General features: G+C 73.5%; 104 protein-coding genes (1 of these 104 cut by a window edge). 60 read left to right on the top strand and 44 right to left on the bottom strand.

Annotation, left to right across the window (positions count from 1 at the left end):
- Positions 1–655 precede the first annotated feature (655 nt).
- Positions 656–976 (bottom strand): phosphatase, encoded by a 321-nt coding sequence (locus ABEA15_RS09565; RefSeq protein ID WP_344142465.1) that lies wholly within the window; start codon positions 974–976, stop codon positions 656–658.
- A 274-nt stretch (positions 977–1,250) separates the two neighbouring features.
- Here ABEA15_RS09565 and ABEA15_RS09570 point away from each other — a divergent pair, with 274 nt between their 5' ends.
- Together ABEA15_RS09570 and ABEA15_RS09575 are read left to right on the top strand one after the other, a co-directional pair.
- Entirely contained in the window at positions 1,251–1,556 is a 306-nt protein-coding gene (locus ABEA15_RS09570) for a DUF6412 domain-containing protein (RefSeq protein WP_345556342.1), read from the top strand.
- 686 nt (positions 1,557–2,242) lie between these two features.
- A complete protein-coding gene (locus ABEA15_RS09575) occupies positions 2,243–2,974 on the top strand; it encodes a YidC/Oxa1 family membrane protein insertase (protein ID WP_345556343.1) in 732 nt (243 codons plus the stop codon).
- A 112-nt stretch (positions 2,975–3,086) separates the two neighbouring features.
- Here ABEA15_RS09575 and ABEA15_RS09580 read toward each other — a convergent pair whose 3' ends face one another.
- From ABEA15_RS09580 to ABEA15_RS09590, 3 genes are all read right to left on the bottom strand, one after another.
- Positions 3,087–3,695, bottom strand: coding sequence for a superoxide dismutase family protein (locus tag ABEA15_RS09580; RefSeq protein ID WP_344142469.1), 609 nt, complete (start codon positions 3,693–3,695; stop codon positions 3,087–3,089).
- A gap of 165 nt (positions 3,696–3,860) precedes the next feature.
- Entirely contained in the window at positions 3,861–4,340 is a 480-nt protein-coding gene (locus ABEA15_RS09585) for a DUF3291 domain-containing protein (RefSeq protein ID WP_344142470.1), read from the bottom strand.
- A 31-nt stretch (positions 4,341–4,371) separates the two neighbouring features.
- Entirely contained in the window at positions 4,372–5,145 is a 774-nt protein-coding gene (locus ABEA15_RS09590) for a helix-turn-helix transcriptional regulator (RefSeq protein WP_345556344.1), read from the bottom strand.
- 224 nt (positions 5,146–5,369) lie between these two features.
- On the opposite strand from ABEA15_RS09590, the gene ABEA15_RS09595 reads away from it, so the two are divergent.
- The 10 genes from ABEA15_RS09595 to ABEA15_RS09640 all read left to right on the top strand — a co-directional run bounded on the left by ABEA15_RS09595 (position 5,370) and on the right by ABEA15_RS09640 (position 17,508).
- Positions 5,370–6,932 carry an SLC13 family permease gene (locus tag ABEA15_RS09595; RefSeq protein WP_344142472.1) on the top strand — a complete coding sequence of 521 codons (1,563 nt, stop codon included), beginning with the start codon at positions 5,370–5,372 and terminating at the stop codon, positions 6,930–6,932.
- A 122-nt stretch (positions 6,933–7,054) separates the two neighbouring features.
- The gene (locus ABEA15_RS09600) at positions 7,055–7,681 is read left to right on the top strand and encodes a YigZ family protein (protein WP_345556345.1); all 627 of its coding nucleotides are present in this window, start codon (positions 7,055–7,057) and stop codon (positions 7,679–7,681) included.
- A gap of 121 nt (positions 7,682–7,802) precedes the next feature.
- Positions 7,803–9,341: a hypothetical protein gene (locus ABEA15_RS09605; RefSeq protein WP_345556346.1), complete on the top strand. Its 1,539-nt coding sequence runs from the start codon at positions 7,803–7,805 to the stop codon at positions 9,339–9,341.
- A 147-nt stretch (positions 9,342–9,488) separates the two neighbouring features.
- On the top strand, positions 9,489–11,405 hold the full coding sequence (locus tag ABEA15_RS09610; RefSeq protein WP_345556347.1) for a methylmalonyl-CoA mutase family protein: 1,917 nt from the start codon (positions 9,489–9,491) through the stop codon (positions 11,403–11,405).
- On the top strand, positions 11,402–13,633 hold the full coding sequence (scpA, locus tag ABEA15_RS09615; RefSeq protein ID WP_345556348.1) for a methylmalonyl-CoA mutase: 2,232 nt from the start codon (positions 11,402–11,404) through the stop codon (positions 13,631–13,633). The genes ABEA15_RS09610 and scpA overlap by 4 nt, the downstream gene beginning before the upstream one ends.
- Positions 13,634–13,667: 34 nt before the next feature.
- Complete coding sequence (gene meaB / locus ABEA15_RS09620) at positions 13,668–14,741, top strand: methylmalonyl Co-A mutase-associated GTPase MeaB (protein WP_345556349.1); 1,074 nt, start codon at positions 13,668–13,670, stop codon at positions 14,739–14,741.
- A gap of 313 nt (positions 14,742–15,054) precedes the next feature.
- Positions 15,055–15,426, top strand: a complete 372-nt coding sequence (locus ABEA15_RS09625) for an anti-sigma factor antagonist (RefSeq protein WP_186355789.1) — start codon at positions 15,055–15,057, stop codon at positions 15,424–15,426.
- A 109-nt stretch (positions 15,427–15,535) separates the two neighbouring features.
- Entirely contained in the window at positions 15,536–16,168 is a 633-nt protein-coding gene (locus ABEA15_RS09630) for a class I SAM-dependent methyltransferase (RefSeq protein ID WP_345556350.1), read from the top strand.
- 42 nt (positions 16,169–16,210) lie between these two features.
- Positions 16,211–16,681, top strand: a complete 471-nt coding sequence (locus ABEA15_RS09635; RefSeq protein ID WP_344142482.1) for an NUDIX hydrolase — start codon at positions 16,211–16,213, stop codon at positions 16,679–16,681.
- Positions 16,682–17,196: 515 nt separating this feature from the next.
- On the top strand, positions 17,197–17,508 hold the full coding sequence (locus ABEA15_RS09640; protein ID WP_345556351.1) for a hypothetical protein: 312 nt from the start codon (positions 17,197–17,199) through the stop codon (positions 17,506–17,508).
- Positions 17,509–17,585: 77 nt separating this feature from the next.
- Here the strand turns inward: ABEA15_RS09640 and ABEA15_RS09645 are convergent, their stop codons facing one another.
- Complete coding sequence (locus ABEA15_RS09645; protein WP_344142485.1) at positions 17,586–17,858, bottom strand: DUF6504 family protein; 273 nt, start codon at positions 17,856–17,858, stop codon at positions 17,586–17,588.
- Between the two features lie 413 nt (positions 17,859–18,271).
- Between ABEA15_RS09645 and ABEA15_RS09650 the strand changes: the two genes are divergently transcribed.
- Entirely contained in the window at positions 18,272–18,910 is a 639-nt protein-coding gene (locus ABEA15_RS09650; protein ID WP_345556352.1) for a TetR/AcrR family transcriptional regulator, read from the top strand.
- Positions 18,911–18,990: 80 nt separating this feature from the next.
- Here the strand turns inward: ABEA15_RS09650 and ABEA15_RS09655 are convergent, their stop codons facing one another.
- From ABEA15_RS09655 to ABEA15_RS09670, 4 genes are all read right to left on the bottom strand, one after another.
- Positions 18,991–19,824 (bottom strand): M48 family metallopeptidase, encoded by an 834-nt coding sequence (locus tag ABEA15_RS09655; protein WP_345556353.1) that lies wholly within the window; start codon positions 19,822–19,824, stop codon positions 18,991–18,993.
- Between the two features lie 410 nt (positions 19,825–20,234).
- On the bottom strand, positions 20,235–21,017 hold the full coding sequence (locus ABEA15_RS09660; protein WP_345556354.1) for a DivIVA domain-containing protein: 783 nt from the start codon (positions 21,015–21,017) through the stop codon (positions 20,235–20,237).
- Positions 21,018–21,401: 384 nt separating this feature from the next.
- Positions 21,402–22,013: a hypothetical protein gene (locus ABEA15_RS09665; RefSeq protein WP_345556355.1), complete on the bottom strand. Its 612-nt coding sequence runs from the start codon at positions 22,011–22,013 to the stop codon at positions 21,402–21,404.
- Between the two features lie 167 nt (positions 22,014–22,180).
- The gene (locus ABEA15_RS09670) at positions 22,181–23,074 is read right to left on the bottom strand and encodes an N-acetylmuramoyl-L-alanine amidase (RefSeq protein ID WP_345556356.1); all 894 of its coding nucleotides are present in this window, start codon (positions 23,072–23,074) and stop codon (positions 22,181–22,183) included.
- Between the two features lie 102 nt (positions 23,075–23,176).
- On the opposite strand from ABEA15_RS09670, the gene ABEA15_RS09675 reads away from it, so the two are divergent.
- Both ABEA15_RS09675 and ABEA15_RS09680 read left to right on the top strand, forming a co-directional pair.
- Entirely contained in the window at positions 23,177–23,602 is a 426-nt protein-coding gene (locus ABEA15_RS09675) for a YkvA family protein (RefSeq protein ID WP_345556357.1), read from the top strand.
- A 355-nt stretch (positions 23,603–23,957) separates the two neighbouring features.
- Positions 23,958–26,405, top strand: coding sequence for a xyloglucanase (locus tag ABEA15_RS09680; protein ID WP_345556358.1), 2,448 nt, complete (start codon positions 23,958–23,960; stop codon positions 26,403–26,405).
- A gap of 81 nt (positions 26,406–26,486) precedes the next feature.
- Here the strand turns inward: ABEA15_RS09680 and ABEA15_RS09685 are convergent, their stop codons facing one another.
- The 3 genes from ABEA15_RS09685 to ABEA15_RS09695 form a co-directional block, all read right to left on the bottom strand.
- Positions 26,487–27,770: an ROK family protein gene (locus ABEA15_RS09685; protein ID WP_344142496.1), complete on the bottom strand. Its 1,284-nt coding sequence runs from the start codon at positions 27,768–27,770 to the stop codon at positions 26,487–26,489.
- A gap of 268 nt (positions 27,771–28,038) precedes the next feature.
- On the bottom strand, positions 28,039–28,242 hold the full coding sequence (bldC, locus tag ABEA15_RS09690; protein WP_011293174.1) for a developmental transcriptional regulator BldC: 204 nt from the start codon (positions 28,240–28,242) through the stop codon (positions 28,039–28,041).
- A 677-nt stretch (positions 28,243–28,919) separates the two neighbouring features.
- Complete coding sequence (locus ABEA15_RS09695; protein WP_345556359.1) at positions 28,920–29,855, bottom strand: DUF8083 family protein; 936 nt, start codon at positions 29,853–29,855, stop codon at positions 28,920–28,922.
- 397 nt (positions 29,856–30,252) lie between these two features.
- Between ABEA15_RS09695 and ABEA15_RS09700 the strand changes: the two genes are divergently transcribed.
- On the top strand, positions 30,253–30,510 hold the full coding sequence (locus ABEA15_RS09700; protein WP_344142502.1) for a DUF3073 domain-containing protein: 258 nt from the start codon (positions 30,253–30,255) through the stop codon (positions 30,508–30,510).
- Between the two features lie 141 nt (positions 30,511–30,651).
- On the opposite strand, the gene purM is transcribed toward ABEA15_RS09700, so the two are convergent.
- The 3 genes from purM to ABEA15_RS09715 form a co-directional block, all read right to left on the bottom strand.
- On the bottom strand, positions 30,652–31,707 hold the full coding sequence (purM, locus tag ABEA15_RS09705; protein ID WP_345556360.1) for a phosphoribosylformylglycinamidine cyclo-ligase: 1,056 nt from the start codon (positions 31,705–31,707) through the stop codon (positions 30,652–30,654).
- Positions 31,708–31,804: 97 nt separating this feature from the next.
- Positions 31,805–33,280: an amidophosphoribosyltransferase gene (gene purF / locus ABEA15_RS09710; protein ID WP_345556361.1), complete on the bottom strand. Its 1,476-nt coding sequence runs from the start codon at positions 33,278–33,280 to the stop codon at positions 31,805–31,807.
- Positions 33,281–33,290: 10 nt separating this feature from the next.
- A complete protein-coding gene (locus tag ABEA15_RS09715; RefSeq protein ID WP_345556362.1) occupies positions 33,291–33,791 on the bottom strand; it encodes a sterol carrier family protein in 501 nt (166 codons plus the stop codon).
- Between the two features lie 562 nt (positions 33,792–34,353).
- On the opposite strand from ABEA15_RS09715, the gene ABEA15_RS09720 reads away from it, so the two are divergent.
- Together ABEA15_RS09720 and ABEA15_RS09725 are read left to right on the top strand one after the other, a co-directional pair.
- Positions 34,354–34,971, top strand: coding sequence for a DUF47 domain-containing protein (locus tag ABEA15_RS09720; protein WP_344142507.1), 618 nt, complete (start codon positions 34,354–34,356; stop codon positions 34,969–34,971).
- Between the two features lie 40 nt (positions 34,972–35,011).
- Positions 35,012–36,016, top strand: coding sequence for an inorganic phosphate transporter (locus ABEA15_RS09725; RefSeq protein ID WP_345556363.1), 1,005 nt, complete (start codon positions 35,012–35,014; stop codon positions 36,014–36,016).
- Between the two features lie 104 nt (positions 36,017–36,120).
- Here ABEA15_RS09725 and pstB read toward each other — a convergent pair whose 3' ends face one another.
- The 7 genes from pstB to ABEA15_RS09760 all read right to left on the bottom strand — a co-directional run bounded on the left by pstB (position 36,121) and on the right by ABEA15_RS09760 (position 44,052).
- Positions 36,121–36,900: a phosphate ABC transporter ATP-binding protein PstB gene (gene pstB, locus ABEA15_RS09730; protein ID WP_311546964.1), complete on the bottom strand. Its 780-nt coding sequence runs from the start codon at positions 36,898–36,900 to the stop codon at positions 36,121–36,123.
- Between the two features lie 54 nt (positions 36,901–36,954).
- Positions 36,955–38,064, bottom strand: coding sequence for a phosphate ABC transporter permease PstA (gene pstA / locus ABEA15_RS09735; protein WP_344142510.1), 1,110 nt, complete (start codon positions 38,062–38,064; stop codon positions 36,955–36,957).
- Positions 38,061–39,032 carry a phosphate ABC transporter permease subunit PstC gene (gene pstC, locus ABEA15_RS09740; protein ID WP_345556364.1) on the bottom strand — a complete coding sequence of 324 codons (972 nt, stop codon included), beginning with the start codon at positions 39,030–39,032 and terminating at the stop codon, positions 38,061–38,063. Before pstC ends, pstA begins: the two co-directional genes overlap by 4 nt.
- A gap of 237 nt (positions 39,033–39,269) precedes the next feature.
- Positions 39,270–40,382, bottom strand: a complete 1,113-nt coding sequence (pstS, locus tag ABEA15_RS09745; RefSeq protein WP_345556365.1) for a phosphate ABC transporter substrate-binding protein PstS — start codon at positions 40,380–40,382, stop codon at positions 39,270–39,272.
- A gap of 308 nt (positions 40,383–40,690) precedes the next feature.
- Complete coding sequence (gene mshD, locus ABEA15_RS09750; RefSeq protein WP_345556366.1) at positions 40,691–41,707, bottom strand: mycothiol synthase; 1,017 nt, start codon at positions 41,705–41,707, stop codon at positions 40,691–40,693.
- Between the two features lie 108 nt (positions 41,708–41,815).
- Positions 41,816–43,006 (bottom strand): MSCRAMM family adhesin, encoded by a 1,191-nt coding sequence (locus ABEA15_RS09755; protein ID WP_345556367.1) that lies wholly within the window; start codon positions 43,004–43,006, stop codon positions 41,816–41,818.
- A 278-nt stretch (positions 43,007–43,284) separates the two neighbouring features.
- Entirely contained in the window at positions 43,285–44,052 is a 768-nt protein-coding gene (locus tag ABEA15_RS09760; protein ID WP_345556368.1) for a winged helix-turn-helix transcriptional regulator, read from the bottom strand.
- Between the two features lie 107 nt (positions 44,053–44,159).
- Between ABEA15_RS09760 and ABEA15_RS09765 the strand changes: the two genes are divergently transcribed.
- The 8 genes from ABEA15_RS09765 to ABEA15_RS09800 all read left to right on the top strand — a co-directional run bounded on the left by ABEA15_RS09765 (position 44,160) and on the right by ABEA15_RS09800 (position 51,874).
- Positions 44,160–44,420 (top strand): MoaD/ThiS family protein, encoded by a 261-nt coding sequence (locus tag ABEA15_RS09765; RefSeq protein WP_345556369.1) that lies wholly within the window; start codon positions 44,160–44,162, stop codon positions 44,418–44,420.
- A gap of 53 nt (positions 44,421–44,473) precedes the next feature.
- Positions 44,474–44,749: a glutaredoxin family protein gene (locus ABEA15_RS09770; protein WP_345556370.1), complete on the top strand. Its 276-nt coding sequence runs from the start codon at positions 44,474–44,476 to the stop codon at positions 44,747–44,749.
- A gap of 285 nt (positions 44,750–45,034) precedes the next feature.
- The gene (locus ABEA15_RS09775) at positions 45,035–45,727 is read left to right on the top strand and encodes a redox-sensing transcriptional repressor Rex (RefSeq protein WP_344142521.1); all 693 of its coding nucleotides are present in this window, start codon (positions 45,035–45,037) and stop codon (positions 45,725–45,727) included.
- Between the two features lie 106 nt (positions 45,728–45,833).
- Complete coding sequence (locus ABEA15_RS09780; RefSeq protein WP_345556372.1) at positions 45,834–47,312, top strand: glutamyl-tRNA reductase; 1,479 nt, start codon at positions 45,834–45,836, stop codon at positions 47,310–47,312.
- 2 nt (positions 47,313–47,314) lie between these two features.
- Positions 47,315–48,256, top strand: a complete 942-nt coding sequence (hemC, locus tag ABEA15_RS09785; protein WP_345556373.1) for a hydroxymethylbilane synthase — start codon at positions 47,315–47,317, stop codon at positions 48,254–48,256.
- 168 nt (positions 48,257–48,424) lie between these two features.
- Positions 48,425–50,110, top strand: a complete 1,686-nt coding sequence (locus ABEA15_RS09790; protein ID WP_345556374.1) for a bifunctional uroporphyrinogen-III C-methyltransferase/uroporphyrinogen-III synthase — start codon at positions 48,425–48,427, stop codon at positions 50,108–50,110.
- 14 nt (positions 50,111–50,124) lie between these two features.
- Positions 50,125–51,108 carry a porphobilinogen synthase gene (gene hemB / locus ABEA15_RS09795; protein ID WP_344142526.1) on the top strand — a complete coding sequence of 328 codons (984 nt, stop codon included), beginning with the start codon at positions 50,125–50,127 and terminating at the stop codon, positions 51,106–51,108.
- A gap of 97 nt (positions 51,109–51,205) precedes the next feature.
- The gene (locus ABEA15_RS09800; protein ID WP_345556375.1) at positions 51,206–51,874 is read left to right on the top strand and encodes a bifunctional DNA primase/polymerase; all 669 of its coding nucleotides are present in this window, start codon (positions 51,206–51,208) and stop codon (positions 51,872–51,874) included.
- Between the two features lie 46 nt (positions 51,875–51,920).
- Here the strand turns inward: ABEA15_RS09800 and ABEA15_RS09805 are convergent, their stop codons facing one another.
- The 4 genes from ABEA15_RS09805 to ABEA15_RS09820 all read right to left on the bottom strand — a co-directional run bounded on the left by ABEA15_RS09805 (position 51,921) and on the right by ABEA15_RS09820 (position 56,145).
- A complete protein-coding gene (locus ABEA15_RS09805) occupies positions 51,921–52,757 on the bottom strand; it encodes an alpha/beta fold hydrolase (protein WP_345556376.1) in 837 nt (278 codons plus the stop codon).
- A 203-nt stretch (positions 52,758–52,960) separates the two neighbouring features.
- On the bottom strand, positions 52,961–53,689 hold the full coding sequence (locus tag ABEA15_RS09810; protein WP_345556377.1) for an HAD-IA family hydrolase: 729 nt from the start codon (positions 53,687–53,689) through the stop codon (positions 52,961–52,963).
- Position 53,690: 1 nt separating this feature from the next.
- Complete coding sequence (locus ABEA15_RS09815; protein ID WP_344142531.1) at positions 53,691–55,124, bottom strand: sodium:solute symporter family protein; 1,434 nt, start codon at positions 55,122–55,124, stop codon at positions 53,691–53,693.
- A 115-nt stretch (positions 55,125–55,239) separates the two neighbouring features.
- Positions 55,240–56,145, bottom strand: a complete 906-nt coding sequence (locus ABEA15_RS09820) for a MurR/RpiR family transcriptional regulator (protein WP_344142532.1) — start codon at positions 56,143–56,145, stop codon at positions 55,240–55,242.
- A gap of 93 nt (positions 56,146–56,238) precedes the next feature.
- On the opposite strand from ABEA15_RS09820, the gene ABEA15_RS09825 reads away from it, so the two are divergent.
- A complete protein-coding gene (locus ABEA15_RS09825) occupies positions 56,239–57,468 on the top strand; it encodes a metal-dependent hydrolase family protein (protein WP_345556378.1) in 1,230 nt (409 codons plus the stop codon).
- A 1-nt stretch (position 57,469) separates the two neighbouring features.
- On the top strand, positions 57,470–58,651 hold the full coding sequence (locus ABEA15_RS09830; protein WP_344142534.1) for a metal-dependent hydrolase family protein: 1,182 nt from the start codon (positions 57,470–57,472) through the stop codon (positions 58,649–58,651).
- Between the two features lie 145 nt (positions 58,652–58,796).
- Here the strand turns inward: ABEA15_RS09830 and ABEA15_RS09835 are convergent, their stop codons facing one another.
- The 3 genes from ABEA15_RS09835 to ABEA15_RS09845 form a co-directional block, all read right to left on the bottom strand.
- Positions 58,797–59,351, bottom strand: coding sequence for a hypothetical protein (locus ABEA15_RS09835; protein WP_345556379.1), 555 nt, complete (start codon positions 59,349–59,351; stop codon positions 58,797–58,799).
- Between the two features lie 48 nt (positions 59,352–59,399).
- The gene (gene rraA, locus ABEA15_RS09840) at positions 59,400–59,894 is read right to left on the bottom strand and encodes a ribonuclease E activity regulator RraA (RefSeq protein ID WP_344142536.1); all 495 of its coding nucleotides are present in this window, start codon (positions 59,892–59,894) and stop codon (positions 59,400–59,402) included.
- A gap of 124 nt (positions 59,895–60,018) precedes the next feature.
- Entirely contained in the window at positions 60,019–61,404 is a 1,386-nt protein-coding gene (locus ABEA15_RS09845; protein ID WP_345556380.1) for a glycoside hydrolase family 5 protein, read from the bottom strand.
- A gap of 124 nt (positions 61,405–61,528) precedes the next feature.
- Here ABEA15_RS09845 and ABEA15_RS09850 point away from each other — a divergent pair, with 124 nt between their 5' ends.
- The 10 genes from ABEA15_RS09850 (at position 61,529) to ABEA15_RS09895 (ending at position 73,688) form a co-directional block, all read left to right on the top strand.
- Entirely contained in the window at positions 61,529–62,557 is a 1,029-nt protein-coding gene (locus tag ABEA15_RS09850; RefSeq protein WP_345556381.1) for a LacI family DNA-binding transcriptional regulator, read from the top strand.
- Between the two features lie 185 nt (positions 62,558–62,742).
- On the top strand, positions 62,743–64,065 hold the full coding sequence (locus ABEA15_RS09855) for an ABC transporter substrate-binding protein (RefSeq protein ID WP_345556382.1): 1,323 nt from the start codon (positions 62,743–62,745) through the stop codon (positions 64,063–64,065).
- Positions 64,052–66,208: a hypothetical protein gene (locus ABEA15_RS09860; protein ID WP_345556383.1), complete on the top strand. Its 2,157-nt coding sequence runs from the start codon at positions 64,052–64,054 to the stop codon at positions 66,206–66,208. The genes ABEA15_RS09855 and ABEA15_RS09860 overlap by 14 nt, the downstream gene beginning before the upstream one ends.
- A 73-nt stretch (positions 66,209–66,281) precedes the next feature.
- Complete coding sequence (locus tag ABEA15_RS09865; protein WP_345556384.1) at positions 66,282–67,679, top strand: Gfo/Idh/MocA family protein; 1,398 nt, start codon at positions 66,282–66,284, stop codon at positions 67,677–67,679.
- A complete protein-coding gene (locus ABEA15_RS09870) occupies positions 67,663–68,604 on the top strand; it encodes a carbohydrate ABC transporter permease (RefSeq protein WP_344142544.1) in 942 nt (313 codons plus the stop codon). The genes ABEA15_RS09865 and ABEA15_RS09870 overlap by 17 nt, the downstream gene beginning before the upstream one ends.
- Positions 68,597–69,556: a carbohydrate ABC transporter permease gene (locus tag ABEA15_RS09875; protein ID WP_345556385.1), complete on the top strand. Its 960-nt coding sequence runs from the start codon at positions 68,597–68,599 to the stop codon at positions 69,554–69,556. The genes ABEA15_RS09870 and ABEA15_RS09875 overlap by 8 nt, the downstream gene beginning before the upstream one ends.
- Before the next feature lie 119 nt (positions 69,557–69,675).
- Positions 69,676–70,965: a glutamate-1-semialdehyde 2,1-aminomutase gene (gene hemL / locus ABEA15_RS09880; protein ID WP_345556386.1), complete on the top strand. Its 1,290-nt coding sequence runs from the start codon at positions 69,676–69,678 to the stop codon at positions 70,963–70,965.
- Between the two features lie 278 nt (positions 70,966–71,243).
- A complete protein-coding gene (locus ABEA15_RS09885; RefSeq protein ID WP_344142547.1) occupies positions 71,244–71,882 on the top strand; it encodes a histidine phosphatase family protein in 639 nt (212 codons plus the stop codon).
- A gap of 339 nt (positions 71,883–72,221) precedes the next feature.
- Complete coding sequence (locus tag ABEA15_RS09890) at positions 72,222–72,320, top strand: 30S ribosomal protein bS22 (protein ID WP_013155353.1); 99 nt, start codon at positions 72,222–72,224, stop codon at positions 72,318–72,320.
- 354 nt (positions 72,321–72,674) lie between these two features.
- Positions 72,675–73,688 (top strand): NAD-dependent epimerase/dehydratase family protein, encoded by a 1,014-nt coding sequence (locus tag ABEA15_RS09895; protein ID WP_345556387.1) that lies wholly within the window; start codon positions 72,675–72,677, stop codon positions 73,686–73,688.
- A 66-nt stretch (positions 73,689–73,754) separates the two neighbouring features.
- On the opposite strand, the gene ABEA15_RS09900 is transcribed toward ABEA15_RS09895, so the two are convergent.
- Positions 73,755–74,663, bottom strand: a complete 909-nt coding sequence (locus ABEA15_RS09900) for an HAD family hydrolase (protein WP_345556388.1) — start codon at positions 74,661–74,663, stop codon at positions 73,755–73,757.
- A 186-nt stretch (positions 74,664–74,849) separates the two neighbouring features.
- On the opposite strand from ABEA15_RS09900, the gene ABEA15_RS09905 reads away from it, so the two are divergent.
- The 9 genes from ABEA15_RS09905 to ABEA15_RS09945 all read left to right on the top strand — a co-directional run bounded on the left by ABEA15_RS09905 (position 74,850) and on the right by ABEA15_RS09945 (position 84,365).
- Complete coding sequence (locus tag ABEA15_RS09905; protein ID WP_345556389.1) at positions 74,850–76,094, top strand: putative quinol monooxygenase; 1,245 nt, start codon at positions 74,850–74,852, stop codon at positions 76,092–76,094.
- 243 nt (positions 76,095–76,337) lie between these two features.
- Positions 76,338–77,033 carry an LmeA family phospholipid-binding protein gene (locus ABEA15_RS09910; RefSeq protein ID WP_345556390.1) on the top strand — a complete coding sequence of 232 codons (696 nt, stop codon included), beginning with the start codon at positions 76,338–76,340 and terminating at the stop codon, positions 77,031–77,033.
- 193 nt (positions 77,034–77,226) lie between these two features.
- Entirely contained in the window at positions 77,227–77,586 is a 360-nt protein-coding gene (locus ABEA15_RS09915) for a TlpA family protein disulfide reductase (protein ID WP_425579376.1), read from the top strand.
- A gap of 333 nt (positions 77,587–77,919) precedes the next feature.
- The gene (locus tag ABEA15_RS09920) at positions 77,920–78,342 is read left to right on the top strand and encodes a DUF4395 domain-containing protein (RefSeq protein ID WP_345556391.1); all 423 of its coding nucleotides are present in this window, start codon (positions 77,920–77,922) and stop codon (positions 78,340–78,342) included.
- Between the two features lie 70 nt (positions 78,343–78,412).
- On the top strand, positions 78,413–79,252 hold the full coding sequence (locus ABEA15_RS09925; RefSeq protein ID WP_344142559.1) for a sulfurtransferase: 840 nt from the start codon (positions 78,413–78,415) through the stop codon (positions 79,250–79,252).
- Between the two features lie 108 nt (positions 79,253–79,360).
- Complete coding sequence (locus ABEA15_RS09930) at positions 79,361–79,669, top strand: DUF1416 domain-containing protein (protein ID WP_344142561.1); 309 nt, start codon at positions 79,361–79,363, stop codon at positions 79,667–79,669.
- Positions 79,670–80,079: 410 nt separating this feature from the next.
- On the top strand, positions 80,080–82,095 hold the full coding sequence (locus ABEA15_RS09935) for a hypothetical protein (RefSeq protein ID WP_345556392.1): 2,016 nt from the start codon (positions 80,080–80,082) through the stop codon (positions 82,093–82,095).
- A 284-nt stretch (positions 82,096–82,379) separates the two neighbouring features.
- On the top strand, positions 82,380–83,636 hold the full coding sequence (locus ABEA15_RS09940; protein ID WP_344142563.1) for a MurT ligase domain-containing protein: 1,257 nt from the start codon (positions 82,380–82,382) through the stop codon (positions 83,634–83,636).
- Positions 83,637–83,654: 18 nt separating this feature from the next.
- Complete coding sequence (locus ABEA15_RS09945; protein WP_344142565.1) at positions 83,655–84,365, top strand: type 1 glutamine amidotransferase; 711 nt, start codon at positions 83,655–83,657, stop codon at positions 84,363–84,365.
- A 291-nt stretch (positions 84,366–84,656) separates the two neighbouring features.
- Here ABEA15_RS09945 and ABEA15_RS09950 read toward each other — a convergent pair whose 3' ends face one another.
- The 3 genes from ABEA15_RS09950 to ABEA15_RS09960 all read right to left on the bottom strand — a co-directional run bounded on the left by ABEA15_RS09950 (position 84,657) and on the right by ABEA15_RS09960 (position 88,475).
- A complete protein-coding gene (locus tag ABEA15_RS09950) occupies positions 84,657–85,430 on the bottom strand; it encodes a GIDE domain-containing protein (protein WP_345556393.1) in 774 nt (257 codons plus the stop codon).
- Positions 85,431–85,716: 286 nt separating this feature from the next.
- On the bottom strand, positions 85,717–86,745 hold the full coding sequence (gene ygfZ / locus ABEA15_RS09955; protein WP_344142568.1) for a CAF17-like 4Fe-4S cluster assembly/insertion protein YgfZ: 1,029 nt from the start codon (positions 86,743–86,745) through the stop codon (positions 85,717–85,719).
- A gap of 1,202 nt (positions 86,746–87,947) precedes the next feature.
- Positions 87,948–88,475 (bottom strand): nitrobindin family protein, encoded by a 528-nt coding sequence (locus ABEA15_RS09960; RefSeq protein ID WP_345556394.1) that lies wholly within the window; start codon positions 88,473–88,475, stop codon positions 87,948–87,950.
- 308 nt (positions 88,476–88,783) lie between these two features.
- Here ABEA15_RS09960 and ABEA15_RS09965 point away from each other — a divergent pair, with 308 nt between their 5' ends.
- Positions 88,784–89,566: a hypothetical protein gene (locus ABEA15_RS09965; RefSeq protein WP_345556395.1), complete on the top strand. Its 783-nt coding sequence runs from the start codon at positions 88,784–88,786 to the stop codon at positions 89,564–89,566.
- A gap of 62 nt (positions 89,567–89,628) precedes the next feature.
- A complete protein-coding gene (locus tag ABEA15_RS09970; RefSeq protein ID WP_344142571.1) occupies positions 89,629–89,991 on the top strand; it encodes a DsrE family protein in 363 nt (120 codons plus the stop codon).
- A gap of 356 nt (positions 89,992–90,347) precedes the next feature.
- Here the strand turns inward: ABEA15_RS09970 and ABEA15_RS09975 are convergent, their stop codons facing one another.
- From ABEA15_RS09975 to ABEA15_RS09995, 5 genes are all read right to left on the bottom strand, one after another.
- Positions 90,348–91,094: a phosphoglyceromutase gene (locus tag ABEA15_RS09975; protein WP_345556396.1), complete on the bottom strand. Its 747-nt coding sequence runs from the start codon at positions 91,092–91,094 to the stop codon at positions 90,348–90,350.
- An 81-nt stretch (positions 91,095–91,175) separates the two neighbouring features.
- The gene (locus ABEA15_RS09980) at positions 91,176–91,691 is read right to left on the bottom strand and encodes a YbjN domain-containing protein (protein WP_345556397.1); all 516 of its coding nucleotides are present in this window, start codon (positions 91,689–91,691) and stop codon (positions 91,176–91,178) included.
- Between the two features lie 119 nt (positions 91,692–91,810).
- Complete coding sequence (gene mshA, locus ABEA15_RS09985; protein ID WP_345556461.1) at positions 91,811–93,103, bottom strand: D-inositol-3-phosphate glycosyltransferase; 1,293 nt, start codon at positions 93,101–93,103, stop codon at positions 91,811–91,813.
- A gap of 377 nt (positions 93,104–93,480) precedes the next feature.
- Complete coding sequence (locus ABEA15_RS09990; RefSeq protein WP_345556398.1) at positions 93,481–94,455, bottom strand: alpha/beta hydrolase; 975 nt, start codon at positions 94,453–94,455, stop codon at positions 93,481–93,483.
- Between the two features lie 22 nt (positions 94,456–94,477).
- Entirely contained in the window at positions 94,478–95,017 is a 540-nt protein-coding gene (locus ABEA15_RS09995) for an O-acetyl-ADP-ribose deacetylase (RefSeq protein ID WP_345556399.1), read from the bottom strand.
- A 157-nt stretch (positions 95,018–95,174) separates the two neighbouring features.
- Between ABEA15_RS09995 and ABEA15_RS10000 the strand changes: the two genes are divergently transcribed.
- The 5 genes from ABEA15_RS10000 to ABEA15_RS10020 all read left to right on the top strand — a co-directional run bounded on the left by ABEA15_RS10000 (position 95,175) and on the right by ABEA15_RS10020 (position 97,691).
- Positions 95,175–95,525, top strand: coding sequence for a DUF6247 family protein (locus tag ABEA15_RS10000; RefSeq protein ID WP_345556400.1), 351 nt, complete (start codon positions 95,175–95,177; stop codon positions 95,523–95,525).
- A complete protein-coding gene (locus ABEA15_RS10005) occupies positions 95,522–95,776 on the top strand; it encodes a hypothetical protein (protein WP_345556401.1) in 255 nt (84 codons plus the stop codon). Before ABEA15_RS10000 ends, ABEA15_RS10005 begins: the two co-directional genes overlap by 4 nt.
- Positions 95,777–95,898: 122 nt before the next feature.
- Positions 95,899–96,261 (top strand): BlaI/MecI/CopY family transcriptional regulator, encoded by a 363-nt coding sequence (locus ABEA15_RS10010; RefSeq protein WP_344142582.1) that lies wholly within the window; start codon positions 95,899–95,901, stop codon positions 96,259–96,261.
- 4 nt (positions 96,262–96,265) lie between these two features.
- Positions 96,266–97,207: a M56 family metallopeptidase gene (locus ABEA15_RS10015; protein ID WP_344142583.1), complete on the top strand. Its 942-nt coding sequence runs from the start codon at positions 96,266–96,268 to the stop codon at positions 97,205–97,207.
- A 190-nt stretch (positions 97,208–97,397) separates the two neighbouring features.
- The gene (locus ABEA15_RS10020) at positions 97,398–97,691 is read left to right on the top strand and encodes a DUF2516 family protein (protein WP_344142831.1); all 294 of its coding nucleotides are present in this window, start codon (positions 97,398–97,400) and stop codon (positions 97,689–97,691) included.
- Here the strand turns inward: ABEA15_RS10020 and ABEA15_RS10025 are convergent.
- The 3 genes from ABEA15_RS10025 to ABEA15_RS10035 form a co-directional block, all read right to left on the bottom strand.
- Complete coding sequence (locus ABEA15_RS10025; RefSeq protein ID WP_345556402.1) at positions 97,578–100,049, bottom strand: hypothetical protein; 2,472 nt, start codon at positions 100,047–100,049, stop codon at positions 97,578–97,580. The genes ABEA15_RS10020 and ABEA15_RS10025 overlap by 114 nt on opposite strands.
- Positions 100,050–100,178: 129 nt before the next feature.
- Complete coding sequence (locus tag ABEA15_RS10030; RefSeq protein WP_345556403.1) at positions 100,179–101,126, bottom strand: neutral zinc metallopeptidase; 948 nt, start codon at positions 101,124–101,126, stop codon at positions 100,179–100,181.
- Between the two features lie 76 nt (positions 101,127–101,202).
- Positions 101,203–102,186: a neutral zinc metallopeptidase gene (locus ABEA15_RS10035; protein ID WP_345556404.1), complete on the bottom strand. Its 984-nt coding sequence runs from the start codon at positions 102,184–102,186 to the stop codon at positions 101,203–101,205.
- Between the two features lie 182 nt (positions 102,187–102,368).
- On the opposite strand from ABEA15_RS10035, the gene ABEA15_RS10040 reads away from it, so the two are divergent.
- Both ABEA15_RS10040 and dtd read left to right on the top strand, forming a co-directional pair.
- Positions 102,369–104,135 (top strand): DUF2207 domain-containing protein, encoded by a 1,767-nt coding sequence (locus ABEA15_RS10040; protein ID WP_345556405.1) that lies wholly within the window; start codon positions 102,369–102,371, stop codon positions 104,133–104,135.
- Between the two features lie 83 nt (positions 104,136–104,218).
- Entirely contained in the window at positions 104,219–104,644 is a 426-nt protein-coding gene (gene dtd, locus ABEA15_RS10045) for a D-aminoacyl-tRNA deacylase (RefSeq protein ID WP_345556406.1), read from the top strand.
- Between the two features lie 75 nt (positions 104,645–104,719).
- On the opposite strand, the gene ABEA15_RS10050 is transcribed toward dtd, so the two are convergent.
- Both ABEA15_RS10050 and ABEA15_RS10055 read right to left on the bottom strand, forming a co-directional pair.
- The gene (locus ABEA15_RS10050; protein WP_344142593.1) at positions 104,720–105,412 is read right to left on the bottom strand and encodes a response regulator; all 693 of its coding nucleotides are present in this window, start codon (positions 105,410–105,412) and stop codon (positions 104,720–104,722) included.
- Positions 105,409–106,587, bottom strand: coding sequence for a sensor histidine kinase (locus tag ABEA15_RS10055; RefSeq protein ID WP_344142595.1), 1,179 nt, complete (start codon positions 106,585–106,587; stop codon positions 105,409–105,411). Before ABEA15_RS10055 ends, ABEA15_RS10050 begins: the two co-directional genes overlap by 4 nt.
- A gap of 123 nt (positions 106,588–106,710) precedes the next feature.
- Between ABEA15_RS10055 and phoU the strand changes: the two genes are divergently transcribed.
- From phoU to ispF, 3 genes are all read left to right on the top strand, one after another.
- The gene (phoU, locus tag ABEA15_RS10060) at positions 106,711–107,373 is read left to right on the top strand and encodes a phosphate signaling complex protein PhoU (RefSeq protein ID WP_344142596.1); all 663 of its coding nucleotides are present in this window, start codon (positions 106,711–106,713) and stop codon (positions 107,371–107,373) included.
- Between the two features lie 422 nt (positions 107,374–107,795).
- The gene (locus ABEA15_RS10065; RefSeq protein ID WP_311547025.1) at positions 107,796–108,278 is read left to right on the top strand and encodes a CarD family transcriptional regulator; all 483 of its coding nucleotides are present in this window, start codon (positions 107,796–107,798) and stop codon (positions 108,276–108,278) included.
- Between the two features lie 26 nt (positions 108,279–108,304).
- Positions 108,305–108,811 (top strand): 2-C-methyl-D-erythritol 2,4-cyclodiphosphate synthase, encoded by a 507-nt coding sequence (gene ispF, locus ABEA15_RS10070; protein WP_345556407.1) that lies wholly within the window; start codon positions 108,305–108,307, stop codon positions 108,809–108,811.
- Between the two features lie 455 nt (positions 108,812–109,266).
- Here the strand turns inward: ispF and ABEA15_RS10075 are convergent, their stop codons facing one another.
- Entirely contained in the window at positions 109,267–111,111 is a 1,845-nt protein-coding gene (locus ABEA15_RS10075; protein ID WP_345556408.1) for a DUF2637 domain-containing protein, read from the bottom strand.
- Positions 111,112–111,538: 427 nt separating this feature from the next.
- Here ABEA15_RS10075 and cysS point away from each other — a divergent pair, with 427 nt between their 5' ends.
- Positions 111,539–112,855, top strand: partial view of a cysteine--tRNA ligase gene (cysS, locus tag ABEA15_RS10080; protein ID WP_345556409.1) — the 5' portion only. It continues 90 nt past the right edge of the window; 1,317 of the gene's 1,407 nt are visible here — the first part of the coding sequence; it begins with the start codon at positions 111,539–111,541; its stop codon lies off the right edge, out of view.

Consider the following 112,855-nt stretch of genomic DNA (forward strand, 5'->3'; position numbering starts at 1 on the left):
GCGGACCGGCGGCCCGAGGGCCCGACCCGCCGCCCTCGCCGCCCCGCCGGGTGCGAAACCACCGGCGGCCGGAAGCGGTGATCACAGGCCGAACCGACCGCTGCCTTTGCTGCCTCGTCGCAGGCTCAACCGGCGGGCACCCGGACCGATGGGCGGGGGCTTAACCCCCCGCCGCCCTCGCTGCCCCTTGTCGCAGGCTCAACCGGCGGGCACCCGGACCGATGGGCGGGGGCTGAACCCTCCGCTGCCTTCGGCGCCCCCGTCGCAGGCTCAATCGGCGAGCACCCGAACCGGTGACCGCAGGCTGAGGCACCCGCCGCCGTCGCTGCCCGTCGTCGGGTGCGCAACCGGCGGGGACCGGGAGCGGTGATCGCGGGCTGAACCGTCCGCTGCCTTTGCTGCCTCGTCGCAGGTTCAATCGGCGGGCATCCGGTCCGGTGGGCGGGGGCTGGGCCGTCCGCTGCCTTTGCTGCCTCGTCGCAGGTTCAATCGGCGGGCATCCGGTCCGGTGATCGCGGGCTGAACCGTCCGCTGCCTTTGCTGCCCTTGTCGCAGGCCTAGCCGGCGGGCATCCGGTCCGGTGGGCGGGGGCTGAGCCACCCGCCGCCCCCTCCCTCCTACCCGGGTCGTCGGTATCAGGCGTGCTCAGTCGCCATCATCCGAGGACGATCGCGCCTGCCAGGACCGGCTGGCTGAAGGTCGTCGATCCGCGGCCCGATGTGATGGCTCGGCCTCCCTGGCAGGAGGTTCCGGCGAAGAGCGCGTAGCGGGCGTCGTCGTCGGTCTCGATGGCGATGACTCCGCCCTGCTCGGACTCCAGGGCGCGGCAGCCGCCGCTGTCGACCACCTGGCGGTGGCCGGACTCGAAGGTCACGGTGACGGGCTTGACGGCTTCGTCCCTCTCGGAGCGCATTCCCGATCGGGCCCCGGCGATGGTGGCGGACATGGTGGCGAGGTTGGCAGGGCGGATCGGCACGGCGGGGCTCTCGCTTCCTCGGGTCCCTGAGGGGGAACGAATAATGCTCACTCGACGATGCTCACTAGGTGTAACTAATCAAAGCGGAAAGTGACGATCATGGATTCCGTGCGGTGTGTCGCCGTATTCGGCCGAGACGCCACCGGATGTGCTTGGTGCGCCGTATAAGCTGCGGGGACGAAGGCGGACACAGCGGGCGGGAGCCCGCCCGCCTCACCCGCCCCTATGGCGGAGGCCCTCTGGCGGAGGTCCGATGGCGGAGGAAGGAGTGCCGATGCGCCTCGACTACGCGCTCGGGCATGCGCTCCACTTCGGCCCGGACATCGGCTGGCCGCAACTCCCGGTCGCCGGCGCCGCGCTCGGCGCGTTCGCCGCACTGGCGATCGTCGTTCTGGCCGCCGCGCTGGTGCGGGCGGTGTGCCGCGCAGGTGCGCAGGCGATGTCGGACACGGCAGAGGACAGCCGTTGCGACCATCTGCTGCGCGTTGCGCAACGGGCGTCCGAACCGCCGGTCCGCGCGCCTGATGCTCCGGGCAAGCCGCTCCCGAGGGCGCCGGGACTCGCCGCGGCGATCGGCTGACGTCCGCGCCGCCGACTGCGATTCCGCAGTCGCCCGCGAGACGGGCGGCCTCTCCTCGTTCTCCGCTGCTCCCACCTTCCGCTGCACCTGATGCGTATGTCCGCGTGCCGGATCCGACCGGCGTGAGCGGGCCCGTCCGGCTCGCGGCTCTCTCCGCAGGCCCACCGACCGCGCCGCGCTCCGCCCCGACTGTGACCGGCCGGGTGGGCTGACAGCGGGTGGTGCGGGCGCGGGCGCGCCACGCGCGCGTCGGCCGCCGTCGCGCCGCCGCGGGCGAAAGCGCCGGCACGCCGGGGAGTCCGCTTCAGTGGCTGTGCGCACCGCGCCGGCCTCCATCGCCGATCGCCGCTGAGAACACGGCGCCGAACCGCATCCGGTCGGCGCCGTGCAGGGCTCGGCCTCCGCACCGAGTCGCGACCCCCGCCGCGCTCGTGCCCTCCCGCCGAAGTGCCGTCCCACCCGCGCCGCTGCTCGGGTGCCGCCATCGGCTCGCGCGCCCGGCGCCGCGGCGCTCCCGCGGCCGGCTCGCACCCGGACCGGCGCTCGCCCGCACCGGCGCGCGTGGGTGCGCGGCGCCGTTCGCCTCCCGGGCCGGCGACCGGTGACGCGCGGAGGCGCGGCGGCCGGGTCCTGCTTTTCAGCCCGCAACGCCGTCGACCTTCGCGACACGGAACCGAGGTTGCACCATGTACACGCTTCCGCCCATCGCCGCCGCCGTCGGGGTGGCCTATACCGCCGTCACGGCGCTCACCGGGGTGCTCTCGCCCGTCGCGGGTCCCGCCGCCGCGGCCCTCGCCGTCATCGCCCTGACCGGGCTCGTCCGGCTGGCGCTGATGCCCCTGAGCGTCTCCCAGGTGCGCGCCGAGAAGACGCGTGCCCGGCTCGCGCCGCGCATGCGGGAGCTGCAGCGCCGCCACCGCAAGGACCCGCAGCGGCTCGTCACCGAGCAGCGCAAGGCCTATGCGGACGAGGGGGCCTCGCCGCTGGCCGGGTGCCTGCCCGCGCTGGCTCAGCTGCCGGTGTTCGCCGTGCTCTACGGGGTGTTCGTGAGCCCTGCGGCCGGCGGCGGGGGAAACGAGCTGCTGGGCCACACGCTCGGCGGCGTACCGCTCGGCTCGGCGCTGGGCGACGTGATCGCCGGCGGCGCCGGTTCCGGGTGGGCGGTCTTCGCGGTGCTGCTGGGCGTCGTCGCCGCGGCCGCGTGGGCGTCGCGCCGGTGGCTGACCCTTCCGGCGATGGACGCGGCCGCCGAGTCGGGCTCGCCGACGCTGCCGGGGGCGCGGATGATGTCGTTCCTGCCGTTCGCCACAGTGGCGGCGGCCGCCTTCGTGCCGCTGGCGGCCGGGCTGTACCTGGCGACGACGACCGTCTGGACCGTGGCCGAGCGGCTGGTGCTGCGGCGACTCGTCTCGGGGTGAAGGGGCGGGGCGGCGGGTGCGCCCGCCGCCCCCTCTGCTGACCAAGGCCGGGCGGCGCCGTTCGGTGCGGCCCGCCCCCGCGAGGGCCGCGGACCGGTGCCGGCGGCCGCCCCTACAGCGGCACGTTCACGCAGGCCAGGCGGGTTCCCGCCTTGCCGGCCTTGCCCGGGGCCGTCTCGGTGTGCTCGGAGTGGATCACGATGGAGTTGGCCTCGCCCTTGCGGGGCTGCCAGTCGACGTCGGCGTCGGTGCTGGCGGCGCCGTCGCCGTCGGTGGTGAAGTCCAGCCAGACCTCGTTGTCGTCGTTGACGTACTCCGGGTCGTGCGAGTTCTTCGAGGGCGCGGGCTCGTCCTGGTAGTGCGGGCCGGCGTCGGCGGGCTTCTCGCCGCAGGCCTGCGTGTGCAGGTGGGCGCCGTAGGTCTCCTCGGGCTTCAGGCCGCTCACCGCGAGCGTGAAGTCGGTCTCGGCCGCGTCGTGGGTGACGCTGACGCTCGCGGTGGAGCCCGTCGGCACGGCCTGCTTGTCGTAGGTGACCGCCGTGGCTCCGGGCGAGTACGTCTTGAACTCGCCGTTGACGCGAGCGAGGTCGGGGCCGCCGGCTTCGGCCGTCTGGTCGGCGGAGGGCGAGGGGTCGGCGGCGCCCTCGTCGTCGCCCTCCTGTGCTCCGCACCCCGCGATCAGCAGTGATGCGGCCGCCAGGCCGAAGATGGCTCGGGTCACCGACACGTCTGAACCCCCCGTATCTCCGCGGTCGTTGTCAGGGCGACGCTACCCAAAGCGACCGCCGCATCACGTGGGTTCGCGGCGATCCGCCGGTGCCCGTCGCGCGGCGGCACGCGCGTGCCGCCGCGCGACGGGCCGGGCGCGGCCGGGACGGGCTGCGGCTCAGCCGGCGGCGGTTGCGGCCGGTTCGTCCGCGGCGGGCGGCGGGAAGGGTGCGGCGAACGTGAATGCCTCGGGCGAAGGGCCCTCGGCGCGCAGGAGCTCCAGGCGTGTCCGGCCCTCGTCGAGCGTGGGGATGCGGCCGGCCGGGATCCACCACATGGCCAGGTGCATGTCCTCCAGCCGGTGGAACCACTCGCGCCGTCGGCGCAGCGTGTCGAGGTGGTCGGTGCGGTAGGTGAAGTTCCACAGCGACTCGCGGTCCCGCCAGACCGAGAAGTTCACCAGGATGTCGTCGCCGAAGGGGCGGGCGGCGGTGGCGTCGTTGGATCCCTCGTCGGTGTAGCGCCAGACGAAGCCGGGGCTGGAGTCGGCGAGGGCGTTGACGGGGTCGAGGAGAGCGGCGAACTCCGCCATGGAGGGGGCGTCGATGGGCGCCTTGAGGACACCGACGTTGATCTGGGCCAGGTGGTGGTCGCTCATGGGGTCAGCATGGACTGGACATACTTCTATGTCAATGAGAGTTGTTTTTAGAATCCGGTTCCGATGAGATGACCACGCAGCACCCCTCGGCCGCCGGTGCGATGTCCGCTTGGAAGGAGCCCGCGCCGGCCCCGTGCAGGAGGCCGCGCAGCAGTTCCAGGTTCATTCCGCAGGCCACCGGCGGGTGGCTGCGCGCCAGCGCGTCGAACGGGCAGTTGCGCAGCCGCAGCGCCGGGCACCCGGCGGTGGGCTCTGCCGGGGGCGAGGGACGACCGGACCCGGGCGCGGTGGTCTCCTGCGGTGCGGCGGGACCGGCGCCGGGGCCCTCGGCGCAGACCGGCTCGTAGCCGTGCCGCTCCAGCCAGCCCGCGAGGTCGGCGGACGAAACCGGCCCGCCGTCGGCGGCGTGCGCGGCGCCGCGGCGCTCGCCCTCCTCGCGCGCGGCCGCGTGGAGGGCCTCCTCGGCCCCCGCGCGGTCCACGGCCTCGGCCAGCAGCGCGGCCGCGGTGCCGTAGTCGCGCGGCGGCAGGTGGAGCGCGTGTTCGCGGCGGGAGCGCCGGTAGAGCTTCGCGGGGCGGCCCGAGCCGGGGCCCTCGCGCCCGGAGACCTTGCGCCGCTCGACCTCCAGCAGCCCCGCCTCGACCAGCTTGTCCAGGTGGAACGCCGCGAGGGTGCGCCGCGCGCCGACGGCCTCGGCCGCCTGGGCGCGGCTGACCTCGCCCCCGTGGTCGGCGACGTACTCGTAGAGCCTGCGGCGCAGCGGTTCGGCGAGGACGCTCAGCGCGTCGATACCGGTTCCGGTCATGCCCCCATTGTGCGACCGCGCCGGGCAGCGGGCCGCGTCCGTCCACAGGCCGGTGCGCTCGGCCGCCGGTGCGGTCCGCCCGGTCGCCGAGGGCGGCGGCGGTTCGCGCGGGCCGGTGCGTGCGCTTCGTTGCCGCTTCGATACCGGATCCGGGGTTCACCGGCCGAGGTGAAGGTAAAAACCGTGTGATACGCGACACGTGCGTAAGGGATCCGAGGAAAATCATGGAGAAACCGACTGAACCCGGCTCGAAACCGGCCACCGCCGGAGAGCCGGCCGGCGGCGACTCGCTCACCTCCCCCGGTGACGCCGCCGAGGCCGAGAGCGGCCTGCCGCGCAAGAGGATCGGCCTGGCGGCCGGGGTCGTGCTGGCGCTGGCGGTGTACCTCCTCCTGCCCGATTCGCTGGAGCACGCCGGCAAGGTGACAGCGGGCGTCGCGACGCTGATGGCGGTGTGGTGGATGACCGAGGCCATCCCGCTGCCCGCGACGGCGCTGCTGCCGCTCGTGCTGTTCCCGGTGCTGCTCGGTGCCGACATAGCCGAGGTGGCGGCGCCCTACGCCGACGACGTGATCTTCTTGTTCATGGGCGGGTTCATGCTGGCGATGGCGATGCAGCGGTGGAACCTGCACCGCCGCATCGCGCTGACGGTGGTCGCCGCCGTGGGCACCAGCCCCGTCATGCTCATCGCCGGGTTCATGCTGGCCACCGGCTTCATCACGATGTGGGTCAGCAACACGGCCACGACCGTGATGATGCTGCCGATCGGACTGTCGGTGCTGGGCCTGGTCAACCAGCTCGGCGACGGCAAGGGCGACGCGAACTTCGCCACCTCGCTGATGCTCGGCATCGCCTACTCGGCGTCGATCGGGTCGGTGTCCACCCTCATCGGCACCCCGCCCAACGCGTTCATGGCCGGCTACCTCTCGCAGAACCACGACATCGACATCGGCTTCGGCCAGTGGATGATGGTCGGACTGCCGCTGGCCGCGGTCTTCCTGGTGGTGGCCTGGCTCCTGCTGACCCGGGTGATCTACCCGCCGAAGATCCGCACGCTGCCCGGCGGGCGGCAGCTCATCCGCGACCAGCTCCACGAGATGGGGCCGATGTCGCGCGGCGAGTGGACGGTGCTGGCGGTCTTCGTCTTCGCGGCCGTCTCCTGGGTCGCCGTCCCCCTGCTGGCCGACACCGCGGCGATCGCCGACGCCCTGCCGTGGCTCGCCGACATCTCCGACGCGGGCATCGCGATGGCCGTGGCCGTCGCCCTCTTCGTCATCCCCGTCAGGCCGCGCGAGGGCGTCGCCGCACTCGACTGGCCGACCGCGCTCCAGCTGCCCTGGGGCATCCTGTTGCTCTTCGGCGGCGGAATCTCCCTGTCGGTGCAGTTCGAGGAGTCGGGGCTGAGCAGTTGGATCGGCGAGCGGGTGGGCCTGCTCAGCGCCGTGCCCGCGTGGGTGGTGGTGCTGATCGTGGCCGCCCTGGTCCTGCTGCTGACCGAGCTGACCAGCAACACCGCGACGGCCACCATCTTCCTGCCGGTGCTGGCGGGCGTGGCGGTGGGCATGAACCTGGACGTCCTGCTGCTCGTGGTGCCCGCCGCGCTCGCCGCGTCGCTGGCCTTCATGCTCCCGGTCGCCACCCCGCCCAACGCGATCGCGTTCGGCTCCGGCTACATCCGCATCGACCAGATGGTGCGTGCGGGCGTCTGGCTGAACATCTGTGCCCTGGTGCTGATCATGGCGACGATGTACGGCGTCGCGTACTGGGTGTTCTCACTGGGCGGGTAACCCCCGCCCCTCCCGGACCGGTGCCGGGCGCCCCGAAGGGAGGACGGGGCGCCCGGCACCGCCTGTAAGCGGGTCTCCGGCCCCCCGGCCCGCCGCGCGCTCCCTTTACGATCGAGACGGACATGCGGACGATCAGCGGTGGCGGCGAGTACGAGCTGCACATCAAGAGGTCCCGCTTCATCTGCGCCCTGGCGCGGGTGGCGGACGAGGACGAGGCGCGCGCGTTCATCGCCGAGCGGCGGCGGGCGCACTGGAACGCGGCGCACAACTGCACGGCCTACGTGCTCGGCGCCGACGGCGGCGTCCAGCGTTCCAGCGACGACGGCGAGCCCTCGGGCACGGCGGGGGTGCCGATGCTGGAGGTGCTGCGCCACCGCGCCGTCACCGACGCCGCCGCGGTGGTCACCCGCTACTTCGGCGGAGTGAAGCTGGGCGCGGGCGGGCTGATCCGCGCCTACGGCGGCGCGGTGGCCGCCGCGCTCGACGAGGTCGGGCTCCTGGAGCGGCGCACGCTGCGGGTGGTCACCGTCAGCGCCGACTACCTGCTGGCGGGCAGGCTGGAGAGCGGGCTGCGCGACTCGGGCTACCGCCTCCTGGACGTGCGCTACGGGGCGGGTGTGGACTTCGACGTCGCGGTGGCCGACCCCGCCCTCGCCGGGTTCGGCGCGTGGCTGGCCGAGGCCACCGGCGGGCGGGCCGGCTACGAGGTGAGCGGCAGCACGACCGTCGAGGTCGCGCCGGAGCGGTGACCGCCTCCGGTCGGCGGCCGGGGCCCGCCCCGGCGGAGGGGGCGCGGTATTCGGGTGTGTCGGCCCGCCGTCAGCGGTCTAGGATTCCGGTACATGATGTCGTCGTAGGGAGTGACCGCTCATGCGCACCTGGCGACGGGCGCCGCTGGCAGCGGCCGCCGGTGTCGCGCTGCTCGTCGCGGGGACCGCCTGCACGGCCGAGGACGAGCCGGACCGGCCCGACGACTCGCCGCGCCCGCTGCCCACCGCCTTCGAGGGCGAGCTTCCCCCCGGGGTCGGCGACGAACCGCTGCGCCGCCTGCACGGTCCCGGCGCCGAAGGGCCGTCCGTCCTCGACGACGAGATGGGCGTGCGCATCTCCTCGGTCGGCGACGCGTTCCTCATCAGCTCCAACAGCGAGGAGCGCCACGTGCTGCTGGACGCCGAGGGCGGCGAGACCCTGTGGCAGGGCGAGCGCCACATCCAGCGGTTCGGCGCGGACTCCGACGGGTCGCCGGTGCTGGTCGTCGAGGCGCGCGACGGCGGTACCGAGGTCATCGGCGACGACGGCGAGTCCGTGTGGCGAGGGTCGGGCGGCCGCGACACCTTCGTCGGCGGCTCCGTGGTGCGCCGCCCCGCCGGGTGGAGCGCCGACGAGCCCTACGGCGACTACACGGTCTCCGCCCCCGGCGAGGGGGAGCTGTGGGAGTTCGCCTTCGAGGCCCCGCCCGAGGACGGCGGCGGCGACGGTGCGGACGAGGGCGGCACCGGCTCCGGGAACGCCGAGGACGAGACCTCCGCCGCCCCCGAGCCCGACCCCGACCGCTACGGGGTACCGGTCGCCTCCCGCGACGGCGTGCTGCTGCTCGACGACGGCGCCGGGCTGCTGCAGGCGCGCGGGATCACCGAGGACGACGCGGGCGAACTGCTGTGGAGCATCGCCGGCGACGACCCCGCCCTCGCCGGCGGCACCGACGTCCAGCGCCCCCGCCCCCAGGTCGTCGGCGGCTACGAGATCCCCGCCGAGCCGGGCGGCGCCGGCGGTACGGAGGAGTCCCCGGATGCGGACTCGCCCGACGCGCCGTCCCCGTCGGACGGCCGGGACTCCCCGTCCCCGACGGGGTCCGGATCGGCGGACGGCGGCGGGGGGACCGGCGAGGCGCCCACCCGCACCGCCGTCCTGGTGCGCTGGACGGCGCCCGAGGAGCCGTCCGTGCTGTCGCTGCACGACCTGCACACCGGAGAGCTGCTGTGGAGCCTCTCCGAGCCGGGAGCGAACCCGTCGAGCGACGCCTTCGCACCGCCTCCGCTGCCGGGCGCCCTCTACGAGCCGCAAACGAGTACGGTGCTGCTTCCGCAGGCCACCGGCGAGACCCCGCTGATCGCCGTCGACCTGGCCGCCGGCGCGATCCGCTGGGAGTTCGAGGACGAGTTCGAGCAGTCCATCTCGCCCGCGCTGGCCATGGGCGGCTACGTCTACGGGGACGCGGGCGGCGGCGACGGCGCGGGCACCCAGGTCGTGCTGGACGCGATGGACAAGGACGTTGTCGCCGAAGGGCTCGGGGCCTACGTGGAGGCGGTCACCGAGGAGGGGTACAGCATCGTCGTCAGCGACCGACAGCGCTTCGTCTTCCCGCCCGCGGAGGGCCCCGGCGCCGAGCACACGGCCCCCACCGGATAGCGGGCCGCCGCAGCGGCGGGCCCGCGCCCGCCGCGGCGCGCCACCCCGCTGTTCCGGGGCCGCTGCGCCCCCTCCGCGGCCCGGCTTTTCCACAGCCCCCGCCCCCGCTTTGGCGGGGCCGGAGCCCGGTTGCCTAACATCCGGAGTATGGAAACGCCGGAGAGCGGTCACCGGACCGCGCACGGGGAGGGCGCCGCCGGCCTGGCGCCGACGGACTTCCCCGAGGCCACCCGCCAGCAGTGGCGCGAGCTGGTCGAGAAGGTGCTGCTGAAGACCGACCCCGCGGCCGTTCCCGACGCCGCGGAGCCGGAGGCGGCACTGGCCACCGCCACCTACGACGGGATCACCGTCCGGCCGCTGTACACGGCCGGCGACGACCCCGGCTCCGGCTACCCGGGGCTCGCGCCCTTCACCCGCGGTTCCCGTCCGCACGGCGCCGTCACCGAGGGCTGGCAGGTCCGCCAGCAGCACCGCGACCCCCGCCCCGACCGGACCCGCACCGCGGTCCTGGCCGACCTGGAGAACGGCGTCGGCGCGCTGTGGCTGGTGTGCGGCGAGGGCGGCATTCCCGTCGACGCGGTCGGCGAGGTCCTGGCCGACGTGCACCTCGACCTCTGCCCCGTCACGCTGGACGCCGGGGCCGACTACGAGTCCGCGGCGCACGGGCTGGTGCGCGCCTGGACCGACCGCGGGCTGCCCGAGAGCTCCCTGTCCGGCGGGCTGGGCATCGACCCGCTGAGCCTGGCGGCCCGCACCGGCGCGCCCGCCGACCTCGACGCCGCCGCGCGCACCGCCGCCGCGTTCGCCGCGCGCCATCCCCGATTGCGGCTGGCCACGGCCGACGCCACGCCCTACCACGAGGCCGGCGGTTCGCAGGCCCAGGAGCTGGGCGCCGCCACGGCCGCCGGCGTGGCCTACCTGCGGGCGCTGACCGGCGCCGGGCTCGGCCTCGCCGACGCCGCGCGGCGGCTGGAGTTCCGGTTCGCCGCGAGCGCCGACCAGTTCGGCACCATCGCCAAGCTGCGGGCGGCGCGCGCGATGTGGGACCGCGTGCTGGAGGCCTGCGGCCTGGACGCCGCCGAGCGCCCCGCCATGTACCAGCACGCCGCTGCGTCCGCCGCCATGGCCACCCGCCGCGACCCCCACGTCAACATGGTCCGCTCGACGCTGGCGTGCTTCGCTGCGGGGACGGCCGGCGCCGACGCCGTGACCGTGCTTCCGTTCGACTCCGCTCTGGGCCTGCCCGACGGGTTCGCCCGGCGCATCGCCCGCAACACCCAGACCCTCCTGGCCGAGGAGTCCCACCTGACCCGGGTCGTCGATCCCGCCGGCGGCTCGTTCTACGTCGAGCGCCTGAGCGCCGACCTCTTCGGCGCCGGCTGGGCGTTCTTCCAGGAACTGGAGGCCGCGGGCGGCATGGCCGCGGCGCTGTCCAGCGGGCTTGTCGCCGAGCGCGTCGACGAGGTGTGGCAGCGCCGGCGCGACGCCATCGCCCGCCGGCGCGACCCGATCATCGGCGTCAGCGAGTTCCCCGACCTCGCCGAACCCGCCGTGGAGCGCGAGCCGCCGCCCCGGACCGCCGCGCCCGAACGGCCGGGGGCCGCCGTGCTGCCCGCGCGGCGCTACTCCCAGGAGTTCGAGGACCTGCGCGACCGCAGCGACGCCCATCTGGCCGCCACCGGCGCGCGGCCCCGCGTCTTCCTCGCCACGCTCGGTCCGGTCGCCGAGCACACCGCACGGGCCGCGTTCGCCGGCAACCTGCTGCGCTCGGGCGGGATCGAGACCGTGGGCGGCGGTTCCACGGGCGGGGCCGACGAGGCCGCGGCCGCGTTCCGCGAGAGCGGCGCGCGTATCGCCTGCCTGTGCGGTAGCGACCCGCTCTACGCCGAGCACGCCGCGGCGGCCGCCGCCGCGCTGAAGGAGGCGGGCGCCGAGCAGGTCCTGCTTGCGGGGCCCGCTTCGGCCGCGCCGGCGGGCGCCGCCGTCGACGGCTTCTGCTTCGCCGGATTCGACGCGCTCAGCCTGCTGGCAGACCTGCACGACGCCCTGGGGGTGGCCCGATGATTCCCGATTTCAGCCGCATCGGTCCCGGTGCCGCGGCCGAGCGGACCGCCGGTGCCGGCGGCGCGGACGCCGCCGCGGCGTGGGCGCGCGCGTTCGAGGAGGCCGCCGGCAAGAGCCCGGAGTCGCTGACCTGGGACACACCCGAGGGCATCGGCGTCAAGCCGCTCTACACCGCGGCCGACCGCGAAGGCCTGGGCCTGGCGGGCGAGTACCCGGGCGTGCCGCCGTTCCTGCGCGGGCCCTACCCGACCATGTACGTCAACCAGCCCTGGACCGTCCGCCAGTATGCGGGGTTCTCCACCGCGCAGGAGTCCAACGCCTTCTACCGGCGCAACCTCGCCGCCGGGCAGAAGGGGCTGTCGGTGGCCTTCGACCTCGCCACCCACCGCGGCTACGACTCCGACCACCCGCGGGTGACCGGCGACGTCGGAATGGCGGGCGTGGCGATCGACTCCGTCTACGACATGCGCCGGCTCTTCGACGGCATCCCGCTGGACCGCATGAGCGTGTCGATGACCATGAACGGCGCGGTGCTGCCGGTGATGGCGCTCTACATCGTGGCCGCCGAGGAGCAGGGGGTGGCGCCCGAGCGGCTGGCGGGCACCATCCAGAACGACATCCTCAAGGAGTTCATGGTCCGCAACACCTACATCTATCCGCCGCAGCCGTCGATGCGGATCATCTCCGACATCTTCGCCTACACGTCGAAGCGCATGCCGCGCTTCAACTCCATCTCGATCTCCGGGTACCACATGCAGGAGGCCGGGGCCACCGCCGACCTGGAGCTCGCCTACACGCTGGCCGACGGCATCGAGTACATCCGCGCCGGCCGGCGGGCGGGTCTGGACGTCGACGCGTTCGCGCCGCGCCTGTCGTTCTTCTGGGCGATCGGCATGAACTTCTTCATGGAGGTCGCGAAGCTGCGGGCCGCGCGGCGGATGTGGGCGCGACTGGTGGGCTCCTTCGGCCCGGACGACCCCAAGTCGCTGTCGCTGCGCACGCACTCCCAGACCTCCGGGTGGTCGCTGACCGCCCAGGACGTGTTCAACAACGTGGTGCGCACCTGTGTCGAGGCGATGGCCGCGACCCAGGGCCACACCCAGTCGCTGCACACCAACGCGCTGGACGAGGCGCTGGCGCTGCCCTCGGACTTCTCCGCGCGGATCGCCCGCAACACACAACTGGTGCTGCAGCAGGAGTCGGGCACGACGCGGGTCATCGACCCCTGGGGCGGCAGCCACTACGTCGAGCGCCTCACCGCCCAGCTGGCCGAACGCGCCATGGCCCACATCGACGAGATCGAACGGGCCGGGGGCATGGCCGCCGCCATCGACGCCGGCATCCCCAAGATGCGCATCGAGGAGGCCGCGGCCCGCACCCAGGCGCGCATCGACTCCGGCCGCCAGCCGGTGGTCGGCGTCAACAAGTACCGGCCCGACACCCACGACGAGATCGACGTGCTGCGCGTCGACAACTCCCGCGTGCGCGCCGAGCAGGTGGAGAAGCTGGAGCGGCTGCGCGCCGAGCGCGACGACGCCGAGGTGAACGCGGCGCTGGACCGCCTCAGCGCCGCTGCCGCCGCCGAGTCCGGCGGCGCGAGCCTGGAGAACAACCTGCTCGCCGCCGCGGTCGACGCCGCGCGCGCCAAGGCCACCGTCGGCGAGATCTCCGCGGCGATGGAGCGGGTCTTCGGCCGCCACGCCGGGCAGGTCCGTACCATCCAGGGTGTGTACCGCGAGGAAGCCGGCTCGTCCGCCGACGCCGAGTCCGCGATGGCCGAGGTCGCCGAGCGCGTGCGCGCGTTCGAGGAGAACGAGGGCCGCCGCCCGCGCATCCTGGTCGCCAAGATGGGCCAGGACGGCCACGACCGCGGCCAGAAGGTGATCGCCACGGCGTTCGCCGACCTCGGCTTCGACGTGGACGTGGGTCCGCTGTTCCAGACACCGGCCGAGGTCGCGGCCCAGGCCGCCGAGTCCGACGTGCACATCGTCGGCGTCTCGTCGCTGGCCGCCGGCCACCTCACCCTGGTGCCGGCGCTGCGCACCGAGCTGGAGTCCCTGGGCCGGCCCGACATCAAGGTCGCGGTGGGCGGCGTGATCCCCCCGGCCGACCACGGCGCCCTGTACGAGGCCGGCGCGGCGGCGATCTTCCCGCCGGGCACGGTCATCGCCGAGGCGGCGGTGGGCCTGCTGGAGACCCTGGAGTCCGAGCTGGGCCACCGGCCGTGAGCCGGGCACGGGGGGTGCCCGCCGAGGAGCCCGGATGAGCCGCGCCGTCGACGTCGACGCTTACGCCGAGGGGGTCCTGGCCGGTCACCGCCCCACGCTTGCGCGCGCCATCACGCTGGTCGAGTCGCGCCGGCCCGACCACGCCGAGCTCGCCCAGCGGCTCCTGGTGCGGCTCCTGCCGCACACCGGCACGGCCCACCGGGTCGGCATCTCCGGGGTGCCCGGCGTGGGCAAGTCCACGTTCATCGACACCCTGGGCACGCGGCTGACCGCACAGGGGCACCGGGTCGCGGTGCTGGCGGTGGACCCATCCTCCACCCGATCGGGCGGCAGCATCCTCGGCGACAAGACCCGCATGGGCCGGCTCTCGGTCGACCCGCAGGCGTTCGTGCGGCCGTCGCCGACGGCGGGCACGCTCGGCGGGGTGGCCCGCGCCACCCGCGAGACCATGGTGCTGATGGAGGCCGCGGGCTTCGACGTCGTGCTGGTCGAGACCGTGGGAGTGGGCCAGTCCGAGGTCGCGGTGGCCAACATGGTCGACTGCTTCTGCTTTCTGACCCTGGCGCGCACCGGCGACCAGTTGCAGGGGATCAAGAAGGGCGTGCTGGAGCTCGTCGACCTGGCGGCGGTGAACAAGGCGGACGGCCCCCACGAGGCCGACGCCCGCAGGGCCGCACGCGAGCTCTCCCGCGCGCTCCGCATGCTCCAACCGGTGCACCCGGCTTGGCGTCCGCCCGTTCTGACCTGCAGTGGCCTGACCGGCGACGGACTCGACGACTTCTGGGGGACGGTCCTCGACCACCGTGCGGCGCTGGAGGAGGCCGGGGAACTCGAGGGGCGCCGCAGCCGCCAGCAGGTCGACTGGATGTGGGCGCAGGTGCGCGACCGCCTGATGGACAGCCTGCTCGCGCATCCGCGGGTGCGCGAGGACGCTCCGCGCCTGGAGTCCGGCGTGCGCGCCGGCGAGCTCACCCCCACGCTGGCGGCCGAGCGGATCCTCGCCGACTTCGGCGCCGGAGGCGCAGCGGGACAGGGGGATGCCGCGTCGGGGTGCGGGGACGAATCGGACGAAGGGCATGATTCATCACATCCTCCGCTTAGCCCGTGAACGCGGCGTTGTGTGTGGGGAGTGAAACACGCCACAATGGCCCCGGGTCTGGAACGTCCCGGTTGTGGAGAAAATACTTGCGAGACGGCATTCCCGCAGGGCGGTAGGCCTAATACCGTATGTGGTCGAAGGTTTACGGGAGCAGGGGCCGTTCTCCGGCGGTCCTGTTCATCGGCGTCGGCCGGGTCGCGAACCCTCCCGCTCAAGGCCGCCGCCGCAACAGAACGCGGATGGACCCCTACCGAAATCCGCTGTTTTCCGTAGGGTGAGCAAGGGGACCCCTCATCGACACGTGGGGCTGGGAGGAGTGAACGTGCACAGGCTTGGGCTGAGCACCCGGGTCGACAACCACAGCGTGATCGTGAGCGTCGAGGGCGACCTCGACATCGCGACCGCCGACGACCTCCACGAACATGTCCTGTCCGCGATCGACAAGCACGGTCCGTGGTTGATCCTCGACCTGACGGGGCTGGAGTTCATGGACTCCAGCGGCCTGAACGTCGTCATCAACGCCTACCGGGCTGTGAAGGAGCACGGTGGCAGCCTTGCGCTGGCCGCGCCGAACGAACGGGTGACCAAGGTCGTCCGCCTCGTCGGCCTGCACCGGCAGGTTCCGGTCCACAACTCCGTTTCGGCGGCCGTCAACGCCATGGAGCTGCTGGAGAGCAAGCAGCAGGCGGGCTGAACCCCCCGCACCGCCATGGACGGCCGCGCCGCGGCGCGCGGCGCCCCGGGACTCCGGGGCCGCCGCCGTGCCGTGCGGCCGACGGGCCCGCGCCGTACTCGGAGTCTCCTTGCCCTTCCCGTGGGACCACAACGTCCACTACCACGAGTATCTGCTGCGCCAGGTGCCCGGCCACTGCGTGCGCGCGCTCGACGTCGGCTGCGGGACGGGGCGCTTCGCCCGCCGCCTCACCGCCCGATGCGCCCGCGTCGAGGCCGTCGATCCCGACCCCGCCATGATCGCCGAGGCCCGTGAGCGCACACCGCGGCGGCTCGGCGTGCAGTACACCAACACGGCCCTGGCGGACTACGGCATCGCGGCCGGCGCCTACGACTTCGTCTCCGCCGTCGCCAGCCTCCACCACATGGACTTCGCCGAGTCGGTGCGGGCGATGGCCCACGGGCTCGCGCCGGGCGGCGTGCTCGCCGTCCTCGGGCTCTACCGCGAGGAGACCGCGGCCGACCACGCCGCCGGGGCCGCCGCCCTGGCTCCGCAGTGGGCGATCGGCGCCGGCCTGCTCGCCGCCCGCACCGTCACCGGTGTCCCCAGCCCTGCGGCCGAGGCGCCCGTTCCGATGCGCGAGCCCCGGATGAGCCTGCGCGGGGTCCGCCTCGCGGCCCGGCGCCACCTGCCCGGAGCCCGCGTGCGGCGCCTGCTCTTCTGGCGCTACTCGCTCGTCTACCGGCGTCCGCTCGCCGGGTGAGCACGGCGCCGGCCGGCGCCGCCGCTGGGTAGCCTCGATGCCATGCCCACACCCGATTTCATCCTCCGCCTGCGCAAGCACGTGGGACACGAGCTGCTCTGGCTGACGGGCGTGACCGCCGTGGTCATCGCGGAGTCGGGGGAGATCCTGCTGCACCGGCGCGCCGACGACGGGGCCTGGAGCACACCCGGCGGCATCCTGGAGCCCGGCGAGCAGCCGGCCGCCGCCCTCGTGCGCGAGGTTGCCGAGGAGACCGGCGTCGACGTGGTCTGCGAGCGGATCGCCAGCGTCGTCACCGAGCCGCCGTTCACCTACGGAAACGGCGACCGGGTGCAGTTCATGGACGTCACCTTCCGGTGCCGCCCGGTGGGCGGGAGCGCGCGCCCCGACGAGGAGGAGTCGCTGGAGGTCGGCTGGTTCGCCCCCGACCGGCTGCCCCCGATGAACGAGCGGATCATGCGCCGCATCGCCCACGCCCGCGAAGAGGGACCCGCGTACTACACCGCGCCTTAGCCTGCACACCCGGCTTCGCTCGGCCCGCCCCGCAGTCGAGGACCTGAGCCGCCCCCTGGGGGCGGCCCCGGGCAGCCGGGGCGGTCGAGTCCGGCGCGGGTGCGGCAGGGGTTTCGCAGCATCCGCGCGAGGGCGGCCTGTCCCGCCGGTGCGCCCCGCCCCTGGTTGCGGGTGCCGGGCCTCCTCGGGGATCGACGAACCGGGGCCGGGCACCGCGCCGTGACGTGGGAAAGACCGTCGAACGCGCCGTCGGCCTGCGGGAGCACCACGTCCGACCAGGGTGGAAACAAGCGCGGTGTGTGTTCGCCCGGTCGCTGCCCTCCTGCGCGGCGCCCCCGCACCACTCTTGCCGCTTCTCGTCCGCCGGCAGGGAGTCGCCCCGACTCCTTCCCCGGCCGTGCGCGGGCGGCACCGGTCCCTGCCGCAGCCACCCGCGCCGGTCGGCGGTTCGGGTAGCCGCGACCCGCGCGGCGGGACGCGCTCCGGCTGTCGGCACGGTGCGCGATGCTGGGGCCATGAGCGGACCGGCGAAGGACGATCCCGAGACCTCCGGGGCGGACGTCGAGCATCTCGCCGCAGTCCTGGCCCGGCGCAGGCGCGAGCTGTCGGGAGGCAGGGCGACGATCGGCGCCTCCTCGGTGGTCCACGCGGTCGAGGAGACGACGTGGGTGGGCGTGCGGGTCCCGGCGGTCGTGTGCCGCGCCGCCGCCGACCCGTTGCGCCTGCGGCCGACCGAGAGCCCGGTGACCTGCCGCCGCTGCCTCAGGCGGGCCGGCGGGCGCCGCTCCACCCGGGCGGGCCGGGGGCAGACCGAACTGGAGGTGTGACGCGGGCCGTCCGAGCGCGGCCGCCCGCGGCCGTGCCGCCCGGCCGCTGTACGCGAGGCGGCCGGGCGCGTGGCCGATCAGCCCCACAGGCGGCGCATCGTCCAGTCGCCGGTGGTGTTGTCGCAGCTGATGTCGGCGATGCTCAGCTCGCCGTCAGGGGACTCGGCGGCGACGCGCACCAGCCGCATGTCGGCGGCCGCGGCCTTGGCGCTGCGCGCGGCGCGTTCGTCCGGCGATCCCCAGGCGCCGATGACGCGCCGGACACGGTAGGTGCGGTCGCGCCAGGCGAAGAACGCCGGGTGACCGCCGGTGGTCGATCTGACGTCGATCCGTTCGTTGTAAAGACTCACCCGGCCAGTGTATCGAACATGCGTTCGAGTCGACAGCCGCCGGAGGCGTGTCGCGGCGGGCCACCACCTTAGGGCCGCATCGGGGTCCGCCGCCGGGCGGCGCGCTGTCGACCGCCGGTTCGGTGATGCGCACGACCCCCGGCGACCGGCTGATACACCGTCGCTTGGGTGGCCGGTCGGCGCCCGCGCTTCGGCGTGTCGCGCCGCGGGCCGAGGGTCGCCGGCGGTCCGCGAGGGGCCGCGAAGGGCTCCCGGGCGTCGGCGAGGGCGTGCCCCCTGCCGTGTCGCGGAAGCGGTTGCGGCCCGACCGCTCCTCGCGGGGCGGTCGGCCGGGCGTCCAGAGACCGACCGGATGGTATGCCTATGCTGGAACGTGCGCCACGGTGCGCAGGACTCGGCAGACGGGAAGGCGCATGCACAACACGGACGGCTCCGAGCGGTCGGCGACCGCACCCGACCGCGGAGGCGCGGTTCCCGAGCGGCTGCTCTCGGTGGCCACCCGGCTCTTCGCCGATCAGGGCTTCGAGCGCACCTCCGTGCAGGAGCTGGTGTCGGCCGCCGGAGTGACCAAGGGGGCGATGTACCACTACTTCGCGTCCAAGGAGGACCTGCTCTACGCGATCTACCAGCGCGTGCTCTCCATGCAGACGGAGCGGCTCACCAGGTTCGCCGGCGCCGAGGGCCCGGTCAGCGAGCGCCTGCGCAAGGCCGCGGCCGACGTCGTGCACACCACTGTGGACAACCTCGACGACACCCGGATCTTCTTCCGGTCGCTGCACATGCTCTCCGACGACCGGCTGACGGCCGTGCGCAAAGAGCGGCGCCGGTACCACGAGTGCTTCCGCGGCATGATCGAAGAGGGCCAGCGCGAAGGCGTGTTCCGCACCGACGTGCCCGCCGACATCGCCGTCACCCAGTACTTCGGCGCCGTGCACCACCTCAGCACCTGGTACCGCGCAGGTGGCGAGCTGACCGGCTCGCAGGTCGGCGCCTACTTCGCCGAGCTCCTTCTGGCCGAGCTCCGCCCGGCCGGGCCCGGCTCGGGCGCCTGAACGGGCAGGCGTGCCCCCCGGTCCGGAGGTACCCCGCCTTCGTGGACGGCCGCGATCCCCGGCCACCGGGGCGTGGACCGTCAGAAGAAGAGGCGCCCCGGGCGGGAGCGGTCGCGCAGGGCGGCCATCCGCTTGGTGTTGGCGGGCCGGCTGGAGAGCAGGTTGTAGAGGAACACGAACGGCCCCCGGTCGGTGCGCGCGCGCTCGGCCATCTCGCTCATGTTCACCTGCGTGTACAGGCGGGCTCCCCCCGCCGGCAGCCGGACCGCGTGCACTCCCTCGGGGCAGTACGCGTGCGCGTGGTTGTCCGCCGTGTACTCCATGGCGCGCGACAGCGCGGCGCCGAGCACGGGCACCAGCCGGGCGGGCGCCGTCACGGCCCGCAGGTGGAACGACGCGTGGCCGGCGGCGATGTGGCCCAGTTGGTGGGCGGCGACGAAGCGCAGGGCGTCGGGGTCGCGCAACCGGCCGTCGGAGTCGAACAGGTCGCCGGGCACCACGATGTAGCCGCGCCTGCCGTGTCCGATGCCCCAGGCCCGCGAACCGGCGCTCGCGGCCGGGTAGATGTAGGCGTCGGGCGCGCCGGCCAGCCCCATGCCGGCGCTCAGCCGGCGGATGGCGTGGTCGGCGTCGGGGAACTGGGTGGGCGAGATGCGGACCGACTGCGCCCGGCGGCGCGCGTGCCGCAGGCCGGCCGCCGCCCAGCAGCCGCCGGGGATGCCCGCGAGCACGAGCCCGGCCGCCCAGAGGGCCGCGCCTTCACCCGTCCACAGCGTGTGGACGGCAGCGCCGATCACGCAGCAGGTGACCAGGACGGCCGCGAGCGTCAGCGGTACCTCCCAGGGGTGCCGGGAGACGGCCAGCGGCTCGTTCGGCGCCGCATCACCGGCACGGGGACCGAAACCGGCCGGCACCGGAGCGGGCCGCACCGGCGTGTGTGCGGGCGCGTGCCCGGACCCCGCGCCCGCCCGCGCTGGCCGCAGCTGCGGGTCCCGCCGGACGAGCTGCGCGGGAGCGCGGGCGGCGGCCGCGCGCGGCGCGCGGGTACGAGCGGCGGAGCGCCGCGGTGGGAGGCGGCGCTGACCGTCGCCGGAGGCCGCCGTTTGCGTCATGGTGCTGCCCTCCTCCGGATCGCCGTGCCGGTCGCGACACGCGCGTGTGCGTCAAGTTATCGCATATTACTTTCTGTATCGGATGGAAGGCTCGGCAATTCGAGCGTGTCCGGAGAGCGAGGTTTTTCGGCGGAGCGGATCCGCGCGGGGCGCAGGGCGCACGGAGCGGCGCGGGCACGGCCGGGAGCCGGTGCCGCGCGCCCTCGCCCGGGCTACTGAGTGCCCTCGTAGTGGCGGAACTCCTGGGCGAGGAAGTCCAGGAACGCGTCGACCTGGGCGGGGTCGTAACCGGGTCGGGCGCGTGTGGTGGAGAACTTGACGCGGTCCACCTGCGCGGCGGTCAGCGGTGCACGTTCGCGGCGGCCGTGCATCAGGGCCTCCAGCGTCGCCTCGGCGCTGTCCAGGAAGGCGTCGACCTCCTCCTCGTTGTAGCCGGTGGTGAGCCGGGTTGTGGAGAACTGCTGGTTGCGGATGTCCTCCGGACGTATCGGCGGCCGTCCGCCCTGCGCCGAGGGAGGCGGTCCGGTGGGCGGCGCGCCGCCGGGCGGAGGCGCCATCGGATCGGGGCCCGGAGGCGGCGGAACGGGGCCGCCCCCGGGCCCCGCGCCGTGCTGGGGTCCGGGGCCGTGCCGGCCCGGCCCGTGCGGCGGGTAGGGGCCCTGCTGCGGCCCCTGTCCGTACGGCCCCGCGGGCCCGGGCCACGCCGTCTCGGAGGCGCGAACGAGGCCGTGCCTCCGAAGCTCGGCCGAGATGACGTCGAGGAAGGCGTCCACCTCGTCCTCGTCGTAGCCGGGGCTCAGCCGCGTGGTCCGGAACTTCGCGCCGTCCACCTCCTCTGCGGTCATGGGCGGCGCGTTGCGCGGACCTCCGTGAAGGCCCGCGAGCGTGGCTTCCACCCGATCGAGGAAGGCGTCGACGTCCTCCTCGTTGTATCCCGGGCGCAAGCGCACCGTGTTGAACTGCTTGCTGCGGATGTCAGCCGGTGTCAGAGGCATGGCTACATTGTGCCGATTCCTCGGCCGAACGTGGGCGAAGACCACTCCGCTCGGCGCTGCCGAAACCGGCCGCGCGGGGTCGGCGCGGGGCCGGCTCCGGAGGCGCCGTCCGGTCCCCGCTCGCGGGCGCGGCTGCCGATCCGCGCGGGCGCCGCCGCTCCGGGCCTCTCAGACGCTTCCATGCAGCCTGCGGAAGACACGGCGCGCGGCCCGACGGATCCAGCGCTCACGCCCTTCGGGCGGGCACGCCGCCCATCAGCGGTCTGGCCTCCCGGCCGGCCGGCAGGGGCACGGTCGGAGAACAGAAGCCGAAGGATTCCGGTGTCGGAAGCGCTCACCTGCCGGCGGCTGCGGCACCGAGTCTTTCCGACTCGGCACGTCCCATCAGGCGCCGGAGCCGCGCGTGCCGTCCGGGTCGTCCGGGCCGCTCTCCAACTCCGCGCAGATCGCGTCGACGGCGCTGTCGACCTGCTGCCGGTCGGAGCCGCGCAGGGTCCGGGGCAGCGCGTCGCGCCGGTCGCGGAGGGCGGCGGCCGCCGCACGCGCGGCGGCGGCGTCGCTCTCGCCGCCGCGCAGCGCCCGCAGCGCCTCGGCGCCCGCGTCGACCAGCTCCGCAGTCGCGATGGGGTCGTAGCCGCGCAGGACCCGGTCGAACTCGGCCACCGGTAGCTCGGCACGCCCCTCGCCCTCCGGAGCGGCCCCCGTCTCCTCGCCGCGGACGGCGGTCAGCGACTCCATCAGCCGCTCGAAGGCGGCGTCCACCTGCGCGCGGTCGAAACCGCGCAGGACCAGGTCGAACGCGGCGCGGTCGCGCGCCTCCCGGGGCGTCACGGTCCCGGGGGCCGCGGGGTCGTCGACGCTCCGCTGCAGTGTCTCCAACAGGGTCAGGACCTGCCGGCGGTCGTAGCCGCGCAGCACGACGTCGAACTCCAGGGGCACGTCCGCCGCCGGTTTCGACGGTGCCGGTGGCCGGAATTCGGGGGATGAATCGGTCATTACGCGATTATCGGGTAAGGCGTGGCGCCTGCGACACCCGCCCGCGCTTCCGCTTCCGGCCGCATCCGCGCCCGCCGAACGTTTCCGCAGGCCGGCCGCCCGAGACCGCAATCGGTCGGCCGGTTCGCGCTCGGGCCGGCGATAGGTCGAAGCGCGCGCCGGGCGGCCTACTCGCCCTCGCCGCTCTGCTCGTCCTGCAGGTAGCGGCTGATGCCCGCCGCGACCGCCTTCGCGGCCTTGCCGCGCCACTGGGGGTCGGAGAGGTCGGCGGCGTCCTCGGGGTTGCTCATGTTCCCGGCTTCCAGGAACACCTTCGGTACGTCGGAGAGGTTCAGGCCGCCCAGGTCGGTGCGGTGGTCGAGGCCGTCCTCGGCGATGTAGTCGGCGCGCTGCTGCCCGGTGTTCTCCTCGAACTCCGCGCGCACGTCCACGGCCAGCCGCTGCGAGCGCTCGGCGATGTCGTCGGTGTAGCCCTCCAGGTCGCCCGGGGCGATGACATGGAAGCCCTGACCGCTAGCGGGGCCGCCGTCGGCGTGGATGGAGATCGCCGCGTCCGCGTCCGCCTCGTTGCCGATCTCGGCGCGCTCCGTGATGCAGGGGCCGACACCCTCGTCGTCGTCGCGGGTGAACACCACCTCGGCGCCGTCCTCCTCCAGGACGCCCCGCAGCCGCTTGGCCACGTCCCAGTTGAAGGCGTGCTCGGTGTAGCCGTCGTCGGTCTCGGCGCCGACGGTGTCGCAGGCCTTGCTTCCGTGCCCGGCGTCGACGGGCTCCGCGATCTCCTCGGCGGCGTCGGCGTTGCCGCCGTTGTGGCCGGGGTCCACGACGACCGTCGTGCCCGCCAGCGGGCCCTGGGGGGAGGCCGAGCCCTCGCCGTTGCCGGAGCCCCGGTCGTCGGCAGGCGCGGACCCCGAGCCGCCGGAGGAGGGCGGGGGCGCCGCGGACGGGTCGGGCGTGCCGTCTCCGTTCGTCGCCGAGCAGGCGGGCAGGGCGAGGACGGCCGCCGCCATGAACGGCGCGATCAGCGGGATCGCCCCCGGTGCGGCGGGTTTCGTACGCATGATGGTCTACGGCGTCCTTGCGTCGGGGAGAGTGGGGGTAGAGGGAGCGGGGACCAACCTAGCCGGTATACGGAACTTTCGCTTCCGTGCACGCGTCATATCGTGAGTAGTGCGGAGGTCGGCCGTTCCGGCCGCACCCCCGAGCCACACGAAGTCGAGGTGGAGTCGATGCGCAAGAGCAACCGCGCCGCCGCCGGGGCCGCGGCATGGCAGGCCGTGCAGCACAACGCCCGGCCGGGCGCACCCGGCCTGGGGGAGCGCGCCGCAGCGCTGCCGCGCATGCTGATGTCGCGCCTGCGCGGTCGATACGACGGGCTCAGCGTTAGCCGACTGCTGATGTTCGTCCTGGGGCTCGTCTACGTCGCCTCGCCGATCGACCTGGTGCCCGAGCTGTTCGTTCCGGTGCTGGGCCTGGCCGACGACGTCGGCGTCGCCGTCTGGCTCGCCACCAGCCTGATGGGCGAGTCCGAGCGCTACCTGGAGTGGGAGCGGCGCGACGAGTACGTGCAGGGGCACGTGGTCGGCTGAGCCGCCCCGTACCGCTGAAGGCGCCCGGCCCGAGCCGTCGGGCCGGGCGCTTCGGTGATCGCCGCCGCGTCGAAGCGCTTCGCCGATTTTCCGGTCGTCCGGCGGCCCGCCTGACGTCGCCGAACGCCCTCCGCGGCGATCACGCTGCGAATCCGTTCGCTTTCCGCCCGTTGACTCGTCGCCGGGTTTCTCCGCAAACTGACCGCGAAGCTCCGTCCGCGCTCACCCGGAACCACCCTCCTCCCCTCGATCCCCCTTACGTGAGCCGTCATAGTCGAACCGGTTCGAAACGCCGCCGCAGCAGCGGCGCAGCCGGAGCCGAGCGCGGGCCATCCCCCACTGCAAGGAGCCTGACGTGTCCTCGGCATTTCCTCCCTTCCCCATCCCGCCACGGCCGTCGGAGGCCGACGGCCGCGCATCCCTTGGGCGCCGCCTTGCGCCGCGCCTCGCGCGCCCGGGCGCGGCCGCAGCGGCGGCGGTGTTTGCCGCGGCCGCCCTCACCGCGACCGGATCGGCGGCCCCCGCGCTGGCCGCGCCCGACTACCGGTGGCGCAACGCGCAGATCGAAGGCGGCGGCTTCATCCCCGGCGTCGTGTTCAACCAGTCCGAGCCGGGCCTGGCCTACGCCCGCACCGACATCGGCGGCGCCTACCGCTGGGACGGCGGCGCAGGGCGCTGGAGGCCGCTGCTCGACTGGGTGGGCTGGGACGAGTGGGGCCGGACCGGCGTCGCCGGGCTGGCCACCGACCCCGTCGAACCCGACAACGTCTACGCCGCTGTAGGCACCTACACCAACGACTGGGACCCGGACAACGGCGCGATCCTGCGCTCCCGCGACCGCGGCGAGACCTGGGAGGCCACCGAGCTCCCGTTCAAGCTGGGCGGGAACATGCCCGGCCGCGGCGTCGAGCGGCTCTCGATCGACCCCAACGACAACAGCGTGCTCTACCTGGGCGCACCCGGCGGCAACGGACTGTGGCGCAGCACCGACTACGGCGAGACGTGGTCCGAGGTGACCGCGTTCCCCAACCCCGGCGACTACGTGCAGGACCCCGGCGACTCATCGGGCCTGTCCAGCGACAACCAGGGCGTCGGCTGGATCGCCTTCGACAAGGGCAGCGGCTCGCCCGGACGCCGCACGCAGGACGTCTACGTAGGCGTGATGGACAAGGAGAACACCGTCTACCGCAGCACCGACGGCGGCCGGACCTGGGAGCGGGTGCCGGGCCAGCCCGAGGGCCACCTGGCCATCGAGGGGGTGGTCGACCACGAGAACGGCCTGCTCTACATCTCCACCAGCGACACGGGCGGTCCCTACACCGGCGGCAGCGGCGACGTGTGGAAGTTCGACCTCGCCACCGGTGAGTGGAGCAACGTCAGCCCGGTGCCGTCGGGCTCCGAGGACAACTACTTCGGCTACGGCGGCCTGACCATCGACCGGCAGAACCCCGGGACCCTCATGGTCAGCACGCAGATCTCCTGGTGGCCCGACATCCAGATCTACCGCACCACCGACGGCGGACAGAGCTGGACCCAGGCCTGGCGCTACGGGGCCTACCCGGAGCGGATCAACCGCTACGAGATGGACGTCTCGGCCTCGCCGTGGCTGACGTTCGGCAAGAACCCCGATCCGCCCGAGACCGCGCCCAAGCTCGGCTGGATGACCCAGGCCATGGAGATCGACCCGTTCGACTCCGACCACATGCTCTACGGCACCGGCGCCACCCTCTACGGCACGCGCGACCTCACCGACTGGGACGGCGGCGAGACCGTCACCATCGAGCCCAGCGCCCGCGGCATCGAGGAGACCGCGGTCAACGACCTGGCCGCACCGCCCGGCGACGTCCCGCTGGTGTCGGCGCTGGGCGACATCGGCGGGTTCCGCCACGACGACCTGGACCGGGTGCCCGACCTCATGCACACCGGCCCCTTCCACGGCAATGTGACGTCGCTGGACTTCGCGGAGCTGGCGCCCGAGCACTTCGTGCGGGTCGGCAGCGGCGACGACGACTCCGTCCCCTCCATCGCCGTCTCCGCCGACGGCGGTGCCACATGGGAGCCCGGCCAGGAGCCCTCCGGTGTCACGGGTCCGGGCACCGCCGCCATGGCCGCCGACGGCTCCGCCGTCGTGTGGAGCGCCGACGGCGCCGGGGTGCACCGCTCCACCGACTCCGGTGCCTCGTGGTCGGCGTCCTCGGGCGTCCCCAAGGGCGCACGGGTGCAGGCCGACAGGGTCGACCCGGACGTCTTCTACGCCTACGCCGGCGGCTCGTTCTACGTGAGCACCGACGGCGGCGCCACCTTCCGGGAGTCCGCCGCCCAGGGGCTGCCGCAGAGCAGCGTCCGCTTCGCCGCCGTGCCGGGCGGCAAGGGCGACGTGTGGCTCGCCGGCGGATCCGAGGACGGCGCCTACGGACTGTGGCACTCCACCGACTCCGGCGCGGCGTTCGAGCGCGTGTCCGGCGTGGAGCAGGCCGACACCGTCGGTTTCGGCAAGGCCCGGCCCGGTTCGGACTACCCCGCCGTCTATACCAGCGCGAAGATCGACGGCCGGCGCGGGATCTACCGCTCCGACGACGGCGGCTCCCACTGGACGCGGATCAACGACGACGAGCACCAGTACGGCTGGACCGGCGCCGCCATCACCGGCGACCCCGACGTCTACGGCCGGGTCTACGTCGGCACCAACGGCCGGGGCATCGTCTACGGCGACGCCGCGGGGACCTCGCACTGGCAGGGCGGCGAGGCGGGCTGGTGGCAGGAAGGCGACGGCGAGTACTGGGAGGGCGGCTGGGGCGAGTGACGCTCCGCCGCCCGGGCCGGCGTCCGCGCCGTCCGCGTGCCGCTCACCGTGCACGCGGGCGGCGCGGCGCCCGCGGGGACGTCACGAGGCGCCTTCGTCGGCCGCCGCCGCGCCGCCGTCCTTCGGCGGAGCGGGCAGCGGCAGCCGCCCGCTCTCCATGGCGTCGACCATCGCCACCGCACCGCCGCGCGCGGCCGCGGTCAGTCCCAGCTCGGAGGTCTCCACGGCACATCCGCCCGCGCCGGGCGCGAACGCCAGCTCGCGCACCGCCGCGCGGCACGCGGGCAGCAGCCACGGCGCAAGCGGGACGAAGTACCCGCCGAGCACCACCGCACCGGGGTTGACCAGGTTGACCAGCATCGCGGCGCCCCGTCCCAGCCAGGCGCCGGCGGTGTCCAGGGCCTCGACGGCGACGGTGTCCTCCGCGGCGGCGCGCTCGACGGCGGTTTCGACCAGGTCGGCCAGGTCGGCCCGGCTGAGCGCGCCCCCAGGAAAGCGGTCGGGCAGCGCTGCGCGCAGGATGGCCTCGATTCCGGCCAGCGCCTCCAGGCAGCCGCGCCGACCGCAACCGCACTCGGGACCGTCCTCGACCATGCGCACGTGCCCGATCTCGCCGGCGAAGCCGGCGGAGCCGCGCATCAGCTCGCCGTTCATCAGCACACCGGCCCCGATGCCGACCTCGCCGGTGATGTAGACGAGGTCCGCGGTGTGCGCGAGGTGGCCGCCGCGGTACTCGGCGACGGCGCCCAGGTTGGCGTCGTTGTCGACCAGGACCGGGACGGGCGCTGCGCCCGCGCGGTCCATCAGCTCCTCGATCCGGCTGCGCAGCGGGGTCCCGAGCCAGGCGAGGTTGGGCGCGCGGGTGACGACGCCGTTGGGGGAGTCGACCAGGCCGGGCACCGCCACGCTCAGCCCGATCACGGAGCGGCGGCGCAGTGCAGGAGCCGCCGCCACCTCGGAGACCGCGGAGACGATGCGATGCGCGCAGGCGTCGGGGCCCGCGGAACGGGCGTCGAAGGGGATGTGCCGGGTGACGAGGTCGCGCTCCAGCAGGTCGACGGCGACCACGGAGAGGTAGTCGACGTTCACCTCGACGCCGATGGCGGCGATGGTCCGGTCGTCGAGCGCGAGCATCACGCCCGGCCGGCCGACCCGGCGCTCGGCGGACTCGCCGGTCTCGCGGAGCAGGCTGCGCGCGATGAGGTCGGCGACCAGGCTGGAGACCGTCGTCTTGTTCAGCCCGGTCGCGGCGGCCACCGCGGCGCGGGAGCAGGGGGCCAGCGTGCGTACGGCCCGCAGTACAACGCCCAGGTTGGTCTCGCGGACGTCGTGGAAGCCGGTGGGGCCGACACGCATGTCCCGCATGTGGCCTCCCCTCCCGCCTTCGTCTTCTGTTCGGCGTCCGCGCGCGGTGCGGTGGCGCGGGGTCGAGACGCTGCGCGGCTCCATCGTGAAGATACCGACAGCCTCGACTCGGCGGCAAAGGCCCCCGCCCCGTGCAGCAGGCACGACAGGCGCGGACGGCCCCCGGCAGGCGGGAGGGCGGGCCGCCGTGCGGCCCGCCCTCAGCGGTCGGGGAGTCGACGCGCGCTCCCCACTCGATCCCCCCGGATACGGCACAAGCCGGGGGAGATCACTCCGAGCGCTGGCTGGGGATACCGGCCAGCAGAGCGCGGACCTCGGTCTCGCGGTAGCGGCGGTGGCCGCCAAGGGTCCGAATCGAGGTCAGCTTGCCCGCTTTCGCCCAGCGTGTGACGGTCTTGGGGTCCACGCGGAACATGGTGGCGACCTCGGCAGGGGTCAACAGGGGCTCCGCCTCGGGCGTGCGAGTTGACATGTGTACGGCCTCTCCTCCTGGATCTGTGTGCCGATCCTGAGCCTTATCCTGGCACTTGGCCCGGATGTCCAATATTGCCCTCGTAGGTGTCTATATTGGCATCACCCGAGGTGATTACGCGACCACTTAACGCGACTTTGTCGGATGGGAGGTCGCAAAGTCGCCCATGAGTCGCGTCACGCTGAGTGATTCTAGCGACACGTTTAGTGGCATGTGGCGTATTCGGTCAAAACTTCGTTCTCCGGCCCTGTTTTTCTCGATCCGGTGAACCGGAAGTGCTAGAGACGGCCCGACTGAAACCCGGGGCGCCGCACGCGGCGGGTGACGGCGCTCAGGTTCTGGCCTGGCCTTTCATCGGCGCGGGCAGTGTGAACGGGGTATGTGTCTTCTCCCATCGACACCTCTCCCGTGTCACGTACATCCCCGGTGTGCCCCGGCTTTCCGGTTACGCAGAGTGCAGTCGGTGACCGGTTCGATACAGTCTATGTCGATCTGTATGGAGTAGTATGCCCAGTTTCGACGGCGTTGATGCCAACTGTGAAGCTCGTCCAGACATATCCGCCTGTCAGAACGCGCTTGGCTGACCGCGTTGGGTGAGAAACCTGGCCGCCAGGTTGGGCTTCGGCGTGGCGGCAAAGCCGAGCGGCCGCTGCGGTCACGTGGTGAAGCCGTGACCCTCAGTTGGCGTGCTTGAGGGCCTCCATCTCCTTCCACCGCCGCGAGACCCGCTGGTACATCGCCGTCGCGAGCTCCTGCTCGCCGGTCTCCAGGCCCGTCAGCGCGGCGCCCACCTCGGCCACCGACTGGTCCTGGCGCAGGCCCTCGTCGTCGACGAGGTGCACCAGGCCGCCGTAGTCCAGCTCCAGCAGGGCGCGGGGGTGGGCGACCCCCAGCAGCCAGTCCTGCAGCCCCTCGGCCTCTGACAGCGCTGAGCTGTCGCCGACGTGCTCGCGCAGCAGGGCGATCGCCCGCTCCAGGCGCCGGCGGGCCTCGGCCATCCTGGCCACGTACAGCAGCGTCCGCGGCGCGGGGCGCGCGCCTCCGGCCGGATGGCGGGCCCGCTCGCCGCGCAGGCCGTGCTCGGCGGTGTCGGGGTCGGCCGCGTCGGCCGGCTGCTGCTCCTCGCCGCCCAGCACCAGGCAGCGCTCCTCGGCGTCGAAGGGCGAGAACCAGGCGATCGGCACCGTCCAGGTGCTGGTCAGGATCTGCGTGCGCATCGGCTCGCCGCGCTCGCGCCACTGCTCGAAGCGTGCTTCGGCCGCCTCGGCGACCGGCTCGGGTATGAAGGCCGCGCTCAGCCGCGCCGGGGTTTCGGTACGGAAGTCGCGCAGGCCTAGCCAGGACCGCAACCGGGTCTGCCATGGGCAGACGTACACCTCGCCGCCCAGGCGCCGGACGTAGGCGTCGCCGCTCTCGCGCTCGGGGACCGGGACGGGCGGGGCGGACACCAGGCGGCGCAGGCTCTCGGCGTGCTCGGTCGCGACCGCGTCGCTGCGGCGGGGCCGCCGCGACGACGCGGCGTAGGCCCGCCAATAGGCCTTCTCGCGGTTGGAGAACGCGATGAGCGGCTGATAGACGCGGAGGTAGGCGGCGTAGGGCAGGTTGGGCAGCACGCGGGGAATCGTGGCACAGATCGCCGCGTCCGGCATGCGCGGACCTGCCTGCCGATACGCCGACGTGCCCCGCGATACGGGGAACAACCGCGGTGCGCCGCGTCGTTGACCGGACAAGGAGCCCGCGGTACCGGGAGGGTCGGATCCGCGGCTCTCGGCGGCACCCGCCGCCGGGGATGCACCGACACGCCCGGGCCGCACGGTCCGCCTCGTGTGCCCGCCCCTGGCCGCCTGTTAGGCATGGGCGGCGTAGGCAGGTAGGGCCCAAACCGGGTACGGTTGTATCCGTACGTAAGCTGGCGCCTGTCGTCAGTGCGGTGACGGCCGTCAGCCCGGCATTGCGGTTTTGCTAGTGATCTGGGGTTTGTCCGAACCCAATCGTTGAGGGGGTCGAGCCATGGGGCGCGGCCGAGCCAAGGCCAAGCAGCAGAAGGTCGCTCGGAGGCTGAAGTACAACTCCGGCCACACCGACCTCGATCAGCTGCGGGCAGAGCTGGGTGTCGCTGAGGATGACGGGGCAGCGCCGGATTCGCCGGACCAGCCTCACGAAGACCCTTACGACGACCTGGTCGACCGTTATGCGGATCTCGCAGAGGATCCGAGCGGCGGGAAGTCGGTCGAAGAGGAGTCCGACCGCTCCGACAGCCTCCGCTGATCAGTCGCTTCCGGAGCCGGTGACGTCCGCATGACCGGGTCTGAGCCCGCTGACACGCACAACATGCTCTGAAACACAGCCGGTTCGCGCCGCCGCGGTGGCGCGAACCGGCTGTGTTCGGGGCCGACCCGCTCCGCGGCTCTACGCATAGGCGCCTTCCAGCCGCGCCTTCCCGCTTCCGGCGACCACCGAGCCCGCGTGCCAGGCGGGCACTCCCCGCTCCTCCAGCAGCGCGAGAGCCCGCTGCGCCGATGCGGACGGCACCAGGGCGGCCATGCCCACACCCATGTTGAACGTCGCCTCCATGTCGGCCGGCCCCACGGCGCCGCGCTCGGCGACGAACGGGAACACCGCCGGCGGCGACCAGGTCGCGCGGTCCACCACTGCGTCGAGCCCCTCGGGCAGCGACCGCGCCAGGTTGGCCGCCAGCCCGCCGCCGGTGATGTGGGCGAATGCGTGCACCTCGACCGCCCCGGCCAGTGCCAGGCAGTCCTGCGCGTAGATCCGGGTGGGCTTGAGCAGCTCCTCGCCCAGCTCGGTGCCGAGCTCGGGCACGCGAGCGTCCAGCCGCAGCGCGGCCTCGTCGACCACGCGGCGCACCAGCGAGTACCCGTTGGAGTGCAGCCCCGACGAGGCCATCGCGATCACGGCGTCGCCCTCGCGCACGCGCTGCGGGCCCAGGACCGCGTCCTCCTCCACGATGCCCGTGCCGGCCCCCGCGAGGTCGTACTCGTCCGGGCGCATGGCGTCGGGGTGCTCGGCGGTCTCGCCGCCGGAGAGCGCGCACCCGGCCTGGCGGCAGCCTTCGGCGATGCCCTTGACCAGCTCGGCGACGCGCTCGGGCACGACCCTGCCGCAGGCGATGTAGTCGGTCATGAACAGCGGCTCGGCGCCGCAGACGACCAGGTCGTCGACGACCATGCCGACCAGGTCGAGGCCGACGGTGTCGTGCCGGTCGCACCGCTGGGCGATCATCACCTTGGTGCCCACGCCGTCGGTCGAGGTCGCCAGCAGCGGTGAGCGGTACCGGGAGGTGTCGAGCCGGAAGAGTCCGGCGAACCCGCTGGGGTCGGCGACCTGCTCGGGGCGGCGGGCGCGCCCGACGTGCTCCTTCATCAGCGCGACCGCGCGGTCGCCGGCCGCGATGTCGACACCGGCGGACGCGTACGCCGGCGTGCTGTTGGCACCCTCTGCCACGCGAAACCTCTCAACTCGTTGCGGTGGTCCGGTCGGCGGTCCCCTCCCGGCCCGTGCGGGCCGGTGCGCCCGCACGGCTGCGGGCCGGGGGCCCGGATCAGCGCCGACCGCTCGCCAGCGGCCGCTCGGTGGCGTTGCCGCAGGACTTCTCCAGCAGGTACTTGCCGCGGGCGCCTTCGTCGACCTCGATCGGGTAGACGCCGTCGAAGCAGGCGCGGCAGAGCCGGTCCTTGGGCACCTCGGTGGCCTCGACGAGCTCGTCCAGCTCGACGAAGGCCAGCGTGTCGGCACCGATCGAGGCGCGGATCTCCTCGGTGGAGAGGTTTCCGGCGACCAGCTCGGCCTTGGTGGCGAAGTCGACCCCGTAGTAGCAGGGCCACATCACGGGCGGGCTGGAGATGCGGACGTGCACCTCGGCGGCGCCGGCCTCGCGCAGCATGCGCACCAGCGCCCGCTGGGTGTTGCCGCGGACGATGGAGTCGTCGACCACGACCAGCCGCCGGCCCTCGATCACCTCGCGCAACGGGTTCAGCTTGAGCCGGATGCCGAGCTGGCGCAGCGTCTGGCTGGGCTCGATGAACGTGCGGCCCACGTAGGAGTTCTTCACCAGGCCCTGGGCGAAGGGGATGCCGCTGCCGTCGGCGTAGCCCACCGCTGCGGGGGTGCCGGACTCCGGCACCGGGATCACCAGGTCGGCCTCGGCCGGGTGCTGCTTGGCCAGGCGCCGGCCCACCTCGACGCGGCTGGAGTTGACGTTGCGCCCGGCGATGGTGGTGTCGGGCCGGGCGAGGTAGACGTACTCGAACAGGCAGCCCTTGGGGGCGGCGGGCGCGAAGCGCTGAGAGCGCACGCCCCGCTCGTCGATCGTCAGCAGCTCGCCGGGCTCGATCTCGCGCTCGTAGGTGGCGCCGACGATGTCCAGCGCGGCGGTCTCGCTGGCCACGGCCCAGCCGCTCTCCAGCCGGCCCAGCACGAACGGGCGGATGCCCTGCGGGTCGCGGGCGGCATAGAGGGTGCTCTCGTCCATGAACGCCAGCGAGAACGCGCCCTGCACCTGGGGCAGCAGCTCCAGGGCCGCCTCCTCGGTGCTGCGGTCGGGGTTGTCGGCCAGCAGGCCGGTGAGCACCTCGGTGTCGGTGGTGGCGCCGCGGCGCTCGTCGGGCAGCATCGCGGCGAGCTCGGGGGTGTTGATGAGGTTGCCGTTGTGGCCGAGGGCCAGGCCGCCTTCACGCGCGGTGTAGAAGGTCGGCTGCGCGTTCTCCCACACCGGCGACCCGGTGGTGGAGTAGCGGCAGTGGCCGATCGCGAGGTGGCCCTGCAGGGAGTCGAGCGTGGCCTCGTTGAAGACCTGGGACACCAGGCCCATGTCCTTGTAGACGACGATGCGCTCGCCGTCGCTGAGCGCGATGCCCGCGGACTCCTGCCCGCGGTGCTGCAATGCGTAGAGGCCGAAATAGGTGAGCTTGCTGACTTCTTCGCCGGGCGCCCAGACCCCGAAGACCCCGCATGCGTCCTGCGGGGCGCGTTCGTGCGGGTCGAGATCCGTGGTGAGCCGGCCGTCGGGTTGCGCCACGGTGTCCAGCTTAGTCGCCGGCCGCCGGAGCTGCGTCCACCGGGGCGCGGGGAGGCCACAGCGGGAGCAGCGGCGAGAGGTCCGCCCGGACGCCGCTGGCGCTGACAGCGCCGGCGTCTACGGCCTCCTGCCATGCGGTCGCGCCGACCGCCAGCGCGAGCCAGGTCAGCGGGTCGGTCTCGACGACGCCGGGAGGAGTGCCGCGGGTGTGCCGGGGCCCTTCGACGACCTGCACGGCCCCGTAGGGCGGCACCCGCACCTCCAGGCTGTGGCCGGGCGCGCGTTCGGCGAGCTCGGCCAGCGTGCCGCGCACCGCGGCCTTGACGGCGGGCCGCTCGGGGGCGGCTCCGGCGTCGCGGGCGCGCAGAACGGCCTCGGCGCAGGCGCTGAGCACGAGCGCGGGGCGGTCGCGGCCGGAGTAGGGCGCCTCGCCGAGCGCGGCGAGCTGGGCGTCCAGGCCCGCGCGCAGTGCGGCGTGGCGCCGCTGGGCGGCGGTGGGCTTGGCGGGCATGCACCCGAGGATAGGCAGCGCGGAACACGCGCGCCCCGCCCGCCGCCGCGACCGCCGGCGTGCGAGCGGGGCCGCCCGCGCGAGGGCCGCGGGAACCGGCGCGGTGGGCCGGGTTGCGGCCCGTCCCGGAAGTGCGGCGGCATTGGTCACGAAAGGTTGCCGAATCTCCCGGACCCAGGGAAACTGTCGGTCGAGGGACAACACGTGGACCAGGACATGAACACACCGTTCCGCGGCGGTGACGCGGCGGACCGGGCGGCGGGCACGGCGTCCGCCCGCATGTGATTCGCGTCGCTTCCGCGGAGTTCTCTCCCGAGGTGTCCGAGACCGGGGCCGCCTGCGGCGCTCAGCGGTGCGCCGGGGAGGCGAAGATAGGATGAATGCTCCACTACGTCGGCTTTCGCAGCCGCTGACGCGGTCCAACTGAACAAGGGATACCAGCCGCCCCCGGGTCGCGGTACGGGGGCGCCGCGCGGTCGCGTCCGCGGTGCAGCCGCGGTCCCCGGCCGGACGAGTGCCCATAACATCCCTGAGGACGATCACCGCACTTCGGGAGATTGATGTGCGTCTGCGCCTGACCCCGCGTGATGACAGCTACTTCGAGATGTTCGCCGACGCCGCGAACAACCTCGTCATCGCAGCACGCCTGCTGGTGGAGCTCATCAGCGAGGGCGCTGACCGCGATGCCATCGCCGAGAAGATGCGCGCCTGCGAGCACGCCGGCGACGACCGCACCCACGCGATCATGCGGAGACTCAACGAGAGCTTCGTGACCCCCTTCGACCGCGAGGACATCTACCGGCTGGCGTCGTCTCTGGACGACGTGATGGACTCCATGGACGCCGCCGTCGACCTGGTCGGGCTCTACGGCCTCGACCGCCTGCCCAAGGGCATCATCGACCAGATCGAGGTGCTGGAGCGCGCGGCCGAGCTGACCGCCGAGGCGATGCCGCGGCTGCGCTCGATGAAGGACCTCACTCGCTACTGGATCGAGATCAACCAGCTGGAGAACCAGGCCGACCAGATCTACCGCCGCCTGCTGGCCAAACTGTTCAGTGGGGAGTACGACGCCCTCACCGTGCTCAAGCTGAAGGACGTCATCGAGGAGCTGGAGACCGCCGCCGATGCATTCGAACACGTCGCCAACACGGTCGAGAGCATCGCGGTGAAGGAATCCTGACTCCCCCCGCCACAGCCCCGACCGAACGCTTGGCTCTGACGTGCCACTCGACTCCGTGACGCTGGGCGCGGTTGTGTTCGCCGCGCTCGTCTTCGCCTACACCAACGGCTTCCACGACGCCCCCAACTCCCTGGCGACCGCCGTCTCGACGCGGACGCTGGGCCCGCGCGCCGCCGTGATCATGGCGGCGGTCATGAACGTGATCGGCGCCTTTCTCGGCGAGGGGGTCGCCCGCACCATCAGCCGCGACATCATCCACCCGCCGGAGGGCACCGGCGGGGCGGCCGTGCTGCTGGCGGCGCTGATCGGCGCGATCGCCTGGAACGTGGCCACCTGGTCCAAGGGCATGCCCTCGTCGTCCTCCCACGCTTTGGTGGGCGGGATGATCGGCGCGGCGCTGGCCTCGGCGACCACGGTGGAGTGGCGCGGCGTGGCGTCGGACTTCGCCCTGCCGATGGTCGTCTCGCCGCTGATCGGCGGGCTGCTCGGCTACGGCGCGATGCTGGCGATCCTGTGGCTGTTCCGCAGGACCAACGTGCGGCGCATCACCCGCAACTTCAAGATCGCGCAGAGCGCCTCCGCGGCCGCCATGGCGCTGGGCCACGGGTTGCAGGACGCGCAGAAGACCATGGGCGTGGTGGTCCTGGCCCTGGTCACCACCGGCTACCAGAACTCGTACGACGTACCGCTGTGGACGGTGTGCGCCGCGGCGGGTGCCATGGCGCTGGGCACGCTGACCGGTGGCTGGCGCATCATGCGGACCCTGGGCCGGCGGGTGATCCAGCTCGACGCGCCCCGCGGCTTCGCCGCCGAGAGCACCGTGGCCGCCGTCTCCTACGCGACCTCGTTCATCTGGCAGGTGCCGGTCTCCAACACCCACCTGATCACCTCGGCGATCGTGGGCGTGGGCGCCACGCGGCGCCTGTCGGCGGTGCGCTGGGGCATGGCGGGCAACATCGTGGTCGTCTGGCTGGCCACGGTGCCCGGCGCGGCCGTGGTGGCCGCCGCGGCCTACGTGCTGCTCAGCACCGCACTGCCGATCTGACCGGGCCCGCGGCGCCGGGCGGGCCGGCCGCCGCACGCCCGGCCGCCGAAGGCGGATGCGCGCCGGCGGAGCTCCGGCTCCGCCGGCGGCGATCCCGGCTGCGGCTACCCGAACCGGCCGGTGATGTAGTTCTCGGTCTCCTTCTTGTCCGGCTTGGTGAAGATCTTGTTGGTGTCGCCCATCTCGATCAGCCGGCCCGGCTGGCCGGTGCCCGCCAGGTTGAAGAAGGCCGTGCGGTCGCTGACGCGCGCGGCCTGCTGCATGTTGTGCGTGACGATCACGATCGTGTAGTTCTCCTTGAGCTTGGCGATCAGGTCCTCGATCGCCAGCGTGGAGATCGGGTCCAGCGCCGAGCACGGCTCGTCCATGAGCAGCACCGTCGGCTCCACCGCGGTGGCGCGGGCGATGCACAGCCGCTGCTGCTGACCGCCGGAGAGGCCCGCTCCCGGCTTGTTCAGCCGGTCCTTGACCTCCTCCCAGAGGTTGGCGTCGCGCAGCGACCGCTCGACGATCTCGTCGGCGCGGCGCTTGTTCATCCGCTGGTTGTTCAGCTTCGCGCCGGCGATCACGTTGTCGTAGATGGACATCGTCGGGAACGGGTTGGCGCGCTGGAACACCATGCCGATCTCGCGCCGCACGGCGACGGGGTCGACGGACGGGTCGTAGACGTCCAGGTTGTCCAGCATCACCTTGCCTTGGACGCGGGCACCGGGGGTGACCTCGTGCATCCGGTTGAGGGTGCGCAGGAAGGTCGACTTGCCGCAGCCCGACGAGCCGATGAAGGCGGTCACCGAGCGGGGCTCGACGGTCATGGTCACGTCCTCGACCGCCTTGAAGTCGCCGTAGTAGACGTTCAGGTCGGAGACGTCGATTCGCTTGGCCACTGGAGAATCCTCAGGTGAGTCAGGTTGAACGTGCTGGTCGTGTCGGGTGCGGCGTCACCGGGATCGGGGGGACAGGAAGCGCGACACCAGGCGGGCCGCGAGGAACAGCAGCATGACCACCAGGATCAGGGTCAGCGCCGCAGCCCACGCACGCTGCTCGGCATAGACTCCGGCCTCGCCGGAGAGGCCCATGTCGCGGACCGCCTTGTAGATGTAGACCGGCAGACTCATCATGTCGCCGTCGAGAGGGTTGGCCTGGATCCGTGTCGACGCCATGCCCGCGGTGAGGATCAACGGCGCCGTCTCCCCGATAACGCGGGCCAGCGCGAGGATGATTCCCGTGGTCAGCCCGGCCACGGCGGTGGGCAGCACCACCTTCACGATCGTCAGCCACTTGGGCACGCCGAGCGCGTAGGAGGCCTCGCGCAGCTCGTTGGGCACCAGCCGGAGCATCTCCTCGCTGGAGCGCACCACGACGGGGATCATCAGCACCGACAGCGCGATCGCGCCGGCCAGGCCGTTGGTGTTGCCCGGACCGAAGAGCAGGATCCACAGGGCGACCACGAAGAGGCCCGCGACGATGGAGGGGATGCCGGTCATGACGTCGACGAAGAAGGTGATGGCCTGCTTGAGGCGGCCGCGCCCGTACTCGACCACGTAGACGGCCGTCATCAGGCCGATCGGCACCGAGATCACGGTCGCCAGGCCGGTGATCACCAGTGTGCCCACGATGGCGTGGTAGACGCCGCCGGCGTCCATGCTGGGGATGACGCCGTTCATGGAGACGCTGAGGAAGTACAGGTCGAACCGCTCCATGCCGAAGACCACCACGGTCGCCAGCAGCGAGACCAGCGGCACCATGGCGACGATGAAGCAGCAGTAGACGATGCCGGTGACGAACCGGTCCGCCGCCCGGCGCCCGTTCTCCACCGTCGCCGAGACGGTCGTGACCGCCGCCAGGTAGACGATTCCCGCGACCACCGCGACCGGGACCGGGTGGAAGGCGCCCAGCAGGTAGAAGGCGCCCGCGACGACGATCAGACAGCCCGCGAGCAGGGCGAGCGGGAAGTACGTCGGCAGGGTCCGGGTGTAGAGGCCCTCCGCCTTCAGGTTCGGCCCGTCGCCGGGGCTGCCTGCGGCGGTCTGCTTTTCCGTGGTGGTCATTCGGTGAACTCCTTGCGCCGCGAGACGACGAAGCGGGCGGCCATGTTCACGGCCAGGGTGATCGCGAAGAGGACCAGGCCGGCGGCGATCAGGGCGGAGACGCCGGTGCCCGTCGCCTCCGGGTACTGCAGGGCGATGTGCGCGGCGATGGTCTGGTTGCCGCTCCGCAGCAGGTAGGGGGAGATGACCAGCGACGGGGAGAGGATCATCGCGACGGCCATCGTCTCGCCCAGCGCCCGGCCCATGCCGAGCATGGCGCCGCCGATGACGCCGGGCCGGCCGAAGGGCAGGACCGCGACGCGGATCATCTCCCAGCGCGTGGCCCCCAGTGCCAGGGCGGCCTCGCGGTGGGCCTGGGGGACCTGGGCGAACACGTCGCGCGACATCGCGGTGATGATCGGCAGGATCATCACCGCGAGGACCATGCCCGCGCTGAGCATGGTCCGGCCGGTGGAGGAGACCGGGCCGGCGAACAGCGGGATCCAGCCCAGGTACTCGGCCAGGAACCGGTAGAAGGGTTGGAGTTCCTGGGTGAGGTAGATCAGGCCCCACAGGCCGTAGACGACGCTGGGGATGGCCGCCAGCAGGTCCACCACGTAGCCCAGCAGCGCGGCGAGGCGCCGGGGGGCGTAGTAGACGATGAACAGCGCGATCCCGATGGCGATCGGGGTGGCCAGCACCAGGGCGATGAGCGCCGCGAGGACGGTGCCGAAGGCGAGTGAGGCGACACCGAACCGCACCGCGTCGCCCGGGGCGGACTCGGGGCTCCATTCGGTGCTGGTGAAGAAGTTGGCCTCGTTGGCCGTGAGGGAGCTGAGGGACTGCACGATCAGGAAGACGGCGACACCCGCCAGGATCGCCAGGATCAGCAGCCCCGCCCCGCGAGCGGAATTGGCGAAGACGAGGTCGCCGAGTCGGCGTTTGCCCCTGGGGGCGTCGGCCGTCTGAGACGAGTCCGTGGTTGTCATGTAAGGCTCCGGTCGAATTCGGTCATGGATCGCCACCGGGCGAATGGTGCGCACGCCGGCCGTGCCGGTGCGCGCCGCCGGAAGTCATTGTGCTGGTCGTCGCTGGGTGGTCCGGCACACGGTGGGGTGTAGTCCGCCGTGGGAGTATGCGCGCCCCGGACATGCCGAAACCGCCGACGGCGGGGCTCGCACCTGGTGCGAACCCCGCCCCGGCGGAGGAGATCTGCGATCGGGTGATCAGGAGCCCGCGGAGATCTTCTCGATGGTGCCCACCAGGGTGTCCCGGGTGTCCTGGCTGATCGGCGCGGAGCCGGCCTCCTCGGCCGCGGCCTGCTGGCCCTCCTCGCTGACCACGTAGCTCAGGAAGCTCTTGACCAGGTCGGCGTCCTTCTGCTCTTGGTACTCCATGCAGGCGATGTGGTAGGAGATCAGCACGATCGGGTAGACGCCGGACTCCTCGGTGGTGTAGTCGAGCTCGACCGCGTGGTCGTTCTCCGTGTTCTCCTCGCGGGGGTCGGAGGCGTCCACGATGGCGGCGGCGGCCTCGGGGCTGTACTCGACGTACTCATCACCGACGCCGACGCTCACGGTGCCCAGCTCGCCGACGTGCGATGCGTCGACGTAGGTGATGGTGCCCTGGCCGCCCTCGACGGCCTGGGTGACGCCGCTGGAGCCCTGGGCGGCCTCGACCGGCTCGATCGGCCAGTTGCCGCTCACCTCGTGCGGCCAGGCGTCGCCGGCGGCCTCGGAGAGGTAGGCGACGAAGTTCTCGGTGGTGCCCGACTCGTCGGCGCGGTTGACCGGGACGATCTCCTGGTCGGGCAGGTCGGCGTCGGGGTTGAGCTCGGCGATCTCCTCGTCGTTCCACTTGGTGATCTTCTGGTCGAAGATCTTGGCGATGACCTCGGGGCTCATTTTCAGCGAGTCGACGCCGTCGAGGTTGAACGCCACCGCGATGGGGGCGATGTACGCGGGCAGGTTGACGACCTCGGAGCCGTTGCAACGCTCAGTGGCGTCCTTGGTCTCGGTCTCGTCCAGCGCGGCGTCGGAGCCGGCGAAGGAGACGCCGCCGCTGATGAACTGCTCGCGGCCGGCGCCGGAGCCTACGGAGTCGTACTGCACGATCGAGTCCGCGCAGGCGCCCTCCCATGCGGCCTTCCACGCCGCCATCGCGTTCTCCTGGGAGCTGGCGCCCGCGCCGGAGAGGGTGCCGCCGCCGTCGACGCAGTTCACGTCACCGGCGGCCTGCTGGTTCTGGGGGTCGACCGCCTGGTCGCTGCCGCAGGCGGTGAGTGCAAGAGCGCCGGCGAGGGCAATCCCCGCGAACTGGCTGTACTTGGAGAGCTTCACAGCCCCGATGTCCTTCCTTTGGACTTCGTCACCTTTGGGCGAGCCCGGTCGATGACCTCGCCAAATGCGAAGGTAGGCACGCGAAGTGACCAGAGGTCCCAAGCAGGGTGAACGCAGGGTGAACTGGGGCGTGAGACTGCGGGAAGGAGTGGCGGCTCACTGATGGCTGCGCGGTGAACCGCGTTCAGGTCACGCGGATGTCACGCCGACACGCCGAGTGTGACCAGGAGACGTCACCGCCGATGGGCGGGATATCACGCTGTGTTCGTGATCTCGCAGGTAGGAGCGGTGAGCGCGGCGCGCTCGGCTCATCGTGCGGCGTACATCACATCGGCGTCCCACACCGAGAACCCCAGCGACTCGTAGAGCCGGACGGCGGCCCGGTTCTCCTCGTCGACGTAGAGCAGGACCCACGGCAGCCCGCGCTCGTGCAGGTGGCGCAGGCCCACGAGCGTCAGCGCGCGCCCCAGTCCGGTGCGCTGCCAGGCCGGGTCGACCCCGACCGCGTAGACCTCGCCCACCGGCTCGTCGGCCAGCCCGGCGCCGTCGGCGTGCACCTTGGTCCAGTGGAACCCTGCCAGGGCCCCCGTGGCGGTCTCCTCGGCGAGGAAGAAGCCGGCGGGGTCGAACCAGTCCTCCTGCTCCCGCTCGCGCAGGTCCGCGAGGGTCATCCCGCCCTGCTCGGGGTGATCGGCGAACGCGGCGGCGTTGGCCCTCAGCCACTCGTGCTCGTCGTCGCCGGCCCGGAACGGGCGGATCACCACCTGCCGGCCGACGGCCTCGGGCAGCACCGGTTCCGGCAGCGCCGCGCCGCCGCCGTGCTGCTGCGCCTCGGCGGGAACGCCCCGCTCGTCGGCGCGCAGCCGCATCCGCATCTTCAGCAGCCCGCGCACCTGGGTCCAGCCCGCCGTGCGGGCCAGCGCCACGGCGCCCTCCGTGCGGCCGTGCGCCCACACGCGCAGCCCCTCGCGGGGCGCGTCGTCGGCCAGCGAGCGCAGCAGCGCGTCGCCGTGCCCGCGGCGCCGCGCCTCGGGCGCGACCACGAACTCCGCGGAGTCGGGCTCGCCGTCGGCGCGCGCGGCGAAGGCGAAGCCCACGAGTCCCCCGGCGGGGCCGGCGCCGCCGGCCGCCGGGTCGGCGGTGGAGGGCGCCTCGGCGGCCAGATGAAAGCGCGCGGTCCCCGCGGATGCGCCGTGCCGGATCCGCAGCAGGGTCTGCTCGGACAGCGGCGCGACGCCGTCGTGGGCGCCGGCCGCCTCGGCCAGCGCGACGACGGCTGCAGCCTCGTCGGGCGAGAGGGACTCGGTGGTGCGCACGTGGGTCATGGCCCGAGCCTAGCCCCGGGGTGCCCGAGCGCGCGGCCCGCCTCGGCGGCGGGGGCGCCGGTCCGGTGCGTCAGCCGAGCGGGCGACCGGACCGGCGGCCCGCGGCGGTCAGTGCTTGCGGCGCCGGCCCTTGTAGGTGCTGGGGCCGATGCGCACCCGCCGGGAGGGGGCCAGCGGCGTGGAGAACAGCAGCAGCAGGACGAGGAACAGCACGAGCACGGCGGGCGTGACCATCGAGGTGGCGGCCTGCTCGCGCGCGGCGACCTCGGTGGTTCCCGAGGAGTCGCGCTCACCGGGTTCGACCGAGGGCAGGTCGGCCAGAGGGCCGTCCTGGGAGGGGGAGTCGAGCCCGGGCAGGTCGGGGGCGCCCGTGGGCAGATCCGGCAGGTCGGCCCCGCCGCCCGCGCCGTAGTCGGATCCGTCGCCGGTGGTCACCGGGCTGTGCGGCGGGGCGGTGGGGTCGCCGCGTCCTCCGGATCCGCCGCCGGAGCCTCCGGATCCGCCGCCGGAGCCTCCGGATCCGCCGTTGGAGGGGCCGCCGCCGTCGCTCTCGCCGTCGGAGTCCGACTCCGGGCCGCCGTCAGCGCCCGGGTTCCCGCTCCCGCCCGTCGAGCTGGAGGTGGGGCTTGAACCCGTGGGGCTCGGCGAGGGGTCGGAGGAGCCGGTCGGCGAGGGGTCCGGAGATCCGGTGGGTGAGGGGTCGGGCGAGCCCGTGGGTGAGGGATCGGGGGATCCGGTGGGTGAGGGGTCGGGCGAGCCCGTGGGTGAGGGATCGGGCGATCCCGTGGGTGAGGGGTCCGGAGATCCGGTGGGCGAGGGGTCGGGCGACTCCGCCGCGACGGTCACCGCGAACGCGTCCTGCGTACTGGACTTCAGCAGCTCGCTCGGCTCCTCCGGGCAGGGCGCGCCCTCCTCGACCTCGGTGTAGGCGACCGAGGCGCGGACCTCGGCCGACTTCTCGGGCCGCCCGCTGATGCCGGCGGTGGTCGGGGGCGTCGCCTTGTGGGGGCCCGAAGCCGTGAAGCCGGCGTGGCTGAGGACCAGGTCGTACAGGCAGACCGTGCCCTCGGTGTCCCCCGGCTCGATGCGCAGCACGGTCTCGGCGGTCTCGCCGGGTTCGACCGCGGCCGACGCGGGGTCGAAGGAGAGCACCGGCGCAGCGGGGTCGGAGGCGGCCGCGGCCGGGCCGGGCGGGCCCACCAGACCGGAGCCGACGAAGAGCGTGCCGAGGGGGATCGCGGCGGCCAGGCGCAACGGCAGGGCGTAGCGGGCGGGAGGGAGCCGCTTTCCGCTGGGCATGGGCGTTGGCCTCCTTGTTCGGGACGCCGCGGTGGCGGAGGTCGGCTCGGCGACCACGGGGAGCACGGGAGCGGTCACCGCACGCCGACTGCCCCCGCATCCTAAACAATCGGGAGCTTCGGGACGAGACCGGTGACGCGACGTTTCCCGGCCCATTCACATGTTCCCAGGCACGGGCCAGGCGCACCGGCCACGGTCTTTCGGCGCCGATCCGCGCCGCCCGCGCCCCCGTGCCGCCGCCCGCCGGGCGGCGGCACCGGGCACACGCCGCCGTCCGGTCAGGCCTGGGTGGGCGCGGCCGCCGCGGAGGCGTCCCCCTCCGCACGTGCCGCGGTCTCCGCCCCAGCCGGCCGGGGCGGGGTGTCGGGCACGAAGCGGTAGCCGACGTTGCGCACGGTGCCGATCAGCGACTCGTACTCGCTGCCCAGCTTGGCGCGCAGCCGCCGCACGTGCACGTCGATCGTGCGTGTGCCGCCGAAGTAGTCGTAGCCCCACACCTCCTGGAGCAGCTGCGCGCGGGTGAAGACCCGGCCCGGGTGCTGGGCGAGGAACTTCAGCAGCTCGAACTCCTTGAACGTGAGGTCGAGGATGCGGCCGCGCAGGCGGGCGATGTAGGTGGCCTCGTCGATGACGAGGTCGCCGCGGCGGATCTCGTCGGGGTCGTCGGAGCCGACGTCGGCCTGGCCGACGGCCAGCCGCAGCCGGGCCTCGACCTCGGCGGGCCCGGCCGTGGTCAGCAGGAAGTCGCGTACCTGCCAGTCCGGCGTGAGGGCGGCGACGCCGCCCTCGGTGAGGACCGCGATCAGCGGGCAGTCGAGCCCCGTGGTGTCGAGCAGGCGGCAGAGGTTGCGCGCCGATGCGAGATCGCTGCGGGCGTCGACGAGAATGGCGTCGACGGGCTGGTTCGAGGAGCGGTCGGGACCGGTGGCGAGCAGCGCCCCCGCCTCGGCCGGCGAGACCCGGACCGAGTGCAGCAGGAGGCCGAGGGCGGGCAGGACATGATCCGACGGTTCGTTGGAGTTCGTGAGTAGGAGCAGATGACTCATGCGTCTCTTCCCGTCAACCCGCGCGCGGCGGTGGTCGAAGGCCTCATTGCCCCCGGCGGAGAAATAATGAAGTGACTGCCTCCGAGACCAACAAGGATAATCAACCGATGGTGAACGGAACCATCCGGTACTGGGCCGCGGCCAAGGAAGCCGCAGGCAAGTCCGAGGAGCCGGTGACCGGGTCGACCCTGGCCGAGGTGCTGGAGTCGGTGCGTGCCGCCTATAGCGAGGACGACCGGCTGCTGCGGGTGCTCGACCGCTCGTCTTTCGTGGTCGACGAATACCCCGTGGGTGGGCGCCCACACGCCGGAGTGCTGCTGAACGAGGGATATGTCATCGAGGTTCTGCCGCCCTTCGCCGGCGGCTGAGCGCCGGCGCGCGGATCGCGGGTGAGCGAGCGGGGAGCGAGGAGGGAAGCGGAATGGCCGATGGCGCGGGCGGTGCGGCCGCCGGGCGCACCGTGACCATGCTGGGCAGGTCCGGCTGCCATCTGTGCGACGAAGCGCTGGGGGTCATCGAGCGCGTCTGCGCCGAGGTGGGCGCCTCGGTGGAGGTGCGCGACCTCGACTCGGCGCCGCAGGCCGAGCGCGACGACTACTGGGACAAGATCCCGGTGACCTTCGTCGACGGCGCCCAGCACGACTTCTGGCGGGTGGACGAGCGCCGGCTGCGCGAGGCGCTGACCCGCGCGCGGTGACCGGCTCCGGCCGCGTTCCGGGCGGGGCCCTTGCCCGGCACGTCCGCACAGCGCGGCGGCCCTGCCGGCGCGGCGTTCCCGCCCGCCGGCTCCCCCGGGGATCGGGTCCGGCGCGGCGCTTCCCGCGCGGCACCCCACTTTGTGCGCGTATTCACAAGGGCGTAATCTGAAGGCGCAAGTCCAGTCCGGCCGGGGATGGCGACCGAGCCCGCGGGGCCGCCGCGGCCCATTGCGGCCGGGCCGTTCGATCCGGCAGCGACGATCGCCGTCCAGGAGCGCACGCCAGTGACCCCCCCTGAACCACGGCCCCGCGATCGGGGAATCCCGGAGGCGACCGTCGCGCGCCTGCCCGTGTACCTGCGCGCGCTCCAGGCGCTCGACGACCGCGGCATCCTCACGGTCTCCTCCGAGCACCTGGCCGAGACCACCGGCGTGAACTCGGCCAAGCTGCGCAAGGACCTCTCGCACCTGGGCTCCTACGGAACCCGCGGCGTCGGCTACGAGGTCGAGTACCTCATCTACCAGATATCGCGTGAGCTTGGTCTCACCCAGGACTGGTCGGTGGCCATCGTCGGAGTCGGCAACCTGGGCCGCGCGCTGGCCAACTACGGGGGGTTCGGCACCCGGGGATTCCGCATCGCGGCCCTGCTCGACGCCGACACCGGCGTGCTCGGAGACACCGTGGCGGGGCTGTCGGTCGGGCATATCGACACCCTGGAGGACGTTGTCGGCAGGGAGAACGTCTCGATCGGGGTGATCGCGACGCCTGCCGGGGCCGCGCAGGAGGTCTGCGACCGCTTCGTTCAGGCCGGGGTGACCAGTGTGCTCAATTTCGCGCCGGTGGTACTCAATGTGCCTCCGGGCGTCGATGTGCGTAAGGTCGACTTGTCGATCGAGCTGCAGATCCTGGCCTTCCACGAACAGCGCAAGGCCGACGGATACGCCGGCCTCGACCCGTTCGGGAGGGGACCGTCGTGAACGCGGCCGATCCGGGGGCAGCAGGGCCACAGCAGAGGGCGCGCCCGCTCGTGCGGGAGGCGCCGCAGGTACGGAGCAGCGCGATGCAGCCCGCATTGGAGTGCAGATGAGTGTCCTCGCCGTAGGAGTGAGCCACCGCAGCTCGCCCGTGGCGCTACTGGAGCGCGTCGCCTTGGAGGGGCAGGCGCGGCTGAAGGTCATGTCCGAGATGGCCTCGGCGCCCTCGGTCAACGAGGTGCTGATGGTCTCGACGTGCAACCGCACCGAGATCTACGCCGACGTCGAGAAGTTCCACCCGGCCATGGCCGCCGTCACCGAACTCCTCTCCTGGCACACCGGCGTCCCCCTCAGCGAGCTGACCCGCCACGCCTATGTCCACTACGAGGAGCGCGCCGTCCAGCACCTCTTCTCCGTCGCCTGCGGGCTGGACTCCATGGTCGTGGGCGAGGGCCAGATCCTCGGCCAGGTGCGCAACGCGATCAAGGACGCCCAGCAGGCGGGCACCCTCGACCGCGTCCTCAACGACCTCGGCCAGCGGGCGCTGCGCGTGGGCAAGCGCGCCCACACCGACACCCACCTCGACCACGCCGGCGCCGACATGGTCGGCCTCGGCCTGGACGTCGCGCTGCGCCGGATCGGCGCGCCCGTCCCCGAGGCGGCCCACGCCTCCGAGCCCTCGGCCGACACGGCCGCCGGCTGCCCCGTCGCGGGCATGGCCGAGTCCGGCGACCCCGCCGACGAGGTCGGCGCCGCGCTGCCGGACCCCCGGCCGCTGACCGGCCTGCGTGTGCTCGTCCTGGGCGCCGGGTCGATGAGCGCGCTCGCCGCGAACACCGTGGCCCGCCAGGGCGCCGGACAGGTGACCGTGGCCAACCGGACGCACGAGCGCGCCGAGCGCCTGGCCGAGTGCCTGACCGAGGCCTACGAGCCCATCCGCAGCCGCGCCGTGCCCTTCGACTCCGCGGCCGAGGTCCTGTCCGAGGTCGACCTGGTGATCTCCTGCACCGGCGCGCAGGGACTCGTGCTCGACCGCGACGGGGTCGAGCGGGCCCGCTCGACCGCGCGCCCGCTGGTGTTCCTCGACCTCGCGCTGCCCCACGACATCGACCCCGGCGTGCGCGAGCTGCCGGGCGTCGACCTCGTCGACATCGAGGACCTGCGCCGGGCGGTCGCCGAACGCGGCGACGAGTCGGCCGAGCGCGCCGGCGCCATCTCACTGGTGCGCGGAATCGTCGACGAGGAGGTGGACGAGTACCGGAGCGGGCGCCGCGCCGAGCTCGTCGCGCCCACGGTCGTGGCCCTGCGCGACAAGGCCCGCACGGTCATGGAGTCGGAGCTGAGCCGCCTCGAGGGGCGCCTGCCCGAACTCGACGACAAGACCCGGGGCGAGGTCACCTACGCCATGCGCCGCGTCGTCGACAAGCTGCTGCACCAGCCCACCGTGCGCGTGAAGGAGCTGGCCGCCGGCCCCGACGGCCACTCCTACGAGGCCGCGCTGCGCGAGCTGTTCGACCTCGACCCCGCCACGGCCGACGCCGTCAGCCGCGTCGAGCGCACGCCCGGCGAGCAGGCGCGAGAGGGGTGACCGTGAGCGACCGCCCGGCCAGGCTCGGCACCCGCCGCAGTCCCATGGCCACCTCCCAGTCGCAGGCCGTGGCCGACGCCATCACCGACCGCACGGGCACGCGGGTGGAGCTGGAGCTGATCACCAGCTACGGCGACGTCACCCAGGCCCGCCTCACGCAGCTCGGGGGTACCGGCGTCTTCGTCAACAGCCTGCGCGAACAGCTGCTCTCGGGCGGTATCGACTTTGCGGTGCACTCCCTCAAGGACCTGCCCACCGCCCCGGCCGACGGGCTCGCGATCGCCGCCATCACCGACCGCGACGACCCCCGCGACGCGCTCTGCGCCCGCGACGGACGCAAGTTCTCCGACCTGCCCCCCGGCGCGGTCGTCGGTACCGGCTCGCCGCGCCGCGTGGCCCAGCTCGCGGCGCTGCGCCCGGACCTGACCTACGTGCCCATCCGCGGCAACGCCGGGACCCGCCTGGGCCGGATCGCCGAGGGCGAGGTCGACGCCGTCGTGCTGGCCTACGCCGGTCTCGCGCGGGTGGGGCGCCTCGACGACGTCACCGACGTCTTCGAACCCGAGCAGATGCTTCCGGCCCCCGGCCAGGGGGCGCTCGCGGTCGAGTGCCTGGCGTCCCGCGCGGACGGCGACCTCGCCTACCTCGCCGCCGTCGACCACGCCGCCACCCGCGCGGCCGTCACCGCCGAACGCACGGTGCTGGCCGAGCTGGAGGCGGGCTGCGCCGCCCCCGTGGGCGCCTACGCCGAGGTCCACGACGGCAGGCTGCGCCTGCGCGCCGCCGTGGTGGCCCCCGACGGCAGCGAGGCGGTGCGGCGCGAGCGCTCGGTCGGCACCGGCGGCGACGCGGCCGCGGCCGCGTCCTCACTGGGGCGCGAGCTCGCCCGCGAGATGATCGGCGAAGGGGCCGACCGGATCGTCGCCGACGCGGCGGAGGAATAGCGACCGAAGGAACGAGAGGACGAAAGCAGGAGTCCGCAGGGCACCGCGCGGGCCGTGCCGCCGCAGCGCGGCGGACGGCACCGCCCGACCGGCCCCGGCGTCGGGGCGGCCCTGCGGCGCGGCGCTCCAGGCGGGCGCCCGAGGGCAAGAGCAAGGAGCGATCGCACAGTGAATCCGCAGAGTGGTAACCAGGAGCCGCCGCCGAACGGATCGGGCCCGACCCAGCGCGGGCATGTGGCCCTGGTGGGCGCGGGTCCGGGCGACGCCGAGCTGCTGACTCTGCGGGGCGCGGCGGCGCTCGCCAAGGCCGACGTCGTCGTCAACCTGCGCGAGCCCGGCCCCGAGCTGGCCAAGCACCGCGAGGCGCTGCTGCGGCACTGCCCCGAGGACGTCTCCGTGATCGACCCGGCCGAGTGCGGCGGCGAGATGGACGCCGTGGCCGTGGGGCACGCACGCGAGGGCAAGCGGGTGGTGCGGCTCTACAGCGGGGACCCGCTGCTGGGCTGCCGCGGCGCGGACCTCGCGGCCGCCTGCCGCCAGGCCGGGATCGAGTACGAGATCGTTCCGGGGCTCTCCGCCGCCACCGCCGTGCCCGCCTTCGCCGGCGTCCCGCTGCTGCCCGAGGACGTCAGCGAGGCCCGCATCGTCGACGGGCGCGACAGCGACCTCGACTGGGAGCGCCTCGCCCACGGCGACGCCAGCCTCGTGGTGATGTTCCCCGATGCGCCCGACGGCGCCGACGCGCGCCACAGCGGGCCCGGGATCGAGCGGCTGTGCAAGACGCTCATCGCCGCAGGCAAGCCCGCGAGCACCCCGGCCGCGGTCGTGCGCATGGGCTCCACGACGGAGCAGACCACCGTCTCCTCGACGCTGCAGCGGCTGACCGCCGACCTCAAGGCCGCCGACGCCAAGGGCCACAACGTCACCGCCCCCGCGCTGTTCCTGATGGGCAAGGGCGTGACCGGCGACAAGGAGCCCTCCTGGTTCGAGGGCCGCCCGCTCTTCGGCTGGCGGGTGCTGGTGCCGCGCACCAGGGAGCAGGCCTCCGGGCTGGCGGACCAGCTGCGCGGTTTCGGCGCGGTTCCCGAGTCGGTGCCCACCATCTCGGTGGAGCCGCCGCGCACGCCCCAGCAGATGGAGCGCGCGGTGCGCGGCCTGGTCACCGGCCGCTACCAGTGGGTGGCGTTCACCTCGGTCAACGCCGTCAAGGCCATCAAGGAGCGCTTCGAGGAGTACGGCCTCGACGCCCGCGCCTTCGCCGGGGTCAAGGTGGCCGCCGTCGGCGAGCAGACCGCGGCGGCGCTGCGCGAGTTCGGCATCCAGCCCGACCTCACGCCGCCGCCGGAGAGCCAGTCCGGCGCCGGACTGGTCGAGGTGTGGCCGCCCTACGACGCCGAGCTCGACCCGATCGAGCGGGTGCTGCTGCCGCGCGCCGACATCGCCACCGAGACCCTGTCGTCGGGGCTGAGCGGCCTCGGCTGGGAGGTCGACGACGTCACCGCCTACCGGACCGTGCGCGCCGCGCCCCCGCCCGCCCCGGTCCGCGAGGCGATCAAGGGCGGCGGCTTCGACGCGGTGCTGTTCACGTCCTCATCGACCGTTCGCAACCTCGTCGGCATCGCCGGCAAGCCGCACAACACCACGGTGATCGCCGTTATCGGCCCCGAGACCGCCAAGACCGCCCGCGAGTTCGGGCTGCGCGTGGACGTCACGGCGCCGAAAGCCTCGGTTTCGGCCCTCGCGGAGGCGCTGGCGGAGTACGGTGCGGCACAGCGAGCCGAAGCCGTCGCGGCGGGTAAGCCCGCTCTCAAGCCCAGCCAGAAGCGCCGCGGTCGGCGCCGCAAGACCGTGTGACCAGGGAGCCCAGGATGAACGCCCAGTACCCGGCGGCGCGCCCGCGCCGCCTGCGCCGCACCCCGGCCCTGCGCCGGCTGGTCGCCGAGACCCGCGTGCGGCCCGAGGAACTCATCCTGCCGATGTTCGTCAAGGAGGGCATCAGCGAGCCCAACCCCGTCTCGTCCATGCCGGGCGTCGTGCAGCACACCCGCGACAGCGCGCGCAAGGCGGCGCGTGAGGCCGCCGAGGCCGGCGTCGGCGGAATCATCCTGTTCGGCATCCCCGAGTTCAAGGACGAGCGCGGCTCGGCCGCCGACGACCCCGGGGGCGTGGTGCAGCGGTCGCTGCGCGACCTCTCCTCCGACCTCGGCGGCGACGTCGTCGTCATGGCGGACCTGTGCCTGGACGAGTACACCTCGCACGGGCACTGCGGGCTGCTCACCCCCTCCGGCGAGGTCGACAACGACGCCACCCTGGAGCGCTACGCCGCCGTCGCGGTGGCGCAGGCCGCCGCCGGCGTGGACGTCGTGGGCCCCAGCGGGATGATGGACGGCCAGGTGGCCGCCATCCGCGCGGCGCTGGACGGCGCCGGCTACACCGACGTCGCGATCCTCGCCTACGCCGCCAAGTACGCCTCGGCGTTCTACGGACCGTTCCGCGAGGCGGCCGAGGGCGCGCCGCGGTTCGGCGACCGCAACGCCTACCAGCAGGACCCCGCCAACGCCCGCGAGGCGCTGCGCGAGGTGGAGCTGGACATCGCGGAAGGCGCCGACATGGTCATGGTCAAACCCGGGCTGGCCTACCTGGACATCGTCGCCGCGGTGGCCGGGCGGGTGGACGTACCGGTGTCGGCCTACCAGGTCAGCGGCGAGTACGCGATGATCGAGGCGGCCGTCGAGAAGGGCTGGCTGGACCGCGAGCGGGTGATCCTGGAGACGCTGCTCTCCTATCGCCGCGCAGGCGCCGGGCAGATCCTGACCTACTGGGCGACCGAGGCCGCACGATTGCTCCGCTGAGCGGGGGACACACCGTTTCCCCCGGATCGCGGTCGAGGCCGGGGATGCGGGAGGCACCACTGGAATCGACCGGCGATCAGGCGAACGGGGAGCAATCGTGGCGGAGGTCCTGCAGCGGCGTAGACGCCGGCGCTCGTCGGACGGCATGCTCAGCGCGGCGCTGAGCTACGCGGCCCTGGGATGGCCGGTGTGCCGCGGCGCGGCGCCCTCGGGGGCGGGCGGGCGCGCCTGCGGCTGCGACCGCGTGGGCTGCCCGGACCCCGGAGCGCACCCGGTCTCGGCGACGTGGGGCCTGGAGGCCACCACCGATCCCGAGGTCATCACCCGGTGGTGGAGCGCCGCGAGCGGCGCCAACGTCATCCTGCCCACCGGCCGGGTCTTCGACGTGTTCGACGTGCCGGCGGGCGCGGGCGTCATGGCGCTGGCCCGGATGGGGCGCGCGGGGGTGCAGGCGGGGCCGGTGGCCGCCGTCGACGCCCAGCGCTACCTGTTCTTCGTGGCCACGCGCTCGCCCGCCGACGAGGACGAGTGGTGGTCCTGCCACCTGGACTGCGTACCGGAGAGCATCGAGGAGACCCCCGGGCTGCGCTGGCACTGCCGCGACAGCTACGTGCTGGGCGCCCCCTCGCTGCTCCCCTCGGGCAACCCCGTCGCCTGGATCCGCGCCCCGGAGACCGGGGACGCCTCCGGCGCACCGGCCCTTCCCGACCCCATTGTCGTGCTGGACGTCCTCTCCGACGCCTGCGAGGAGTTCGTGCCGTCCTAGGCGGGCCGGTGCGCAGTGCGGCGGCCCCCTACCGGACCCCGGACGGTCACGTGTCGAGGAACCCCAGCAGCGCGTCGTTGACCTCGGCGGTGTGCGTGGTCAGCAGCCCGTGCGGGGCGCCCTCGATCTCGACGTAGCGCGCGTGGGGCAGCGCCTGGGCGAAGCGGCGCCCGGTGGCGTCGATGGGCAGGGTGCGGTCGGCCGTGCCGTGGACGATCAGGGCGGGCACGTCGATGCGCGGGATGTCGGCGCGGAAGTCGGTGGGCCAGCTGAGGGGAGCGGCGGCCGAGGCGATGGGCCCGGAGCCGGCCGCGACGTTCCACGCGTTGCGGACGGCCTCTTCGCTGACCCGGGTGCCGAGGTTCTCGTCGAGGTTGAAGAAGTCCTGGTAGAAGCCGGTGAAGAAGGCGTAGCGGTCCTCCTTGACCGAGGCGGAGACGCCCTCGAAGAAGGACATGGGTGCCGCGCCGTCGGGGTTGTCCTCGGTGATCGCCAGGAACGGTTCGAGAGAGGCCAGGAAGGCGGCCTTGGCGACGCGTGCGGAGCCGTAGGAGGACAGGTAGCGGGCGACCTCTCCGGTCCCCATCGAGAAGCCGACCAGGACCGCGCCGCGCAGGTCGAGGGTCTCCATGATCGTGTTCAGGTCGGCCGCGAAGGTGTCGTAGTCGTAGCCGGTCGAGGGTTGGCCGGACCTGCCGAAGCCGCGCCGGTCATAGGTGAGGACCCGGTACCCGGCGTCCAGCAGGGCCGGTACCTGCCCCTCCCAGGAGTTGCCGTCCAGCGGGAAGCCGTGGATCAGCACCACCGGCCGACCGGACCCCTTGTCCTCGTAGTGCAGTTCGATGTCCGCGCTGTTCTCGCTGCCGACCTTGATGCGTCCCATGGTGACCGCCCTTCCGGGGTGTGCGGCGTGCTCACTCCAGGAATACAGCACCAGGCACCCGGTCGCCCGGACGGCTCGCTGCCGCACGGCGGGCGGAGTGCAGGCGGCGCCGGAGACCGGCGGGACGCGGCGCCCACGCGCGGCCCCCGGTGCGGCGACGGGGCCGAGCGGCCGGAGGGCGCGCCGCTGCGGCCGCTCGGCCGTCAGTCGCCGTGCCGGCGGTCGACCTCGTCGGCGAACGCCGCCATGGACGGGAACTCGGCGTCGTAGCGCCACTCGTCGGTGGGCTCCGGTGTGGCTCCCCAACCGGGACGGCCGTGGCGCCGGTTGATCCACACCGACGCCAGCCCCCGGCGGCGGGCCGGCACGTGGTCGTGGAAGAGGCTCTGCGCCACGTGCAGGAGCCGGTCGCGCCCGCAGCCGAGCTCGTCCAGCACCGCGTCCAGCGCCTCGAAGTGGGGGTCGGCGGGCTTGTAGGCGCCCACGTCCTCGGCCGTGACGATCCGGGTGAAGCCGCCCCGCAGGTGCGCGTCGCTGCCGGCGAACCCGTCGCGGTGCACGTTGCTCACGATCACCAGGTCGTAGTGGCGGCGCAGCCGCGCCAGCGCCTCGGCCGAATCGGGGAAGGCGGGCCAGTCGCCGACGGAGCCGCCGAGCCGACGGGCCCAGTCGCGGCCCACCTCGGCGCCCGCGGAGGAGCCCGTACGCACGAACGCCTCGGCGAGCACGTCGGGGTAGAGCCACGCCGGGTGCTCGCGCATCACCGCCGCCTCGTGGCCGGCGTAGGTCTCCAGCAGCGCCTCACCGCTGTGGGCCAGCCCCTGCTCGCGGGCCCAGTCCACCAGGACGGCGCCGATGCCCTGCTCCCAGTCGATGAGGGTGCCGTAGCAGTCGAAGCTCAGGACGCGGAACGCGGTCAGGTCGAGGGTCATCTCATTCCTTCGGGTCGGCGGATTCGGCGGCGGCGGCCTCCTCGGTCCGAGGGGCGCCGCGGTCGGGCACGGCGAGGCTGACCGCGACCAGCGTGGCCAGCGAAACGGGCAGGGAGACGAGCACCGAGTTCACGTTGTAGGGCTGTCCCAGCTGCTCCCAGACGATGGTGACGCCGGTGCTGAGCAGCATGGCGGTCAGCGCGCCCCACTTGCTGGCGCGCCGCCACAGGAAGATCGCCAGGACGGGCGGGGCGAGGGCGACGCCGTAGACGGTGTAGGAGTACATCTGCAGCTCCAGCACCGTCGGGAAGAACCGGCCGAGCACATAGGCCACGGCCCCGATGCCCAGCACGGCCAGGCGGTGGACCATCAGCCGCCGCCGGTCGTCCATCTCCACGCCGAACAGCCGCCGGGTCACGTCGTAGACCACGTTTCCGGCGCCGGAGAGCAGGAACGAGGACCCGGTGGTGATGATGAAGGCCAGCGCGCCGGCCAGCAGCAGGCCGCCCATGACGACGGGCAGGTACCCCTCGCCGGCGAGCGACAGCACCGCGGAGTCCGGCTCGATGTCGGGCATCAGGACGAACGCCGCCGAACCCAGCAGCGCGACCGGCACCGTCACCAGGAAGCTGGACAGGAAGAACCCGCCGGTTGACCTGCGCGCCTCGGCGCCGTCGCGGGCGGCGCCGAGCCGCTGGTACATGTTCTGGTCGGCGAGGATCAGCAGGAACAGCGGCAGGAAGTAGCCGAGCAGCTGCAGCGCGCTCAGCCCCCCGCTGAAGGTCCGGTAGCCGTCGGGCAGGTTCCGCCAGTACTCGCCGACCCCGCCGAGGTCCGTGCCGAGCACCAGCGGCAGTGCGGCGAGCAGGCACGCCACGATGACCAGTGCGGACAGGAAGTCGCTCCAGGCGACCGATTTCAGGCCGCCGCCCACCGCCAGGAAGGTCACCAGCAGCGCCACGACGACGGCGCCCTGCTCGGGCGATAGCGGCGTGATCACGCTGATGATCTGGCCGCCGCCGGTGAACTGGTAGGCGGTGATGCCGGTGTAGGCGAGTACGGTGATGACGGCCGCGATCATCCGGACCGCTACGCCGTAGCGGCGTTCCAGCAGTTCGGGGACGGTGTAGGTCGCGCCTTGGCGGATACGGCGCGCAAGGCCGTAGAGCACCGCGATCCCCACCGGCGTGCCCGCGAGGAAGAAGATCGAGGCGAGAGGGCCGTAGCTGTAGGCGAAGCTCGCACCGCCGATGATCGTGCCCGAGCCCACCCAGGTGGCCAGCAGCGTGCCGATCATGACCGGCCGCGGCAGGTTCCGGCCGGCGAAGACGAAGTCGTCGCCGGTGGAGACCTCTTTGGAACGGGTGAACCAGGCGCCGATGCCCACCATCAGGAGCAGGTAGAGCACGAGAACGAGCACATGGGTCGTCTGCATGGACGCCTCCGGGGCGGTCGATGGACGGCCGGCGGGCGCGGGACCCGGGTGGCCAGGGGGAACCCGTCGTCGGGGTGGGGCTATGAAACCCGCTCTGACCACCAGAACGCAATAGTTATTGCAGACGATCTTCGGTATCGGGGAAGAGGCCGTAGCGCGACCAGAGCCGCTCCACCCCGTCGCTCCAGTCCGCGGCGGCCGCCGGATCGCAGGCCACAAGGGCGGCGACGACCGACTGCACGACCGTGGTGGCGGCCACGAGCGAGGGGAACATGCTGGCGCCTTCGCTGGGCATCGCCACCAGCTCGTCGGCGAGTTCGGTCAGGTCCTCGCGGACCTGGTCGCTGACCAGGACGACCGAGACCCCCGCTTCGGCCGCCACCTGCATGGCCTGCAGCAGCTCGTGCGGAGTGCGCCAGAGCTGGAAGACCACGAGGCAGTCGCCCCGCCGCAGCAGGGAGACCGCGTTGAACAGGGCGGTGCCCCCGATCCGGTGCAGCCGGACGTCGTGGCCGATGGTCTGCGCGAGGTGGGAGAGCTGCAGGCCGGGCGCCCCGAAGCTGCCCGAGCCCAGGACCAGCGTCGTGCCCGCTCGGTGGATGAGCCGGGCCACCCGCTCGATCTGCTCCTCGTCCAGCAGCCGCGCGAGGTCCTGCAGGTTGTGCAGGTCCCGCCGCAGCGTCGACCACGCCGGCCCCTGCCCGGCGTCCTGGTTGTGCTCGCTGAGGACCTCCGAGGCCGACAGGCCCGAGAGGTAGCGCGACCGGATCTCCGACCGCAGCGCCGGCCAGCCGCTGAAGCCCAGCTGCTGAGCGGTGCGCACCACCGTCGCGACGTTGACCTCGGCCGCGTCGGCCGCAGCCGAGGTGCTGGCATAGGACATCTGCCGGGGCTGGGTGGCGATCGCCGCGAGCACCCGCCGGGCGCCGGCGGCGGGCCGCCTGCCTTCCAGGCGCGACGTCAGCCAGGCGGGCAGCGCCTGCCGGCGGGGCCCTCCCGCCCCGTTCTCCCCGCTACTCATTTCCACCATGTTGCAACAACTATTGCATTGCCGGGCGGCTCTTGGCAGGATGCGGACAGCCGGGAGCCCGGCAGGGCTGCGGGAAGGGAGCTCATGACTTCGAACACTCTCATCATCCGTGGCGGCGTGGTGTGCGACGCCGCCACAGGCGAGGCGCGCGGAGCCGACGTGCTGGTGCACGAGGGCCGCGTCCGGGAAGTGGGGAGCGCGCTCCGGGCGCCGGATTCGGCCGACGAGATCGACGCCGCCGGGCGGCACCTGGTCCCCGGCCTCGTCGACGCCCACGTGCACACCACCGCCGCAAGCGCCGACCTCGGGGGAGTCGCAGAGCAGTCCCCATACTACGTCGCGGCCCACACGAGCCGTATCCTGCGCCGGATGCTGGACCGCGGGTTCACGACCGTGCGCGACGTCGGCGGCGCCGACCACGGTGTGGCCGCGGCCGTCGCCGAAGGCCTCTGGGCCGGGCCGCGGGTGGTCTTCGGCGGCAAGGCCCTGTCGCCGACCGGCGGGCACGCCGACCTGCGCAGCGCCGGTCGGCAGGTGCTGGACGACCACGCCTGCTGCCCGACCGTGGGCCTGGTCTGCGACGGAGTCTCCGAGGTGCGCCGCGGCGCCCGGCACCAGCTGCGCACCGGGGCCCACCACATCAAGCTCATGCTCTCCGGCGGCGTCGCCTCGCCCACCGACCGGGTGGACTCGCTGCAGTTCTCGGCGGAGGAGGTCCGGGCCGCCGTCGAGGAGGCGGGCAACGCCAACCGCTACGTCACCGGGCACGCCTACACGGCCGGCGCGGTGAACCGCGCCCTGGAGCTCGGCGTCCGCTGCATCGAACACGGCAACCTCATCGACGACTCCAGCGTGCGCGGCTTCGTCGAGCACGGCGCCTTCCTGGTGCCCACGCTGGTGACCTACGAGTACCTGCACCGCGAGGGCGCGGCCGCGGGCCTGCCGCCCGCCGGCCAGGCCAAGGTGGGCGACGTGCTCGACGCCGGACTGCACGCCCTGGAGCTGGCCTGGAGGGGCGGCGTCCGCCTGGTCTTCGGCACGGACCTGCTGGGCAGCATGCACTCCCACCAGAGCGAGGAGTTCAGCATCCGCGGCCGGGTCCAGCCCGCCCACGAGGTGCTGCGTTCGGCGACGGTGACCGCCGCCGAGCTGCTGGGCCGCGAGGGCGAGCTGGGCACGATCGCGCCGGGCGCCGTCGCCGACATCCTGCTCGTGGACGGCGACCCGCTGGCCGACGCGGCGGTCCTGGCCGAGCCCGAGCGCCACCTGCGCGCCGTGCTGCAGGGCGGCGCGGTCGTCGCGGGGCGGCCCTGAGATGGCGCCCGCTCTGGTGCTCCGCGACGGCCGGGTGTGGGACGGCGTCTCGGCCGAGGCGCGCCCCGCCGACGTGGTGTGCGCAGACGGCCTGGTGCGCGAGGTCGCCGAACCGGGCACGGCGCGGGCCGGTGCCGACGACATCAGCGTGGACCTGGCGGGCGCCACGGTGCTGCCCGGCCTGGTCGACTCCCACGTGCACCTGGTGTGGGACGGCAGCACCGACCCGGTCGCGCACGTCGCCCAGGACGGCGAGCAGCTCACCGCCGTCCGGGCGGCCGAGCACGCCCGCGCCTACCTGCCCGCCGGGATCACCACCGTCCGCGACCTCGGCGGCGACTGGGACATCGCGATCACGCTCGCCGCGGCCGTGGACCGGGGCCACCTCGACGGGCCCGCGATCGTGGCCGCCGGCCAGACGGTGATCATGACCGGCGGCCACGACCCGTTCTGGGGAATCCCCTGCGACGGTCCGGACGCCGTGGTCCGCGGTGTCCGCGGCCAGGTCGCCAAGGGCGCCGGGGTGATCAAGACCGCGGCCACCGGCGGCGTCTACGGCCGGTCCCACGGCGAGGAGGTCGGCGCCAGCGAGCTGACCTACGAGGAGTTGGCCGCCCTGGCCGGGGAGGCGCACCGCCGCGGGCGCCGGGTGGCCGCCCACGCGCTCGGCGAGGACGGGGTGCGCAACGCGGTCCGGGCGGGGATCGACACCGTCGAGCACGGCGTCTTCCTGGCCGAGGACGTGGTCGAGGAGATGGTGCGCCGGGGAACGGTGCTGTGCCCCACCGCGGAGGTGTACCGGCGGATGGCCGACGGCCGGGCGCCCGGCTACGCGGTGCGCAAGGCGCGCGAGGTGGTCGAGGCGCACCGGCGCAGCGTCGCCCTCGCGATCGAGGCGGGCGTTGCGGTCATCGCCGGGACCGACGCCGGCGCGCCGGGCATGGCCCACCCGAGTCTCGTCGACGAGATCACGACGCTGCGGGACTACGGCCTGAGCCCGCTGCAGGCGCTGAAGGCGGCGACGTCGGCGGCGGCCGACGCGCTCGGGATGCCCGGCGCCGGCCGCGTGCGTCCGGGCTCCCCGGCCGACCTGGTCCTCGTGGACGGCGACCCCTTCGCCGACCCCGGCCTGCTGCGCAGCCCGTGGGGGGTGGTGCGCCGCCAGTCGCTGCGGTGGACCTGACCCGGGCCCGTCGCCCATCGGGGAGCGCCGAGACCGCCGGCGCCGGTGCCGGTGCTGCAGGCCGGCGGCCGGGGTGCACAGGGGCCGCCCGGTCCGCCGTCGGTGCCGCGGGGCCGCACGAGAGCGGCCCGGCGGTCCTGCGCAATCACCCGCCGCGCGCCGCGCGCACGGAGCGGCGGAGCTCCGCGGCCAGTTCGGCCCAGGTGGCCGCCTGCCGGGCCCAGTCCGGGATCGCGCGGGGGTCCTCCGTGCCGCCTCCGCCGGTGAACAGGTAGCGGTAGGGCACGTTTTCCAGGTGGCGCAGCACGTCGATCCGGTCGTCGACGAAGTGCGTGATGCCCAGCCGCTCGCACACGGGCGCCTTGTCCGCGCGCTCGGGGACGAAGTGCAGGCGGTCGCCGGTGATGCCGGTGCGCTCGGTGAAGCCGTGCAGGTCCAGCCAGCGCCGGGTGCGGTCGGCGGTGGCGGGCTTGGCCTTGGACACCAGGTAGACGCGGTCGCGGAACGCGTCCCGCGCCAGTCCGGCGAGCGCGTCGAACACGCCGGGGACGGCCGGGGTGAGCATGGGCGTCTCGCCGAAGAACGAGGTGTCGTGGTCGTCGGCGGTCCGGTGGATGACCACCCCGCCGATGTCGACGCCCAGGACCGGCGGGCGCTCCGCGCCGCCCGCCCCGACCGATCGCCGCCTGTGCGCTTCCACCGTCCCCCTCGCCCGCTGCCGTGGCCCGGCCGCCCTCCGCGTGTGCCGCTACGCCGGCACGTCGAGCTTCTCCTCACTGATCACGATGCCGTCGTCGTCGCTGTAGAGCCAGGTCTCCGGCGCGAAGACGACGTTGCCGAAGGCGACGGGGGAGTCGAGCGCCCCGGCCCCGGTCTTGGCGGACTTGCGCGGGTTGGAGCCCAGCGCCTTGATCCCCAGCTCCAGGCGGCCCAGTTCGGCGACGTCGCGCACGGCCCCGTTGATCACGACGCCCGCCCAGCCGTTCTCCTGCGCGGACTTGGCGATGAGGTCGCCCATCAGCGCCGCACGCAGCGAGCCGCCGCCGTCGACCACCAGCACCCAGCCCTCGCCGGGCTGGCCGAGCTGCTCCTTGACCAGCGCGTTGTCCTCGTGGCACTTGATCGTGGCGATCGGCCCGTGGAAGGCGCTGCGAGCACCGAACTGGCGGAACTGCGTCTCGCAGCTGGCCAGCGCGTCGCCGTGCGCGTCGATCAGGTCGGCGGTGGCGAAGACCTCGGTCATAGGGCGCTTCCTTCGCAGTCGGTGTGCCGTGCCGTCACAACCTACTGATACCGCGCCGAGGGCCGGAAACGCGGGGCGCGACCGGCGTCGGCCCCCGCGTGTCCGCGACCCGCGGGTGCCGCGACTACAGCAGGTGGGCGCGCAGCACATCCGACAGCTCGGTGCGCTCGGCGCACGCCTCGAACCGGAACGACGCCGCGAGGGCGCGGGCCTCGTCCGGCGAGACGCCGGCGAAGGCGCGGTCGAACCGCTCGACCAGCGGCTCCGCCAGCAGGATGTGCCGGACGAGCCCGGCGATGTACTGCCTGCGCCCCCACGGGTAGGGCTCGAAGCCGGGGAACTCCCGGTCGAACAGGTCGTCGATCGGGTCCAGGACCGAGCGCACCCCGGCGTCGGAGCCGCCCCAGGAGTCGGTGCCCAGCCTGTGCTTGGCCTCCAGCACGTCGCCGATGCGGCGCAGATAGGGGCTGTCGGCGCGGGCGTGGACCAGGCCCTGCAGCCCGATGTCCTTGTAGGTCCACAGCGACCAGCTCGCGCCGTGCTCGCGGTAGATGTCGAGCTGGTCGGCCAGCAGCGCGAGCCGCCACTCCTCCAGAGGCCTCTCGACCGGGTAGACCGGGCCGAACTCGCCGATCCAGACGGGGGTGCCGGTGCGCCGCATGTACTCGGTGCGGCGCAGGAAGGTGCGCTCCAGCACCGAGCGGTCGAAGTACTCTCCGCGCGTGACTCCGGGGTAGCCGGTCCCGCTCGCGATGCCGGGCAGGGCGTAGTCGTGCGTGGAGTAGACGGCGTTGGGCAGCGGCTCGGCGAAGGCGCTGAAGTCGGTCGCGTAGCGGTTGCCGTCCAGGAACAGGATGTGCCGGGGGTCGACGGCCCGGATCGCGCGCTCCACGCGGGCGTAGAAGGGCGCGATCAGCTCGCCGGTGGGGTCGGCGGGCTCGTTCGCGGGGTTGTATCCGGCGACCTCGGGGCGGTCGCGGTAGCGCTCGGCGATCGCCTCCCACAGGTGCACCGCGCGGTCCTGGAAGTGGCGGTGCTGCCAGAACGCCGCGACGTGGGTGGGGTTGTCGCTGTGCCAGTGCTGGTTCTGGCATCCGGGCAGCGCGTGCAGGTCGATGATCGACCACAGGCCGTGCCGGGCCAGCGCGTCGACCGCCCGGTCGAGGCGGGCGAAGCCCTCCTCCTTCAGCTCGAAGGGGTGCAGATCGTCCTCGAAGTGCCGGTAGTTCACCGGGATGCGCGCCGAGTCGAACCCGAGCGAGGCCAGGTGCGCCGCGTCGGACTCGGTGAAGAACCCGTCGAGGAACTCGTCGAGGAAGCGCGTGCAGCCCTCCTCGCCCAGCGCGGAGCGCAGAGCGGCGCGCAGGTGCTGCTCGGTTCCGGGATAGCCGGCGATGAAGTTCTCCATGTTCAGCCAGCCGCCGATGCCGACGCCGTGCAGCGTCACCGTCGAGCCCTGCGGGTCGGCGAAGCGGGACCCGTCGACCCGCAGCCAGGGCAGTGTCGCCATACCGTCCTCCCGTCGGTAACCGGTTACCCTAACGTAGGCCGCGCACCGCGCTTTCGTCCACGGTTGTGGGAGAGGAAGCGGCGCGGAGACGGCCGAGACCGACCTATCCCGGAGGTGGCACGCGGTGCCTGTGACGATGCGCGACGTTGCCCGGCACGCCGGGGTGTCGGTCAAGACCGTCTCGAACGTGGTCAACGACTTCCCGCACGTGAGCCCGTCGACGAGGGAGCGGGTGCTGGCCTCGATCTCCGTGCTGGGCTACCGCATGAACTTCTCGGCGCGGAACCTGAGCCTGGGCCGGACCGGGATGATCACTCTCGCGGTGCCGGAACTGCGGCTGCCCTACTTCTCCGAGCTCTCCGACGAGGTGATCGTCGCGGCGGCCGAGCGCGGCTACACGGTGCTGGTCGAACGCACCGGCGGGGTGCGCGAGCGCGAGCTGGAGGTGCTGACCAGCGACCGCCGCCGGATGACCGACGGGCTGATCTTCTCGCCGCTGGGCCTGCGCCCCTCCGACGCACACCGGCTGGAGGTGGACTACCCGCTGGTGCTGCTGGGCGAGCGGGCGCTGCACGGCAGCGTGCACCACGTGGCGATGGGCAACGTCGCCGGCGCGCGGGCGGTCGGCGAGCACCTGCTGGAGCGCGGGCGCCGGCGCATCGCCGTCGTGGGCTCCTACGACACGCGCGGCGCCGGTGCCGGGTCCCTGCGGACGCAGGGGTTCACGCGGGCGCTCGCCGACGCCGGGATCGAGCACGATCCGCGGCGCACCGGCGAGGCACTGGAGTGGACGCGCACCACGGGGGCCGAGGCCATGCGCCGCGTGCTCGACCGGGGCGTCGGGGTGGACGCCGTCTACGGGCTCAACGACGTCCTTGCGCTGGGCGCGATGCGGGTGCTGTACGAGCGGGGGCTGCGGGTGCCCGAGGACGTCGCGGTCGCCGGGTTCGACGACATCGAGGAGGGCGGTTTCTCCTGCCCGAGCCTGACGACGGTGCAGCCCGGGCGGCCCGAGATCGCGCGTACCGCCGTATGGCTGCTGGTGGACCGCATCGCCCGCGGCGCGCCCGCGGGGCCGGGCGGCCGCGAGCTGGTCGTCGCACCCGAACTGGTCGTGCGCGAGTCGACCGGCGGCGCCGGCGAGCCGGCCTGAGCCTTCCGAGAAGGGACGGATCGGGGGATTGACCTCGGGCTGTCTCCGTGCTCCAATTTTCACCGGTGTAAATGTGTGTTCCACACCACAGCGCGCCGGCCGCCGCCTGCGGCGGGCGGGGGCGCGGTGCGGGACGCGCCTCGCACTCTCGGCGACCGCAACGGCCTGACGAGGGAGTACAGCTCATGCGGCAATCATCAGCCACCGGCGGGCGGGCCACCCGCCGCCGGACGACCTTCAGCCTGGCGGCGGCCCTGACGGGCACCGCCATGCTCGCCACGGCCTGCGGGGGCGGCTCGGAGACGGACGGAAAGGTGACCCTGCGGTTCTCGTGGTGGGGCAGCGAGGAACGGGCGCAGATCACCAACAAGGCGGTCGACGCCTTCGAGAAGGCGAACCCGGACATCACGGTCGAGACGGAGTCGATCGACTTCGAGTCCTACTTCGACCGGCTGTCCACCTCGGTCGCGGCGGGCGACGAGCCCGACGTGATCACCATGGGCGGCGCCTACCCGCGCGAGTACGCCGAGCGCGGCGTCCTGCTCGACCTCGCCGAGGTCTCCGAGCAGCTGGACCTCGGCGCGCTCGACGAGAAAGCGCTGTCCAACGGCGAGTTCGACGGAAGCGCCTACGGCGTGCCGACGGGCGTGAACACGTTCGCGGTGGTCGCCAACCCGGCGGTGTTCGAGGAGGCCGGGGTCGAGCTCCCCGACGACGACGCATGGAGCTGGGAGGACTACGCCGAGATCGCCGGCGAGGTGTCCGAGGGCACCCCCGGCGACGTCTACGGCTCCGAGGACCCGACCCAGCCAGACACCCTGGACCTCTACGCCAACCAGCGCACCGGTCTCGGCCTCTACGCCCCCGGGGGCGGGGTCGCCGTCGAGCGGGGCACGGTGAACGACTGGTTCGAGCTGACCACCGCGCTGGAGGAGGCGGGCGCCACACCATCGGCCAGCATGACCGCCGAGCTCGCCGCCCAGGCGGCGCCCGAGCAGACCCTGATGGGCCGGGGCAAGGCGGGCATGAAGCTCGCCTGGTCCAACCAGCTCGCCGCCTTCCGCGAGGCCTCCGGCGACGACCTCGTGCTGCTGCGCGCACCCGGCGAGACCACCTCCGCCGAGGGCACCGGGATGTGGCTGCAGGCCTCACAGCTCTACACGATCAGCAAGCGCAGCGAGCACCCCGAGGAGGCGGCCGCGCTCGTCGACTTCCTCGTCAACGACCCGCGCGCGGCCGACTTCATCAAGTCCGACCGCGGCATTCCGGCCAACCCCGAGATCCGGGAGCACCTGGAAGGCGACCTGAGCGAGAGCCAGAAGGTCGAGTTCGCGTTCGTCGACCGGATGAGCGGGCTGGTCGACGGCGACTTCGTCATCGGCCCCACGGGCTCGACCGAGTCGGTCGACCTGCTCCAGCGCACCAACGAGGCGGTGCTCTTCGGCCGGCAGTCGCCGTCCCAGGGCGCGAAGCAGTTCGTCACCGAGCTCAGCGATGCGGTCTCGTGACGCGGCCGGGGCTCCGGTCGGCGGCCCGCCCGCGGACGCCGCCGACCGGATCGACCGGCACTCCCTCGTGGCGCGCCACCGGGTCGAGACGGCGGGAATCGATCCCGACTGCGCGCTGTCGGTCGGCAACGGCGAGCTGTGCATGACGGTCGACGCCACGGGCCTGCAGACGTTCCCCGAGCACTACCCGGTCGCCGATCCGGCCGGCGGCGCTCCGGGCACGCTGCTGGGCACCCAGTCCCAATGGGGCTGGCACAGCGCGCCGCCTCCCGAAGGCGCCGATCTCGCCCGGACGGTGCGCCCTTACCGCACCCCGCGAGGAGAGGTCGGCTACGTCGACTCGGGGCCGATCGACGGCTCCGACGACTCCGCGCTCGACGAGGGCGCCCGGTGGCTGCGCGCCAACCCCCACCGCCTGGACCTGGCACGCATCGGGCTGGTGCTGGCCGACGGCGGCGGCCACCGGGCCCCGCGGTCCGCGGAGCTGGCCGGATGCCGCCAGGTCCTGGACCTGTGGACCGGCGTGGTCGCCAGCTCGTTCTCCGCCGGCGACCGGTCGCTGCGCGTACGCACCGCCTGCCATCCCGGCGAGGACACCGTCGCCGTGCGCATCGAGCACACCGCGGGCCCGCCCGGGATCGGCGTCCGCATCGCCTTCCCCTACGGGTCGCAGTCCTGGAGCGCCGCCGCCGACTGGTCGCGCCCCGATGCCCACACCAGCGACGTCGAGCCGCTGCCCGGCGGAGCCCTGGTGCGGCGGCGCTTCGACGGGCGGGGCGAGGCCCTCTACCGCGTGCGCGTGCGGACCTCGCCGGGGGCCGAGGTCACCGCTACCGGCGAGCACGAGGCGGTGGTGTCGACCGCGGCCGGCGCGCTCGACGTGGCGGTGACCCTGGTCGGCGGCGACGGCGGCGACCCGCAGGGCGCGGCGGCCGCGGAGGTGTTCGCGGCGAGCCGGGAGCACTGGCCCCGGTTCTGGAGCCGCGGCGCGGCGCTCGACCTGGCGGGCAGCACCGATCCGCGCGCCGCCGAGCTGGAGCGCCGGACCGTCCTCTCGCAGTACCTCGCGGCGATCCAGTGCGCGGGCTCCCTCCCTCCGCAGGAGACCGGGCTGACCTGCAACAGCTGGCGCGGCAGGTTCCATCTGGAGATGCACTGGTGGCACGCGGCGCACTTCGCGCTGTGGGGCAGGCCCGACCTGCTGAACCGCAGTATGGGCTTCTACCGCAGCATCCTGCCGGCGGCGCAGCGCACGGCCGCCGCGCAGGGCTACCGGGGCGCGCGCTGGCCCAAGCAGGTCGGCCCCGACGGCCGCGAGAGCCCCAGCGGGATCGGCCCGTTCCTGCTCTGGCAGCAGCCGCACGTCATCCACTTCGCCGAACTGCTGCGGCGGGCGGGCGGCGCCGAGCCCGGTGAGCAGGCCGAGCTGGCCGACGTGGTCGAGCAGACCGCGCGCTTCATGGCCGACGTCGCCGAGCCCGCCGCCGACGGGTTCTCCCTGGGCCCGCCGCTGGTCCCGGCCCAGGAGTCCTACGCCGGCATCCGCGACCGCGCCCACGACCCGCCCTTCGAGCTGGCCTACTGGGCCTGGGCGCTGGGGGCGGCCCAGCGGTGGCGGATGTCGGCTGGGGCGGCGCCCGAGCCCTACTGGGACGAGGTGCGCACGCGGATGCGCCGCCCGCTGGTGCGCGGCGGCCGCTACGCCGCGATCGCCGTCGAGCCGTTCACGGTGCGCGCCGACCATCCGTCCATGGTCTACGCGCTCGGCGTCGTGCCCCCGTCCGGCGTCGTCGATCCCGAGACCGTACGGGCCACGCTGCACGACGTGCTTTCGGACTGGGACTGGGAGAGCACCTGGGGCTGGGACTACCCGGCGCTGGCCATGACGGCGACCCGGCTGGGCGAGCCGCACACGGCCGTCGACGCGCTGCTGCGCGACACCCCGAAGAACCGCTACCTGCCCAACGGCCACAACCGCCAGACCGCGAGCCTGCCGCTCTACCTGCCCGGAAACGGCGGGCTGCTGGCCGCCGTGGCGCTGATGGCCGGCGGGTTCGACGGCGACGGCGGCGTACACGCCCCCGGCTTCCCGCGCGACGGGACCTGGGCGGTGCGCCGGGAGGGCTTCGTGCGATCGCCCTGACAACGGCGCCCCCGGCACACCCGCGCCCGGCACCCGGACGCACACGACGCGACACCCGACGCGAAGGAGACACATGACCGAGATCCGCCGGTACGCCGTGGTCGGCACGGGGGCGCGCGCCCGGTTCTTCATCGCCGCGCTGGCCGGCACCTACGCCGGCTCCGCCGAAACGGCCGCCTGGTGCGAACCCAACCCGGCGCGGATGGACGCCGCCGACGCTCTCCTCGCCGAGCACCGGCCGGACGCGCCGGCGCCCGCCCGCTACGCGCCCGCGGAGCTGGAGCGCATGGTCGCCGACCGGCGGATCGACACCGTCGTGGTGACCAGCCCCGACTCGACCCACGCCGAGAACGCCGCCCGCGCCATGCGGGCCGGCGCCGACGTCGTGCTGGAGAAGCCGCTGACCACCTCGGTCGCGGGCTGCCGCGCGATCGCCGAGGCGGCGGCCGAGACGGGCCGCTCCCTGGTGCTGACGTTCAACTACCGCTACTCGCCGCGCAACGCCGCGCTGAAGGAGGTCCTCTCCTCGGGGCGCATCGGCGAGGTGACCTCGGTCCACTTCGAGTGGGCGCTGGACACCATGCACGGCGCCGACTACTTCCGCCGCTGGCACCGGGAGAAGGCGCGCTCGGCCGGGCTCTCCGTGCACAAGGCCGCCCACCACTTCGACCTGGTGAACTGGTGGCTGGCCGACGCGCCCGAGTGGGTCTTCGCGGGCGGCGGCCTGCGCTTCTACGGCGACGCCAACGCCCGCGCACGCGGGCTGGGCGAGCGCCCCGAGCGCGGGACGACCGACCCGCCCAGCACCGACCCCTTCGCCCTCGACCTGCGCGCCGACCCGGTCCTGCGCTCCCTGTACTGGGAGGCCGAGGCCCACGACGGCTACCTGCGCGACCGCGACGTGTTCTCGCCCGGCATCACGATCGAGGACAACGTGTCCGTGCTGGCCGGCTACCGCGGCGGCGCCCTGCTGACCTACTCGCTCAACGCGCATAGCCCATGGGAGGGCTACCGCGTCTGCGTCAACGGCACGGCCGGGCGCGCCGAGCTCGACGTGGTCGAACGCAGCGCCGTGCTGCCCGGCGCCGACGGCCGGTACGTGCTCGACGCCAGCTCGGTCGCCGACACCGCCGACGGCGAGGCCCGCCGCCGGGGCGCGTGGCTGACCGTGCAGCGGCACTGGGAGAAGGCGCAGCCGGTGCCCATCGCCGACGACGGCGACGGCGGCCACGGCGGCGGCGACGCCCTGCTGCTGGAGGACGTGTTCGGCGTCGCCGCGCCCGACCCGCTGGGGCGGCGGGCCGGGCTCGGCGACGGGCTCTCCTCCGTCGCCGTCGGCTTGGCGGCCAACGCCTCGATGGAGTCGGGACTGCCGGTCCGCATCGCCGAGCTCGGGCTGCCCGAGCCGGCCGAGGCCTCCGGCGGCCCGTGGGGGCAGGCGTCGGGGAGGCACCATGTCGGCGATCGGTGAGCTCGCCGCCCTGCGGCGCACCAAAGCCGGCCGCGCCGGGACCAGCCCGGCCGAGCGCGGCGACAACCGGGCGGCGCTGGTGTTCCTCGCCCCGTGGTTCGTCGGCCTGGCGCTGATCACCGTCGGACCGATCACGGCGTCGCTGTACCTGTCGTTCACCGACTACAGCCTGCTGGACGCGCCCGAGTGGACCGGACTGGAGAACTACCGGGCGATGGCCGAGGACCCGCGGCTGTTCACGTCGCTGCGGGTGACCTTCACCTACGTCTTCGTCTCCGTGCCGCTGCAACTGGCCGCTGCGCTGGGGCTCGCCCTGTTCCTCGACCGCGGGCTGCGCGGCCTGCCGATCTACCGCTCGGTGTTCTACCTGCCCTCGCTGCTGGGCGCCAGCGTGGCCGTCGCGATCCTGTGGCGGCGGATCTTCGGCAACACCGGGCTGATCAACCAGCTCCTGGCGCTGTTCGGGATCGACGGCCCCGGGTGGATCGCCCACCCCGACTACGCGCTGGGCACCCTCATCGTGTTCAACGTGTGGACCTTCGGCTCGCCGATGGTGATCTTCCTCGCCGGGCTGCGCCAGATCCCGCGGCACCTCTACGAGGCGTCGGCCATCGACGGCGCCGGGAAGCTGCGCCGGTTCCGCAGCGTCACGGTCCCGCTGCTGACGCCCATCATCTTCTTCAACCTGGTCCTGCAGACCATCTTCGCCTTCCAGGCGTTCACACAGGCCTTCGTCGTCAGCGGAGGCACCGGCGGGCCCATCGACTCGACGCTGTTCTACACGCTGTACCTCTACGAGGAAGGCTTCGCCAACCTGCACATGGGGTACGCGTCGGCGATGGCCTGGCTGCTGCTGGTGATCGTCGCGGGGCTCACCGCGGTCAACTTCCTCGTCTCGAAGTACTGGGTCTTCTACGATGACTGAACACGACCTGCTCGCCACCGACAGCCGGGCCGAGCGCCGCGGCCGGGCTCCGGCGCCCGGCGCGAACGGCCCCTCCTCCGGCGGGGTGCCGAGGCCGCGGGCCGCACTCCGCCGCGCCGACTGGCCCGGGCTGGTGCGGCGCACGGGCAAGCACGCGCTGCTGACCACCGTCGGGCTCGTGATGATCTACCCGCTGCTGTGGATGGCCGCGAGCTCCCTCAAACCCGACGCCCTGATCTTCCGCGACCCCTCGCTGATCCCCAGCGAGGTCGACCTGAGCAACTACACCCTCGGATGGACGGCGCTGGCCCACCCCTTCACCCACTACCTGCTGAACTCGCTGGTGGTGGTGGCCGGAGCCGTGCTGGGCAACCTGGTCTCGTGCTCGATGGCGGGCTACGCGTTCGCCCGGCTGAACTTCCGGGGCCGCAAGCTGTGGTTCGCCGTCATGCTGATGTCGATCATGCTGCCGATCCACGTGGTGATCGTGCCGCAGTATGTCCTGTTCTCCTCTCTGGACTGGATCAACACCTACCTGCCGCTGGTCGTGCCGAAGCTGCTGGCCACCGACGCGTTCTTCATCTTCCTGATGGTGCAGTTCTTCCGCGGGGTCCCGCGCGACCTGACCGAGGCGGCCCACATCGACGGCGCCGGCCACGCCCGGATCTTCCTGCAGGTCATGCTGCCGCTGTCCACCCCCGCCCTGGCCACCACGGCGATCTTCACCTTCATCTGGACCTGGAACGACTTCTTCAGCCAGCTCATCTTCCTCACCGACCCGGAGATGTACACGGTGCCCGTGGCCTTGCGGACGTTCGTCGACTCCACCTCCGACAGCTCGTGGGGCTCGCTGATGGCGATGTCGGTGGTCTCGCTGGTCCCGATCTTCGTGATCTTCCTGTTCGGTCAGCGGTACCTGGTCCGGGGCATCGCGACGACCGGCCTGAAGTAGGCCGCCGAGCGGAGGCGCTCCCGCCCGTGCGCACGCGCCGGGCGGGAGCGCGGCGCACCGGTCCGGGCGGCGCCGGGACCCGGGCGAACCGGCGGGCGCCTCCTGCCACACTTGGGGACGTGGGTACACGAGAGACTTCTGTTGAGCTGTTCCAGCGAGCCGGCGCCGTCGTCCCCGGTGCGGTGAACTCGCCCGTCCGCGCGTTCGGGGCGGTGGGGGGCACGCCGCCGTTCATGGCGTCGGGCGCGGGCCCCTACCTCACCGACGTCGACGGCAACACCTACGTCGACCTCGTCTGCTCCTGGGGTCCGCTGATCCTGGGGCATGCGCACCCCGCCGTCGTCGAGGCGCTGACCGAGGCCGCGGCCAAGGGGACCTCCTACGGCGCCCCCACCGCGGGCGAGGTCGAGCTGGCCGAGGAGATCGCCGCCCGCACCCCGGTCGAGCAGGTCCGGCTGGTCAACTCCGGCACCGAGGCGACCATGTCGGCGATCCGCCTGGCCCGCGCCGCCACCGGCCGCGGCAAGGTCGTCAAGTTCGCCGGCAACTACCACGGGCACGTCGACGCCCTCCTGGCCTCCGCCGGCTCGGGCGTGGCCACCTTCGCCCTGCCGGACTCGCCCGGTGTCACCGGCGCCAGTGCGGCCGACACCGTCGTGCTGCCCTACAACGACATCGCCGCCGTCGAACGGGTGTTCGCCGAGCAGGGTGAGGACATCGCCTGCGTGATCGCCGAAGCCTGCCCCGCCAACATGGGCGTCGTCCCGCCCCGCGACGGCTTCAACGCGCGGCTGAAGGAGATCGCCGCGGCCAACGGCGCGCTGCTGGTGCTGGACGAGGTGCTGACCGGGTTCCGCGTCAGCCGGTCCGGCTGGTACGGCCTGGAGGGCGTGGCCCCCGACCTGGTCACCTACGGCAAGGTCATGGGCGGCGGCCTTCCCGCGGCGGCCTTCGGCGGCCGCGCCGAGCTGATGGAGCTGCTCGCCCCGTCCGGACCCGTCTACCAGGCGGGCACGCTGTCGGGGAACCCGCTGGCCACCGCGGCCGGCCTGGCGACGCTGCGCAACGCCACCGACGACGTGTACGCGCGCATCGACGCCGCCGCCGACCAGGTCGCCTCCGCCGTGGAGCGCGAGCTGAGCGCGGCCGGGGTCGAGCACCGCGTCCAGCGCGGCGGCAGCCTGTTCACCGTCTTCTTCACCGGCGAGGAGGTCACCGACTTCGACGGCGCCCGCGCCCAGCACCTCGACAGGTTCGCCGCCTTCTTCCACGCGATGCTCGACCAGGGCGTCCACCTGCCGCCGGCCGCGTTCGAGGCCTGGTTCCTCTCGGCCGCGCACGACGACACCGCCGTCGAGCGCATTGTCGGCGCGCTGCCCCGGGCGGCGCGGGCCGCCGCCGAGGTCTGAGCGGCGCAGCGACCGGCCCTCGACGGAACCGGGCCGCGGGTCCGGCGCCCCGGGCTCGCGGCGCGCCCGAGGGGCGCCGGCCCGTTCGCGCTCGATAGATTGGTAGTGCGGCGCCGGCGCCGGCGCCGGCGCCGCCGTCGAGGTCGGCGACGCGCGTGCCGTCGGCACTCGGCACGCCGCCGCTCCGTAGCCGCCCGGCGGGCGGTCCGCGTCCCGGGCGAGCCGCCAGCCGCCCGGCGCAGTCCCACGACGATCGGAAGGGAATCGGTCCCCCGCACATGAGTACGACCACCGTTGTCCATCTCCTCAGGCACGGCGAAGTGCACAACCCGGACGGGATCCTCTACGGCCGGCTGCCGGAGTTCCACCTGAGCGAGAACGGCACGGACATGGCCGCACTGGCGGCCGAGTGGTTCACCGGGCGCGACATCGCCGCGCTGTACACCTCGCCGCTCGACCGCGCAAAGGAGACCGCCCGGCCGGTCGCCGACGAGTTCGGGGTGGGCGTCCGGCTCGACGAGCGCCTGATAGAGGCCGGCAACACCTTCCAGGGCATGACACTGTCGTCGCGCTCGGTCCGCGACGTGCAGGTGCTGCGCCGGCTCTACAACCCCTTCCGGCCCTCGTGGGGCGAGCCCTACGCGGGCATCGTGGCCCGCATGGTCGACGTCATCAAGGTGGTGCGCAAGGAGGCGTGGGGGCGCGAGGCGGTCTGCGTCAGCCACCAGCTTCCGATCTGGATGGCGCGGCGGGCGGCCGAGAAGAAGCGGCTCTGGCACCGCCCCGACCGCCGGCAGTGCAACCTGGCCAGCGTGACGTCGCTGACCTTCGAGGACCAGAAGCTGGTCAGCGTGGGCTACGCCGAGCCGGCCGCCGACCTCTACCGCCGCAGCGGCCCCCTGGTCCCGGGCGCCTGAGCCCGCGACGGCGCCGCTTGGGGCGGCGCGCGGCTCGGCGCGGCTACGCCTGCGCGCGGTGCCGGCATCAGGGGCGGCGGCGGGGAATTCGGCGCCCCGCATCCGTGTTCCGGGCCGGGGGAACGGCCGACGAGGGCGGCCGGTGCGCCGACCGCGTTGTGCCAAGCGGTAGGCTGGTCTCTCGGGTGCGGCGTCCTTCATCGGAGCGCGGTCCCGCGCGCCCGTCACTGCGACGGATCCCGCCGCATTCTTCCGCCGGTTCCGCACGCGCGCTGCCTCATGTGCAGCGGGCGGGGCGGGCCGTCGTGTCATCTGGTCCGCTGGCGAGAGGTGAGCCGTATGGGTTCCGTCATCAAGAAGCGCCGCAAGCGCATGGCGAAGAAGAAGCACCGCAAGCTGCTGAAGAGGACCCGGGTCGCGCGCCGCAACAAGAAGTAGCCGGGACGTCAACCAGAGGTCGGTCTCTCCGCGGGCACCGGGCGCTGCGGCGGCGCGGTCGCCGCGGAGACCTCCTTCTCCCGGAGTGAAGTCCCCTCGGAAGCCCCCGTCAGAACCCCTGACCGGTCTTCCGGCGGCGCGGTCCCGGCTCCGGTGCCGGGTCGGCCGCTTTCCGGGGCCGCCGCGCGGCGGCCCATGCGGCGGAGAACGCCGTGCCGGCCTGCCGAGACCGCGACGGTGGAAGCAGGAACCAGCGGGAACCCCCGAGGCAGTACCGCACCGGTCGGTACCGGCGCCGACCGGAGTCCACCGGCTTCAGCCGTGTGGACGAAGTCGATCGTGGAGGCGCGTCCAATGGGCCGCATCGTACTGGTAACAGGAGTCTCCCGCCATCTGGGAGCCCGAGTGGCCGAGACCGTGGCCGCCGACCCCGGCGTCGACCGGGTCGTCGGTGTGGACGCGGCGCCTCCGCGCCATCCGCTGGGCGGGGTCGAGCACGTCTCAGCCGACCTGCACGGCGGCAGCATCGCGCAGACCGTCGTCGACTCCGGTGCCGACACGGTGCTCCACCTGGGGCTGACTCCCGCCGGGAGCGCTCCGGGTGGAGGATCGGCCACCGGCAACGGCAACATCCTGGGCACCATGCAGCTGCTGGCCGGCTGCCAGCGCTCGGAGTCGGTCGCCCGCCTGGTCGTGCGTTCCAGCGCCGCCGTCTACGGCCAGTCCGGCCACGACACGCTGCTGTGCACCGAGGAGCGCGAGGCGCGCAGCATGCCGCGCTCCGCCTACGCGCACAACGCCGCCGAGGTTGAGGAGCACACGGGCGCCCTCGCCCGGCGCCGCCCCGAGCTTTCGGTGGCGGTGCTGCGCTTCGCCAGCTTCATCGGCCCGTCCGTGGACACCCCTCTGACCCGCTACTTCGGGCTGCGGCTGGTGCCGACGGTCCGCGGCTACGACCCGCGCATGCAGTTCATCCACGAGGACGACGGCGTCGAGGCGGTGCACCGGATGGCGCTGAGCGCCAACGCCGGCGTGTTCAACGTGGCGGGGTCGGGATCCCTGCCGCTGTCGCAGTGCCTGCGGCGGGTGGGGCGGCGGCGCTTCGCCATGCCCGAGCGCGGACTGCGCATGCTCGGCGGGCTGGCGCGGCGCGGCGAGTTCGACTACTCGCCCGACCAGCTCCGGCTGCTGTGCTCCGGCCGCGTGGTGGATGCGGGCAAGCTGGAGCGCGAGCTGGGCTGGTCCCCCGCCTACACCTCCAGCGAGGCGTTCGACGCCTACCTGAGCGAGCGAGGCGGGGGCCCGCGCCGGCACGGGGCGGCTCCTCCGCGCCGCCCGCACCGGACCCGCCCGGCGCTGGGGGCCTGAGCGCCGCGCACGCTCGGCCGGGCGCACACCCCTACCGCTCTCGCGCGCTGCGGCGCGGCGCCGCCGTCAGCGGCGTGTGCGGCGGCGCAGAACGGTCACTGCGACGCCTCCGGCCACCGCCCCGGTGAGCGCCGCGGGCACGCCTACGCGCAGGGCGGCGCGGTGCGTGCGGAACTCGTGCACCGGCCAGCCCGCCGCGAGCGCGTGGCCGCGCAGCGCGTCGTCGGGGTTGACCGCGTTGGGGCGGCCCACTGCAGCCAGCAGCGGGAGGTCGTTGCTGGAGTCGCTGTAGGCCGTGCAGTCGTCCAGGTCGACGCCCTCGCGGCGGGCGAGCGCCTCGGCGGCGGCCGCTTTGGCCGGGCCGTGCAGCAGGTCGCCGACCAGTCGGCCGGTGTAGACCCCGTCGACGGTCTCGGCCACCGTGCCCAGCGCGCCGTCCAGTCCGAGCCTGCGCTTGATGATGTCGGCCAGCTCCACCGGCGTGGCGGTGACCAGCCACACGCGCTCGCCGCGAGCGAGGTGGCGGTGGACGAGGCGGCGGGTGCCCTCCCAGATGCGGCCGGCCATCGTGTCGTCGTAGATCTCCTCGCACAGTCCCACGAGGTCGTCGACGTCGTGGCCGGCGACGAAGGCCAGCGCGGCCTCGCGTGCGGCGTTGATCTGCTGGGGCTGCTCGGTTCCGCTGGCCCGGAAGAGCATCTGCCCCCACGCGAAGCGCAGGAGGTCGCGGGTCGTGAAGAGGTCGCGTGCGGCCAGGCCGCGGGCGAAGTGGTAGATCGACGCGCCGCGCATCAGGGTGTTGTCGACGTCGAAGAAGGCGATGGGCGCGCCGGTGCGGTCGGCGCCGGCAGCCGGATCCGCCGGCGCCGGGAGGCTCCGCGCCGCGCCGCTGCGGGCCTCGGCGGCGGCCGCCGCCGAGGCCTCGCCGGCCAGGACGGCACGGCCGCGGTCGGCCCGACGGAGATAACGCCACATGCCTCCGAGCCTAAGACCCCTCCGCGCACGGCCGGACAACCCGGCGGATACCGCTCTGTGTCCGGTGAGGTAACTCACATGTCAAACCGCTGATTCAGTTCAAATACTGGTGAGTAGGGCAAATCGGGCGGAAGAATATGCCCGCGGATTCACGGCAGGGGCCGCGAGTGCACCATCATTAGCGGAATGGTCGAGGTTGGACTGGCATTCGTCTGCGCCCTTGTGGCTTGGAGCGCCAGCGCGGCGCTGATCGCCCGCGGCGCCCGAAGGCCGCGGCTCTTCGCTGCGGCCTGGGGCGCCTCAGCGGTCGTGCTCGGAATCGCGCTGAGCGCGGCCTTCCCCGGTGCGCTGCTCGGCTTCAACGAAGCCACGTTCCGCATCCTGCAGATCGGCATCGGGCACCTGGGTCCGCTGCTGATCGGCTGGGGGGCCGTGGAGTACGCGGTGGGATCGGCGCGGGCGCGCTTCGGCACCCGCCTGGTGGTGACCACCCTGGGCGTCGTGCCGCTGGTGGTGCTCACCATGGACCGGCTTCGCGGCCGGTTCGACAACGACTACCCGGTCATGCGCGAGCACTACGACACCATCCCGGCGCTGGCGCTGGCCCTGGTGCACGTGTTCGCCGCGGTGGCGCTGGTGGCCTGCGCGATCGTGGTGGCCCGGAGGCTCCGCGACCAGCCCCGGCTCTCCCGGCACGAGCTGTCGGTGCTCGCACTGATGGGGCTCGCGGTGCTGCTGGAGGTCGTCGTCAGCCGCTTCGGCCTCGGTATCCTCGGGCAGCTGCTGATGCTCGGTGCTCTTGCGGCCCTGTGGGTGGGCTTCCTGCGGGCCGTCGATCCCCCGCGAGAGCGTCCCAACCGCAGGGCCCGCGGCCGCTCCCGATCGGGCCGCGGCCGCGGCGACGAACGCGGCGACGACGCCGCCGACGATGAGGAGGACGGTGTGTGGGGTAGGCGCCGGCGGCGCGACCGCGACGAGTACGACGACGACTACGACGGCTATGACGGCTACGACGGCTATGACGACGAGCCCTATGACGACCGGGACGCCCGCGGCGCCCCGGCGGGCCGGCAAGCCCCGGCTTCGTCGCGGCAGCAGCGCATCCTCGGCGTCATCACCATCTACACGCTGGCCGACGGCCGCGCCGACGCGTTCGACGAGGCCGCGGACGAGGTCGTCGACCAGGTCGCCCGCAATGAGCCGGACACCCTCCTCTTCGCCTGCCACACGGTGCCCAGCGCGCCGCTGCAGCGGATCGTCTACGCGATCTACCGCGACGAGCTCGCGATGGAGGAGCACGAGCAGCAGCCGCACGTGCTGGAGTTCGGCAGGCGGAGCACGGCGGCGGTGGTCGCCACCAACGTGATCGAGCTCTCGCTCGCGGGCGCCTCCGCGACCGACAACCTAGCCAGCATGCTCATGCCGCGCTAACCTCGTCGTCGTTCGGCCGGTGCCGCCCCTCGGCCCTGCCGACAGGACCGGGCCGGGCGCCTGGGTGCTTCGTCAGAATTCGCTGGGATATCCCCCTCGGGCCCGGAGCGGCGATACGCGTGAAGTACCCTTCGATCAAGTACCGAGCTTTGGGCGCCCTCCGACGCCGCCGTGGCGTGCCCGCCGGCCGGATGTCGGAGCCGGGCGGGGCGCCGGACCCAACAGGAGCGTGCTGGTAGCCCGATGCGAAAGTTCCTCGTCTTTGTGATCTTCGTGCTGATCGTGGTGGCCGTCGCCGACCGCGGCCTGCACTACGCGGCGGAGAGCGAGATCGCCTCGCGTGTCGAGCAGCAGTACGAGATGGCCTCCGAACCCGAGGTCACCATCGGCGGCTTCCCCTTCCTCACGCAGGCCGTCAGCGGCGAGTACGACGAGATCAGGATCGTCACCGGGGCGATCGTCGTCGACAGCGTCCAGCTGGAGCGCGTCAACGTCACGGCGCGCGACGTCACGGCCCCGCTGTCGGATCTGATGACCCAGCCCAGCGTGGTGGCGGGCACCGCCGAGGCGAAGGTGACGCTGCCCTACAGCGAGCTGCAGAAGCGCCTGCCCGAGGGCATCGTGATCGAGAACGAGAACGGAAAGCCGCGCATGTCGGGCGACCTCGCGCTGGGCCAGTACAGCACGCCGGTCTCGGCGGACCTGCAGGTCTCGGTCGAGGACGACTCCATCATGGTCACCCCCTCCGACATCGAGGTCGGCCAGACCGGGCTGGGCGGCATGGACCTCGTCGAGCAGATGCTGTCGCTCCAGGTGCCCGTCCCCGAGATGCCGTTCGGACTCGAGGTGCAGAGCATCGAGGCCCTGCCCAACGGCGTCGAGGTCATGGCGGAGGCGCGCGACGTGGAGCTCGTCGGCACCTCGCCCGCCGCCGGGTAGCCTCGTGGACGCGGGCGCACCGGGCGCCGAGACCCTGGCCGGAGCCGCCGCCCTGGCGGCGGTCCTCGTGCTGGGCACCGCCTTCGGCCTGCTGCGGCGCCGGTTCGACGGGCGCTTCCGCGCCTTCGGCGGCGCCCGCCGGGCGCGCCTCCGGCAGGCGGCGGCGCAGTCGGCATCCGGGGAGGTATCCGGCATGGACGCACGGGCGGCGAGCGGACACCCCGCAGCCGGAGGCGGAGCGGCGCAGGAGCTGACCGAGGTCGACCTGGGCGCCGGGCTCGGCGAGCGCGCGACCCTGGTGCAGTTCTCCACCGCCTTCTGCCAGCCCTGCCGCGCGACCCGGCGCGTGCTCGCCGAGGTCAGCTCCATGGTCGAGGGTGTGGCCCACGTCGAGGTCGACGCCGAGTCGCACCTGGACCTGGTCCGCCGGCTGGACATCATGCGCACGCCGACCGTGCTCGTACTCGACGCCGGAGGCCGCATCACCCAGCGGGCGGCCGGGCAGCCCCGCAAGCCCGACGTGATCGCGGCCCTGGGCGAGGCGATCCCCTAGCCCTGCGCCGCTCCCTCCGAGGGGCCGCGGGCCGGCCGCGACGGCCGGCCGCCGGCGGTGGCGCGGATGCCCAGGCCGGACGGGGGTCTGTGAGTCGACCCACCCGTGACATCCGTGTGCGCACCACGTACCATCAGGGGCGTGAGTTCTCCGACAGAGCCGTTTCTGACCAAGCGGCGCGCCGTGGACTTCTGCCACGTCGCCACCGCACTCTGTCGTGCTGTCCGCTAGAGCCGATCGCCCCCGGGCCTGATTCGGCCCGCCGCGCACGTCCGGCCGCCGGCCGCCCTCGACTCCGCAAGCAGCAGCACTCACCCGGGTGGTAAGTCCACGATGCAGGTCGACCCGCGAGGTCAGCGCTTCGCCGCCGCCATCACCACCGCAGTACTGGCGATCGTGCTGGTCACCGGCAGTGTGTGGCTGCTCGCGGCCCAGGCGCTGGTATTCGCCGCCGCCGTCGCCGCCGGTGTGCGGCGCTCGCCCTACGGCCTGCTCTACGCCTGGCTGATCCGCCCCCGGCTGGGCCCGCCGCCGGAGACCGAGGACTCGGCTCCGCCGCGCTTCGCCCAGGCGGTCGGACTGGTGTTCGCGCTGGTCGGACTGGTCGGCTACCTCGCCGTCGGCGCCTGGCTGGGCATCGCCGCGACCGCGCTCGCCCTTCTGGCCGCTTTCCTCAACGCCGCCTTCGGCCTGTGCCTGGGCTGCGAGATGTTCCTGCTGATGCGCCGGCTGACCCCGGCGGGCCGTACCCCGTGAGGCGTCCGGCACCGCACGACCGCCCCCGCGGCGAAACGAACGACCAACCGACGATTGAAGGAGGTTCCCCATGAGCCGCTCCGACGTCCTCGTGGACGCCGACTGGGTGGAGGCCCGCCTCGACGAGCCGAGCGTCGTCCTCGTTGAGGTGGACGAGGACACGTCGGCCTACGACAAGGGCCACATCCGCAACGCCGTCAAGATCGACTGGAAGACCGAGCTCCAGGACCCCGTCCGCCGCGACTTCGTGGACCGCACCGGCTTCGAGAAGCTCCTCTCCGAGAAGGGCATCTCCAACGACGACACCGTGGTGCTCTACGGCGGCAACAACAACTGGTTCGCGGCCTACGCCTACTGGTACTTCCGCCTCTACGGCCACCAGAACACCAAGCTGCTCGACGGCGGCCGCAAGAAGTGGGAACTGGACTCCCGCGAGCTGGTCGAGGAGGTCCCGCAGCGTTCCAAGACGGCCTACACCGCCAAGGAGCAGGACACCTCGATCCGCGCGTTCCGCGAAGAGGTCGTCGACGCCATCGGCAGCAAGGACCTGGTCGACGTGCGCTCGCCCGACGAGTTCGCCGGCAAGCTGCTGGCGCCGGCGCACCTGCCGCAGGAGAGCGCGCAGCGGCCGGGCCACATCCCGACCGCGCGCAACATCCCCTGGGCCAAGACCGCCAACGACGACGGCACCTTCAAGAGCGACGAGGAACTGCGCAAGCTCTACACCGAGGCCGGCGTCGACCTGAACAAGGACATCATCGCCTACTGCCGGATCGGCGAGCGCTCCTCGCACACCTGGTTCGCGCTGCACGAGCTGCTCGGACTGGACAACGTGAAGAACTACGACGGCTCCTGGACCGAGTACGGCTCGCTGGTGGGCGTGCCCGTGGAGCTGGGCGAGGCCAAGTAGCCGAGTAGCGGCCGCCACGGCCCGCCGGCCGGTCCGCGCGGCGGGCGCAGGGCACCGGCCCGGGCGCCGAACGAGCACCGGACCGGCAACGACCTAGGAGGAGACGCAGTGAGCGACAACGGATGCGGAGCGCCGGTCGGGGGAGTGGCCCTGGCCGACGCCGACGCGGGCGACCAGGCGGTCATCCAGGGCGTGGTGCGCCGTGACGGCGTGCCGCTCAGCGGCGCCTACGCGCGCCTGCTGAACAGCTCCGACGACTTCGTCGGCGAGGTGGCCACCGGCGAGGAGGGCACGTTCCGCTTCTTCGCCGCCGACGGCGCGTGGAAGGTGCGCGTGCTGGCCTCGAAGGGCTTCACCGGCGAGTACGAGGTCGACGCGGAGACCGGGAAGGTGGTCGACCTCCAGGTCGACGCCTGAGCACGGCCGCGGCCGGACGACGCGCGGACGCCGATGCGGGCGGGGTGCATCCCCGCCGGCACCGGCGTCCGCTGCTTTCGCGCACCGTCGGCTCGCCCGAAGAGGCGGCGAGAGTCGGCGAGAGGCGGCCCGCCGGCCGGTAACGGGTGGTGGCGTCCGCGCGTCCGCCTCGTGTCCGCCGGATCGTCGGCTCCGCGGCCGGTCGCGGCGGCGGCCGCCCGACCGGCCGCGCCCGCGCGCCGGAGGAGCAGCCTCCGCGCGCTCCGGCGCGGCCCGCCGGCCGCGATTCGCGGCCGGGTCGTGAAAACCCGGAGACCTCCTGCCAACATCTGCGGTAGTCTCCGCACGATCTCCGCATATCCTGCGATGCCGACCCGGCCGCCCCGATGCCGGGCAGGAGGTGCTTCGAGGTGGCCGATCCCGCATCGGGACCCCATCCGACTCCGACCTACCTCGGTTGGCGCTACGAGGTGCCGGCGCCCGCCCCCGGCCCGCCGCCGCAGCGCCCCTCACCCGGCGACCGCGTCGCCCTCAGCGCGGAGTGGGTGTCGGCCCAGCGCCGTGCCGAGGCACGCACCCACCGCCCGCTGTACGCGGCCCTGGCCGTCCTGGGAGCCGTCGCCCTGCTGTGCCTGCCGCTGTGGCCGCTGCGCGTGCTGCCGGGCCTGTTCGTCCTCGTCGCCTGCCTGGCGTGCGCGGCCGTGGCGCTTCCCATCGCCGTCGCCCTGCTGCAGGGCCGCCGCGTCACGAGCGAGCGGCTGCGCGCCGAGAAGAGCCGCCTGGAGGCCGAGCGCGCCGTACGCGAACGCGACCTGCGCGAGCGCCAGGAGGAGCACGCCCGCGCCTACGCCGAGTGGCAGAGCCGCAAGCGCGTCTACGAGTCCCAGCCCCGCTGGTACGGGGTCCGCCCGCCGGACGGCACGCACACCGTCGTCGTGGCCGGGGGCGACCACACCGGCTGGTCGGCGCTGCTCACCACCGTCGGTGCCTCACTGCTGCGCGTCGGGGGCGACCTCACCGTCGTCGACCTCTCGGGGCGCGGCACCGCCGCCGAGCTGTGCTCGCTGGTCAAGCGCTCCGCCGTCATCCCGCGGGTGTGGGTGCTCCCGGCCGACCTGCAGCGGATGAACCTGGGCACCAACCTGGGGGCCGGGCAGCGGGCCCGCATCCTCGCCTCGCTGGCCTGCGCCGCCGACGCGAAGGCCGACATCGACGCCGACGAGACGCTGCTGCTGCGGCTGTTCGAGGTACTGGGCCCGCAGATCAGCGTCGCCGAGCTCATCGGCGGGCTGCGGGCGCTGAGCACCCCCTCCGACGACCCCGGGGCCGACTCCGACCCCGTCCTCGGGCCGATCCCCGCGGACCGGCGCACCGAGCTGCGCGACCGCTGCGGCGACGACCGGGCGGTGCGCGAGCGCGCCTGGGGGCTGGAACAGCACCTGGCACCGTTCGAGGGCGTCGGCCGCCGCGCGGAGGAGGAGCCCTACGCCCAGGTGAAGGTCATCGCCACCGACCGCACGCTGGGCGATGTCTCCGCGCGCGCCTACGGCACCTACACGGTGGCCGCACTGAGCGAGCTGCTGGAGCTGCGCGCCACCCGCGCCCCGGCCGACCAGGTGCCCGCCCGCCCCTGGCAGCACACGGTGGTGGTCGCCGGCGCGGAGTCGCTGCCGGCCCACGACCTGGAGCGGCTGGGCGAGACCGCGTCCGGAGCCGGTGCGGGGCTGGTGCTGCTGTTCCGCGAGGTCGCCGAGGACGCGGAGCACTGGCTGTCCGGCGGCGGCCGCTTCCCGGTCGCGATGCGCCAGCCCAGCGCCGCCGCTGCCGCGCGGGTGCTGCCCGCGCTGCTGGAGTCCGGCGGCACGCCGCCGGCCGGTGCCGGAACGGGGCCGGAGCAGCGGGCTCCGGCACTGCGGGTCCACCGGTTGACCGAGGTCATCGGCGAGGCGCTGCTGGGCTCGGTGGCCGACGGCTACGTCGGCGACACCGCGGAGGACGTCACCGCTCCGGTCTCCATGCGCAACGCGGCCGCGTCGCTGGCGCCGCTGGACCTCGCCCGCCATGTCCGCGCGGCCACCACGTGGGGGCGCACCACGGCCCAGGCCGCCGGGATCGGCGGCGAGGCGCCGGACGAGCGGGGCGGCGCGGCCGACGCGGTCGGCGAGCACCGCGCCGACGTGCACGGGCTGCGCACCCTGCCGCCGACGGCCGTGGTGCTGCCCGGACCCGGCGGCCCCGTGCTCGCCGACGCAAACCCGGGCATCCTCACCCTGCCCGACGCCACTCTCAACACTGTCGCCGAAGCCCCCAAGGCCCCGCCGGCCGCGGCCGAGGCCGTCCCCGACGACGGCGGCACCCCGGCCGAGGACGACCCCCCGCCCAACCTGGGGCCGCCGCCCGAGCGGCTGGACTGGCGCGCGGTCTGAGGGCCGGGTGCGCGCAGGCGCGGCGGTAGCCTCCGCGGACCGCCCGCCGGGACCGCCCGCCGGGACCGCCCGCCGGAGCCGCTCCGCCCTCGCGCCACGCCCCGCCCGGCTCGGGCCGTGCCCGGCGCGGGGCCGGCGCTCCGGTAGCCTGGCCGCCTCGCGCCCGGTCCGGCCGCGGACTCCGGCGTATCCGTGCGGTGGGGCAAGGGCAATAGTCTGGGACGCACCGCCTGGCGCCCAGGCGCATCGCACTCACTCTCTCTTTTCCGAACGTTGTGGGGATCATGAGCGAACTTCCCTTGCGTGCCCAACTGGCCTCGGTCCTGGGCAAGGGCGCGGCCTCGCTGTCCCGGGCCACCGGGCGCGGCGACGGCTCCGTCATCGGCGGCAAGATCGCGCTCAAGGTGGAGCCGGACCTGCTCGCCCAGCTCTCGCGCGGCCGCCGCCTCGCGCTGGTCAGCGCGACCAACGGCAAGACCACGACGACGCGGCTGATCGCGTCGGCGCTGCGGGAGCTCGGCCCCGTCGCGACCAACGAGCACGGCGCGAACATGCCCACCGGGCACATCACCGCGCTGGCGAACAGTCCCGACGCGCGCGAGGCCGTGCTGGAGGTCGACGAGAAGTACCTGCCGCAGGTGCTGAAGGCCGCCAACCCGGCGGTGGTCGTGCTGATGAACCTCAGCCGCGACCAGATGGACCGCGCCTCGGAGATCAACCTGCTGGCCAAGAAGTGGCGCGAGGCGCTGGGCCGCAGCCAGGCCCACGTCGTCGCCAACGCCGACGACCCGCTCGTCGCCTGGGCCGGCCTCGGGGCCGACTACGCCACCTGGGTCTCGGCCGGCCAGCGCTGGAAAGAGGACTCCTGGTGCTGCCCCGAGTGCGGCGGCCACCTCAAGCGCGACCCCGACCCGCACTGGGAGTGCCCGGAGTGCGGCATGCGCCGCCCCGAAGCCACCTGGTCCGTCGACAACGACGCCGACACCGTGGTCGACCCGGCCGGGCAGACCTGGCCGCTGCGGCTGAGCCTGCCGGGCGACGCCAACCGCGCCAACGCGGCGATCGCGATGGCCACCGCCGCGGCCTACGGGCTGCAGCCCGCCCAGTCCCTGCCGCGCCTGCAGGAGATCCGCTCGGTCGCCGGGCGCTACACGTCCGTGGTGACCGACGGCGTCGAGGTCCGCCTGCTGCTGGCCAAGAACCCCGCCGGCTGGCTGGAGTCCTTCGCGGTCCTGGACCCGCCGCGGGTGCCGGTGATCCTCTCGGTCAACGCGCAGATTCCCGACGGCAAGGACACCTCCTGGCTGTGGGACGTCGACTACTCGGTGCTGCGCGGCCGCCGGGTGTTCGTGATGGGCGAGCGGCGCACCGACCTGGCGCTGCGCCTGGAGACCGACGAGGTCCCCTTCGAGGTCGCCGACCGGGTCAGCGACGTCGTGGCCAAGGTCAAGGCCGAGTCCCCCGACATCACCAAGATCGACGTCATCGCCAACTACACCGCCTTCCAGCAGATCCGCGCCGACTACGGCCGCGTCCAGTAGGAGCGAGAAGGGCATCTGATGAGCGACACCAGCAGCGTCCTGCGCATCGTATGGATCTACCCCGACCTGCTCAGCACCTACGGCGACCAGGGCAACGCCCTGATCCTGCGCCGGCGCGCCGAACAGCGCGGCATCCGGACCGAGATCGTCCACGTGCACTCCAGCGACCCCGTCCCGGCCGAAGGCGACGTCTACCTGCTCGGCGGAGGCGAGGACCGCCCCCAGATCCTCGCGGCGAACCGGCTGCGCGCCGACGGCGGGCTCAAGCGCGCCGCCGAGCGCGGCGCGGCGGTGCTGGCGGTCTGCGCGGGCTACCAGATCATCGGCGAGACCTACGGGGACGACGACGACAACCCGCTGCCCGGCGTGGGCATTCTGGACATCCGCAGCGGGCGCGGCGAGTCTCGCGCGGTCGGCGAGATCGTCGCCGACGTCGCCCCCGAGCTGGGCGGCGGCCGCATCACCGGCTTCGAGAACCACCAGGGCCGCACCCGGCTGGGGCGCGGCGCCACCCCGCTGTCGCGCACCCTGACCGGCATCGGAAACGACGGCCAGACCGAGGGCGCCTACCAGGGCCAGGTGCTGGGCACCTACCTGCACGGTCCCGCCCTGCCGCGCAACCCGCAGTTGGCTGACCTCCTGCTGCGCCTGCGCGTGGGCGAACTGGCCCCGCTTCCGCCCTCCTGGGGCGAGACCCTGCACGAGGAGCGCCTGGCGGCGGCGCTGTAGCACGCGGGCGTCCCCGGCCCTCCGCCTCCGCTCCGCGGACGCGGAGGGCCGGGCGGGTCGGGGCCTCGGGCGTGTTCGGTGGGCCGCTGTGCTGCTGCGCGGCGCCCCGGCACCCCTCCCGCTGCGATCGCGTCCGTCGACCGGGGGCCCGCCCCGACTCACTTCTCGGCCGTGCGGGAGCGCCACCGGTTCCTGTCGCGGCGCTCCGCGCCGGAGAAGCGGCGCTCAGCGCCTGGGGCGCGGGGCCCCGCGTGCGCCGCTCGCTGCGGACGCGGGCCCGCCAAGCACGCCTTAGCCCAGCAGCAGAGCGAAGGCCAGCAGCACCAGCGCGACCGGCAGCACCGTGTAGCCCACGACCTCCTTGCTGCGGTCCTCGCGGATCAGCTCCTGCTCGTTGTGGGTGGAGACGATCATCGGGTCGTCCTCGCCGCCTACCAGCACGACGCCGCCGTCCTTGCGGTGCGGGGACGCGCGTACGAAGACCCGTTCGCCGGGGCGGACCACCCACTCGCGGAACGTGCAGCCGGGCGTCAGGGCGGCGGGTCCGGCCACCTTGGTGCCGGCGGTGCACACGCCCCGCTCCTCGGTGTCGAGGTGCGGCGGCGACAGCGCGTCGGTGGGCGGTACGGCGCCCTCGTCGAAGCGGTCGTGCACCAGGTCGGCGTGCTCCACCTCGATCCAGTGCGGGCGGCACAGCGCCGAGCCGGTCACGTCGTTGAGCGTGAACGGCTGGTGCGAGTGCAGGTCGAAGACCGGGGTCAGCTCCAGCCGGTCGCCGGTCTCGTCGGCGTAGTGGTGGTGGACCACCTCGACCCGGAACCAGACGCACTCGGTCTGCGAGTACGGCGAGACGAGCAGCCCTTCCGGACCGGCCGCGGCCTCGGCCAGCACCTCGGCCCGCTCCGGGAGCGGGTCGATCTCCGCCAGCCGGCCCAGCGGGTAGTTGGGCGTGGTCTCCAGCCTGCGGCGGTGCGCACGGGCCCGCATGGCGCGCCACCACAGGTAGCCGCCGACGCCGACCAGGATCAGCGCGACCAGTTGGAGGGTTACTGCCAAGTCGTCCATTGGGTGTCCGATACGCGTCGGTGGTGAAGGAGAGGCCGGATCACCGACGGCCGAGGGCGCCGCGCACCGGATGGGCGCCGTCGGCGCTCGGTCGGCCGCCCGTCGGCACCATGCCCGCCCCCGGGTGGGCCCGCGCGGCGGTGCGCCGCGGGGCTTCCGCTGGGAATCCGCAGCAGCAGACTAATGGATCGGGGCCGCGCCCCGCCCACGGGACGCATGCGGGGGCTCGCCAGCGGCGGCGGGGCGGTCGGCCCCGTGCCACCGGCGGAGCGCCGGTGCCGGGCGTTCAGGCCGGGCGGCGGCGCAGCCCGATGTCGGCGTTGGCGCCGGTGTCGGGCGGCACGACTACCTCCTGGGCCGCGGCGATGCCGTCGACGGTGAACTGGGCGTCGACCGGGACGGTCCGCTTGACCAGACCGAGCGCGATGGGGCCCAGCTCGTGGTGGCGCGCCGAGGAGCCGACCGCGCCCACCGACCGGCCGTCCAGCTCGACGGCGGAGCCCCGCTCGGGCAGGCGCTCGGCGGTGCCGTCCAGGTGCAGCAGCACCAGGCGCCGCGGCGGCCGGCCGAGGTTGTGCACGCGCGCGACGGTCTCCTGGCCGGGGTAGCAGCCCTTCTCCAGGTGGACCGCAGGGCCGACCCAGCCCATCTCGTGCGGGATGGCGCGGTGGTCGGTGTCGAGTCCCAGCCGCGGGCGGTGGTCGGCGATCCGCGCGGCCTCGTGCGCCTGCATGCCGGCCGCGCGCACCCCCGCGTCGGCGAGCGCGGCCGCGGCCCGCTCCAGGGACTCAGCGGGCAGGAAGAGGTCGGCGCCGGAGCCGGTGCGCCGGACGGGGACCTCCTCGCCGAGATCGGGCACCAGGGAGAGCGCGGCCTCGCGGTCCGGGCCGCCCAGGGTCAGCACGGCCCGCTGGTCGCTGAGGTCCTCGACCTCCACCCGGAGCATGAACCGCATCGAGTCGAGGAACGCGGCGAGGTCGGCGCCGGCGCCCGGTTCGGTGTGCATCCACACGGACGCGCCGTCTTCGAGTACGGACAGGTGGAAGCGGATGTGGCCCTTGGTGTCGAGCACCAGCGCCTCGGTGGCCGTTCCGGGGGCGGCGCCGGTGAGGTGCTGGCTGGTGAGGTCGTTCAGCCAGCTCAGCCGGTCGGGACCGCTCACCCGGACGACGTCGCGGTTCCCGCGGTCGACCCAGGCGGCGCTGCGGTCCAGCGCCCGGCCTTCCTGGACCGGCTCGCCGTAGTGGGCGGCGACATCGGAGTCGGGCGAGGCGGCGGCGACGGCACCGGGACGCGTCAGCAGCGGCGAAGTCATACCTCCGATGGTATGCGCCCGCACCGCCGCCCCGCAGAGCGGCGCCGGAGCGAAAGGGCCGATCGGCGAGCGGGATCGGGGTACCGCAGGGGGAGGCGGAGGGCCGTGCGGGCTCCGGCGGAGACCGCCCGGGAACCGGGCACGGGACCCATACGGCGCAGAAAAAACCGTTTGCCCCCTTCTTCCCGTGCGCCGTAGTGTCGAAGGCACGCAGGAAAGGAGGTGGTCCGAACAGTGAAGACGTTTGGGACTTGCGAGGTGTCCGCCCGCTAGGGCGTGACAAGGATCGAATCGCCCTAGCGAATCCACGGTGGACACCCAGATCCCCGGGTCGCCGGACCTTGTCCAGTCGGCGCGGCCCCGCCCTCGCGGCGGAGGCCACCCCGGGGATCCGCCCTGTCCGGACACCGGTGGGCACCCGCGGGCACCCGCGGCCCGCAGCGTCGGAGGCCGCGGCGGCGGATCGCCGAGCGCGCGGTGCGCACCGCACCCGAACGAGCGCCCTTCCCGCCCGGCCCGCGTCGCCCGTGCGGCGAACCAGCCCCCCGGTGCGCGCAGCCGACCGGAGCGGGCTCAAGCGGTGGTTGCGGCGCGGTTGCACGACCCCGGCTTCGGTGGCGGCGGGCCCGTTTGCCGCCTCCTGGGGGTTGGCGCGGATGTCGCAGTCCACACCGGGACCACAAGGCCCTCTTCTTGCTCAACCGCTGCTGCAGGCGTGTCGGCTGCCACCGACGTGCCGGGACTTCACGCCTGCTATGTAGGGCCTTCCTGCCAAGTGAGCAGCGGTGGCCGGCGGTGGCGGATGGGGATCGCCGTCTCCGGGGATTCCGCTGCCGGACAACCCGGCCCCTTCTCCGGCAGGGGCCGACCCGGGTTGCGCTGGTCCGGTGGTCAGGGTGGAGCCCGGAGCCCCCGAGCGCAGCGATGGACGAACGACCGCGACCGCCGGGGGAAGCCGCGACCATCGGGCTGGCGAAGAGGAGCCGCGGCAGCGGGGGCGGTAGGGGACCGCTGGGAGGCCCGGGCGCGGCCCGCGTGTCGTAAACGAGCGTGCTCAGACTGATGTGCGCGGGTCGGCTACCGCAGGACGGAGTGTTCGGCGGGAACCGTAGGAACTACCGCCCTGGTTCCGCCTGGTCGGCAATCCGCGGCGACGTGCGGGCGGCGCTCCGGCCTTCACCCGAATCCCCCCGGCACACCGCCTAGCTCACCTGCTTGAGCTGCGCGGACATGAACGAGCGCAGGTCGTGCCCGCGCGCCGCCATGTCCCACGCGTAGCCCAGGGTTTCGCGCTGCTCGCCGAAGAGGCCGTAGAGCCGCTTGCCCGCGGTCACCCGCTCGCCGGTCTCCGTGCTCAGCACCGCGTCGGTGGTCAGCTCCACCCTGCTGGCGAAGACCGTGCCGAGGTACATCTCGGTGTAGCCCTCCGGGTGGGTGATGAGCGCCTCGACGTGGATCGAGGGCGTGTCCGGGGCGGGCTCCTCGGCGGGGCCGGGGCGGCAGCGCCAGTACCCGGTCTCCGAGGTCCACAGCTCGTCCAGCGAGCCGTCGGCGGTGAGCCGCCACACATGGCTGCGGTAGCCGAGGAAGGGCCCGCCGTCGTGGCTGAACTCGACCTCCTGGCCGAACTGGAACTCGTCCATGTCGGCGTAGCCCGTGACGCCCACGCCCTCCCAGCGGCCGATCAGGAAGGACAGCTTCTCAAGATCCCGGTGCACCTCTGACTGCATGGTCTCCGAGCGTAGCCGCTCGCGGCGGCCGCGACGCACCTGTGCGGCCCGCCGGGTGACACCGCGTGTTCGCCGCGGATGGCCCGTAATCCAGCTGTTATTCACGGCGCGGCCTCTCCGGTCGGGTATCACGGAGTTCACTTCGCTCGCACGAGAGTGGAGAGTGCGGCTACGCCCGTCGCTGCGGCGATCGGGCGTGTCCGCTCCTACCGCCGAACCTGGTAGAGAAGATGCCAGCGCCGCGGCGCCGCACGAGGCGGCAGCCACGCGGCCGATCCCACCGACTTAGCGAAGAGAGGCGGCCTGGAATGCTGGTCATCGGGGTGGCCCTCCTTCTCGGCGCGGCGGTCCTCGCGCCGCTGGCCGTCCGCGCGCTGCGCCGCTGGCTCGCACGGCGCGCCGACGACGACGTCCGCCCGCGCGCGCTGGCCGCCAGGGCCGGCGGCGAAGTGAGCGTCACGGGTGTGGCGGTGCCCGGCCCCGCGGGCGCCGTCGAGTCCCGGCTGGCCCGCAAGGACTGCGTCTGGCACGGCCACGAGGTGCTGCGCCACTACTGGTCGCTGACCGAGGACTCCGCCACCGGTGAGCGGGTGCGGGTGCGCGCATGCGACTCCATCGCCGACTACGGCGCCGCCGACGTCTTCGGCATCGCCGGGAGCGCCGGCGCCGGCCGCGGCCGGCAGCCGGTGCTGGTCGACCCCGAGGACGCGGCGCTCTCCGGCGCCGACCTGTGCCTGAAGCGGGTGGTGGGCCGCCCTCAGCGCGGTGTGCCGGCGCCCGCCGACGATCTGCTGCCGCGTGTGAAAGGCCGCATCTCCGGCCTGTTCCGCGGCGAGACCATCGAGTTCGAGTACCGCGAGTGGATCCTGCGCTCGGGCGACCCCATCACCGTGCACGGCTACGTGGAGCTGCGTGACGGCCGCCCGTGCATCACCGCGCCGCCCGACGGGCGGCTGCGCATCGAGCACGGCGGCGGCCCCGCCGGAGATGGCCCCGAGCGGCCCGCCGGCGCCGATGCGCTGCTGCTCGGCGGCGGCACCGTGGTCTCGGCCTGCGCGGGTCTGCTGCTGATGCTCGCCTGGGCCGCCTGAGGCGGGGAACGCGGCACCGGAGCCCGGGCGGCAGGGCCGTTCGCGGCCGCTACGCTGGCCGCATGAACCGCACATTGGTGATCAAGGCCACCTCCGGGGAGGATGCACCCGAACGCTGCAACCAGGCGTTCACCGTCGCCGCGGCCGCCGCGGCCAGCGGCGTCGAGGTCTCGCTCTGGCTCACCGGCGAGGCCGCCTGGTACGCGGTTCCCGGCCGCGCCGAGTCCTTCTCGCTGCCGCACGCCGCGCCGCTGTCGGACCTGCTCCAGGGCGTGCTGGCCGCGGGCCGGGTCACGGTCTGCACCCAGTGCGCGGCCCGGCGCGACCTCGCCGAGGGCGACCTGATCGAGGGCGTCCGCATCGCCGGCGCCCCCGCCTTCGTCGAGGAGGCCCTCCGGGAGGGCGCGCAGGCGCTGGTCTACTAGCGGTCCGCTCCCCGCCGGCACCGGCACCGGCACCGGCACCGGCACCGGCCCGGCCCGGCGCCGCGCCCCGGCACCGCTCCCGCCGCGTTCTCGCCAGTCGGCGGGGGACCCGCCCCGACTCCTTCCCCGGCCGTGCGGGAGCGGCACCGGCTCCCTAGCGCAGCGCCCCGCGCCGGAAGAACGGCGCTTCGCGCCTGGGGCGGGGGCGCACCCGCGTGCGCCGCCCGCTGCGGACGGACCCGGCAACCACGCTTAAGGCGCCTCCCGCCGGCACCGTGCCGCGCCCCGGCACGCACGCGGCCCCCTCCGCGGCGCGGTGCGCGAAGGGGGCCGGTGTCCGGCGCCGAACGGCGGAGCTACTTCTTGCCCTGGTTCTTCACGGCCTCGATGGCCTCCTTGGCGGCCTCGGGGTCGAGGTACTCGCCGCCCTGCTTGCGCGGCGTGAAGTCGTCGTTGAGCTCGTAGACCAGCGGGATGCCGGTGGGGATGTTCAGCCCGGCGATCGTCTCGGCGTCGATGCCGTCCAGGTGCTTGACCAGCGCGCGCAGCGAGTTGCCGTGTGCGGCGACGAGCACGGTGCGGTCGTCGGCCAGGTCGGGGACGATCGTGTCGTACCAGTAGGGCAGCATCCGGTCCACGACGTCGGCGAGGCACTCGGTGCGCGGCATCAGCTCGGACGGAAGCCGGCCGTAGCGGCGGTCGCCGACCTGCGAGTACTCGTCGTCGTCCGCGATCGGCGGCGGCGGGGTGTCGTAGGAGCGGCGCCAGATCGCGAACTGCTCCTCGCCGTACTTCTCCCGGGTCTGGGCCTTGTTCTTGCCCTGCAGCGCGCCGTAGTGGCGCTCGTTGAGCCGCCAGGAGCGCCGCACCGGAAGCCAGGTGAGATCGGCCTCGTCGAGCGCGAGGTTGGCCGTGCGGACGGCGCGCTTGAGGACCGAGGTGTGCACGATGCCGGGGCGCAGGTCGGCGTCGCGCAGCAGCGCGCCGCCCCTGCGCGCCTCCTGTTCGCCGGTGGCCGAGAGGTCGACGTCCACCCAACCGGTGAACAGCCCTTCGGCGTTCCAGACGCTTTCGCCGTGTCGCAGTAGAACCAGAGTCGCCATGGCAGCCAGCCTAGCGACTCCGCCTCTGCGGACGCGCCCTCGGGAGGGCAGTGGTCCAGACCAATCGGCGGGGGATGCGGGTCAGCCCGCGGGGCTGCCGTCCTCCTCCACCAGGTGGCGGAAGGCCTGGAGGTTGCGCATGCTGTAGCCGCGCCGGTAGCGCCACTCCCACTCCTTGCGGATGGAGGAGGCGAAGCCGCGCTCCAGCGCGGCGTTGAAGTTCTCGTCGGAGTAGGTCAGCACGCACCCCAGCAGCCGGTCCACCTCCTCCGGGGTGACCCCGGCGAGCGGCAGCCGGCCCACGATGTAGACGTCGCCGGCCTCGTCGGCGGAGAACGCCATCCCGTACATGCCGTCGTTCTTCTGCAGCAGCCAGCGGTAGAACCCGCCCTGGTTCTCGTCCGGGTGGCGGCAGAAGAACGTCTTCACCAGCAGGCTGTGCTCGCCCACGCTCAGCCACACCACCGTCTTGAGCTTGCGCTGCCCGGGCAGGGCGACGACGAACGACTGCGCGTCCGGGCGCTCGGCGTCGAGCCCGGACTCCTGAAGCGCGGTCTCCACGGCGGCGACGGCGTCGGCTCTGGCTCGGCTTGACATGTCGGGGTGATCTTCCCTCCCTGGTGCCGCTCGGTCGTGATGCGCGTGCCGCGTGCCCCGCGCTCCGGCCGCGGCGGCCGGGACTCCGGCGGTCGCGGCGGGCCCGGCGCCCCGCGGCGCTACTGGCCCGAGGCCACCGGCAGCCGCTCCTCGACCAGGGTCCCACGGTAGACGTCCAGCAGCCCGTCCACCGTCGCCTCCCAGCCGAGTCCGGCGGCGTGGGTCACAGCGGCCGCGCCCAGCGCGTCGCGCCGGGCGGGCTCGCGGATCAGCCGCTCCAGTACGCGCGCGTACTCGGCCGGGTCGTGGCCGTCGACGAGCACGCCGGAGACGTCGTCGCGCACCGCCGTGGGCAGCCCGCCCACGCGCGCCGCGACGACGGGGGTGCCGCAGGCTTCGGACTCCACGGCGACGAGGCCGAAGGACTCGGAGTAGGACGGCACCACCGTGGCGGTGGCCGCACGGTAGAAGGACACCAGCTCGGCCCGCGAGCGCGGCGGCTCCCAGCGCACGATGTCGGCGATGCCCAGCGACCGTGCCAGCTCCGCCAGGCGGCGCGGCTGGGCGTAGTCGGACCCCGACAGCCCGCCGACGACGGCCACCACCAGCCGCCCGCGCAGCGACGGGTCGCGTTCCAGCAGCGCGGCGGCCGAGCGCAGCAGCACGTCGGGCGCCTTGAGCCGCTGCACCCGGCCCACGAACAGCAGCATCTCGGTGTCCTCGGCGAGCCCGATCTCGCGCAGGGCGTCCCGCCGGGAGCCGGGGCTGAACACGTCCAGGTCGACGCCGGGCGGCACGGTGCTCACCCGGAAGGGGTCGGCTCCGTAGTGCTCGACGAGCTGGCCGGCCTCGACGGCGGTGTTGGCGACCAGGTGGTCGGCGTTGCGCACCAGGTGCTCCTCGCCGCGTACCCGGTACTCCGGCTCTGCGGCGTCGCCCTTGGCCAGGGCGAGGTTCTTCACCTTGGCCAGGGTGTGCATCGACTGCACCAGCGGCACGCCCCAGCGCTGCGCGGCGGCCAGGCCCGCGCGGCCCGAGAGCCAGTAATGGCCGTGCACGAGTCCGTAGTGGTCCGGCTCGTTGTCGGCCTCGGCCTGCAGCACGCCGAAGATGAAGGGGCACAGGTAGTGCGCCAGGGCCGACTTGTCCAGCGCGCCGTAGGGGCCGGCCGGGATGTGCCGGACCGTGACGCCGGGCAGCATCTCCACGACCGGGGGCTGGTCGGGGCGGGTGGCCCGGGTGAAGACGTCGGTGGCGACGCCGCGGGCGGCCAGGCGCTTGGCGACCTCGACGGTGTAGACGTTCAGGCCGCCGGCGTCGCCGCTGCCGGGCTGCTCCAAGGGTGAGGTGTGCAGGCTGATCGACGCGATTCTGCGTGGCAGCGGGCCGCCGCCGACCCGCCCGCGGTCCAGGGGACCGGGAGCCGGGAAGCGCTGTGCGGGTCCTTTCTCAAGCGCGTCAGGGCTGTCCGCCACCACTGCTTCGTCCCTTCCGGTGCTGTCCGTTGGTCTGCCCGTGGGCCCGGTGGAACGGGTCGGCCCGTGTCCGGCGCGTACGCCGTTCACGGCCGCACATCTCCTCCACTCAACAGGGTGCGGGCGCACAGTGTTCCATCATGGCCGCGCAGGGTCGGCGCTCCGGCACCCGGGGTGGACTTTCGCACAGCGGCGCAGCGAGGCGCGCCTCGCTGTGGCGGCGCGGCGCGCGCGTGGACGCGGGTCCGCGGGGCCGCTGGGTGGCGGGCCGCCCGCGGGCGCCGCGGAGCGGCCGGCGCGAACGCCGCGCGGGCTCAGCCGCCTTTCGCGGCGGAGGCGGTCCAGCCCTCGACCAGGAAGTCCACGGCCCGCGGGAAGGTCGGCACCCAGGTCTCCCAGCTGTGGCCGCCCTCGGGGTGCATGGTCTGCACGCTCATGTCGTTCTTGCGCAGCAGCTTGGCGAAGCGCTCGGCCTCTCCGTGGATGCTGCCGGTCTGCAGGGGGGTGTGGTCGTCCTTGCCCTCGACGAGCATGAACCGGATGTCGTCGACCCCGGGCTCGTCGAGGAGCCGGTCGGGCGCGTGGGCGCCGGGGTTGTCGCCGAAGGTGTCGCTGGGGTCGTCGACCTTGAAGTAGCCGGCCCAGCTGACGGCCTGGGCGTAGGTGTCGGGGTGGCGCAGCGGCAGCGCGGCCGCGCCGTAGCCGCCCATCGAGAAACCGCCAAGCGCGCGCAGCCGGCGCGGGCGGGTGTTTTCGCCCTCGACCGCCTTGATCGCCTTTTCGGTGACGAACGTCTCGATCGCGAAGTCGCCGTCGGCGGCGTCGCCCCACTCGGTGTCACTGCCCCCGACCTCCTGGCCGAAGGGCGCCGCGACGACGAACTCCACGCCGGTGCGGCACATCTGCTCGTCCAGCGCCTCGCCGACCCCGGCGTCGCGGACGTCGAGGTGGGTGGTGGTGGAGCCGTGCAGCAGGTACAGCACGGGCAGGTCGTCGCTGTCGGGGCCCGGCGGCCGCCGCACCCAGATGGGGCGCTTGCCGTCGGGGGCGCCCTTGTCGGGGACCTTGATGATCTCGTTCGTGCCGGCCTTGTCGCAGGACGCGACCTCGCCGGGGCGCGGGTGCACCGCCGAGTCGGCGCCCGGCAGCATCGCGGCTCCGGCGGCCTGGGCGGCCGCACCGCCGGGCTGGGGCATCTCGTCCCGGACCGCCGCGAGCGTGCCCGCCGTGGCTACGACGAGTGAGGACGCGACGAGAACCGCGGTCCGGCGGGAAAGGGTCGTGAACACACCGAGATCCTAAAGGGCGAGGTCAAGAGGCAGGTCCGGAATTCGGTTCGAGCGCTCGGGCGAAGGCCTCGTACGCGTCCCGACTGAAGAGGACGAACCGGACCTCACTCAATGTATTCGACGATGCAGGTGAGAATGCGAGGGTCGACCGCACGGCGATGTCGGCGGCGCTGTCCATGGGCCAGCCGTAGACGCCGGCGGAGACGGCGGGAAACGCGACCACGGCGGCGTTCAGCTCCTCCGCGACCTCCAGGCTGCGGCGGTAGCAGGACGCGAGGGTGCTGGAGCGGTCCTCCGACGCGCTGTAGACCGGCCCGACGGTGTGGATCACCCACGTGGCGGGCATTCTGCCCGCGGTGGTCGCCACAGCGTCGCCCGCCGGCAGGCCGTCGGGATGAGACGTGTCACGCAGCCGCCGGCACTCCCGGAGGATCTCGGGCCCGCCCGCGCGGTGGATCGCCCCGTCGACCCCGCCCCCGCCCATCAGCGAGGAGTTCGCCGCGTTCACGACCGCGTCCACCCGCTGCTCGGTGATGTCGCCCTGGACCAGCGTGATGTCCATCCCGACTCCGTTCTCCCGTCGCCTCGTGCGGCCCTGCCTCCCTTCCCTGCTTCCCCGCTGCGGCGCCCGCCGCACATCAGACCGCGCCGGAACTCCTGCCCATCCCCGTCCCGGAGGGATACCCTCTCCCCAACGACCACTCGGCCCAGGGGGAGTCATGACGGAGCAGTACAGCGAGGACCCGGACGCGGCCCTCATTCCCCGTCCCGCCGCCACGCCCGAGGTATTGCGCAGAGCGGTCTCCAGGATCACGCCGTCCCGGGTGAAGGAGTTCGACCGCCAGCTCGTGGAAGCCAGCACCGAGGCGCAGGAGCAGCAGCAGCTCGGGCCGCTGCACGTCTTCTGCCGTTCTTGGGCCCAGCATGTCGAGATTTACAGGTTTCCTGCGGTCGGCAGTCGGCTGACCGAACTCGAGCACGTCGTCGGATCCGGGCACCCCGACACGGACAACGCGGTCAAGGAGATCAGCCGGATCGTGCGCGACGCGGACGCGAGGCTGCGCGAGTGAGCGACTGGACGTGGGATTTCGATCCGTCCCACATCGGAGAGGGGCTGCCGAGCGCTGTCCGTGCTGAGGTCGAGTGGGTCGCGGCAGAACTCGTGTTCATGGGGGCGGACGCGGACAACGCCGGGCGCCCGATCGATCGGAGCGGCGGACTTCGCGAGTTTCCGCTCGTCCACGGTCCCGGCTTCATCAAGTACCTGGTCGCCCATCACCGGCACGAGATCGTGATCGTTCACGTCACCACATTGGGATGACCGGGTCGGAAGAGGCAGCGAACCCGGGTATCCCCATCGCCGAATCCGGGTAAAACTGGGCGCAGCGGGCCGGAAGGCGGGTCGCGACGGCGTGTAGTACTACCGGGAGTAGACTCAGAGTCATGAATCGGCTCGGCGATCTCGAACGCGCGGTGATGGATGTACTGTGGCAGCGGAACGAGCCTTTGACGGTCCGCGATGTGGGCCGTGCTCTGGCCGACCGCGACCTCGCTCACACCACCGTCATGACCGTGCTCGACCGGCTCGCGAAGAAGGGCGTCGTGGCGCGGGACCGCGAAGGGCGCGCATGGCGCTACCGTCCCGCCGCCAGTCGCGAGAACTACGTCTCGGAACTCATGATCGACGCCCTCGGCGAGACCGGCGACCGCGACGCCGCCCTTGCGGCGTTCGTGAGGTCCATGAACGGCAGTGAGGCCGAGGCGCTCCGGCGCGCTCTAGAGGAAAACGACGAGCCGAGGACGTAGCCGAATGGTGAGTGCCGCACTGCTCAGCGCCATCGCAGTCAGCTGCTTCGCCGCGGCGGCACGGCTCCGTCGGGCCTCGTGGCCTCGCCGGGGGCCCTATGTGGCTGTCATCGTCTGGCAGGTGCTCGGTCTGGCCTGGGGATTCTCCACCATCGGGGCGCTGCTCGCCTTCGGGCTCGCGCCCTACGGCCGCGGCGTCGTGGGCGGGCTGCTCGCGCTCGCTGAGGACGCGGGCACCCACAACCTCTACCTCTCCGAGATCGCCGGAACCACCCTGGGCGCGACCCAGGTCGGGGCGGTCATCCTGGCCGTCAGCCTCACGCTTCTGCTGTTCACCGGTCTGACGGCGTCCTTCGTGCAGGTGCTGCGCGTGCGGCGCCGCCACCACGACCTGCTCGGACTGGTCGCCCACGACGACCCCGAGGTTCCCGGCGCCCGCATCCTGGACCACCCCGCGGCCGCCGCCTACTGCTTGCCCGGGGTGCTGCGCTCGGAGGTCGTCATCAGCGCGGGCGCGCTGGAGGTGCTCGACCGCAGCGAGCTCGCGGCCGTCATCGCACACGAGCACGCCCACCTGCGCCAGCGCCACGACCTGGTGCTGCTCCCGTTCTCCTCGCTCAAGCGCGCGTTCCCGCACGTGCGCATGGTCGAGGTCTACTACCGCGCCGTCGCGCTGCTGATCGAGATGTGCGCCGACGACCAGGCCCGGCGCGAGCGCTCACCCAAGGAGCTGGCCATGGCGCTGCTGCGCTTCGGCGCCTCGGGGACCTCGCCGGTGCCCGCGGGGGCCCTGGCGGTGACCTCCGACGAGCCCGAGGTCCTCACCCGCGTCTCCCGGCTGCTGAACCCGGTCCAGCAGCTCACCCGCCGCCAGACCACCGCTGTGCTCAGCGCCGCCGTCGCGCTGCTGGGCACCATCACGGTGCTGTGGAGCCTGCCCCTGTAGGCGCGCCCTTCCACCCCCTCCACCCGCCGAGCCACCCGTCGAGAGACCGCTCCGGCGCCGCCGGAGCGGCGGCCGAGCGGTCGGCGTCCGGGCACGATCCCCCGGGCCCGCGCGTTTAGTCTGGGAGAGGCCGGGGGCACCGCCGCCGGCAGACCATCCGCCACGAGGTTCGGAGCGTTCTGTGCTCGGCATCCTGGATATGCTTTGGTGGCTCATCTACGTAGCGATCTTCGTCACCAGCCTGTTCGCCCTGGTGGACGCCTCCCGCACGCCCGCGCAGGCCTTCCCCGCCATGGACAAGCAGACCAAGAAGCTGTGGGTCGGCCTGCTCGCTGTGGGGACCTTCGTCGCGTTCAGCGCGGTGTTCAGCTCAATCCGCTTCTTCGTGTTCATCGCGCTGATCGCCACCCTCATCTACCTGCTCGACGTCCGCCCCGCCGTGCGCAGCATCGGACGGAACGAGGGGCCCCGCGGTCGCTGGTAGCCCCGGTTCCCGCGGCTGTGCCGTGCCGCCCCCGGCCTCCTGCGGTGGGCGCCGCCCGGGCGCCGCGCCGGTCCCGCTGCGCGCGGCGGGCACCGCGGGCGCGCCGGCCCCGCCGGCCGCATCCGCCAGCAGGTCCCGGGCGTGGCGCACCGACTCCGCGTACATCGGGTCGCGGGTGTAGTAGGAGTGGCCCAGGATCGGCGGGTACAGCGCCTCGCCCGGACGGACTCCGTAGTGCCGGGGGTCCGGCAGCGGCTCGGCGTAGCCCACCGCTCGGGCCCGCCCGTCGTCGAAGGCGAGCACCGGGCCGCCGATCGGGTCGGTGGCGCGCCACAGGTTGCGCCACCGCGACGCGCGCTCACGCAGGTCGCCCAGCGCCACCGGACCGAAGTAGGCGGGGAAGTAGCGCGCGTACAGCCGCGACAGCGGGGAGCCGTGGGTGATCAGCACGACGCGCCCGCGTACCCGAGCGGGCACCTGCCACAGCGTCGCCGCCGCCAGCACGGACCCCTGGGAATGCCCGGACAGCACCACTCCGGTTCCCCGGTCGGTCATGTCGGTCACCCGCGCCGCCAGCTGCGGGACCGCGCGCTCGCCGTAGCTGGGCGGCGCCAGCGGGTGGCCCAGCCGCGGCCAGAACGTGCCGACGTCCCAGAGCACCCCCACCGCCTGCCGGGTGGGCTCGTCGCGGTAGGCGCTGCCGCCGACCAGCATCAGCGCCGCCAGGAAGCCGCCTCCGAGGAACGAGCCGACCGCCACCAGCACCGTCAGCACCGCCTGGGATGGCGTGGTCGCGCCGCCGGCCTGCCCGGGCGCGGCTGTCAGCTGCCCGGTGGCGGCCGAGAACAGCGCCAGGCCGATCAGCGCCGCGACCGGCAGCGCCAGGGCCGCCAGCGACGGCGGAAGGTACTCGGTGACGCCGCCGAAGGCCCGCGCCCGTGCGATGTCGCGGGTGCGGTCCGCATCGGCCGGACGCCCGTACATCGCGGTCGCGGTTTCGGCCTCGCGCCGCGCGCGCAGCCGCAGCCGGACCAGCGCCGCGCCTGCGCACACCAGCGCGATCGCGGCCTCCAGGGTGAACGCGAGCTGCAGCCAGGAGTACGCGGCGGCGGGACGCAGCACGATGCAGCCGTCCGCCTGGGCTCCCGGGTAGTAGCAGCCGCCGAGCCATCCGGCCGCCTGGTAGACCACCGCGGCCGACAGGGCGCCGCCGAGCAGGGCACCCAGAACGGCCGCCGCCGGTCCCGCCGTCCCCGCAAGCGGCACCCGGGCGGGTGCGCCCGCGCCGCGGTGCAGGACGACCGCGGCGGCCAGCAGCAGCGCGCCCAGGACGCACTGCGCGGCGAGCAGCGTGTTCAGCACGGTCGAGTACCAGGGCAGCGTCCCTTCGGCCGTCCACGCCGGGCGCGGCCACAGGGCGTAGACCAGGGCGGCCGCGAGCAGCACCAGGGCGCCGTTGCGGACCAGGCGGCACGCGGTGTCGGCGCGGCGGTGCGCCGCCGCGGTTGAGCCCGGCACCACGGTGCCGGCCGCGCTGAGCGCGGTGGTCGCCGCTAGCAGCCCCGCGATCGGCAGCCCCGCCGCCAGACCCCGCGCCGAGGCACCGTCATGGTGCAGTGCCGGAGCGGCCAGCAGGAAGGCGACGACCGAGACCGCCACCGCGATGTGGGCCGAGCGCAGCCGTGCCGTGGTGGCGTCGGCCTGCCAGAAGCCCGGCTCGCTCAGCGGGGCCTCGGGCCGGGGCACGGGGTCGGGCAGCGCGGCGGCCACGGTGTGCGCCCCGCTGCGCCGCGACAGCAGCCACAGCACCGCGATCACCGCCAGCGGCAGCAGCGCACCCGCGGCCAGGGCGCGCGCCGGCTCGGCCAGGGGCGCCTGGGGCGCGGCGAGCAGGCCGAGCAGTGGGCGCAGCTCGGCGCATCGCCGGCCGTAGCCGGCGCACTGCCAGCCGACGAGGTCCATGCCGACGCCCGCGGCCGCCAGCACCAGCAGCGCCGTCAGGCTCAGCGCCAGCAGGCGTGCGGCCGCCCTGTAGACGTGCTCGGCCGCGGCCATCCCCCGCGAGGGCGCCTGGCTACTGCGGGCGGGCCGCATCCAGTAGGCGATGTTGACCAGCATGAACGGCAGGAGCAGCAGCCACAGCGCGCGTGAGGAGCGCCCCGAGGTCAGCTTGCCCCAGGCGAAGATCTCGCGGGGGAGGCCGGGCACGGTCTCGGTGTCCGGCCGGCGCCGCCACCGGAAGAACCCGGCGAGGGGGTCGCCGCAGACCCGCACGGCGGGCTCGACGTCCAGCAGCTCCTCGGCCTGTCCGCCGCTCACTCCGTGCACCCGAAGTTCGGCCGCCCGTGTCTCCGGCATGCCGCCGATTCTCGCACGCGGCCCGCGCGCGGTACGGGGAGCCGCACCGCAGATGTCCCGGTCACCGGCCGGGTCCGGCCACCGGCCGGAGCGTGCGGCGGTGGGCGCGGCCCGCCGGCGGCACGGCGCCTACTGCACCACCGACTCGTCCTCGACCGACCAGGTGTTGCAGGCGCCCGGCGCCTCCTGTTCGAGGCCGTGCTCCAGCCAGAGCACGCTGTTCTCGGCGGAGCCGTGGGTGCGCTCCGCCGCGGGAGCGCCCGCCCGGTCGGCCGTGGCGGCGGCGTCGTCGAGGACGGCGTCGATGTCGTCCCTCGTCAGCGGGTAGCTGACCTCGACGGCGCCCAGGAAGATTCCGGCCAGGCAGTTGGCCTGCAGCTCGCTCTTGCGGGTCCACTCGTTGCGCAGGAGTTGCGAGGACTCCTTCCCGCGCTGGTCGTGGTAGTACTCCAGCAGCCCGGCCTCGCCCTGGACGTGGTGGCCGTACTCGTGGGCCAGGAGCGAGGCGTAGACCGCGCTCTGCTCGTTGCCGCCCCACTTCTCGACCACGTCGCTGGTGCCGATGTAGATGCTTTTCACCGTCCGGCAGTAGAACGCGCCGGCGGACGAGGGGTACTCGCGGCACGGGCTGGAGCCGCCCTCGCTCCAGAAGACCCGCTTCGGCGGCTCGAAGGGGATGCCGGCCTCCTCGAACTGGCGGGCCCAGGCGTCGTCCAGGCAGTCGGTGACGGTGTTGAGGAAGTCCTCGACGGAGGCCGGGTCGTGGACGTCCAGCCGCGGCGCGGGGCACGGCAGCGGCATGAGCTCACCTGTCGAGTACAGCGGGTTGTCGACCAGGGCCGACTGCCCGGTGGGCCGTTGGGTGTCGGCGGTCGGCGCCGGGGTTTGGGACAGGTCGGGGTCGGCCCGGCCCGACGAGGCGGCGGACTCCGCGTCGAACCGGTCGCCGCCGCCGGTCGCGACGACGGTGAGCAGCGCGAGCCCCAGCAGCAGCGCGGCGAGCGCCGCATAGAGCGCGGTCCGGCGGCCGGCCGTGCCGCCGCCCCGCCCGCCGGAGGGCCGTGAGTACGCCCGCATACGCGATTCGCCGGGCCGGTTCAGCGCAACCGCCGTCCGGCGGCACGGGCCGCGGGACAGGCGCTCGTGTGGATGCTCACTCGACCAGGTCCTCCCGTGCCTCCCAGGTGTTGCATGCCGCGGGGTCGCCCCGGTCCATGCCGTGGGCGGTCCACATCCGCCCGTTGGCCGGTGTGCCGTGGGTGCGTTCGCCGGGGTCGAAGTCGCCGCGCCGCCCGGCGTCGTCGAGGATGCCGGCGTACTCCTGCGCACCGATGGGGTAGCTGTCCTCGACCGCGCCCAGGAACAGCCCGCCCAGGCAGTTGGCCTGCAGCTCGTTTCGCCGGGTGAGCCGGTCCTGGACCGCACCGGAGTCCCGGTCGGCGCGCACGCCGTGGAAGCGTCCCAGGATTCCCGCCTCACCCTGCACGTGGTGTGCGTACTCGTGGCTCAGCAGGAACGTATAGGCCTCGGGGTTCTTGGTCTCGGCCGAGTTCTCCACAATGTCCTGGATACCCAGATACAGCCCTTCATTCGCCTGGCAGTAGAACGCGGCCGTGCCCACCGTGGGATAACTGCCGCACGGGCTCTGGCCGGAGGTGTACCAGTAGATGCGGCTGGGGGCGTCGAACTCGGTGCCGGTCCGGGCGAACTGCTCGCGCCAGGCGGTGTCCAGGCAGTCGGTGATCTCGTGCAGGAAGTCCTCCATCGACTCCGGGTCGTCCGGGTCGAGCGCGGGCGCCGGGCAGGTGACCTGCGTCATGCCTCCGCTGGAGTAGAGGGGGTTGTCCGTGAGGGCGTCCGCGCGGGCGCCGGGGCCGTTCGGCTGCCCGTTGGATACCGGCGCCGCTCCGGTGCCGGGTACCGCCGGAGCGGCGTGGGCGGAGGGGCCGAACAGCGCGGAGACGCTGATGAACGTGGCGAACCCGATCGCGGTCAGCCCGGTGAACAGCACCAGCGTGACGCTCAGGCTGAACCGCTGGCGCGTCCGCCGCGCATACTCGGGGAGTGCGTAGTCGCCGCCGGCCGCCTGCCGCCCGCGGAGCGTGTTCGGGCCTGCCGCCCCGGTGCGTAGGGCCACCCGCTGTGCCACCTCCCCCTGGGATGCGCTGTGCCGCCCGGATGCGCCTGCACCCGCGCCGATCACGATTATGACGGCTCGTGGTGGGATGCGCAGGTCCGGGCCGATACCGGCCGCGGGGGGATGCGCATCGGACCGCGTGTCTACGCTCGGGACGACGCCGAACGATAGGCTCTCACCTCATGTGGCGGGTTGGAATCGCACGGGCGGCGGCAGCGGTCGGGGCGCTGCTCGTGCTGTGCGCCCCGGGCGCCGCCTCGGCGCAGGAGGGCGCACCCCCTTCGGCCGCGGAGTCGCTGCCCGCGTCCCTGCCCGACGACGCGAAACGGCAGATCACCAACGACATCCGGCTGAACCTCGGCGACAACGGCGTGCTGCACGCCGAGGAGTCGCTCTCCTTCGGCCAGGACCCGCCCGAGGAGTTCGTCCGCACGTTCTCCGTGCGCGAGCCCTACGACACCGACCACAGCCGCATCTACGAGGTGACGGGAATCTCGGCCGTCGACGGCGCCGGGCGTGAGATCACCGTCACGACCGACGACCGCGGCGACACCCTGGATGTGCGGATGGACACCTCGGGGCGTTCCGAAGCGGTGCTGCGCTACACGGTCCGCGGCGCCGTCGACCCCGTGGGCGGCGGCACCGAGATGGAGTGGACCGCGGTCGGCGGCTACAGCCGCACCGTCGCCGAGACCACGGTCGTCGTCGACGCCGCCGTGCCGCCGAGGGCGCTGTCCTGCACAGCGGGCCGGGCGCGCAGCTCCATCTACTGCACCTCCTCCGACATGGGCGGCCACGAGGCCGTCCGCGCCCGGTTCCTGCAGACCGACATGGATCCCGGCGAGACCCTGCACGTGGTCGTGGGCTACCCGGCGGGCGCGATCAGCGGTGAGGCGATCGTCGACCGCGACTGGTCCCTGCAGTCGGCCTTCGCGATCACCCCGGGCACCGCCGCGGTCTTCGGCGTCCTGCTGCTGGTGCCGGTCGGCGTGCTGATCGCGCTGATCCGCATCCGCGGGCGCGACGAGCGCGCCCTGCGCACGGAGGCCGCCGCGGGCGACAGCACCCCGGTGGACGCCTCGGACCCCGGCGCCGGCGGCGGAGTCCGCTTCCGCCCGCCCGACGACGTGCACCCCGGGCAGATCGGCACGCTCATCGACGAGCAGGCCGACGTGGTCGACATCACCGCCACCGTCGTCGACCTGGCGGTGCGCGGCCACCTGACCATCCGCGAGCTTCCGCACGCGCAGTTCTCGGCCACCGACTGGCGGCTGGACAAGTGCCCGCCGCCCGACGACGCCCTGCTGGGCTACGAGAGCATGCTGCTCGACGCCCTCTTCCGCGACGCGCACCAGGTCAAGCTCTCCGAGCTGGGCCGCAGCGGGTTCCCCGCGCGGCTGGCCGGAGTGCGCGAGGAGCTGTACCGCGACATGGTGCGGCTGAAGTGGTTCGCCAACCGGCCCAACCTGGAGCGCAACCGCTGGGCCAGCGCCGGGATCGCCATCACCGTGCTCGGCCTGGTTCTGACCGTCGTGCTGGCCGTGTTCACCAAGGCGGCCTTCACGGGGCTGGCCGTCATCATCGCCGGCGCCGCCGTGACCGTGGGGGCCCAGTTCATGCCCGCGAAGACCCGGCAGGGCAGCGTGGTCTTCGCGCACACCCTGGGCTTCCGGTCCTACCTGCTCAGCGCCGACGCCGAGGACGTGCCGCCCGAGCACCGCGTGAGCGTGTTCTCCCGCTACCTGCCCTACGCGATCATCTTCGACAACGTGGACCGGTGGGCGGCCGTCCTGGCCGCGGCCGGCAGCGAGGACGCGGCCGACGGCCTGCCCTGGTACATCGGCCCCGACGACTGGCGGCTGCAGGACTTCGCCGACTCCATCAAGTCCTTCGCGCTGACGCTGACCGGGGTAATCTCCAACACGCGGCAGTTCCGCACCCTCAACTGAGCCGGCCCGCCCGCGGGTGCGGCGGCACGGGCCGGACCCCGCGCGTCCGGCACGAGGGGCCCGAAACGACGAGGAGGAAGCCCATGCGGGCGGTCCTGCAACGGGTCGCACACGCCTCGGTGACCGTCGAGGGCGAGGTCACCGGTGAGATCACCGGGCCGGGGCTGCTCGCCCTGGTCGGTGTCACCCATACCGACACCGCCGCCGAGGCCAAGCGGCTGGCCGCCAAGATGTGGGGCCTGCGCATCCTCGACGGCGAGGCGTCGTGCTCCGATATCGGCGCGCCGCTGCTGGTCGTCAGCCAGTTCACCCTCTACGGCGACGCGCGCAAGGGCCGCCGGCCGACCTGGCAGGCGGCGGCGCCCGGGCCGGTGGCCGAGCCGCTCGTCGACGCCGTCGTCAAGGAGCTGCGCGACCTCGGCGCACACGTCCAGACGGGGGTGTTCGGGGCGCAGATGTCGGTCTCGCTGACCAACGAGGGGCCGTTCACCGTCGTCGTCGAGGTGTGAACAGCCCGTCTCTGACCTCCGACCGGTTCCGGCGGCGTGGGCAGGGCCGCCGCCGGCTCACCCCCCGGCGCCGGGCTACTCCTCGCCCACCGGCTCGAACTTGTAGCCCAGGCCGCGCACGGTCACGATGAACTCGGGGGTGCCGGGGTCGCTCTCGATTTTCGCCCGGAGCCGCTTGACGTGCACGTCCAGGGTCTTGGTGTCGCCCACGTAGTCGGCACCCCAGACGCGGTCGATCAGCTGCATCCGGGTCAGAACCCGGCCGGCGTTGCGCAGGAGCACCTCCAGCAGTTCGAACTCCTTGAGCGGGAGCTGGATGTGCTCGCCGCGCACCGTCACCACGTGCCGCTCCACGTCCATGCGGACCGGACCGGCCTCCAGCGCCGTGGGCAGCAGGGCCTCGTCCTCGCCGCGCCTGCGCAGCACGGCCCGGATGCGCGCGACCAGCTCGCGGGAGGAGAACGGCTTGGTCACGTAGTCGTCCGCGCCCAGCTCCAGGCCGACGACCTTGTCGATCTCGCTGTCCTTGGCCGTCAGCATGATGACCGGGACATTGGACTTCTGCCGCAGCGTCCTGCACACCTCGGTGCCAGGCAGGCCGGGCAGCATCAGATCGAGCAGTACCAGGTCGGCCCCGGTCCGGTCGAAAGCCTCCAACGCCACCGTGCCGGTCGGTGCGACCGCGACCTCGAACCCTTCCTTGCGCAGCATGTACGAGAGGGCATCGCTGTAGGATTCCTCGTCCTCAACGACGAGTACACGCGTCACTGTGCTGCCTCCTGATTTGATCTTTCGCCGGGGCTGGGACGCTCCCGGGTCTGGGCGTTGGGCAGACGCAGCGTGAACGTCGACCCCGAGCCCTCCTTGCTCCACACGGTGACTTCACCGCGGTGGTGGGTCATGATGTGCTTCACGATCGCCAGCCCCAGGCCGGTGCCTCCGGTCGCCCGGCTGCGGGCCGCGTCGACACGGTAGAAGCGCTCGAAGATGCGCTCCAGGTCCTGCGGGGGGATTCCGATCCCCTGATCGGCGACGCTGATCTCGACCATGTCGCTCTCGGCCTCGATCGAGACCGACACCCTGGTGCGTTCGGGGCTGTAGGCGACGGCGTTGGCCACCAGGTTGCGCATGGCGGTCACCAGCAGGCCCTCGTCGCCGAGCACGACAGCGCCCTCGGTGCCGCTGGCGACGAGCTCGATCTCCTTGGTCTCGGCGGCGGTCCGTACGGCGTCCATCGCCTCGTCGACCACGACCTCGACCGGGACCCGGTCGGGCTCGGCCATCGGCTCGGCGCCCTGGATCCGGGAGAGCGTGATCAGGTCCTGGATCACGCTGGTCAGCCGGGCGGACTCCTGCTGCATGCGCCCGGTGAAGCGGCGGACCGCCTCGGGGTCGTCGCTGGCGTCGGCGATGGTCTCGGCGAGCAGGGACAGGGCGCCGACCGGCGTCTTCAGCTCATGGCTGATGTTGGCGACGAAGTCGCGGCGCACCGCCTCGACGCGGCGCCGCTCGGTCTGGTCCTCGGCCAGGACGAGCACCAGGCCGGTGCCGCCCAGGGGCGCCACCCGCACGGCGAACGAGGTGGAGTCGGGGCCGAACTTGCGCACGGCCACCTCGATCTCGGTCTCGCGGATGACGCCGTCGCGGCGTACCTGCCGCGCCAGGGCGAGCAGGTCGCTGATGACCAGCTCCTCGCCGCGGACGATCCCGTAGGCGCGCGCCGCGGAGCTGGCGCGCAGCACGCGGTCGGCGGGGTCGAGCACCACCGCCGAGGACGGCAGCGCCGCCAGCACCTCGGCGATCCCGGCCGGGAGCTCGGCCTGGCGGGGCTCCTCCTTGGCGCGCGTACCGCCCGATTCGCTGATGCGGAACGCCAGACCCGCCGCGACGCCTGTCACGAGGCCCACCAGTCCCGCTAGCGCGGCGAGCAGTTCTCCTTGCACGCTTCGATCGTAAGCCGCAAAGCCGCTGCCTTACCCTGCTGACCACGGCTTACAACCGAGGTTCTGCGACTATTCACCGATGCTTTCGCAATGATTAAGCTACGAACTGGGACGATGTGAACCATGCGCGATACGTATCATGAGGAGCTTGACTCCCTCAGCGAGCGCCTCGTCGAGATGACGCGGCTTGCCCGGCACGCGGTCGCCCGCGCGACCACCGCCCTGCTCGACGCCGATCTCAACGCGGCGCAGGAGGTCATCTCGGGTGACGAGGAGCTCAACCGGCTGGACGAGGACATCGAGGCCACGGCGTTCGACCTGATGGCCCGGCAGCAGCCGGTGGCACGCGACCTGCGCATCATCATCACGTCACTGCACATGGCCGGCGACCTGGAGCGGATGGGCGACCACGCGGTGCACATCGCAAAGATCGCCCGGCGGCGCCACCCCGACTCCGCCATCCCCGCGGAGCTGCGCTCCATCGTGCTGGAGATGGGCCACCAGGCCGAGCTTCTGGTCATCAAGGCGGGCGAGGTCGTCAGCCAGCGCGACGCCGAGACCGCACTCGAACTCGACTCCGACGACGACCGCATGGACCGGCTCCGCCGCCGGCTGCTCACCCGCATCCTCGACCCGGGCTGGCAGCACGGGGTCGAGGCCACGATGGATGTCACCCTGGCCGGCCGCTTCTACGAGCGCTTCGGCGACCACGCGGTGCACGTCGCCGACAACCTCGTCTACATGGTGACGGGGGAGCGGCCCAAGGACTACGAGTCGGAGGCCTGACCCGAGCGCCCGGCTTCGGGGAGGGGCCGGTCGCCCCGGCCGCGCGCCGGGGCGGCCGGCCCCTCCCCTTCGCGGGGTGCCCGCGGCTTGGGACGGGCCGCTTCAGCCCGTGTGAGCAGGGCGCGCGGGGGCCCGCCGCCTCTTTGCCCGCCCGTTGCGCACACCTGTGACCGAAGTGAGACCATGGAGGAGGGAAGGGCTCCTTCGGGCATCCCTGCGTGCCGACCAGAGGGGCGTGCGGTCACGCGGTGGCCACGGCTCCGGCCCCTGCCGGGTACCCATTCCGGTCGACCCGGAAGCACCTGGCACGGGCTTTGTCAAGACCCCGAATGCGGCACTGACCTGCGCGTACGTAAAACCAATAGGTACGTTAAGTCACAGATTCGTGGTATCCTGGTGGTAGCGGAAGGGGTACTTGTCACATGACTTTCAAGGTCGGCGACACCGTTGTCTACCCCCATCATGGGGCTGCTCGTATTGAGGCGATCGAGACTCGCACCATTAAGGGCGAGGATAGGTCCTACCTCGTTCTCCGGGTTGACAAGGGTGATCTCACAGTACGCGTACCGGCGGAGAACGCCCAGGACGTCGGGGTGCGCGACGTGGTCGGGCAGGACGGCCTCGACCGGGTGTTCGAGGTTCTGCGCGCACCGCACACCGAGGAGCCCACGAACTGGTCGCGGCGCTACAAGGCGAACCTGGAGAAGCTCGCCTCCGGCGACGTGAACAAGGTCGCAGAGGTCGTCCGCGACCTGTGGCGGCGCGACAAGGAGCGCGGGCTCTCCGCGGGTGAGAAGCGGATGCTCGCCAAGGCGCGGCAGATACTCGTGAGCGAACTCGCACTCGCGGAGAAGACCAACGAGGACAAGGCCGAGGCGCTGCTCGACGAAGTCCTCACGAACTGACATAGCACCGAAAATCGACTGCATTCATGTCAAGAATTCCGAGGGTGGGCGTCGGTACCGACGTCCACCCTTTTATGTCCGGAAGAATTCTGTTCCTCGCGGGCCTGGAATGGCCGGGTGAAACGGGTGTCAGCGGCCATTCCGATGGCGACGTCGCCGCACACGCCGCCTGCGACGCCCTGTTCTCCGCGTGCGGGCTGGGCGACCTGGGCAGCCAGTTCGGCACCGACGACCCGCGGTGGAAGGGCGCTTCAGGCGTCGACCTGCTCACCGAGACCGCGGCGCGGGTGCGGGCGGCCGGCTTCGAGGTCGGCAACGTCGCGGTCCAGATCGTCGGCAACCGCCCCAAGTTCGCCCCGCGCCGCGCCGAGGCCGAGGGCGTGCTGTCGGCGGCGGTGGGCGCCGCTGTCACGGTGTCTGCGACCACCACGGACGGGCTGGGCCTGACCGGCCGCGGCGAGGGCGTGGCGGCGATCGCGACGGCGCTGTGCGTGCCGGAGGACGGGCGCGGACACGGCTCCGGAGCGGCCTGAAGCCCAGGCGCAATTCCGCGATGTGAGAAGGCGCGGATCGGAAATCAACCGCGCGCCGTAGTTTCGGCGAAGCCGTCTCACATTACGGACAAATCCACGGCCAGTTCGGCCTGTGGAGGGCGATTCCGCGTCGCGGAGACGGCCGACCGAAATACGGCCGGGTCCATTCCGGACGCCGGCTTCGGAGGCACTCAGGGCGGTCGGCCGAGGCCGGGCGGAAGGCGCGCTGTGCCACCTGCGGAACGCAGGGGCCGCGCCTTGCGCAGCCGGGCGAGGCATGCGGGACCGCGGGCGCCTGCCGGCGGGCCGCGCGCGGCCGGGGCGGGCGCCCGGCGGTCCGCTCCCCGTCGGCGAGAGGGCCCGCGCGAATCCGCGGTTCCTCCGGCTCGCCGCGCCGCCGTCCCGGCCGCCGAGGCGGCGGGTCCTTCACCGGCCAAGCCGCCGCGCGGCGGCGGCTACTCCTCGGGCGGCTTGGGCTCGCTGCGGACCCGGTTGGACGGCGGGTCGGCCGGGAACGGGGACGGCGCCTCGCGTGGCGGCGCCTCGCGAGGCGGTGTCCGGCGGGGCTTGAGGACCATCGGGCGCTTCTCGATCGGGGGCGCCGCGGGGTAGGCGTCGCCACGGTGCGGATCGGGCCGATCGGCGCCGGGGGCGCCGCTGTGCCCCCCGCCCCCGGTCCCCTCGGCGGCCGGTTCGTCCGAGGGGGAGGCCGCGTCTGTGCCGGGCTCGGCCTCGTCGTTGGTCGGGTCGCCCGGAGGCAGGTCGTGCACGAAGCCGTCGGCGTCCTCTCCCGGGTGCGCCGGGGCGGCCGCGGACGCGGTCTGCCCGCCGTCCCGGTCCGGGGCGCCGAGGGGCTCGGGAGTCGGCGGGGCGTCGGCGGCCCGCTTGATCGGGTTCTCGGCGGCGCCGGGCTCGCGCTTTGGCAGTTCGAACGCGTCCTGTGCCGTGTCGGCGGCGTCCCCAGCGGGCTCGGCGCCGGCAGGGAGCGGGCCCGAATCGGCCGCCGCGGCGGCCGCGGTGTCCGCGGCCGGTTCCTGATCGGCAGCGGTGTCGGGGACCGCGTGCAGGGCCGCGGGGCCGGCTGCGTCTGCGGCTGCGTCGGCTGCCTCCTCGGCCTCCGCGGGGCGGCCCGGTTCGGCCTCGGCCGCCTCTGCCCCGGACGCGGGGGCGATCGGCGCGCGGTCGGAGTCCTCCTCGGCGTCGGCCCACGCCCACTCGTCGGAGTCCTCGGATTCGCGTGTATGCGCGCCCGGCGCGCCGGCGGTCGGCCGTGCGTCGCCGTCGTCGACCGGACGGTCCGCGGGGACGGGAGCGGCAGCGGCGGGCCACAGCGGGGCGGACCCGACGGCGGAGCCGGAGTCGACTTCCCCGGGCGCGTCGGCGGGCTGCTGCGGCTCCCGGGAGCCGTGCGGGCCGGGCTCGTCGGGCTCCTCGGTCCCGGCGCCGGTATCGGCGGGTCGGCGGGAGAAGAGGCCGGGGCGCTTGCGCCGGCGCGGCGGAGCGGGCTCCTCCGGCGGTTCGGGCCGCTCGGCGCGCTCGGGGCGGCTGGGGCGGTCGGCGGGCTCCGGGCGCTGGGGGTGCGGGCCGGGGTCGCGAAAGTCCGCTGGTTCGGGGGCGCGCGGACGGGGCGGCGGCCCGGGGCTGTGCTGCAGCGGCGGCGCCTCGGCCGCGGCGGCCTGCGGCCGGGGCTCCTCGTCCAGCAGTTCGTCCAGCGGGCGGGTGTCCTCCTCGGCCTCGGCGGGCGCGGGCGCGCGCGGGGGCTCAGGCTCGTCCTCGGGCTCGGCGCGGTTCCTTCCGCGCCGCCGTTCGCGCGGGCGGCGGGGGCCGGTGCCGGGGACCTCGCCGCGCAGGTGCATGACCACCGACAGGAAGAGTCGGAAGGCGACCAGCAGCGCCAGCCAGGGGGCGACCGCGGCGACGACCATCGCGACGCCGGGCACCAGCACGAGGCCGCCTGCCTCCAGGGCGCTCGCGCCCGCGGCGACGGCGACCAGCAGGACGATGAGCCCGTCGGCCCACAGCCGCCGTGAGCGCGGGGCGGTGCGCAGCACGTAGCTCGTCCACAGCGCCATGAGGACGAGCAGCGTGAAGACCGCCGGATACAGATGGGCGTAGCGCGCGCCGACGTTGCCCTGCACGGCGATCTGGTACACGCCGTTGTAGGAGAGCAGAACCGCGCACCCGGCGATCACCAGCACGCCCAACGCGGTGAACAGCATCGCGGCCACCGGCGATCCGGAGTGCTGCGGCTCGGGCGCAGGACGCGTACCTGCGGGTTTGGAGGAGCTTTTAACGGCCATCGTGCGCAGAAGCGTAGCCCAGCGAACGCGGCGAACACGAGTTTGCGTATCGCCCGAAACCGGCCGTATCCGGGACCGGCGCGCCGCGCGGCGCGCCGCGGCTGCGTTCCTCCCGGTCGGGGGCTGATGAAGGAAGAGCGGGTCATGGACCGGCGGCGGTCGCGGGGCCGTGTGCGCGGGATTTCGGGACGGATTCCGCCGAATTGCGGACGCCCGTTTCACGGCTTCCCGCCGACCGACCCGCCCCTCGCCGGGAGCCGCTGTTCTCCCGGGGCCCTCGGAGCGGCTCCGGAACCGGAGGGGTGAAGAGTCCTTCCCGCAGTCGCCGGCCGGCGACTGCGGAGGTCACGCCGCCGGCCCGGTGCGGGGCCGGTCGGCTGTGGAGAGCGGGCCCGTGGTAAACCGCCGAACCGCTACCCTGGGCGGTGTGAGTCTGCGCTTCTATGACACCAGTGCCCGCCAGGTCCGCGACTTCACACCCCTGCGCGAGGGGTGCGCCTCGCTGTACCTGTGTGGTGCCACGGTGCAGGCGCCGCCGCACATCGGCCACATCCGCTCGGGCGTGAACTTCGACATCCTGCGCCGCTGGCTGGAGTACCGCGGCTACCGGGTCGTCCTGTGCCGCAACGTCACCGACATCGACGACAAGATCATCAACGTCGCCGCCGCCGAGGGCGTCGAGTGGTGGGAGGTCGCCGAGCGCAACCAGCGCGCCTTCACCTCCGCCTACGACATCCTGGGCTGCCTGCCGCCCACGGTCGAGCCGCGCGCCACCGGCCACGTCCCCGAGATGATCGAGCTGATGCACCGGCTCATCGACCGCGGCCACGCCTATCCGGCCGGCGACGGGTCCGGCGACGTCTACTTCGACGTGCGCTCCTTCCCCGGCTACGGCGAGCTGTCCAACCAGCGGATCGAGCAGATGCGCGGCGCCTGCGACACCGCCGACGACGGCGGCAAGCGCGACCCGCGCGACTTCGCCCTCTGGAAGGGCGCCCGGCCGGGCGAACCCAGTTGGGACACCCCGTGGGGCCGCGGCCGCCCGGGCTGGCACCTGGAGTGCTCGGCCATGTCGACCAAGTACCTGGGCAGCGCGTTCGACATCCACGGCGGCGGGCTCGACCTCGTCTTCCCGCACCACGAGAACGAGACCGCCCAGTCCAAGGCCGCCGGCGACGGCTTCGCCCGCTACTGGCTGCACAACGGGCTGCTCACCATGAGCGGCGAGAAGATGAGCAAGTCGCTGGGCAACTCCCTGCTCATCCCGCAGATGGTCCGCAAGGTCCGCCCGGTCGAACTGCGCTACTACCTGGCGCAGGCCCACTACCGCTCGGCCATCGACTACTCCGACGACGCGCTGTACGAGGCCGCCGCCGCCTACCAGCGGATCGAGGGGTTCCTGACCCGCGCGAGCGAGGTCGCGGGCACCGTCGAGCGGGCCGCGGAGGTGCCCGAGGCGTTCGCCGACGCCCTCGACGACGACCTCGGCGCGTCCCAGGCGCTGGCGGTCGTGCACGGCCTGGTCCGCGAGGGGAACACCGCGATCGCCGAGGGGGCCAAGGAGCGCCTCGCCGAGCTCGGCGGCCGGGTGCGCGCCATGCTGGACGTACTCGGGCTCGACCCGTTCTCCGAGACCTGGTCGGCGAGCGGTACCGGGTCCGGGCTGCGCGACGTCGTCGACTCGCTCGTTGCGGTCGCCCTCGACCAGCGCCAGGCCGCGCGCCTGCGCAAGGACTACGCGGCC

The organism is Streptomonospora halophila (assembly GCF_039542725.1).
Taxonomy (GTDB): domain Bacteria; phylum Actinomycetota; class Actinomycetes; order Streptosporangiales; family Streptosporangiaceae; genus Streptomonospora; species Streptomonospora halophila.

Excerpts from the sequence above, each read along its gene's own strand:
- ABEA15_RS09570 (WP_345556342.1), top strand. The coding sequence starts at position 1,251 with ATGCGCCTCGACTACGCGCTCGGGCATGCGCTCCACTTCGGCCCGGAC.
- ABEA15_RS09575 (WP_345556343.1), top strand. The coding sequence starts at position 2,243 with ATGTACACGCTTCCGCCCATCGCCGCCGCCGTCGGGGTGGCCTATACC.
- ABEA15_RS09585 (WP_344142470.1), bottom strand. The coding sequence starts at position 4,340 with ATGAGCGACCACCACCTGGCCCAGATCAACGTCGGTGTCCTCAAGGCG.
- ABEA15_RS09590 (WP_345556344.1), bottom strand. The coding sequence starts at position 5,145 with ATGACCGGAACCGGTATCGACGCGCTGAGCGTCCTCGCCGAACCGCTG.
- ABEA15_RS09595 (WP_344142472.1), top strand. The coding sequence starts at position 5,370 with ATGGAGAAACCGACTGAACCCGGCTCGAAACCGGCCACCGCCGGAGAG.
- ABEA15_RS09600 (WP_345556345.1), top strand. The coding sequence starts at position 7,055 with ATGCGGACGATCAGCGGTGGCGGCGAGTACGAGCTGCACATCAAGAGG.
- ABEA15_RS09605 (WP_345556346.1), top strand. The coding sequence starts at position 7,803 with ATGCGCACCTGGCGACGGGCGCCGCTGGCAGCGGCCGCCGGTGTCGCG.
- ABEA15_RS09610 (WP_345556347.1), top strand. The coding sequence starts at position 9,489 with ATGGAAACGCCGGAGAGCGGTCACCGGACCGCGCACGGGGAGGGCGCC.
- scpA (WP_345556348.1), top strand. The coding sequence starts at position 11,402 with ATGATTCCCGATTTCAGCCGCATCGGTCCCGGTGCCGCGGCCGAGCGG.
- meaB (WP_345556349.1), top strand. The coding sequence starts at position 13,668 with ATGAGCCGCGCCGTCGACGTCGACGCTTACGCCGAGGGGGTCCTGGCC.
- ABEA15_RS09635 (WP_344142482.1), top strand. The coding sequence starts at position 16,211 with ATGCCCACACCCGATTTCATCCTCCGCCTGCGCAAGCACGTGGGACAC.
- ABEA15_RS09640 (WP_345556351.1), top strand. The coding sequence starts at position 17,197 with ATGAGCGGACCGGCGAAGGACGATCCCGAGACCTCCGGGGCGGACGTC.
- ABEA15_RS09650 (WP_345556352.1), top strand. The coding sequence starts at position 18,272 with ATGCACAACACGGACGGCTCCGAGCGGTCGGCGACCGCACCCGACCGC.
- ABEA15_RS09660 (WP_345556354.1), bottom strand. The coding sequence starts at position 21,017 with ATGCCTCTGACACCGGCTGACATCCGCAGCAAGCAGTTCAACACGGTG.
- ABEA15_RS09665 (WP_345556355.1), bottom strand. The coding sequence starts at position 22,013 with ATGACCGATTCATCCCCCGAATTCCGGCCACCGGCACCGTCGAAACCG.
- ABEA15_RS09670 (WP_345556356.1), bottom strand. The coding sequence starts at position 23,074 with ATGCGTACGAAACCCGCCGCACCGGGGGCGATCCCGCTGATCGCGCCG.
- ABEA15_RS09685 (WP_344142496.1), bottom strand. The coding sequence starts at position 27,770 with ATGCGGGACATGCGTGTCGGCCCCACCGGCTTCCACGACGTCCGCGAG.
- bldC (WP_011293174.1), bottom strand. The coding sequence starts at position 28,242 with ATGTCAACTCGCACGCCCGAGGCGGAGCCCCTGTTGACCCCTGCCGAG.
- ABEA15_RS09700 (WP_344142502.1), top strand. The coding sequence starts at position 30,253 with ATGGGGCGCGGCCGAGCCAAGGCCAAGCAGCAGAAGGTCGCTCGGAGG.
- ABEA15_RS09715 (WP_345556362.1), bottom strand. The coding sequence starts at position 33,791 with ATGCCCGCCAAGCCCACCGCCGCCCAGCGGCGCCACGCCGCACTGCGC.
- pstA (WP_344142510.1), bottom strand. The coding sequence starts at position 38,064 with ATGACCACCACGGAAAAGCAGACCGCCGCAGGCAGCCCCGGCGACGGG.
- pstC (WP_345556364.1), bottom strand. The coding sequence starts at position 39,032 with ATGACAACCACGGACTCGTCTCAGACGGCCGACGCCCCCAGGGGCAAA.
- mshD (WP_345556366.1), bottom strand. The coding sequence starts at position 41,707 with ATGACCCACGTGCGCACCACCGAGTCCCTCTCGCCCGACGAGGCTGCA.
- ABEA15_RS09755 (WP_345556367.1), bottom strand. The coding sequence starts at position 43,006 with ATGCCCAGCGGAAAGCGGCTCCCTCCCGCCCGCTACGCCCTGCCGTTG.
- ABEA15_RS09760 (WP_345556368.1), bottom strand. The coding sequence starts at position 44,052 with ATGAGTCATCTGCTCCTACTCACGAACTCCAACGAACCGTCGGATCAT.
- ABEA15_RS09765 (WP_345556369.1), top strand. The coding sequence starts at position 44,160 with ATGGTGAACGGAACCATCCGGTACTGGGCCGCGGCCAAGGAAGCCGCA.
- ABEA15_RS09770 (WP_345556370.1), top strand. The coding sequence starts at position 44,474 with ATGGCCGATGGCGCGGGCGGTGCGGCCGCCGGGCGCACCGTGACCATG.
- ABEA15_RS09780 (WP_345556372.1), top strand. The coding sequence starts at position 45,834 with ATGAGTGTCCTCGCCGTAGGAGTGAGCCACCGCAGCTCGCCCGTGGCG.
- hemB (WP_344142526.1), top strand. The coding sequence starts at position 50,125 with ATGAACGCCCAGTACCCGGCGGCGCGCCCGCGCCGCCTGCGCCGCACC.
- ABEA15_RS09805 (WP_345556376.1), bottom strand. The coding sequence starts at position 52,757 with ATGGGACGCATCAAGGTCGGCAGCGAGAACAGCGCGGACATCGAACTG.
- ABEA15_RS09810 (WP_345556377.1), bottom strand. The coding sequence starts at position 53,689 with ATGACCCTCGACCTGACCGCGTTCCGCGTCCTGAGCTTCGACTGCTAC.
- ABEA15_RS09815 (WP_344142531.1), bottom strand. The coding sequence starts at position 55,124 with ATGCAGACGACCCATGTGCTCGTTCTCGTGCTCTACCTGCTCCTGATG.
- ABEA15_RS09820 (WP_344142532.1), bottom strand. The coding sequence starts at position 56,145 with ATGAGTAGCGGGGAGAACGGGGCGGGAGGGCCCCGCCGGCAGGCGCTG.
- ABEA15_RS09825 (WP_345556378.1), top strand. The coding sequence starts at position 56,239 with ATGACTTCGAACACTCTCATCATCCGTGGCGGCGTGGTGTGCGACGCC.
- ABEA15_RS09830 (WP_344142534.1), top strand. The coding sequence starts at position 57,470 with ATGGCGCCCGCTCTGGTGCTCCGCGACGGCCGGGTGTGGGACGGCGTC.
- rraA (WP_344142536.1), bottom strand. The coding sequence starts at position 59,894 with ATGACCGAGGTCTTCGCCACCGCCGACCTGATCGACGCGCACGGCGAC.
- ABEA15_RS09845 (WP_345556380.1), bottom strand. The coding sequence starts at position 61,404 with ATGGCGACACTGCCCTGGCTGCGGGTCGACGGGTCCCGCTTCGCCGAC.
- ABEA15_RS09855 (WP_345556382.1), top strand. The coding sequence starts at position 62,743 with ATGCGGCAATCATCAGCCACCGGCGGGCGGGCCACCCGCCGCCGGACG.
- ABEA15_RS09860 (WP_345556383.1), top strand. The coding sequence starts at position 64,052 with ATGCGGTCTCGTGACGCGGCCGGGGCTCCGGTCGGCGGCCCGCCCGCG.
- ABEA15_RS09865 (WP_345556384.1), top strand. The coding sequence starts at position 66,282 with ATGACCGAGATCCGCCGGTACGCCGTGGTCGGCACGGGGGCGCGCGCC.
- ABEA15_RS09870 (WP_344142544.1), top strand. The coding sequence starts at position 67,663 with ATGTCGGCGATCGGTGAGCTCGCCGCCCTGCGGCGCACCAAAGCCGGC.
- ABEA15_RS09875 (WP_345556385.1), top strand. The coding sequence starts at position 68,597 with ATGACTGAACACGACCTGCTCGCCACCGACAGCCGGGCCGAGCGCCGC.
- ABEA15_RS09885 (WP_344142547.1), top strand. The coding sequence starts at position 71,244 with ATGAGTACGACCACCGTTGTCCATCTCCTCAGGCACGGCGAAGTGCAC.
- ABEA15_RS09890 (WP_013155353.1), top strand. The coding sequence starts at position 72,222 with ATGGGTTCCGTCATCAAGAAGCGCCGCAAGCGCATGGCGAAGAAGAAG.
- ABEA15_RS09895 (WP_345556387.1), top strand. The coding sequence starts at position 72,675 with ATGGGCCGCATCGTACTGGTAACAGGAGTCTCCCGCCATCTGGGAGCC.
- ABEA15_RS09900 (WP_345556388.1), bottom strand. The coding sequence starts at position 74,663 with ATGTGGCGTTATCTCCGTCGGGCCGACCGCGGCCGTGCCGTCCTGGCC.
- ABEA15_RS09905 (WP_345556389.1), top strand. The coding sequence starts at position 74,850 with ATGGTCGAGGTTGGACTGGCATTCGTCTGCGCCCTTGTGGCTTGGAGC.
- ABEA15_RS09910 (WP_345556390.1), top strand. The coding sequence starts at position 76,338 with ATGCGAAAGTTCCTCGTCTTTGTGATCTTCGTGCTGATCGTGGTGGCC.
- ABEA15_RS09915 (WP_425579376.1), top strand. The coding sequence starts at position 77,227 with ATGGACGCACGGGCGGCGAGCGGACACCCCGCAGCCGGAGGCGGAGCG.
- ABEA15_RS09920 (WP_345556391.1), top strand. The coding sequence starts at position 77,920 with ATGCAGGTCGACCCGCGAGGTCAGCGCTTCGCCGCCGCCATCACCACC.
- ABEA15_RS09925 (WP_344142559.1), top strand. The coding sequence starts at position 78,413 with ATGAGCCGCTCCGACGTCCTCGTGGACGCCGACTGGGTGGAGGCCCGC.
- ABEA15_RS09940 (WP_344142563.1), top strand. The coding sequence starts at position 82,380 with ATGAGCGAACTTCCCTTGCGTGCCCAACTGGCCTCGGTCCTGGGCAAG.
- ABEA15_RS09945 (WP_344142565.1), top strand. The coding sequence starts at position 83,655 with ATGAGCGACACCAGCAGCGTCCTGCGCATCGTATGGATCTACCCCGAC.
- ABEA15_RS09950 (WP_345556393.1), bottom strand. The coding sequence starts at position 85,430 with ATGGACGACTTGGCAGTAACCCTCCAACTGGTCGCGCTGATCCTGGTC.
- ygfZ (WP_344142568.1), bottom strand. The coding sequence starts at position 86,745 with ATGACTTCGCCGCTGCTGACGCGTCCCGGTGCCGTCGCCGCCGCCTCG.
- ABEA15_RS09960 (WP_345556394.1), bottom strand. The coding sequence starts at position 88,475 with ATGCAGTCAGAGGTGCACCGGGATCTTGAGAAGCTGTCCTTCCTGATC.
- ABEA15_RS09965 (WP_345556395.1), top strand. The coding sequence starts at position 88,784 with ATGCTGGTCATCGGGGTGGCCCTCCTTCTCGGCGCGGCGGTCCTCGCG.
- ABEA15_RS09970 (WP_344142571.1), top strand. The coding sequence starts at position 89,629 with ATGAACCGCACATTGGTGATCAAGGCCACCTCCGGGGAGGATGCACCC.
- ABEA15_RS09975 (WP_345556396.1), bottom strand. The coding sequence starts at position 91,094 with ATGGCGACTCTGGTTCTACTGCGACACGGCGAAAGCGTCTGGAACGCC.
- ABEA15_RS09980 (WP_345556397.1), bottom strand. The coding sequence starts at position 91,691 with ATGTCAAGCCGAGCCAGAGCCGACGCCGTCGCCGCCGTGGAGACCGCG.
- ABEA15_RS09995 (WP_345556399.1), bottom strand. The coding sequence starts at position 95,017 with ATGGACATCACGCTGGTCCAGGGCGACATCACCGAGCAGCGGGTGGAC.
- ABEA15_RS10000 (WP_345556400.1), top strand. The coding sequence starts at position 95,175 with ATGACGGAGCAGTACAGCGAGGACCCGGACGCGGCCCTCATTCCCCGT.
- ABEA15_RS10010 (WP_344142582.1), top strand. The coding sequence starts at position 95,899 with ATGAATCGGCTCGGCGATCTCGAACGCGCGGTGATGGATGTACTGTGG.
- ABEA15_RS10015 (WP_344142583.1), top strand. The coding sequence starts at position 96,266 with ATGGTGAGTGCCGCACTGCTCAGCGCCATCGCAGTCAGCTGCTTCGCC.
- ABEA15_RS10025 (WP_345556402.1), bottom strand. The coding sequence starts at position 100,049 with ATGCCGGAGACACGGGCGGCCGAACTTCGGGTGCACGGAGTGAGCGGC.
- ABEA15_RS10030 (WP_345556403.1), bottom strand. The coding sequence starts at position 101,126 with ATGCGGGCGTACTCACGGCCCTCCGGCGGGCGGGGCGGCGGCACGGCC.
- ABEA15_RS10040 (WP_345556405.1), top strand. The coding sequence starts at position 102,369 with ATGTGGCGGGTTGGAATCGCACGGGCGGCGGCAGCGGTCGGGGCGCTG.
- dtd (WP_345556406.1), top strand. The coding sequence starts at position 104,219 with ATGCGGGCGGTCCTGCAACGGGTCGCACACGCCTCGGTGACCGTCGAG.
- phoU (WP_344142596.1), top strand. The coding sequence starts at position 106,711 with ATGCGCGATACGTATCATGAGGAGCTTGACTCCCTCAGCGAGCGCCTC.
- ABEA15_RS10065 (WP_311547025.1), top strand. The coding sequence starts at position 107,796 with ATGACTTTCAAGGTCGGCGACACCGTTGTCTACCCCCATCATGGGGCT.
- ispF (WP_345556407.1), top strand. The coding sequence starts at position 108,305 with ATGTCAAGAATTCCGAGGGTGGGCGTCGGTACCGACGTCCACCCTTTT.
- ABEA15_RS10075 (WP_345556408.1), bottom strand. The coding sequence starts at position 111,111 with ATGGCCGTTAAAAGCTCCTCCAAACCCGCAGGTACGCGTCCTGCGCCC.